A 113,256-nucleotide genomic window follows, 5' to 3' on the forward strand; every position below is an offset into this window, starting at 1 on the left:
TCAAACTCAGCGCGGGTTTCCGGCGTTGTGACCGCTTCCATCATTGGTGTGTCGATAATGCCCGGAAAAACCGCATTGACCCGGATGCCATATTTGGCCAGATCCAAAGCGGCATGACGGCTCATGCCGCGAATGGCCCATTTCGTAGCGCCGTAGTCGAAAATGCTGGGCATGCCTCGCAAGGCAGCCGTCGAGCTGATGTTGATGATCGATCCGGAACGGGCGCTTCGCATTGCGGGCAGTACCGTCTTCATTCCAAGGAACGTGCCAAGCATGTTGATCCGGATCAGCTTCTCGAAGTGCTCGTACTCCGTTTCTTCTATTGGCAAATGATTGTCGTTAAGGGCGGCATTGTTAACGAGCACGTCGATTTTTTCGAAGGCGTTCAACGCGCCAGCGACTACTTCTTGCCACTGATCAGCTTGGGATATATCCAGTTTTTTGAAGATGACACCCTTGCCACCAATCGATGCGGCCACTTCAGCGCCCGCAGGATTCACATCCGCAAGAACCACCCGCGCACCTTCCGCGGCGAACATTCGCGCCTCGGCCGCACCCTGCCCCGACGCCGCTCCAGTGATAATCGCGACCTTGCCATCCAGTAATCCCATTTCATCGTCTCCGATTAAGTATTTTTTGCATCCCAGCCGCGCGGCTCACGCGCGAACCCTGCTCAGAAACTGCATCTAGACCGATTGCGCCAGCGCATCGTTGACGCGCGTAGCGGCCGTCCACTTGATGACTTGTTCGAGCCCGTGGCGGCACAAGATCTCGCTCTCGTTAAAAACGACGAACGGTTTGGCACCAGACTCCATGCCCACTTGTGTGCTCTCAATGTTCCCAAGGTCCTCGAGCATGGTATCGGCCATGTGGGAGGTGAAATACTCGAGCTGAAGACGCTCGCGCACGGTCGTCGGCTTTCGCTTGTAGAAACGCGCTTCCCAGACGGTCGTATTCGACGATGTCGGCCAGAACTCGTGCGTCCAGAACAAGTTCGCCGAAATTTGCAGATGCCAGTTGGGGAAGAACCAATTGATGTCACTCGACCAGTTCTCGTTTTTCGTCGGATTCACGCCCTTGTGCTCGACAATCGCATTGATCTGCCCGTCCTCGCGAGTGCCCGTGATGGTCTGATCTGCCGCGAAGAGCCATCGGCTGACTTTCGATTTATCCGACGGTTGATAGGTCGGGTTGAGCCACAGCGAGAGGGAGCGATGCGCGCCGTACAGATTGGCGCTGATCGGCCGGCAGAATGGATTGCCTTTCCCCGTGTAAATCGGCGCCAACGTCCGGGGGTGAATCGAGGCAACATGGTAGGCCTCGCTGAAGTTATCCGCTACGGCTTTCCAGTTCGCCTTGAACTCGCCGCGCATGACGATTGGGTGGTCCGGATTCGGGTAATCGATGTTGGCCATCGCGTCTGCCATTGGCCCCAGGAACTCCACGAGGCTGACTTCCGGCGCTGGCGCCATATTGATGAAAATCCATCCATCCCAGACGTCCAGAGTGACGGGCGTCAACCCGCATTTCTTCTTGTCGAGATTGAAGAATCCCGATTCATCCGGCACGTTCGCCAATTCGCCCGCATTGTCGTATGCCCAGCTGTGGTAACGGCAGACGAAACGTTTCGCGTTGCCGCACGAACGATGCTCGACCACGTTGGCACGGTGAGCGCAGACATTGTGAAACGCCCGAATGTTCCCGTCCTCCGATCGAGCGACGATCACCGATGCCTTGAAGAGGGCGAGCTCCTTGACGAAGAAATCGCCGGGTTTCGGAATTCGCTCCACGCGTCCTATCATTAGCCACGCTCGGCGGAAAATCCGCTCACGCTCGAGTTCAAATTGCGCAGGATCGGTATACAGCGAGGTCGGCATTGGGCCGGTAGATAGACCGACTGACTCGGTCAAGCTGGATTGGAAATCGATGGGGTTATTCATGCCAACTCCTTCAATGCGTGAAAATCGGAAGCAATCGTGGCCGAGCCAGCTGTGTGTTCAGCCATGTGGCTGAAAACCCGTGAGTATCTGAAGAGCGTGTTTCGGCGGTGCGTGCCGGACAGCCGGCGACTGATGGATCTCCACCGAAACACCTGCATGGCACATCGCGAGCAGCAGGCGAAACAGATTGACCGCTGGCTCGGGCATGTCGTCCAACGGGAAACGCTCGAGGTACACAGTCGCCTCTTCGGCGCGCGCAAACATAGCCTCGTAGAATCGCAGGACCTCGGGATAAGGCGTTGTCGAGCGGCAAATCCACCGCTCGTGCGACGTCGGCGTACTCCAGCGATCGAGAAACTGATCGAGATCCTCGAAACCTTCCGGCAGACGGCGGGAATCGGGCGTCGTGTCGTGAGTCATGGTGCTCCTCCAGATTAGGGCAATGTCGACGGTCTGTTTTCGGATAATCAGACGCGCCGCTGAATTTTTTTATGCAGTTACTGATCTACTAGATATTGTCGAACTGCGATACGTTTTTGCCGTTTGCAGATTACATAAGTAGCACCAGTCGATGTCAACGCGAGTCTGTCGCGCGTTCCGTACTTCGGGATTCCTAGCTTTCTACGGCGATTCCGGCGGCGCCATGCCTGCCGGCGACCTTGTGGCCGCGACGAGTCTATGCTCGCGCCAGCAACGGAGCCTCTCGGCTGCTCCCTGGTACTGTTTTAATGCAAATGGATCAGCCCGGCCGCGGCCCCTCCAAACACGGCCACACCGATCCATGTCCAGAGAGCGGTTGTGCCCCGGGACGAGCCGTCAGCGACACGCTCTCGCGCCCGCCCCTGCGCTTCCAACCGCACTTCAGTCCTGGCGGTTCTGATTTCGGCGTCCTGTCGCTGCATTTGCGCTTCAAAGCGTCGGAAGAAATCATTGACCATGGATCGGGCCACACCGTCAATGAGCCGGCGGCCCGCCTGTGTGATCTTGCCGCCCACCTGCGCTTGCGCGGCATAGGTCAGCTCGCAACCCGCGCCTTGCGGCGCCAGGCTCACCCGTGCATCGCCCTTGCCGAAGCCAGCCTGTCCGCCCTGCCCCTCGAACCTGATCGTGTAACTATGCGGAGGGTCCATATCGGTCAGCGTGATGCTTCCCTTGAGCCTCGCCGCGACAGCGCCGATCCTTACCGTCAACCCGATCTGATATCGGTTCTCGTCGATCGGCTCTACCTTGTCGCAGCCGGGAATGCAGGCCTCGAGCACGAGTGGGTCGTTAAGTGCTCTCCAGGCATGCTCCCGTGTCACGGTGAACGCGCGGTTTCCTTTTATTTCCATGATTTTCGAGGATTTTCAGGCCAGTGCCTGCGCAGCGGCACGCTGGGTCAGGAAGCGGGTCCGGTTGGCCCAGTGAGCGACTGTCGTCCGCCGGTCACTGCGTCCCGCACACACCCGCGTAATCGCTTGAACTCTATATGGGCCTCGGAGGTCGTCCGACCTCGGGGGAGCGTTGACCGCCCGCGAGGCCGCCTTCAGTGCGCGTCCCGGGGGCGGCGGGTATTGCCCGCGCTCAAGGCCTCTGGATGAGCGGCGATCCCGAGCAAGTAGCAGACCTCAGTTTCGCGCCTGGTGCGTAGGAAGCATTCGCGGGCAGCGCCGGAATTCACTTCACGTGTCAGAGATCGAGGACCAGTCGCGCTGTCTTCGAACGCGAGCAACAAGGCGTAAATTGATCATTTACCGCTTGCTCGTCGGGCGTGAAGAAAACATCTCTATGGTCAGGCACGCCCTCGAGTACACGTGTCACGCACGTGCCACAGACGCCGTGTTCGCATGAAGTCTGTATTTCGACACCGACCTCTGCGAGCGCCTGCACCACGCTCTGGTCCTTTTCAACCGGGACGACGCGGCCCGAACTCGCGAGTTGCACTTCGAAACGTCCGTCGCTTTCCAACGGTATAAGGTCGGCTGAGAAGAACTCATAGTGCAGATGTGCCTCTGCCCAGCCCGCACCGCGGGCAGCGCTCAATATGGCGTCCATGAAACCCCTTGGGCCGCATACGTAGAGATGCGTGTCTGCCTCGGGGTGTGCGAGCGCTGCCGCAATGTCGTATCTTTGATCTGCCGCGCCATCGTCGAAATGAAACAGCACGTTGCTCGCATATCGTGAACCGCGAATGCGATCAAAAAATGCCGTGCGCTCGCGTGAGCGCGTGCAGTAGTGCATCTCGAACGGTGCCCCCGTTAGCGAAAGGCGCTCCGCCATGCATAGGATAGGTGTGACGCCAATACCACCGGCCAACAATAGGCTGCGCTTTGCCGCGTGTGCGAGCTGGAAGTGGTTCCTCGGCGCACTGATTGTCAGGATATCTCCCAACTGCACACGATCATGCATGCCAGCCGAGCCACCGCGCGTCTTGGGGTCTCGCAGCACCGAGATCAAATAGCGGTGACTCTCCGACGAGTCGTTGCATAGCGAATACTGCCGGGTCATTCCTCCTGGCGTGCAGACATCGATATGCGAACCTGCGGAGAATGCCGGTAACGGTTTGCCGTCCAGCGCGACCAACTCGAAACTGCAGATGTCGACGGCCTCCACGGCTTTGGCAGCAACACGAACTTTCATGCCATCCATTACATTCATCATGTCATCCATTACATTCATCATGCCAAGGCCGGTCGGTCAAGCAAGCGCTTCTGGCACGGTTGCAGCGCTCGTCCACTTGACGATCTGGTCAGTCCAACCACCTTCCCGATCAATTCCCGATCGCTTGACACCAAGCGCCGGCGAATTCCTCATCACCGAATTTCCGTTGATAGCGATCGTCCGAGTGGCTCGCGCCACGCCAAATTAACGGCTCACATCGGTCGTATAAATTCCACCTGACAACAAGCCCCACTCCCTGTCGTTAGCGATGACAATGGCTTCCTTTCCCGCATCGAACGGACTGATGCATACACGGGGCCAATACATGCATTCGCCGGAAAAAAAAGGGCTCACCGCGGGCTTGGCCAGACGTTCGACTTGCCTGATCCCGCGTTTCTCGATGTTTTTCTGCTCATGAAAAACATGACCTTGAAAGGCACGGAATCTCGGCATAATCGATATCGCGATATCGGTAGAGAACCGGATGATGAGAGAAGGAGCTGGAACGCTCCTGGCGCGAATGCATCGCAGTGTCTCCATATTGGATTTCGCTCTGAGCGCATCTGTAGCGCTTATGTTTGTGCCCTTTCCACTCTTTTAAGCGAGCGCTATTTCGACGGTCAACGCAGTGCGACGAAATGTTCCGTACTTCGGGCCGATGCTTGGAACTCCAGGTCGCCGGCTCCGAGTTTGTTGGTCGAGCGAGCTCGGGCTACAGCTCGCAGTACGGAACACTTGAAACTACGTCCTTGACGAAAACAGTCGTTCGCGAAGAACCTAACGAAGCAGATGCAGAATGGCCAAGCAATTTTCAACGAGGCACTGATGAAAGCAGGCAGACGTCTTCCTGGCAGCCCCGATCCCATGCACACATGGACAGGCGCAGACGGTATCCGGCTAGCGGGCGATTCGTGGGGCTCTCCCCAAGGCCCTCTCGTCATTTTGCTGCACGGCGGCGGTCAGACTCGCCACGCATGGGGGGGTACCGGGGAACGACTAGGCGCCGCCGGATATTTCGCTGTGGCCTTTGATGCACGCGGTCACGGCGATTCCGATTGGTCCGCAGAGGGCAATTACAGCCAGGACACGATGGTGCGCGATCTTGGGCACGTCCTGCTCGCACTAGGCGGACGTCGACCGGTGTTGGTGGGTGCTTCGATGGGTGGTGGCACCAGTCTCGTCGCGGTCGGAGAGGATCGTGTCGATGCCGCCGCACTTGTCCTGGTGGATATCGTCCCCTACACCGAACCCGCCGGCGTCGCCCGGATTCAGGCATTCATGTCGCAAAAGCCGGACGGTTTCGATTCGCTCGAAGAAGTCGCGGAAGCCATCAGTCAGTATCGTCCCCAACGCCCTCGCCCGCGGAATCTCGATGGCCTTGCCAAGAACGTGCGGCTCGGCGAAGACGGGCGATACCGATGGCATTGGGATCCCCGTTATCTGGCTAGCCCGCGCGATCTTCAACGACGTCACGAGCGGCTCTCGGCCTGCGCACGCCGTTTGACGCTGCCCACCTTGCTGGTTCGTGGAGGCAGCTCCGATGTCGTCAGTGAAGCGGGTGCCCAAGCGTTCCTCGAGCTTTGTCCGCATGCCGAATACGTCAACGTCGTTGAGGCCGGGCATATGGTGGCAGGCGACAGAAACGACGTCTTCGGACAAGCGACTCTGGATTTTCTCAGGCGCAGCGTCCCTGTGGGAACGGCACCTGTCCATCCGCCGCATACTTCCAAGTCGTCGGGCATGTCCTCGGGTGAGGACATCGCGGACATACCCTGAGCCGCCGAGGTCGTGAGGAATGTCCGATATGCCGCCCTCAGCATGCTGGGGGATTACACCAAGATTTCGCGCGGCTCGTCCGTACTTTCGGCCCCGTACGCAGCACTAAATGCAAGCGTAACGATCCGCTCGCTGGCCAGACGGGAGCAGCTTCGCGCGGCGCCGTCGAGCGGCCCTGAAACCGCACCGCGCACTCGTGCTCGCATTGTCGAACACGCGTCGGATCCTTGGGCCACCAGCGCCGTCTCGTGGACCTTGTACTCGAGATGATGCTCACATTCGAGCGCGGCAACTGACCGAGCACACGCGGGACTGTCGACCCGTCCGCCACGCGGTGTGCGTCACGATGGCGACGCTTCGGACGTCCGCAATGTAATTCCGGCCCATGCACCGCTCGCGGAGAGTTCGCCAATAAGCTCGACAATCGTGCGCCGAACGGCCAGCGCCGCCGAATTTACGGGCAACGTATTCGACCAGCACAGGCTCGCCGGTCGCCAGAGTTCTGGATCAACAATACGGCGCATCTTGGGGCGGTTCGATAACTCGCGCAGTGCCACCGACGACGCAGGCAGGATCGTGCATGCCGCACCCGACTGCGCGAGCGAAAGCAAGGTCGGCAACGAATCGATATCCGCGATGATGTTAAGCGGTACCTGCTCTCGCGCGAATGCGCGCTCGAGCAGTAAGCGCAGCCCGTTTGACGCGCTTGGCGCCACCAGCGGTACACCGGCGAGTGCTGCAAGGCTGCATGTGCGTGCGCGCGACGATACTGCGCCTCCCGGCTCGCCGAGCAGATGCAGCCCTTCGTCGAAAAGGGGCCATGCCGTTATTCCAGTCGTGTTCGACTCCCGAAAAAGGATAGCTAGATCGAGACGTCCGTTCGCGAGCAACTCGTTGATAAAGCCACTCATGCTCTCGAAGTATTGCAGCCGGATGCCAGGATAGCTCGCGCGCACCCGTTCGAACACGGGAACGGCGAGAATCGAGGTCATCGTCGTCGGAAATCCGATAGCTACCGTCCCGGACTCGACTCCGGCGCCCTCACGCACGTCCTGCCGCAGTTGCTCCATTTGTCGAAGCACGAGCCTCGCATGACGGTAGAGCGCCTGACCAGCAGCAGTCGGTTTCACCCCTTGCGGGCTACGGAGCAGAAGCGACACGCCGAGGTCCCCTTCAAGCTTCGCGATCTGCTGACTCAACGATGGCTGTGCAACATAGAGTTTTTCCGCTGCCTTACCCAGGCTCCCGTATTCGACGATGCTGACGAAGTAGCGAAGCTGGCGAACGTCCATGGCAATTTGAATGGGTGTGGAAGCCATAAGATACCCCTATGGCGGGCACATTCAAACAGTATTTCCGCTGCGCGGCCGTTTCACATAAAGTCGCCTCATTCTTGGTCCAAACAGCTAACTCGCCGGCTCTGCCATGGAAACGACAATGAACCATCCGCAGCCCAGCGACGGACACCGCACAGAGCAGGTGGCCACCGACGTGATCTCGGTCGACCGAGCCGCTGCATTCGCCGCCACGATCGATCACGGCGACACTCCCACAGTCGGCGATGCGCTGCCGCCGCTCTGGCACTGGTTGTACTTCTGGTCGGTCAGTCGGCAATCGGCACTCGGGAACGACGGTCACCCCCGCACAGGCGGCTTTCTTCCGGATCTCGGCCTGCCGCGCAGAATGTGGGCCGGCGGCCGCCTCTTCTTCAATGCCCCCCTGACGATCGGCGAAATCGCCACACGCAGTTCCCGGGTGCTGTCGGCCAAACACAAAGAAGGACGAAGCGGCCAACTCGGATTCGTCACGCTCGAGCACGGGGTCGAATCTAATGGGGTCCTGGCGATCCGCGAGGAACAAGACATCGTCTATCGCGGCCTTGCGGAGCCCGGCGTGGCCGCCCCCGCTCCGAATGCGGCGCCCGGCGACGCCAGATGGCAGCGCGAAATCACGCCAAGCGAAGTGCTGCTGTTCCGGTACTCTGCGCTGACGTTCAACGGTCACCGGATTCACTACGACCGGGCCTACGCGCAGCAGGCAGAAGGCTATCCGGATCTGGTCGTCCACGGTCCGCTGATCGCTACTCTGCTGCTCGACCTCGTGACGCATGCACTGCCCGGCGCGTCCGTCCGCGAATACACGTATAAGGCCATACGGCCAACCTTTCTTGGCAACGCGTTCTTCGTATGCGGCCGCCTCGCCAACGACGGCCGTTCAATCGATCTCTGGGCAAAAGACCACGAAGGCTGGCTGACGATGTCCGGCTGTGCGACCCTCGCCTGATTAACTAAATCCGCCACGATCCAAGGGACATATTCCATGAACCACGCATCCGACCAGTACCGGGATATTCGCGAAGCCGTCCGCGACCTCTGCAACGAGTTTCCTGCGGAATATTTCCGTAAGGTCGACGAGGAACGCGGCTATCCGGAGACCTTTGTCGACGCGCTGACGAAGGCCGGCTGGCTGGCTGCACTTATTCCGCAGGAATACGGCGGCTCGGGACTCGGCTTGACGGAAGCGTCAGTGGTGATGGAGGAAATCAATCGGGCCGGCGGCAACTCGGGGGCGTGTCACGGCCAGATGTACAACATGGGCACGCTGTTGCGTCACGGCTCGGCCGAGCAAAAGCAGACGTATCTGCCGAAAATCGCGAGCGGTGATCTGCGTCTGCAGTCGATGGGCGTAACCGAGCCGACGACCGGCACCGATACGACCAAGATCAAGACCACCGCCGTGCGCAAAGGCGACCGCTACGTCATCAACGGGCAGAAGGTGTGGATCTCGCGCATTCAGCACTCCGATCTGATGATCCTGCTCGCACGCACGACGCCACTTGCGGATGTCACGAAGAAAAGCGAAGGGATGTCGATTTTCATCGTTGATCTCCGTCAGGCGATCGGCAATGGCATGACGGTTCGGCCGATTCCGAACATGGTCAATCACGAGACAAATGAGCTGTTCTTCGACAACCTCGAAATCCCTGCCGAGAACCTGATCGGCGAGGAAGGCAAGGGCTTCAAATACATCCTCGACGGCCTGAATGCGGAGCGCACGCTAATCGCAGCCGAGTGCATCGGCGACGGCTACTGGTTCGTCGACAAAGTGTCGCAATACGTGAAGGATCGCGTCGTGTTCGGCCGACCGATCGGCCAGAACCAGGGCGTGCAGTTCCCAATCGCGCGCGCGTTAATCAACGTCGAAGCAGCGAACCTGATGCGCTTCGAGGCCGCACGCCGGTTCGACGCGCACGAGCCGTGCGGCCCGCAGGCGAACATGGCGAAGCTGCTCGCGGCGGACGCGTCGTGGGAAGCCGCGAACGCGTGCCTGCAGTTCCACGGCGGCTTCGGTTTCGCATGTGAATACGATGTCGAGCGAAAGTTCCGCGAGACGCGTCTCTATCAGGTTGCGCCAATCTCCACGAACCTGATCCTCTCGTATGTCGCCGAGCACATTCTTGGTCTGCCCCGCTCGTTCTGACTAGGAGCGCCGAACATGCGCCCGCTCCAAGACATCAAGGTCATCACATTCGAGCACGCGATCGCTGCGCCGTTCTGCACACGGCAGCTTGCGGATCTCTGCGCCCGTGTCATCAAGGTGGAACGGCCCGGCACCGGCGACTTCGCGCGCAGTTAAGGCGAACGGGTCTTGGGACTCGCGTCGCATTTCGTATGGACTAACCGGTCGAAGGAAAGCATCACGCTAGACGTGAAACAGCCGTCCGCGATTGCGGTGGTACACAAGCTGCTCGCAGACGCCGACGTGTTCGTACAGAATCTTGCCCCCGGCGCGACGCAGCGCCTGGGCCTCGACTACGAAACCCTTCGCCGACGCTGCCCGCGGCTGATCGTCTGCGACATCTCGGGCTACGGTCTGGACGGTCCGTTCCGCGATAAAAAGGCGTATGACCTGCTGATCCAGAGGGAGTCCGGCTTTCGGAGCATTACCGGATCGGAAGGCGAGCCGGCCAAGGCAGGCTGCTCGATCACGGATATTGCTGCGGGGATGTACGGCTACACGAATATCCTGGCGGCGCTGATCGAGCGCGGGCGTACCGGGCAAGGGCGGCACGTCGAGGCGTCCATGCTCGAAAGCATGGTGGAATGGATGGGCTACCCGCTCTATTACGCGATCGACGGTCAGACACCGCCCCGCCAGACCGGGGCGTCTCACTCGACAATCTTTCCTTACGGGCAATTCCAGTCCCGCGATGGCAAGACCGTCATGTTGGGCGTGCAAAACGAACGCGAATGGAAAAACTTTTGCGCAATCGTGACCCGCAAGCCGGAAGCGGCAACGGAAGACCGATTCAGCTCGAACGTCCGCCGGGTCGCGAATCGCGGGGAACTGGCGCAGATTATCGCGGAAGCGTTTTCGACGCTGTCGGCGCCCCGGATCATCGAGCGGCTCGAGCAAGCCGGCATCGCGAACGCACGCATGAACGACATGCACTCAGTCTGGACGCACAAACAGCTCGCCGCCCGCAACCGGTGGACCAAGGTCGGAACCCCCGCGGGTGACATCCCTGCCGTTCGGCCGCCGGGCATCAATCCCGCGGACGACGCGCGCATGGACCCGGTAAACGCCCTTGGTCAACATACCGACACGGTCCTGCGGGAGCTCGGCTATAGCGATGACCAGATCGACACTTTCCACGAAATTGACGCCGTCTGACGAGACGTCAGTGCGCCCGTCGGCGCCATTTCAGTCTCTACTTGGCTGAAGCGGTAGGAATCGCATGCGCGGAATTTCTCGACATGTGTGAACTTTCGCTTTACGGGCACGCCTTGCAAATTGCGCGGTGGAAAGTGAACGTGGTCCGCACGGATTGACTTAAACGTCCGCCTTGCGCCGCAGCTACGACAAAACGGCCGATTCCGGATCGTGTGAAAGCGGCCGGCTCTTAAGTCGTCTCACATGTTCGGATAGTTCGGACCGCCACCGCCTTCAGGCGTGACCCACACGATGTTCTGCGTCGGGTCCTTGATGTCGCATGTCTTGCAGTGCACGCAGTTCTGCGCGTTGATCACGAGCCGCTCGCTGCCGTCGTCGTTCTTTACGAATTCGTACACCGCGGCCGGGCAATAGCGTGACTCCGGCCCGGCATAGGTCTGCCAGTTCACGTTCACCGGCACTGAAGGATCTTTCAGCGTCAGGTGCGCCGGCTGGTTTTCCTCGTGATTCGTGTTCGAAATGAATACCGATGACAGGCGGTCGAAGGTGAGCTTGCCGTCGGGCTTCGGATAGCTGATCGGCGTGCATTGCGACACCGGCTTGAGCATTTCATGGTCCGAGTGCTGGTGATGCAGCGTCCACGGCACGTTGCCGCCCAGCAGCTTCTGCTCGATGCCGACCATCAGTGTGCCCAGGTATAGGCCCTTGCTCATCCATTGCTTGAAATTGCGCGCGCGATGCAGTTCCGTGTGCAGCCACGAAGTCTTGAACGACTCCGGATAGGCCGTCAGCTCATCGCTGGTGCGGCCTGCCTGCACGGCTTCAAAAGCAGCCTCAGCCGCCAGCATGCCGGTCTTGATCGCCGCATGCGAACCCTTGATCCGCGAGGCGTTCAGGAAGCCCGCATCGTCGCCCACCAGCGCACCGCCCGGGAACACCAGCTTCGGCAGCGACATCAGACCGCCCGCGGTAATCGCCCGTGCGCCGTACGACACGCGCTTGCCGCCTTCCAGAATCGCGCGGATCGCCGGATGCGTCTTGTAGCGCTGGAATTCCTCGAACGGCGACAGGTACGGATTCGTGTAGCCCAGACCGACCACGAACCCCACCACCACCTGGTTGTTGTCCATGTGATAGAGGAACGAGCCGCCGTACGTGTCGTTCTCCAGCGGCCAGCCGGCGGTGTGCATCACCAGACCCGGCTTGTGCTTCGCCGGATCGATTTCCCACAGTTCCTTGATGCCGATACCGTACACTTGCGGATCGGCGCCGTCGCGCAGCTCGAACTTCTCGTTCAGCTGGCGGCCCAGATGTCCGCGTGCGCCTTCGCAGAACAGCGTGTACTTCGCGTGCAGTTCCATGCCGAGCTGGAAGTTCTCGGTCGGCACGCCGTCCTTGCCGATGCCGAGGTTGCCAGTCGCGACGCCTTTGACCGACCCATCGTCGTTGTACAACACCTCAGCGGCCGGAAAGCCCGGAAAAATCTCGACGCCCAGCGCCTCGGCCTGCTGCCCCAGCCAGCGCGTGACATTCGCGAGACTGATCACGTAGTTGCCGTGGTTCCTGAAGTTATCCGGCAGCGCCCAGTTCGGCACGCTCTTCGAGCCGGTTTCGGACAGAAACAGGAAGCGGTCTTCGGTCACTTCAACGTCCAAAGGCGCGCCTTTTGCTTTCCAGTCTGGAATCAGTTCATTCAGCGCGCGGGGGTCCATCACCGCGCCCGAGAGAATATGCGCCCCGACCTCCGAGCCTTTTTCCAGTACGCACACGCCAAGCTCGACGCCCTTGTCCGCCGCCAGCTGCTTCAGGCGGATCGCCGCGGACAGGCCAGCCGGTCCGCCGCCAACGATCACGACGTCGTATTCCATTGACTCGCGCCGACCATGGCGAGCAACGAGGTCCGTCTGAGACATTTACAAATTCCTGTTTACGTCGTAAAAAACATTCACAGCAAGGACGCGTGCCGATGTATGCCGTCGCTCTACAGATTGGTCATCCGCCCCGCGGACTTTCAGCAGCGCAGCGTAACCGTCCAGTTCACTGTCGATCAAACAGGAATTCAATCGCGCACGGCCCCCCCGCGACGAGTGGCAGACGCGAGCAATCGCTGCGCGCGCAGCTGGACCGGACGATCGACCATCTTGCCGTCGACAACAATCGCGCCAGCGTCGGCGCGCGACACGGCAGCAACGACCCGCTCGGCCCACGCAATTTCTCCCGCGCTCGGACCGTAGCATTCATGCACGACCGCAATCTGCTTCGGATGAATGCAAAGCTTCCCTCCGAAACCGTGCTGCTTACCGTTGCGCGCATCCGCCGCAAGCCGTTCGACGTCATGCACGTCAGGCGTGACGCCGTCGATGGGCGACTCGATCCCGGCGATCCGCGACAAAAGTGCTAGTTGAGCGCGATACGGATTGAGTGCGTCGCGGTCGTCGTCGGTCCCCATGTCCGCGACGAAGTCGAGCGTGCCGAACATCAACCGTCTCACGCCCGGCGCCTTCGCTATATCGGCCGCGGACCACATGCCGAGCGCGGTCTCGATCAGCGGAAATACCGGGATCTTGCGCTTTGCGAGCGACAGCACCGCGATGACGTCGTCCGGCCGCTCGGTCTTCGGCAACACAATGCCGGCGACGCCGTCGAGGCGTGCCAGCATCACGTCCCGTTCGAACCACGGCGTGCCGCGACCATTGATCCGCACGAGCACCGGACGGCTGCGCGACACCCACGCCGTGACGGCGTCTCGCGCGGCGTCCTTCGCGCCCGGCTCGACGGCGTCCTCGAGGTCGACAATCATTGCGTCGGTGCCGCTCGTCCACGCGCGTTCAAACCGCTCGTCGCGGCTGCCCGGCACGAACAGATACGACTGTGGCTCGGCCGATGCATGGCCCGCAGTGCCGCAGTCGCGCTTCATATCCGTTTCGCTCATGATCGCTTACTCGAGGGCGGCGGCCAGTTCGGGCACGAGCGTGAACAGGTCACCGACGAGACCATAGTCGGCCACGGTGAAGATCGGCGCTTCCGGATCCTTGTTGATCGCAACAATTACCTTGGAATCCTTCATGCCGGCCAAATGCTGAATCGCGCCCGAGATGCCGACCGCGATGTACAGTTGCGGCGCGACGATCTTACCGGTCTGGCCGACCTGATAGTCATTCGGCACAAATCCCGCATCGACCGCAGCGCGCGATGCGCCCAGCGCGGCTTGCAGCTTGTCGGCCAGCGGCTCGAGGACCAATGCGAAGTTCTCGCCGCTGCCGAGACCGCGGCCGCCTGACACGATGATGCTTGCGCTCGTCAGTTCGGGACGGTCCAGCTTCGTCACTTCGCGGCTTACGAACTGAGAGATGCCTGTGTCAGGCGCCGCCACGATCTTCTCGATGGCAGCGTTGCCGCCTTCTGCTGCCACTGCATCGAAGCCGGTCGTGCGCACCGTGATCACCTTGATCGGATCGCTCGATTGCACGGTCGCTATCGCGTTGCCCGCGTAGATCGGACGCTCGAACGTATCAGCACTGTCCACTGCGATGACATCGCTGATCTGCGCCACGTCGAGCTTCGCAGCGATGCGCGGCATCACGTTTTTGCCGAAGGCCGTGGCCGGCGCAAGGATGTGCGAGTAGTCTCTCGCGATATTCAGTACCGTCGCCTCAAGGTTTTCCGCCAGGCCAACTTCGAGCTGCGGCGCGTCGGCAAGCAGTACCATCGCCACGCCGACAATCTTCGCCGCTGTATCGGCCACCCCCTGCGCGTTGTGGCCGGCCACCAGCACGTGAATCTGGCCACCGATCTTCTGGGCAGCCGCCACCGCGCTCAAGGTCGCGGGCTTGACGCTCGCGTTGTCATGTTCCGCAATTACCAGAATCGTCATCTCTCTCGTCTCCGCGTCTCTTACAGCACCTTGGCTTCGGTCTTCAGCTTTTGGACCAGCGTCTTCACGTCAGCCACCATCACGCCGGCGCTGCGCTTCGGAGGCTCAACGACCTTTAGCGTCTTCAGACGCGGCGCGACGTCCACGCCAAGGTCTTCAGGCTTCAACGCTTCGAGCGGCTTCTTCTTCGCCTTCATGATATTGGGCAGCGTCACATAGCGCGGCTCGTTCAAGCGCAGATCAGTGGTCACCACCGCCGGCAACGTCAGCGACAACGTTTCCGCACCGCCGTCCACCTCTCGCGTAACGGTGACGTGGCCATCGGCGATTACCACCTTCGAGGCGAAGGTCGCTTGCGCCAGGCCCGCTAGGGCGGCGAGCATCTGGCCCGTCTGGTTCGAGTCGTCGTCGATTGCCTGTTTGCCGAGGATCACCAGTTGCGGCTGTTCCTTGTCAATCACGGCCTTCAACAGCTTCGCGACCGCCAGCGGCTGCAGGTCCTCATCCGATTCGATCAGGATCGCGCGGTCCGCGCCAATCGCCAGCGCCGTGCGCAGCGTTTCCTGACATTGCGCGACGCCCGCCGACACGGCAATCACCTCGGTCGCTGCACCGGCTTCTTTCAGGCGCACCGCCTCTTCCACGGCAATTTCGTCGAACGGGTTCATCGACATCTTTACATTCGCGATGTCGACGCCTGTATTGTCCGACTTCACCCGGACTTTCACGTTGTAGTCGATCACTCTCTTTACTGGGACTAGAATCTTCACTATTTTCTCCTCCACGAGTCCATGCGCACCCTGCGACATGACAACCCATTACAAGTACAAATGCTGTGCGGTACAACTATCGATTAGTTCTGGCCGGCATAGGGTATGCCTATTGCAGCTCCAAACGATCAAGGCCATCGTGACCAGGAACACGCTGCGGGGCGAAGCGCGAGCGAAAGATCGGTGCTTGGTACCAGGCACCCAGGGACACCGCTTTCGGGCGCAACAGACGCATAAGACACCGGACAATGCATCCTATCTGGTAAAGAAGGCTGTGATCCCGAGCGGCGCATCGCCAGCAATGACAAAATCACTTGCAGTTAACTCACGGGATCAAACGAACGTTGCCAGCGGGGTACGAGACGAGGATCGTACAGCCACCCGTGTAATAAACGCAGGGTGCTCTGGATATCTGTTCATCGGGCTCGCCCCAAGCGCGGCAGGCGACAGCCACGACCATCGCAACGCCTATCCCGCCCACCATACCAAGCATTCGCACACGCCGTCTCTTCATAGTCCCCTCCGATATCGGTCTTCTTGATCCCCGCCGCTATCCGTACGGTCTGGCAAAAAACAAGAAGCGCCTGTAATTTAGCAATTCTGGATCACCTGAAAGACGAAATCGCTGATTGCAAAAGGACGTGCGCCTTATGGGCTTATCGCACGCCGCAAGACAGCTCAGAGACCGTCTTCTTAGGGTATGAGTCTGCCGACTCAGTTGGTGGGCGAGCGCCCTTGTCTCCGCTAATTTGAAATATGGCTTCATTAAATAAGCCGTGACTGACGAGATCAAGGACAGATGCTGATGCGTTCCGTACACCGGAAGTGCCGGGTGTTAGACATGCTCTGCGCCCCTCAGCGAAAACAGTGGATGCCGCAAGGCAAAAAGTAGCGCTGATACGAAACTCGCGCAGGAGGTGAACCGCATCTAAGCGAAGACAACGCGACAGGCTCGCGTTGCTAAGTGCGCAATCAGCTTATTGAACCTTTGGACCGGGGCAGTTAATCTCTGGAGCACTTCAAGGCGAAAGGTATTATGGTTATGTCCGACCGCTCGGCGCTGTCCCGCGATGGCGACTACCATGAAAGAGATCGCCGGAAACGAAAGGCCACTCTCTCTACTGGGGCGCTGTGGCCGAGCAGATTGCCCACCCGTAGACCCGCACGTTGGCCCGCCAGATGCACTCGGTTTGCGGCCATAGAGCGTCGCACGGGCACAGGGCTGCGACGGATTGAGAAGGCGCGTGCGGCATGACGCGGGTAGCCCAATGGGGCACAGCCAGAACTTTGCATATCGGCTCGATTCTCAAGGTATCGCGATGCTGATCAATGAGGGCTTTCAGGACTGCGTGCGGCAGTCGAGTTCCGCCTGGAAGAAAAGCGCGTTCGCCAGCTTCAGGATCTCATTGGGGGCACAACTCCTTGAACTCGCCGAAATCGAGCGCGAACTCGCTATCGAAGTCAGTTGCGAACGCTCCTCTTTACTCAATACCAGTTGCGCCTTCGATCGTCCCAACGACATGACGGCATCGCCGGTTCCGGTGATGCCATCATGCTACGCGCACGTAGCCGAGTTAACGATGGGACGGAACACTAGCTCGGGTGCACGCCGCGCTTCTCCGCGATCTCCGCGATCGTCTGATCGTCTTGTCACCCTTGACTGACTCAAAGCGCCCCCTCGGCCTTGATGCCGCTGATTGGCTGCGGCGGCGTTGTCTGCCTATCTCTGTTCCTGTCGTACCGGGCTCAATCCTCGCCCTTCGGAGCAGCCTTTCCATTTTGGGCCGTGCTAAGTTCTACCCGGTCGCCTCTTCGACTCCTAATCCGCTCCGCGGCGAGCTGGATGCCGGCAACTATGCTTCGATACCCGGTACAGCGGCACAGATTTCCCGAGAGAGACTCGCGAATTTCCTCTTCGCTCGGATCGAGGTTTGAAGACAACAGTTCTACTGCTGTTAGGACCATACCTGGAGCACAGAAACCGCATTGAAAAGCACTGGCATCGCGAAATGCGGTCTGTATCTCATTAAGAGTACCGTCCTGGTGAGCAAGTCCTTCGATAGTTGTGATCGAGGTACGAAGCGCGGTCGCGGCCAAAGTGATGCAGGACTTGGCGACCTTGCCGTCGATCAATACCGTACACGCGCCACAGTGACCTGTCATACATCCCATATGTGTGCCCTTCAACCCCTGCATCTCGCGCACGAAGGTTAAAAGGGACGTTTCAGGGGGTATCAGCTCCTCGCAAAGCTTCCCGTTGAGCCGGCAACTCAAAGAAACCGAATCCTCGAACATTTCCTCAACGTTATCTGTCATCGCGTGGCGCTCCGTATCAATCCGCCTCCTAGGCGGGCCCTTTCAATGGCTTGCGAGACAGCTCGCCGTGCACTCACGCCGCTCATTGCACGACGATAGTCAGCATCGCCCCTCTGGTCAGAAATCGGATTGCTCACGATCTCGGTGGCGATTCGCTCGATCGCATTCAACAGGTCACCGTCGGCAGGCAGGCCTCTGAGGTCGGCCATGTCCTTGCGCAGGTCACGGGGAAGGGGCTCGACCGATCCTATAACGAGGCTGATTTCCATCAATCTATCGCCATCCAGCTCGACCAGCGCTGCGGCTGTTGCCGAGGCATAAGCTCCATGCGTGTTCTTCAACTTGTAATAGCCCCAACCTGCCACGGGAGACAGCCTCGGCACGAGCACGCGCGTCAAAATGGCATCGCTGCCAAGGCCGTGATTGCTGTCGCTAACCACGGCTGACAATGGCATTGTCCGAACATCGCCATCGCGTGCGACTACAACCGATGCTCCAAGGGCGAGCAGCGGCGGGAGGGTGTCATAGAGCGGATGCATAGAGACGATATTGCCACCCAACGTCCCGCGATTGCGCACCTGCCAACCGCCACCGATTTGGGAGAGTGCATACGCTAATAGGGGTGCATGCTCCGAAACGAGCGGATCGTGCGCCAGTTCGCGATGGACGCAAAGCGCGCCTAGGGACAGCGATTCTCCCTCGAATTCGACACCCTTGAGTTCCCTGAGACCATTTATGTCTACAAGGACTGACGGTGCGAAGACCCGATAATTGAGTGTCGGCATGAGTTCCTGGCCGCCGGCGATCACGGAGGCGCCAGCGCCCAAGCTTGCCAGCAGCTTCGTTGCGTCCTCCAACTTCCTGGGCCTGGCGTATTGAACGCCGATCATGATTCACCTCCACCTTTATGCGCCTGCTTCCCTTTTTGGATCGCCTTCCAAACATTCGGCGCGGAAACTGGAAACTCGGTCAATTCTGCACCCAAGGGCGCGAGAGCGTCGTTGACCGCATTGACCAGCGCGATCGAGAAACCGCCTGCCCCCGATTCACCGGCACCTTTCGCACCATGCGGCGTATGCGGACTGGGCGAGTCATGACTGATCAGGGTTAAGGGTGGCACGTCCAAGGCCCGCAGCATCACGTAGTCCGCGAAACCGCGTGTCGTCATGCCCCCTGTCTCGGAGTAACATTGCTCTTCGCTCAACATGGCGCCCAAGGCCATGGCGAGCGAACCATTTAGTTGGCCTTCGACGAGCAATGGATTGATAGTCTTTCCGCAATCGTGTGCGGCGGTAGAACTTAATGGAGTGACGCTGCCAGTTTCCGGATCAACCTCAACAATGACGATATAGGCGCCGTTAGCGAACGTGTTGAAATTGCTGATTCTCCCTTTCTCATCCGGGTTGTGGTTAAGCGCGTCGGCGCGGCAGGTGGCCGTCACCTCCAGCGGTGGAGTGACCATCGAGCCGATCGCGTCATTGTTATGCGTATAGGCGGCCCAACTGGCCTCCCGCAGCGTTACGCTGTTGTCCGTGGACTCGGCTACGAACCGGCCATCCACGAACCTCACCTCCTCATCGGAAACCTCTAGTAGCTTCGCTGCGACTTTGCCCAGCGTGTCTCGTATTTGACGGGCAGCAGTCACGGCTGCAGCCCCGCCGAGGCAAAGGCTTCTGCTGGAGAAGTTGCCTCCGCCGAATGGACACCGCTCGGTATCGCCCTGCACGACACGCACGTCTTCTATCGCTACGCCGAGTTCGTCGGCAACCATCTGCGCAATCCCCGTCGCGTTGCCCGTACCCGGATCGGTCACCCCGGTGCTGACTGTCACCTGTCCGCTCGCATCGACTTTGACCGTCGAGGCGTCGTAGCCGATAGTCAGAGTAGCTGGAAAGCCGCCGCCCTCGGGACAAACCTCGTAAGCGATTCCGATTCCGAGATAGCGCCCCTCACGTCGCAGTTGATTTTGTTTGGCGCGCATGCCCGCATAGTCGATTGCTTCGACAGCCTTACTGAGCGCACCCGAGTAGTCGCCGGAGTCGAAGACCTGACCAGTAGGGCGCTTGTTGGGAAACTGGTCGCTATCGATGAAGTTGCGCATGCGCAGTTCGACCGGATCTATGCCGAGCTGCCGAGCTGCTCTATCCATGGCAAATTCCAATGCGATGGCAGCGCCCTCCTTGCCGTATCCCCGTAGGGGATTCCACGGACCTTTGTTGGTCACGACTACCTCGAGCCCGAGATCGACGTTCGAGACATCGTATGGACCGGGAAGAGTCATCATCGTGACGACCGCCATTGGCCAGCCGAGATTGGGAGCCGGCGCGCCAACGTTGGCGCGAATGCGATCGCGCACGGCAAGCATGCGACCATCCTCGGAAAACGCGATTTCAATGCTGTGCTGCTGTTCGCGGCTGCCGGTCATCAGGCATTCTTCGCGCGTCTCTACCCACTTAACCGGTCGCCGTGTCTTCATCGCCAGCAAGCACAGCAACGGCTCCTCGGTGTGGGAGTACATCTTGTATCCGAACGCTCCGCCATTGAGCGGTGCAATAACCCGGACCCGGTTTTCCGGAAGGCGCAACGACTCGGCAAGAAGATAACGCAGAGGGTGTGGCGCTTGTGTCGCGGCGTAGAGTGTCACCATTTTGTCCTCCCCGTCCCACACGGCGTTGTAAGCGCGTGTTTCCATGGGCTGAGCAGAATGGCGGTGGACAGCGATGTTCGCCTTCACAACATGGGCGGCCGATCCGAAGGCTCCGTCAGAGTCCCCGTCCGCCAGCGCTAGGGAGACCATGACGTTAGAATCCCATTCCGGAATCACGTGCGGCGCATCGGGTGCGAGTGCTTCTTCAAGAGTGATGGCGGGCCTGCGGACTTCATATTCGACCTTGACCCGGGCTGCCGCTTGCGCGGCGGTATCCTTGTCCTCTGCGACGATTACAGCGACAGCCTGCCCCTCGAACGTCACGTAGTCGCGCGCAAGGCTATAAATGGAGACATCCTTGCCGCCGATGCCTGAAGGCAAAAAGGGATTCCCCACCGGCCCGATCAAACCGGAGACCTCCTCTCCATCCATTGCAATGACAACACCATGCACGCGCCGCGCCCCCGACAGATCGATCGACTTGATCGTTGCCGAGGCATACGGACTGCGTACGAAATGTGCGTACAACTGGCGGGGAAAGACGTAGTCATCCGTATATTGGACCTGTCCCGAAACTTGCGCTGCGCCTCGCTGGTTGGGCGCCGGACTGCCGACGTAAGTAACCCCGGTGACTTCCCTTGTCATCGACCCCTCCCAATAGCCTGAATTGTTTGTGAACTGAGCGAGTAACCCGTCTCCTGATCGCCACCTAACAGGGGCAAAGAAACCGAAAAGGCCGACGACGGATCAAAACTCAGGTTACGTCCTACCTGCAGGAGCACTCAACTGATAGTTTGCGAAATGCAGCTTCGATTCTGGCGAAGCACGGCGAACAGAGGCGAAACACGGAACGGCAGCGGACTTCAAGCGGTGGCTGACGGTGCCGACGACGACCCGTGGGACTCGTTCGACGTCACGCCTATGCCAGACCCGAAGGGCAGTGTAAGCGGCGTTCGATGTTCGGCACGTGCGGTCGTCCTCGTCAGCCGCTCTTCAAACCTTTACGAGCAACTTGTTCTCCCGCCGCTCCCGAAACGTCATGGGCTCCTCTGTCCACATCCGACTCAGCCGGGCTTCATACTGATCCAACATCTCTTGTCGTTCTTCAAATGATTTCTGGCTCGGCCCCCAACTCACGAACGGCCGAAGGACGTCAAAACCAGTAAATCGGAACATTCCGAAATTTACGTGATACAGAATATCCTCGATGTGTCCGAGGCCGCTCTTGTCGCTGGTGTACAGTGATTCAACAGCACCGGTGGTTACCGAAACCATCGCTCTACGTCCGCGCAAGCAGCCTGTCTCCAGCATGTTTTGGTAGCCGTAGACCTTTCCGAAAGCAAATACCCTGTCAGCCCATCCCTTCAGTATCGCCGGGACCGAGAACCACCAGAGAGGAAACTGGAAAATCAAAGCGTCGCACGCAAATAGCTTGTCGATCTCCTGCTGAACATCGAGCGCAAAGCCACCGTTGTTCGAAGCATAGTCCTCTTCAATTTGCTGCTTGAAGAAGTCGGCGTTGGCTGTTGTCAGGAAGTTCTCTCGCGAAGAGCGCGGTTGCCATGTCATCCGATAGAGGTCGGAAACGACGACCTCGTGCCCAGTCGATTCCAGGCATTGTATTGCCCTCTCAGTGAGAGCTCCATTAAAGCTTTTTGGCTCCGGATGCGCGTGAACAATCAATACTTTCATCAGACTCTCCCATCCATTGGTGACAATGTCGCCTTCGACTTCGGCGATCCATTCTGAACGACGACCGAGGCTTTCATCCCGCCGGGGTCCTCGCGTTGCGCACCCTCGAACACGCGACGACATCCGTCGCCCAATCCGCCGCATTCCGTGCTCGTAAAGATTGACTTTCTCCTCTCCGGCGCTCGGCAACTTCGGCTGTCTCACTTCAGATAGCGCGCGATACCGAGTTCAATTCAGGGTGCGGCGTACCATCCCTCCCGGCTGGATGACCGCGGCGCGAGGTGCTTCAACAGCCTGCTAGCGATTAGACAGAGGGGAGCTACGAGGGTCAACGCTTCGCCACAGGCCGTTCCGTACTTCGGATGCGCGGCAGGTATCATATGCAGCACAAGTGCGCGGGGCCCCGACAATCAGAGAGCGGTGCTTACTTCCGTATATTTGACTGATGCGTCCCGGCACAAGGTGCGATGGGTCAGGCAAACCCGCAAACTTTCACATGGTCTCGAGATGACCCGCAGCCTGCGAGAGGTTCATCCAGCCTTCGGACGACTGTTGCTGGGTGCAATAGCACGCAATGCCATGCTTGTGGCTGCGTGACGCAATGATCGCGCAGGTCCAGGCATTGCCTGAACGGTCGGCATACCATTCCGGTCGCAACGCCAGCTATGATGCTTTTATCGCAAATTGTTGCGAGGGGACACGAACAGCGTCAACAGTTTCCCTGCTGTTGCAGCGGCTTTACGAAACGCAGTACCTTCGCAAAGATATAGAACTTTGGCAAAGAGCCGATCTCGAATTTGAGAGAAGTGATAAGCGGGCGTATATTTCGATCGCCGCGCCACTCCTTGCCACGCCATGGCTTATCGCGTACACAATTGATAGTCGCTCGCATAGTGCCATCATCATGGGTCGCTGAAGCAGAGGGAATGTGTAGGCTCAGAGCTTCGACCGCACAAAGTGAAGTTTCATGCCGATGTTAAGCCAATCGATAAGCCTCGGTGCGACGCAGGGTGCCACTGACGTTACTAGCGATCGCATCGAGGACCATCTGTGACCACATCAATGATCGCAGAGCGAACCCAACCACACTGGTCGAGTGCCGCAGCGAAACGGCACGGGTGTCCGGCGTGGGCGCTGGAGTACGCACGCGAATCGTCGCGCCGTTATCCCATCAGATTCGACGCGACCCGCGATAACTTCAAACTTGGGCACATCTTCCTGCGGGACCGCGGTTATCACACTGCCGTCTATTGCGAGACGCAGGTGCTGCGCACGGTCGAGAAGTTGAGTTTCCGTGAACCATCCGACACGGAACTAGTCATTTACAATGTGCTCACCGCAGTTGATAGCCTCACTGCAATCAGTGGCGTAGGCTAAGGTGCGTAGTCCGGCGAGATCAGCGACGTTGCGCGTAGCAGCGCGGCAGGAAACAGCGGCGCCTTGGAGGCTCGCATAAGTGGCCGGCGCCCTACCGGTCGCTTTGCCGTATTGTCTCCTCGAAGAGGCTGCTTACACGGTGCCGTCGAGGAACTCGAATTCGCGCTTCACCTACCAACTAAGACCAGTTCTGCGTCGGCACGTAATCGCGGCTGCCCTTGATCTTGTTGTCCCCGTCGACGAAAACCAAATCTGGCTTCCAGTGGGCCTTCAGTTCGGCTTCGTCGACCGTTGCGAATGCTGCAATGATCACGAGATCGCCGAGATGCGCACGACGCGCAGCTGAACCGTTCAGCGAAACCATGCCGCTACCGCGTTCCCCCTTGATCGCATACGTCGAGAAGCGCTCGCCGTTGTTAATGTTCCAGATGTCGATCCGCTCGTTTTCGACGATATTCGCGGCTTCGAGCAGATCCTCATCGATGGCGCACGAGCCCTCGTAATGCAGTTCGCAGTGTGTGACAACCGCGCGGTGAATTTTCGATTTCAGCATGTGGCGATGCATTGTGTGTCCTTACCAGCAAGCGGTTGATGGCGGGATGGTGGATACAATACGCGCGTTGCGGCCGCACGTGGTCAACTGCGAAGGGCTCCCGTTCCATACGAACACCTAGTCGGGTGCCGCGTCTGTGCGCGTTAGCGAAAAGCTCCGAAGGCGACAATTCTTTCGCGTCGCCAGGCACACACGGGTGCCCCTACATCTCGATCACAATCTTGCCGAAGTGCCCGCCGCGCTCCATCAGTGCGAATGCTTCGGCGGCCCGCTCCATTGGGAACACGGCTCCTACAACCGGCTTAATACCGCATGCGTCGATGGCTGCATTCATAGCCTCGAACTGATCGCGCGGCCCACATGCGATACCTCGGACGCTGACCATTTTTTCAAGGAATGGCACGATGTTAAGGCTCGTCTCTGTGCTACCAAGGAATCCAACGATGGCGGCGCGTCCGCCCGAGGCCATGGCCGACAGTGCCCTCGGTATGGTCGACCCGACGGTCTCTACCACTACGTTCACGCCCCGGCCGGCTGTCGCCTCCAGCACGGCGTTGTCCCAGTCCGCTCTCGTGCGATAATTGATTGCATGATCGGCACCCAGCGCGATCGCACGCTCCGCTTTCTCGTCGCTTGAAGTAATGATTGCGACCCGCGCTCCCATTGCCTTTGCCAACTGTAAGCCAAAGAGCGCCACGCCGCCCGTACCCTCTACGAGCACCCACTCGCCTGCCTTGGCGCCAGTTTCGACCAATGCCATCCAAGCCGTTACCGCAGCGATGGGAAGCGTTGCCGCCTCCGCGTCCGACAGGCTGAGCGGGGCGGCTACTGCATCCTCGGCCGGGACCACAACGTAGTCTTGCAACACACCCGGAAGCGGCCATCCGAGCATTCGACGTTTGCCGACGAAAGTTCCGCTGAGCCAACCTTGAATCAGCGTCGGTATGACCCGCTCTCCAAGCTCAAATCGCGTAACACCTGCCCCAACCTCCACTATCTCGCCGCAGCAATCAGATAGTGGTACCAAAGGGTACTTGATTCCCGAGCTATAGGTCCCTTTGACGATCACCAAGTCTCGATAATTGAGACTCGCGGCCCGAACGCGGATCAAGACTTCCGCTCGGCCGGGGCGAGGAATCGGTTGTTCAGTGATCTTCAAATCGTGAATACTATTGGAGCGCACCTCGATCACGCGCATGGTTTCACTCTCTATGCTCACGCTTGCCTCCTGTTTCATTGTCGGGCGGCGTTCTCCGCGCCCTCGTCAAACTTCGCCGGTGGCGGCAAATGTGTCAACGTAGGCGATCGCACTGTTCCGTACTTTGACGGATCGAGGGCGGTCGTTGATCGGGTATTGCGCAGGGGTCCGGCAGATGGGAGTCGCGGGCCGCGCGGCACGAGCCGTTCGCTGGACACGCCCGGAGCGCTCGGGTAGTGTCCTGCGCACTTCATATCGTCCCGTTGGAGGCGGACCCAGGAGATCGAAACAGCGGTCGACACCGAGACCGCGGTGCTGCAACACCACACCAGTCTCGGTCGGGACCGTTAGACATCTTGCACGTGACCGCGCGCGGGGCGAACTCATCGCAGGGAAAATGGTCAATGGACACGCTACACATGATGCGGATATTTGTTCGTATTGCAGAAGAGGGCAGTTTCACGGAGGCAGCTCAACGCCTGAATATCACGAACGCCAATGCGTCGCGGTCGATCGCGCAACTGGAGGCGCATCTGCGCACACGCTTGCTCAACCGCAGCACGCGCCGCGTCGCGCTTACCGAGGCCGGGCAGCGCTATCTTGAACGATGCGAGCGGATTCTCGCCTATGTCGAGGAGGCCGAGGCCGAAGCCGCTGATGCGCACGCCCGGCCGTCCGGAAAGTTGCGGGTGCATGCGACATCGAGCTTCGGCCAGACATACGTCTTACCGGAGGTCTTGCGCTATCGGGAACAGAATCCTGCAGTATCTGTCGAGCTGACGTTATCGCAGCACGTTCCGGACCTCCTCGACGAAGGCTATGACGTCTCGCTTCAACTGACTATGACGGATCTGCCCGATTCGGGCCTCGTATCGCATCGGCTCGGCGAAGTGCCCAGTGTGCTCTGCGCGGCGCCAGCCTATCTGAGAGAACATGGCACGCCGCGCTCCGTGCAAGAGCTTCGGGGGCACGCTTGTCTACAGATCGTCGCGTCCGTGTTTCCGCGCGATCGCTGGCATCTGGAAGGACCGCATGGCAGGGAAACGTTTGAATTTCCGCCAGCGGACCTTCAGGTGAACGCTATCGAAGCGCTGAGCGTTGCGCTGCGGGAAGGCGTTGGCATCGGCTCGCTCCCCATGGCGACGGCGTTGCCGGCGCTGCGCAGCGGCGCGCTAATCCACGTGCTGCCCGACTATCAGTTGCAGAAGCTGACCGCTTATGTGTTATACGCGTCACGCCAGTACCTCGATGCGAAGATCAAGACGTTCGTAGATTTCCTTCGGGAAGTCGTTCCGCAGGCGCTGGCGGCCGACCATGCGGCATTGTGCATGTCCGGCCAGCCGTGATCCAGCGCATCGCAGGCCACTCATTCCGGGGCGCGGTTGTCGCCTTACTTTAAGAGCAATAACGGGCGCACGTAAGCAAAGGAGCAGTCAGCGGATTGCTTACGCCGACGATATAGTCTTGCAGTCGTTCGATAGCGTGCGCCGTAAATGTTCGATTCGTTATCGGAGTTACTCCCAGGGCATAGTTGCCCCCGTCCGCCTCAAGCGCTATTTTATTCGAACGCGGCTTGAGCAATTCCAGGCACGCGGATCGAAGCAAGCGCAACGAATACAACTATCCGTCGAACAACATAGCCCGGCCTGATCGCGCGAACCCTGCGGGATCAGCAGTAGTGAGTGGCCGGCGCGGCGTCGTACGCGCGTTGCGTCACCTAGGCGTCATCTGCCCCGCATCATGGCGCCTGCACCAATGCCCCCAGCCATTGTCGGCGTGCTCACCCTATCGGCTCAGTCAGGTCAATCGCCTCAACAGTCTTCGCCAGGGGTACGGACTGACCAGGAAACTCACGCCGTAGCTGACGCGCAAGCTCGCCGACAGCGTCGCTGCGATCAAGCGCCTGCTGGATCAGCAAGGCAGCAACCTGCCGCGCCTGCGCCTTTGCGCCAGGCTCGCGATTCTTCTCACGTCCGCGTATCGCGTTGCGCCAGCCAATCCGGGCGCTCTCGACATCAATGTGGTCCAGCACCCGGGTCGACCCGCCAGGCTCGAGCTGCACGAGGAGGCGTAGAAAGAGGAGGCCTTCCTTGTAGAAAGACGGGCTACGCTGCGAAAGCGCCTGCGCCAATCCATGGTAGTGCGGTTCGAGTAAAGCTGGAACAAGTGCCGGTTCCTGCTGAACTATCCTTACCAGCACCAATACTCCCAGTTGCCAGTCGACGTGGGTCCCCTGGCAGAGCGCGATGCGTCTTCCTGCCGCTACATGACGAAACGCGCTGGCAGGAGCGATCGCCGCAAGATGCGTGGACATGGTGGCGATACGCGACTCATTGCGTTCAACCATCGCCTGGATTTCCAGACGTGCTGCAGGTACGGCATGCGCGACGCCGAGCAGCATTCTCGCATCGCCGATTCCGTCTTCCCAATCTGTACCGATTGTCTGGTCGATCCTGTTCCAGTCGAGGCTGAGTACGGTTGCCTCGAACTGCTTTGGCGACGACTTCTGCATGAAGCTGAGGAGTCCGGCGGCCGCCTGGAAGTTTCGATGGGTGCTGCGCGAAAGTCTGGTTGCAAGCTCCTTCGGCGACCAGCAGGCGCAGATCTTTCGCCCCACCTGCCGCATGCGCCGAGAGGGTGCCAGCTTGCCGACATAGATGTGGAGTGGGTCATAGAGCCTCAACGCGTTCCACACGATATCGCGTAGCTCGTCGAACGCACCCTGAGGATCAGCTCGCAGCCGGTCAGCGATTGCCGGGATCAGTGTTTCAATCAGCGTGAATCCGAACTCTGGTTCCAGGTAGCAAAAATGTTCGCAGAAATCGGCCACGACCGACAGATAGGCGTCCTGCGGCCAGGTTGAGACCAGACGGCGACACGCGTCGCGGTCAATGTGCGCGAGATAACGCGCCTTCCACCCCTCATCTTTTCCAGCCCCGGTCGTGGAAAGCAGATTGGCGATCTCGCCGGCGTGCAAGGGAGTTGCGGCACTGATAGCCCGAGCCACGGTGCATGGATCAACTAGCGCGAGGATGCTTTCGCCAAGCGTCCTGTCTGCATTGAGTACATGATTGATGACGCGGGCAATCGCGTAGCATGCGCCTTCGGGTGCCGCCTCCATCCATTGCGCAAGCGTTTCCTTGTGGCCGGCAATCTCTTTCATCTCTTCCGGCAGGTAACCGTGCAGATTGCTGAGTGCCCAACACGCATGTCGAATGTCGAGCGAGTCTTTCGCGGCCCAGCATCGCGCCACGACGGGCGTCAGCCAGGCCTGCTGGACCAGCCAGCGCCACTGCCCATAACCGTCCACCGTCGACAGTTCACCTAGCAACACAGCCAGGCCACCTAACGGCATCGCACCATCAGTGAGCACCGCCCTGAGCACACGGGCAACGATCTGGCGCTCCCCGGCCGTCTGCCCCTGGAGAATGCGTGCAAGAAGAACACTGGCGAGACGCTGGTGCGGACAGCGAAGATCATCAACACGCAGCAAGAGCCGCTGCGCTACCAGCCAGTTGATTGCAGCATTGCTTTTGGCGATCGGCAACGCGTCTCCAACCAGTCCCAGCAACGCGTCGCGCGAACAGTGTGCATCGCGGGCTGCCAGCTGCCGGATTGCCGCAACGGCAAGCACTAGCTCCGCCCCGGCGGCACGAGCGGAACTTGCCAATGCGCTTGCCCGTCTCCACCCTCCCCCAAGGATGAAACAGAATTGCCATGGGTAGAGCGCCTGCTCCGCCTGCTGGAGGCGCACATCGAGCCGCTCGTCTACTGGGCGATCGCCGATCCGGTCATCGGCGCGACGAACGGCGGCAAGCGTCACTTCGGGAGAAGCCCGCAAGCCGTCCGCAATGACCCGGACGGCGCGTCTGGCATCGAGCTGGATGGCGCCCGGAAAGCCACCCTCGTCGTCAGAAATCGTGTACGCGCTCAACACCCAGCGCGATGCGGTCGCCCGCTCTTCCAGTTCGCGAAGTAACGCGGGACGGGTCAGATGCGCGTCATCGACGATATAGAGGGTCGGCCTTGAACTCTCATCAAAGGGTGGAACGCTTCCCATCGGATCAGCCAACCGCAGAATCCGCCAGCCGCGTGCGTGCATCTGGCGCGCCACCTGCAGAACCGAGATTGACTTCCCAGCTCCGGGCACACCCGCGAGGCGGGCAGAGCCAGCCCGCTCCAGATCGACAGTCAGCAGGGCTACCTCCGGAAGCGTGGGACACGCCGCGACATCTGCCGGCCCGAGCGAGCGACCCATCAATGCAGGACCAAGGTCACGCGCCACCTCGAACAGGACCTCCGACCACCCGGACACGCCGGTCCCGACTGTCGCTGATCGCGGCAAGAGCGCCATGAGGCCTTGCCGGATCTGGTCGAGTTCGTCAGCTCGTGGCAATGCACGCAGTGCTGCCATGATCCCGGGCAGATCACCTGCATACTCGGGATAGATTTCTTCCACCACTGCCTGATGGCTGGACATCAGCCCTTGAATCGTGTCCCAGCCGATGGCGACAACGGGAAATTTGCCGTCCTTCTCCCGACGTTCGGACACGAGCCGGGCATGTTCCTGAAGTGTTGCGTCGTTGGGAGCCGTGGTCGCGAACGTCCAATGTCCAAGCGCAGGTTTGAACTTCTCCGCCTTGGCAAGTTCTGCATCGAACTCCGCAATAGTCGCCTTCGCTCCGTAGCCATTGTTCTTCCCTTTGCACTGCACGCCAAAATTCTTGCCTGGCGCGCTCTCGGGCGCCCCATAGACATCGACACCGTGCTGCTGCTGGCCAGATCGCCCGTTTTTCTGCGCAACAGGCGCCTTCCACACTGCGGCAAACAGTGCGCGAGTCAGATCTTCGAACCTCTCCCACGACTTTGGTGGTGGAATCTGTTTTTCGATAAAGTCCATTGGACAGTCACCCCGTTGATGCTCTTACGCCTTCTTCTGCACAGCGGAGATCGAATGCATGCCGACAAGTCCCCGGTCTGCACACCCCTCCCTGCGGTCGATCAAGGTGTCGAAATCACGCGCTTTCATATCGGCGAACCCGGTGTGAGCGCATCCGCCGTCCTGCCTGCAGGAAAGCCGGAAGTTCAACGGCCGCGTGGACCGTTGAGTCGTTCCTCCAGCCTGTTAGCCTCGGGAACGCCAAGACTAACAAGCTCTGCCACGACACTGCCCACCTCCGCACGGGTTGCCGCGTCGGCGTCTATTGCGACAGGGTACAGAGAATGAATCGCTTCGACGATCTCGCACCACCGCCTGCCGAACCCGAGATCGATCCAGAATGACCGAAAGTCGGGATACGTTGAGAGCCAGATATTGCCTGCCTGAACTAGTAGACGAAGATGTTGCGCGCGCGGAGAAACTTCCAGAAGGTTTAGCAGCACAAGGGCGACAAAGGGCGACGGTCCAGAAAGCGTGAGCCGGGCCAGAACCGTCAGAAGTGGCTCCAGCCTCTCCACACCCCTTTCGAGGAGATAGCTCTTCGTAAGTCCGCCAAAGTTGTGGTCGTTAAGGAACAGCGTGGCGATCGCCGGAGCTATGTGCATCTCAATGGACGTTTTCCTGGTGCCCACCAGACGCTTCCACCCGCGGCTTTCCATCATGCGATCGGCGAACCCCGATCGAACGGCAACAGCAACAGAAGCGTCCACATTGCCGCCATCGAAGTAGACCGCGTCGAAGCTTCGCAGGAAGTCGGCGAGAACGTCGAAGAAGTTCTGCTCCGGTAGTGCTGCAATCGGTCTCAGGAGATCTGCGACCTGATTCGCGGCAAGACCGACCGTGCATCGAGCAGTCAGCGCAAAGAAGACGCTATTCCATTCTGACGGTGTATCGTCAGCTTCCTCCCCGTCAACGAGTTCACCGCCGTTCGCGCCAATCGTCCACGACATGTAGGCATCGGCGACATCGCGAAGCCACGGGCACCTGTCCGCGTTGCCTAGTCCCTGCACCTGGCGCAGCCATAGCGCCGCCGTCTGATGGTAAACCTCCTCTTCCGGCGGCAGCGCTTCAGCTTCGGGCGGATCCTCAAACTGCATGGGAGCCACAGGTAATCGAAGATGTCGTCTGAGACGGATTTGCTCCTGGGGAAAAATAGGCCAGGCGGGCTCGGGCCCCGCTCCCTCCAGCCAGGCCATTTCCGCATCAATCGCGGTTACTGCAGCCGCCCGCCGCCGCTCGCCACGGGCCGCCTCCTCTTCCACAGAAATATCCCACTTGCGGACAGGAACGATGCAGGCAACAAGCGCGCAGCGTAATAGTGCCCGCGGCAGGCGCTCGTCAACTCCCGACAGCGCCCCGATTGCGGCGCCCAAGCCGTGTGCCGCTGCATGGTGACCTTCTGCCGCCACCGCGAGCAAGGCTCTCACCTCTTCCCGAGTGTTCCAGTGGACGAGGCCGTAGATCAGTCCGGCAAAGGCAATTGCAACCGGGTTAAAGCGAAGTCCACCTCGCACCTGATGCACGGGGTCGTGGCCATCAGACGTGAGCGCGTCCTGCAACCGGGCACGTGCCCAGTCGTCATGAACATCCAGCAAGCTGCCATCTCCGTCCCGCATGACCATCATCGCGGTGGCAACCACGGCCTCGCGCCGTATCTTTTGCGACGTGTCACCGCCATCATTGTCCGTCGACATCCCGGGGTCCGGAACGGGGCTGCTCGCCCAGGTTACCGCGACTCGAAGTTGATCCGGCGAGAAACGAGAAGGATCGTCGAAGGCGACCATGATAGCGCTCTGCATCGCGAGGTGAGACGATCTGGCTGCATCAGCGTCCCGTAGCGCCTGCAGATGATTCTGTTCCGCAGCCGGCGACAGGTACTGACGAGCCTTCACGACTGAACCATCCTCACGCTGCGCATCGACCTCATGCCAGTTTGCCGGATCGGCGAGGTTCAGCGCATGCAGGACCATGAACTCCGGGTCGCCGAGATTGGCACGAGTTCCGGCTGGTCCCAGGCGATCGGCCGCATCACGTAGCAGTTGCGTCAGCTTTTGCAGTTGCTCTGGGTCGGTTGGCACAGCGTAGCTGCCAATCAGCCCGTCGAGCGTCATGCGCCTGGACGGGCGTTTCTTCAGCCCGGCGGCACTGACCGCACAGCGCGGTTCGGTCTGCAGTGCCTTCATCCCGAAGAAATCCGGAGTTCCGAACCGATCGTGAACCTGACGCGAATGGTCCAGGCACAGCAGCTCCGGGCAACCAACAAACTCCGCGGCTGATGTGGCTGACTTTGGCCAGTGCGAGATGATAAGGTCGACCGCAACAAGCAGGTAGGCCGCACATGATCTTGGCGGGCCGAGCACGTCTTTCAGAACGACATCGAAGGGTTCACCGGCTTCGATACGTTGATGGGCCCAAGCTTCCAAGGCCATCAGCGCCGACGTGATGGAGTAATGGTCGCTGTCCCTGGACCAGAAATAGGTGCCGGTCCAGGGAAAGAAACGCGGGCCGTCCGCATACGCTAGGCTGATCCCGTCGTCGCCGGCATCACGCCCGCGGCTGCCGTGTGCGATGGCATGGTCCACCAGGCGATGAATCAGCGCGAGCCCGTCTGCGGGCGAATGCAACAGCAGTTCGAAGAACGGGCCTTGCGCCGGCGATGCTGGAATAAAGCCTTGGTCGACGAATGTGAAGGCTTCGTCACGTTCGCCATGAAACCGGCGATGACTAGGGCGCGGTTTTTCAATCAATGCCTCCGCGGTCAGCGCGGCCAGCTCGGCGGGCGCCGCTTGCGCCAAAGTCCCACGCATCTTCAGGATGCTTCCGATCAGGTCTTCGTTGCGCTCAGCTCGCGCGACAGCCCGGAGATATTCGGCGGCCAGATCGGGGGTGGTGCGGGCGAACATGATGAATCCGTTGTGGAGGTCCCGCCGAATCGACTGCACCTGATCGCGCTCAAAGCCCTCCCAGAAACGGGGCGCACCATTCGGGCCGGGAAGACCATCGTCCGGTTCCATCAGCCTCAGCCATCGGTATAGCTGTCGCGTCACAAGCGGCGTGATGTCCGTGAGACCAAGCGTCCCGGTCGAGAAGGCCGAATACAGGTCAACCACTTCTGGAATGGCCTCGGCCGGAACGTTCTCGCCGATGCCCAGGAGCCACAGGACGAGGACGGGCCAGGCGTGACCCTTCGGTATTGTCATGCCTGCCGGTATGAGATCGGGATCGACGCCAGCAGCGGCGAAGGCCGCCGAAGCCGGTGCAACTTCGACGGCCATGACCGTGCGCAGGAGCTCGCGTAGCAGTAACGCCTGATTGGCAAACAGGACGGGCTGGACGCGTTGCAGTATGGTCGCGGCCGCTTCGGAGCGGACAAGTGCAAGCAGAGCCGCTCGCCTCCACGACCTGTGCGCGTCGTTATCGCTGAGGCGGTCCACAAAGCTGTTCCACCCCGAACCATCGGTTGCGCGCTCCGCGATCATCCTGGCAGCGAGCTCAACGCCCCGCGCGAGCGTTGCGACCGCGGGGCGCTTCAGGTCCAGCCGGTCGATCAGGCTGAGCTCAGCATGCAGTGCGCTGGCAATCGCCCATTCGCGCAGTACGTCGTGGCGAAAGGAGACGCGATTCGGGCCAAGGTTGCGCAATGTACCGCTGCGGACCAATGCGTCAACCGGCTCCGACGGCTGTGATCTGACATCAAGACCATCTGTTCCTGTGAGCGTCTGCCACGCCAGATCATTCAGCAACCGAGCCCGGTCCCGCCAGCCAGCGTCACGCTCGCCGTCGGCTGTGGACCACCACTGGCTGGCCATCTCAGCTTCGGTGTGCGGCAAAGGGTCGGCCGCAGGCTGACTGGCGACGCGGGCCAGTCTGAACAGGTTCCTTGTCACCTGCCGGGCAGGATGGTTATCGCTGAGCAACGGGCTCAACGCAGGATCCCCGTTCGCGAGCTGTTCGATCTCCGCCTCGCTCAACGCATCGATCATCACCGGCGGCGCCCGCTTCAGTCTGTCGAGCGCATCTTCCGGCAACCAGCTGGACTCCTCCACGCCGAACCCGGTTCGGGCAGTGGCGAGAACCGACACGCCAGGCACGTCCGCGGCGGCCCGGAGCATGTCAACGACCGTGAGACGTTCCTCGCTGCGGAAAGAGTCGAGATTGTCCACAAACAGGATGGCGCCGCCATTGCTGGCAAGCTCGACCAGAAGCTCATGGGCGGTACCTTCGAAGCCGAGCTGCGCGCGCATGGCTGTCCAGCCGCGTGGAACGCAACGACCAGGACTGAGGACGAGAACCTGCCCCTCCGTCTGCAAGGACTCGGCCACCTGACGCAAGACACCGGACTTGCCTACGCCTGCGTCGCCACGAAGTTCGACATAACGTGCAGCATCGAAGGCCTCATGTACCTCTGCCACGCGCTCATGTCGCGCAAGGATGACCTGACCTACACGGTTGTCGATGTCCGCGAGCGCCTGGCGGGCATGTTCAGCAACGGCCGCCCGTGCGCCTGCGTGCCGCAGGTCTTCGGCGAAGCGAAATCCGCGAGGATGCAGGGACTCCAGTAGCGTTGTGCGATTTTTATCCCCGCCGCTCCTGGCGACACTGATCGCCAGCTCAACCAGGTTCGCCCAGAACGCATCCACTCGCGACGCGTCGTCAGCATGCAACGTCCGGAGTGCCCGCTCCCGGACGAGATCCTCCGATACGGAGCCAGGGGCTGTGAAGTCGAACGTGAGAATCTGAAGCCGGCGTAGCAATTTCCAGGTCGTTTCGTCATCGTGCGGTGCCCCCTCTTCCTCGAGGTGCACCTGGAACGTTTTCACGAAACTGCGCATGTCGTCGTTCGCGACACCAGGAAGCCTGAGTTGTGAGACGAATGTCTGCGGATCTCCGATCTGCCGCGCCAGTGCGAGCACCTCCTGATAGGGACCATCGATCTTGCGCGACCCTCTGGCAGTGGCGATTGCCAGGCCGTACCGGGTTGACCAGAAGTCCGCGCGCCGCACGGCCTGTGCAATCTGGCCGACAACATTGCTGAAAACCGGGTCCGCCGGGGTGAACGTGATAGTCCGCTTGACCTGTATTTCCAGTACCGCAGGTCTGCCGGAACCATCGACTGCATGAACGATCACGTCGTCGAGAGGCCGCCCGGTGTTCGCCTGCTGAAGGGCAATCCGGTCGATCGTTGTGCCGGGAAGACCACGTGGCGGTGCCCCGCAGAGCATGGCAAGCAGATAGAACGCCGCAACCTGCCCTTCAAAATGCGCTCCAGCAGGTCCACTGGCAGCCGTACTCGTCCCCTGTTGATCAGGGACGCCAGGGTCATCACCCTCACCTTGAGTCTTTTCCATCATGACCTTTCCATATCAACCCGGCGTTACAGGGCGCGGTGAATAGCCTTTCGCGAACAGCCGCTCAACCAAAGACTGTGACTGGCTGATCCATGATTGCCCGCACGTGATGGATCGCGTGCCTCAACGCGGAGCAGGTTCGAAGCGTCGAGGTGGATCAACCTGTGCCCAAGTGCACAGGCTGACACCTCTAACTCCGCCTCCCCGCGCGCCACTTCCAGAGGCGCGGCTGGAGACATGGCGCAGTGCGGCAGTCGAAGGACCAGTCAAACGCAGGTTCCCGCTGAATGAAACCCTGCTTTTGCCTACTGACGTGGCCTATGCGACCGTATGGTATTTCATCGCGTTGCCGGCCATCTTATATCGATCACCTTCCCGTCTTTTTCTCAAGCAGATGGCCGGCGCGAATGACGTGCTGATGGATGGTCATCGAGTCCAGAAATGAAGGGTATGAAAGCCACCACTTTTATACCCTGCCGGGACCGGCGTTTCGACAGAAGATCGTAGAGATTCAGAAAAGCTGCGCCCCAAGTTCGCGCGGACTTCCCCACCTCACCGTGCTGACGAAAGTCCGGCCACGGGAATCACGTCACTCGATCATCGCGGGGTGCCCCGCTCCTTAGCGCTCACGCGAACGCGGGATGCGCGAGTGGTAACTCAACAGGCCGCCGATGTGTGGACACAGACGGTGCCACTGGCGTCGTGATCGTCTGTTTTCCATTGCTTCTGAAATGGCAGACTCTCAGCAGACTCAAGCGGATGGACACGGCTGTCGTTGCCCTCCGCTGCACGACGTCACTGATGCTACAAGGCGACGCCGACCGGGCCCAGACGCCGCAGCCGCAATATCGCTTGACCATGCACGGTCGGCCCTGTCCGCGCGAACGGGTTGCAGGACGTCAGGCGCCGTTCACCTCATCCTTGAACGCCTTACCCGCGGTGAACTTGACCGTCTTCGCGGCCGGGATCTGGATCTCGGCGCCGGTCGCCGGGTTGCGGCCAACACGCGCGGCACGGGCGCCTGTCGAAAACGACCCGAAGCCGATCAGCTGCACCGTGTCGCCCTTCGTGACAGCCGCTGTGATGGTGCCGAGCAGCGCGTCGAGCGTTTCGGCGGCGAGGGTCTTGCTGGTGCCGGCTTTTGCGGCCACGGCGTCGACGAGGTCCTGCTTATTCATGGTGATGTCCTTCAGGTTCGGTTGGAATGCCGCACCCTACCCGATTCCCGCACCGGTGCGCAACCGGCTTCAGAGCGGCGCCGATGGACTGGCCGTCATTCAGCCAAGATTGCCCACTGACGGCATGGCCACGAAAGGTCACCCTTTGTGGGGCGGCCCGTATCCCCCGGTGCCAGCGATGCCGTCGCTCATCGGCGATCACGAACGGCGCACCCTCACCACGCGTGCACCCCGCAATGCAGCCGTCACACGTTGCGCGCGCGAATCCGTTGGCCCGGCATGCAATATCCCAATTGGAGCGACGGAACTCCTTCCACTCCCTCCCTTCCTGCTGACGGCACCTCAGCGACCGGCGTCCTCGCTCCGATCCGTGCGTTGGCCGCCGTCGCGCTCGCCGTGCCCTCAGGCTCAGCAGTTCGCGTGCCGAACCCACTTGAGGGGGCTCCCCACGGGCGCCCGGCGCCGAAAAGCGCCGCGCGACCTGGCGCTGGGCGTCACCCGCGCAGTTTTGATAACTGCTATTATCGCCACTGCGTTTAATGCCTAAATCCGGGGTCGTGGCACTCGACTCCAGGCCCTGCGGGCTTTCCAGCCACTTGTTTTCCGTTTTCATCCCAGCATGGCCAACCGGTCGCTTCCTATCACCCTCACGCGCGCCTATAGCCGCACCGACTTCACCGCCCTGCGTGCGTTCGTGCAGCGGGTGCCGCCGGCGACCATCGCGCGCCTGTATTTCAGCGAGGACCGCGATGGCAATGCGCCCACCGCCGGGTGGGTCAGCACGTATCTGCGACAGATGCAGGCCGATCTGGTGGACCTCGCGATCGAGCATGGATCACCCGTGCTCGCCGACCACCTCAAAGCGTCGGCGCGTGCGCACGGCAGCGCACGGCTCACCGCGGTTACGCTGAAAATGGTCGAGCAAGCGGCAGCGCTTGCAGTAGCGCGACCCGATGCACAGCATCCGGTCGGCATGTGGTTCCGTCCGCTCGTGTCACTCCGGCTGAAGGGCGAAGGGATCAGGACGCTGGGCGATCTGGTGGCGTTCTGTAACCGGCGCGGAGGCAGCTGGTGGCGGCCGGTGCCACGCATCGGTGCGAGCCGGGCCCGGCACATCGTCGCGTGGCTACGGCAGCATGAGGCGTCGATTGGTGAGCGGGTAGTCGATGATGTGGAGCTCGAGGACCCCCTCGTCGCGGCCGACTTGGTGGTCGTTGATGGGCCGCGCAGCGCACTTGTGCCGCTCGAACGGATGACCGTCAGTACCGCTCTTTCCGGCACAACTGGCGCTAACCGGTCTAGCGCTTTCCCGTTCATCCAAGCGCGCAACGATCTGGACGCGGTGCGCGCCTACCTTAACCGCTATCGGGACCAGCCAAAAACGCTGCGGGTTTACACGAAGGAGCTGGAACGCTTTCTCTTGTGGGCAGTCGCCGTAAGGGGCAAGCCAATGAGCGCGCTGATGGTCGAGGATTGTGAAGCCTACAAGGACTTCCTCGCTCTCCCCTCCCCTTCCTTTGTCGGGCCCAGGGCGCCGCGCAGCTCGCCGCGCTGGCGACCTTTTGCGACCGACGCACTGACACCAGAATCGCAGCGCTATGCGACCCGGGCGCTACGTGCGGCGTTCGCGTGGCTGGTCGATGTCCGGTATCTGGCCGGCAACCCGTGGAAGGCCGTGAACGATCCGCGGGTGGTCAAACGGGAGACCAGCATCCGCATCGATCGGGCACTTCCTCGAGATCTATGGGAGCGCGCCCGGGCGTTCATGGACGGGGCATGCAGACCCGTCGGCGCGAAGCAGTGGCGCATCGCTCGCGCCCTGCTCCTCCTCATGGGGGCCTCGGGGCTCAGGCGGGAAGAGGCGGCCGGCGCGGTGCGTGCCCGGTTGGTGGTTTCACCGCACAGCACACGTGTGCATCCGGTGTGGCAACTAACAGTGATTGGCAAGCGAAACCGGGAGCGCACCGTCCCAGTCAGTCCTGCTACGGTGTCCGCGCTGCGCGCCCACTGGCGCGACAGAGGGGAACCTTTTGACGGCCCGCACTCGCCCGCTTCACTGTCCATTCCGCTGCTCGCGCCACTCGTGGTGCCAAATTTCAGGGTTGCCGAGGCCAAGCATGCTAATACTGATGCCCCCCAGGGTTACTCCACACACGGCGTCTGGAAACTGGTCCGGTGGGCGATGACAGGTTTGCTGGAAGGTATGGACGGACTGTCGGAAGCAGAGCGGATGGTGCTTCATGAGGCGTCGCCGCACGCGTTTCGCCACACGTTCGGGACACATGCTGCGGGCGAGGACGTGCCGATCGACGTAATCCAGCGGGCGCTGGGACACGCCAGCATGCAGACAACTTCGATTTACGTTCAAGCGGAGCAACGTCGAATGGCGCACGAATTCGAGCGCTTCTACGCCAGCGAGCCGGATTTGAATGAATGACAAACGGCGGGCGCGACTTTGGGGAATCACCTGTCGCTCCCCGGTCCCTGCCCCGACCGATCGATTGAGAGCCGGCATCGTGACTGCGCTTGGCGCTTTACCCGAAGGCATTGTCAACTGACAGTTTTCTGACAGTTCTGCTTTGACGTCACACAGCCCGTAGCACTCTTCTGACACTTTTCTATCAGAATGGGAGCCCCCTGAGCGCGCAGTTTAGCGCGAAGCGCCACCGTGCCATCGGTAGCGCCAATTCAGTATATAAGGCAGCCGCACCAGTTACGATGGCAAAGGTCACGAACGGCTGGGGCCAGACAACGCAGGAATGTGGTGCCCGGCGTTATTGGCGGCTTGACGTGGACGAAGCTTCCGCCGCAGCATCCTGGCCGCCTTGCCACTCTACCTGGGGAAACTGGCGCACCGGCGACGCTCAAAATCGAGTTCCCACGCCCCGAGCGGAACCGCGCCAGTGCCGAAACAATCCCAAGTACCCAAGTGCCTGATTCTATTCAATATCCAAATTGGATTGGCCGCAGCAGAGCAGCGCCATCTCGGCTAACATTTTGATTTTATTGAGTTTCCAATTTGGATGTTCAGCGCCATTACTTGTTGTCGAGCTCAGATTGGATGAACTCGGCGATTCGTCGCGCCCATTCTTCCGCGATTGCCTCTCCGTCTTTTCCCGGAAAGCGCAGACCGACGACCCCACTCCTGACTGACACGTCACAGAACTTCCGCTTGCCAGTGTTAATTGTCATTACCGACGGCCGTGCCGCTTTCGGACGAGCTGGGGAGGCTAATGCCAGAGCCCTCTCCTGCGTCATGTCGACTGAATTAACTAAAGCATCGATTGCCTTCGTCACCTCTTCCACTCGCCCTTGCTGTGCCAACGAGGCGAACTTCGCGGCAGCGGTGCCACCCAGCTTGTGAGGTCTGGCCGCGACAACTTGTTTCGCAGCGTCCGGTAAGTTCTCAAACGACAGAATTCGAGCCACGTGGCTCTGCGCCAGCCCTGACATACGAGTGATGTCTGCCTGAGACAGACCAAGGTTCTGCTGAATTCTCTTGAATTGCCGGTATTTTTCAAAGTCTGGAAGTGACGGCGCGAGCAAATTGGAGAACGCTGCACCTAGCTCTACTTCAGCATCCGTTCCGTTGAACGGTACACCACGAATGGTCGCGCGATTTAACTCATCGCGGTAAATCGCTACTCGGTTATTTCCAGAAATGATCTCGTTCCGACCATCGCCCAGCGGTCGATAAACAATAGGGTGCACAAGCGGATTGCGTTCGAGGTTTGTTCGAAGCTCCTTGTACTCTTCCTCAGAGAGAACTCGTCGCCGGCCCGGAATTTCGACGAGAGTTTCGATTGCGACTTCTTGAGACGACCCGACTCCGGCGGTTTCAAGCTCCTCAATTCGTTTCATCGCCGACTGGAGTTCTCGCTCCTTCTCAGCAAGTAGCGGAAAGGAAGCCATCAATTGCCCAGGCGCCGTTTTCGGCCGTCCGGAGGGATCGTCTCCGGCCTTTGGACTGCGTGGAGACGATCCTATGGAAGCGGCTTTTGCTGCTAGTCGGTCTTTAATGCTCATTTGGCCTCCTGGCCCGCGTGCCACAACGCAACAAGTTGCTGATCGATAATCTCGGCAAACCGATCGTAGGCCTCGCGCGCCCGCTGATAGGTTTTCAGACTGCCTTGGTATCTCGAAATGTCGTAAACGGTCCCGAATTCCGCCGCGGCGGTTTGCGTAACCGCAGTCGTCGGAATCTCGATCGGAAGCACCAAGCCTTCATATGTCTTGTTAATCCAATCTCGTACGATAGGCGTTGCCGCTTGACTCTGATCGACCTTCGCCAGAAGAACATGAATAAAATCGAAGCTTTTGACGAGCTCAGGCGCCACCTGTGTCATGCTTTCTGATAGGTCCGAAAAGAGGCTCCAGAACTGAGTGGAAGATGCGTAGTCGAGTGCGCTCGGCGGCGTCGGTACAATCAGCCCGTCCGCAGCCATGAAGGCGTTGATTGTCAGATAGGAGAGTGCAGGGGGGGTGTCAATAATTACGACGTCATACTCGTCCAAGAGCGGCTCAAGCCCCCGATTCAACACGTTCCAAAATTGGAATGATTGGTCCTTCGATTGCTTGAATGGAAGAAAAAATTCGGCACCAAACAATGCGGCGCTTGCGGGAATGAGATCGACGCCGTCCCAGTACGTCGACTGGACCGCGTATTGCAGGTCGTCCACGTCTCCATAAATCAACGGAAGAACCGTCTGCTCGTCAGAAACTTCGCTATCCGCTAGTATTCCGTTGAGCGCGGACAAGGACGCTTGCGGATCAAGGTCAACGAGTAACACCCGACGGCCGAACAGCGACAAGCCCTGCGCAAGCGTCATGGCTGTAGTCGTTTTACTAACGCCGCCCTTGAAGTTTCCAATGGCAATTTTCTTTCCCTTCACCCCTGCAGGACGCTTCGCGAACGGCGCGATCTGGTCGATCCATACCCGTGCCTCCTCAAGAGTGAACTCCCGGCTTCGGCTGTGCCGCAAGGTCCCTTGCGGCAATTCTGAGTCGGACCGCGTTAGATAATTCATTCGCTGCCTATCGATTCGACACAGGTCCCCGACTTGTGCGGTCGTGAACACGGGGGGATTTTTACGCGGGTGAGGAGCAAGCATGCTTTCCCGAACATCCACAAGCATGCCGCTCGCGTTGTCTGCGATAGCTTTTATCGCCGACAGTGGCAACGGTTTCGGAGCATGCTTCAGCTGGATTGACATCTTTGGTTTTTCAGAGCGCGCACGCACTGCTGTATTCATCAAAAGCTCCCGGTTTTAGTAACGCCCACCGCTATGGGCGCCGTATGGTTGTTTCAACACGTAAAGCGTAAATCAGCAAGTCGTGTTGAATTCTGCCGGAGCTTAGTTAGGAAAACTAGGGCTTGCAAGAAGTTTCGGTAAAGATCTGGGCGCACGATAAACGTTCGACGCTGATTGACGCGTCACGCCGGTGTGTCGGCCAACGAAAACACCCCAAAGCGGTGTAACTTCGTGTACGTAGGACAACCGTGGCTAGCCCGAAATGCAGAAAGGTCATGGTTTGTGGGGAGCTTTTCAAATTGACGGGCGGCCAAAGGTCATGGTTTGTGGGGAGCTTTAAAGACTGGCTCCTGCTAGAAGTCATCTTTTATGGGCGAGTCGGACCGGCGCATAGCTTTGACCGACGCCCTTTTATGCGACTCCAACGCCGATGTCAGCCCAGAATTGGCCTCCGCACCGGTGCCGACCTGCGGACTTCAACATACAGCCGCTGCGGTCGACGGAGCCCGGCTGACCCCGCCACGCCAAACCGACGCGCCGGAAGTCAGGGTCTATGGGGGATTGGCCGCGTTACTGTGCAGCCCGGAACTCCGCCCCATAAACCCTGACCCGTGGAAACCGAACTTCCGCAGAACCAACTTATAAATCAATCACTTGCAGTGGCTTTCGTGAGGTGCCCCACGGAACCTGACTTTCCCCATAGACCCTGACCGATTGACCCATAAACCATGACCACAAGGACCTCCTGATGCCCTTAAACCCTGACCTTTCGCCCCATGGAACCTGACCGAACCGAGCCGAAAGCCCTATCCACTAAGGCTTCGCCGGCTGTAAACGTTGTTAAAGTGTTTGTTTTTTAAAAAAACCAACAAACAGGCGTTGCTCCTCGACATATTCGTTTTCAAACCCGTACCTTCGCACGCGGCGCGAAGTGAGTGGCAAACAAGAGAAGTCATGGTTTATGGGGCAAAGGGGCAGCCCGTCATTAGGTGGCGTCTCAAAAGTCAGAGCCAAATGGGTTGCTGACATGACCTTCTCCACATAAAATCGCCGCAGCAATGGAGAACACATGGCAAACCTTAAGCCGCTCAACCTTCCACCCAGCGAACTGAAGAAGCATGTCGCTACGGTTCACGTCAGCGGTGAACTATCGTTGCTCGAGCGCAAGATTGTGAATGTGCTCCTCCTGAACGCATACGACGAGCTTCTGACAAAAAAACGTCACACCCTGCCGGTCGGGATTCTATGCACGATGTTGGGCTTCGATAGCAAAAATCACGACGCATTGAAGCGAGCCTTGCTAAAAGTCATGTCGACGCCAATCTCGTTCGACCTTCTTCACGATGGCGGTAAGACAGACTGGGAGGCCTCTCCGCTTATCGCCTACGCAAGCATCAAGAGCGGCACTTGTGCTTACGAATACAGCGACTGGCTCGCCGAGAAACTTGCAAATCCTGACATCTATACGCTAATAAACATCAACGTTCAGCGACAATTTAGCGGCGGTTACGCGCTCGCGTTGTACGAAAATTGCCTTCGCTTCAAACGAACGGGATCAACCGGCTGGATCTCAGTCGAGACTTGGCGACGACTTCTTGGCGCCGACGCGAGCATGTACGACGAGTTCAAGCATTTTTCAAGTGAGGTCATCAAGAAGGCTGTGAAGGAGATAAACCAAGTCTCCAATATCATCGTCACCCCTGAATACAAGAGAGAGGCGAGGAGGGTGGTTCAAATCCGTTTTCTTGTTGACGATAATCCTCAACGCTCAATGCTGGACAATGAAGAAGATGAAGACCAGAAGGCGGTCCGAGGTTCTGAGGCGTTCAAACGCCTCACAAAGCTGGGCGTTGGAGATCGACTTGCAATAAGTTGGATTCAACAGGAGCCCGAAAGGGCGCTTCAGACGGCGCTCTACGTCGAGGAGCGTGCCAAGCGAAAACAGATTCGAGGCAACGCCGGCGGCTACGCAAGGACAGTCTTCGAAAAGGGCTCGAGTATTGAGCCTCCGCGAAACCATCTGAAAGCGGTTCCCGCACCGGCACCTGCCACTGGCGACCAGACATCGGCAGACGAAAGAGCACGACGCACGTCGGAGAAGATCAGAGCTCTGTCTTTGGCTGAAAAGCAGCAATTTGCTGCCGAATACATGGCCCACGGAGGAAAGGGCAACACGTATCAGCACGACATCGGCACGTTCAAAAATGCATTGGAGAGAACCGCGTACACCGCGTGGCTTCGCGCCAAGATCGCGGCCGATTAGCGCCTGCGGTACCCGCAACGATAGAGCGCATAATCAACCACCGCTTTTCCTTGTTCTTTCAAAGCCTCCGCTCCAGTCCTTGCCATTACGCGTCGAGAGCAAAAGGTTGAGGAGCTGCTCCAGTTGGGCTATGCGGGGTGCCACTCGCTCGAAGTCCGGCACATCGAGACGAAGATATTTTTGTCCGTGCACGAGGCTCAATCTCACGCCCTTCTGCTCTTTTTGATGGCCCGTGGTCAGCACGCCGAATACATCTTCCAACGAACAGTCATCAGAGACATACCGGCTTCGACGGACGATCTCAGTCTCCCCTAGCTGTGCGGATAACCTTCGAAGGGTGTCAGCTTGCCGGAACGAGAGAGCCCGGCCAATAAAAAGACGAAGCACGGCTTCGGGCAGTCTGGCTGCAGCAACCATCCGTGACATTTGTGATAGCGAGACATCAAGATCGGCTGCTACGGCTCGTTGGCTGGGCCAGAGACCACGCGATAACAACGACAAATAGAACTTCCCCATTGCGAGGAGCGGCGCGCTTTGTTCGCGTAGCCTCTCATGAAGGTAAGCGATCCATTTTCGGCGTCTAGCCGCTGGGGACAGGAGCGAGGAGCATAGGTGTCCACCTATCCGGAGGTGGACACCTATGGCTGACAAAGATCCAGAGTTAAGAGTAGTTCGACGCAGCAGCGACGGTCGCCGTCGTTACGACGATAAAGGCAAGCGTGCGCTCGTTGAGGAAGCGCTGCGTTCTGGCGTGTCGGTTGCCCGCCTGGCGCAGGAGCACGGGATCAACGCCAACCTGCTACGCAAGTGGATCACGAAGTACCTTCTGGAGCGCGAGAAAGGCATCTCGCCGGCATCGCAGGATGATGCTACCGGCGAACAGGAACGTCCGCATGCCCCGGAGGAAATCGTACTGGAGGGCGCGCTCGCGGTGATTGATGGCGCGCCCATTGACATCCCGGGTTCGCGCAAACGCTCCCCACCTGTCGCCTCGCCCACGGCATTCGTGCCTGTCGTTGCAGCACCACCAGCACTGCCAACCGCACCGCCGTCACCATCGCCATCGCCATCGCTGACGCTCGCACTGCATGTGCGACTGTCCAACGGCGTCGAGTTTGATCTCGGCGAGGCGAGCATCGACGAACTGACCACCGTGGTCCAGATGCTGGGGAGGATGCCGTGTTCCGGTTCGACGAAGGCCTGAAGGTCTACCTGCATCGGGAACCCGTCGACTTCCGGTATGGCATGAACAGCCTGTCGATTCTCGTGGAGCAGGCCATGCATTTGAACCCGATGGATTCCTCGCTCTATGTGTTTACCAACCGGAGATGCGATCGCATCAAGATCCTGGGCTGGCAGGGCAACGGTTTCTGGCTCATGCTCAAGAGACTCGAGGCAAACGATCGCTTCGTGTGGCCTGACAGCGCGAACCGGGTCGCGACACTGAGCGTCGAGCAGTTGCACTGGCTTATCGAGGGCATCGACATTGCCGCAGTCCAGCGACATCCCAGTCGAAATTATGCACGCGTGAGCTGAACACGTCACCGGCGTGCCGGTCTAAGCGGTATGCCGATCAACGTGATCATCGACGCCGACGAACTCAAGGCACTGCTCGCGATGCGAGAGGCCTATGGTTCGCTTCAGCGCGATCATGAGGAGGTTCGCAGCGCACTGCGCCTCGTGACAGCTGAGCGCGATCTCGCCGAGGAACGACTGCGCGCTTACCGTCGCGAACTGTTTGGCGCGAAAAGCGAAGCGCGCGCCTCGGACCAGTTCGGCCTGTTCAACGAAGCCGAAGCGCTCGGCGCGAACGCCACTCCCGCGCAGGAAGATACCCCCGGAACCGAGGTCGCGGCCCACAAGCGCAAGAAGCGCGGCCACCGCAAGCCTCTCGATCCCAATCTGCCGCGTGATGTCGTGCGACACGAACTCCCTGAGGCAGAGCGCTTCTGCGATCACGACGGACACGCGCTCGTCGAGATCGGCGTCGAGATCAGTGAGCAGCTCAATGTCATTCCCGAGCAGTTGCGAGTCACCCAGCATCAGCGTATCAAGTACGCCTGCCCATGTTGCGATCTCGGCATCAAGGTTACGCCGGCACCGCCCCGTATCATCCCGCGTGGGCTGCTGAGTGAATCGGCGCTCGCGTGGATCGCCACCGGCAAGTACCAGTTCGGCATGCCGCTCTATCGCCAGGCCGGTCTGCTGCGTCGCTTCGGCGGCGACATCTCGTCGAACACGATTGCCGCGAGCATGGTCCGCGTCGGTCTTGCGACGCAACCCGTCATCAACCTGATGCGCGATGCGCTGCTCGATGCCGAACTGATCTACGGCGACGAGACGACGTTCCAGGTCCTGAAGGAGCAAGGGCGAAAGCCGCAAACGAAAAGCTATCTGTGGGCGCAGATGACCGGTTCGGGCATCCCCATCCGTTGCTTCACCTATACGCCAGGTCGTGGCGCCAGGCTGGCTGACAGGCTGTTTGCCGGTGTCCGTAAAGGTGCCGCCCTGATGACCGATGGATACGAACCCTACAACGGCATCGCTGAACAGTACCAGCTCGTGCACCTCGGATGCTGGACGCACGCAAGACGGTACTTTGTGAAGGCGGAAGACAATGTCCCCAAAGCAGCGCGCCCGCCCGATCTGCTCGCGACACGCTTCATCAGCCTGATCGGAAAACTGTTCGCGGCCGAAGCGCGAAGCCAGACGTGGACGGCTGGGCGACGACAGCGATTGCGACGACGATACAGCGCGTGCGTACTCGATGTTATCGAAAAGCTGATGCTTGAGCACTCGCCTGGCGTCGTGCCCAACAGTCTGCTCGGCAAGGCGCTGACCTATCTGCACGGGCAGTGGCCGAAGCTGATCCGTTACGTTGAAGACGGCAACTGGCCCATATCGAACAACCCTTGCGAAAATTCCATTCGCCCGTTCTGCCTGGGACGCCGCGGCTGGTTGTTTGCTGACACCGTCGATGGCGCAAACGCGAGCGCCAATCTCTACTCACTGGTCGAAACCTGCAAGGCGAACAGCATTGATCCGTATCGCTATCTCACCTGGCTATTACAGCGTCTCCCGCTGGCACAGACCGTCGACGACTACGACGCGCTCTTGCCCTGGAAGATGCCCATCGATCTCCGCTGACTGAGCCCTGTAACACATCTCATGAGAACCGCGCCCTTACTCTGAGGGGTGTCGTCAATGGATCGCGTACTCATGAAGTTCCGCAGCAGCTTCACGGTCGTCGATACAAGTTTCTTCGAGCGCAAACATCGATTGAGATCCTGTAATAATCCGGCATCTTTTCAGCGGCAACCGCGTGTTCCGTTGCGATTTCAGTAAAAGGACCTTGAGCCGGATCAGGTCTCTTTTCTTTTGAGCTATCGTCCGCACAGCGTTGCGAGGGGCAGCTAAGTCTCGGAGGCTAAAGGGGAAAACTCGGAAGAGGGCGCTCAGGGAAGCCCCGCAAGCCGCGGTCGCTGCTGTGGAACGCGTGAAACGCGCGTAGGACAACTCTACCGGTTTTTGGGAAGCGCCAATACACCGAAAGCTATCCGTTTTTGCGCTTCATTTAGGGTTAGGACATTGAGCCGGCTAAGCGACAGTGCTCTCGCGGAAAAGCGGTCGCAAATCGCCTCTCTTTTGCATGACTGGCTTCTCCTCAAGGCTGATTCAATTGAGTCGGCCCAAATGGATCGACCGTCATGCGTTTACTCCGCAGCAAAAAGCAGATAGCTCTCTCAACCGCGCCCGGCGGTTACTCAGAAGACGACCCTGAAAAGATCATCTTCGATATGGGCGCGCGTCTGCGCACTGAAGCAAATTATTGGAAAACGTTCTGCTTCATCCTGGCTGTTATCGCAGCCGGAGCGGTGTATTCGCGCAATCCGCCCCCCTCCGTCGTCAAGGCATACGGCGTCTCGTCTGACGCCAACGGCCACGCGGTTGTCACACAGCTGGCTGCCTATAAGCCGGACGACCAGGCAATACGCACTTCGCTGCGCGAATCCGTGGAGCGCTGGTGGACGATTGAGCCGGTTCTCACCGACAACATCCAGACTTCGCGGATGGCCAAGAACATCAACGGCGTCAAGGCCATGATGGTCGGCAACGCGCGCAATCAGTTTGGCGACTGGATCAAGAGCGACGCGCCGTTTCAGGCCATTACGCTGAACCCGAAGCTGGTTCGTGAAGTGCGCGTCACCAACGTCGCGCTGCTTGAAGACTCCACGGGCGTGGTCGAGTTCACGACCAGTACGACGCAGTCGCCCACTGATCGACCTGTGGTCCAGAAATACGCCCTGACGGTTCGCTACCAGATCATCCCGCCGACCTCCGAAGACGCTCTTGGGCTTAACCCGTTCGGAATGTTCTATCCGTTGTTCTCGATCCAGAAGACCCAATGATGATCGTCTCTCGCTCGCTCGCTTCGTGGTGCGTCGCTCTGGCATGCGCGGCAGTTGTATCACCGTCTGTGTATGCCGCGAAGCAAGCCACTCCCAGTTCGGCCGCATCGTTCGATATCGCCACTGCAATGAGCGATCCGATGAGCCCGGTGAATCCATATAACGCCGGTTCCGACCCAATCACTATGCCGGGCGATGCCCGGATGGTCGTGTTTCCCTATAGCCGCGACCAGATCTACCGGGTCATGACTGCGCCGCTCAAGAACACGACGATCGAGCTGGCGAAGGGAGAGCGCCTGACGACCGACCCCGCGATGGGCGATTCCGTTCAGTGGGTTATCGACACTGACGGCGAAAACCACGTTTTCGTAAAGCCGGTTAAGCCAGGCCTCGTCAACACGTTGCATCTGACGACAAATCTGCGCGAGTACGACATGACGCTGGTGTCGTCGCCGATGGGTGGGCTGTTTTATCAGACGGTGCGTTTCAACTATCCCGGCTCTGTCATGGCTAAGGTTCGGGCGCGGGAGCAGGCGAGCGGCGGCGCTCGTGGCGGGCAAGGGGATGACGCCGGTACGCAGACAGACTCAGGCCCAATCGGCGTCTCGCCGGACAAACTGAACTTTGACTACAAGGTATCTGGCTCCGCTTCTTTCAAGCCCGAAACCGTATTCGATGATGGAAAGGCGATATGGCTGCGTTTGCCCGCCGACGCGCCTTTTGCCGTCCCCGTCGTCAAGGACCATGGCGACTACGTCAGCCCCAACTTCATCCGCCGTGGCCAGTACATCGTTGTGCAGGAGATTGCCAACGAGATCGTGTTGCGTGCGCCGAATGAGGAAGTGACCATCACGCGTCGCCGTGCGGGTCTCTTTGGATTCTGAGGAAGAGACCATGAACCAACCGAACGGCCAACAGAACAATCAGCGCGCAACCCTCTTCAAGGGTAAATCGCCTCGCAATGCGCTATTTGCGGTGGGCGGCGTCGCGGCTATTGTGATTGCGGGGCTCGGCTTCTACTACCAGGTCAAGGAGAGCGCGAAGGTCGACGAAGAAGCGGCGCTCCGGAAGAAAGCCAAGGCAGCGGAGGTCGTCGACAAGTCGAACAATCCGCAGGATCTCGACAAGACAATTGAAGACCAGATGCAATCGGCGCGCAAGGCCGCTGCGTCCGAGGCACGTGCGGCAGCCGCCGCGCGCGCGCCGTCCACGGGAGCAACACCGAATGCCGCGCCGGCCCTCACAGCCGACGGCTTCATTAACGATCAGCAGTCGCGCCAGATTAAGGCTGAGTCGGATACAGACGCCATCTTCGCGTCGCCGATTTTCAAGCCGGGCCTGAAGGTCAAGGATACAGCGCCCACGCCGCAGAACCAGATTGCAGGAATACTGACGCCGGCCCAGGTCGCAGCACAACAGGCAGCCGCACAGCAGGCAGCGGCCGGGTCAGTCGGCGACCGGGTGTCGGCAGCACTTGCCGGAGCGGGCTTCGGCAGTCAGCCACAATCCGCACGTCCGTATTCGACTCAGGATCACGATTCGGCCTTTATCAAAAACGTGTCCGCACAGTCTGGCGGTCAGGACTTCGCGCGTGCCGGGTTCGTCGGTCAGGCACGCGGCTGTGTGCTGTCGCCTCCGCATCACATTGGCGTGCTGTCGACCGAGCGTCTGAATTCCGATCGTCCCGGCACCGCCTCGCTGATGGTCGAAAAAGACGTGTACGACAGCATTCACGGCGACTGTCTGATGATCCCGAAAGGCAGTTTTATCACCGCGCCGTATAGCTCGGACATCCAGCCGGGGCAGGAAAGCATTCTCGTGGCGGCGACGGAACTGCGCCTTCCCAACGGAAAACATGTGCCGCTCTTTGGCGCACAGGGCGCGGACGGTGACGGCGCTGCGGGCTTTTCGGGTGACGTTAACAACCACTTCTTCAAGATTTTCGGTACCTCGTTCCTCGTCGCGATCCTGCTGCGCAAATACGACAACAGCGACGCCACGACGACTTCCAGTCCGCTCGGCGTCACCCAGGTAAGCAGCACGGGCGGACAGGTCGCCGCACAAACCGCACAGTCGATTCTCGAGCGCTACAAGAACATCCCTCCGACGATCACCTCGGATCCGGGCCAGCGTCGCTTCATGCTGAAGGTCAATCGCGACATCGTGCTGGAGCCGTATCGCGATGAATAACCGGATGGCAAACCGCTGGATGATGGGCCTGCTAGTGGCCGCGCTTGCAGCGCATTTTCACCTGGCACGCGCCGCTACGATTGCGGAAGTGATCAGCCCGACGAACATCGTTCTCGCGCAGGGCAATGCCCGTTCGCTCGCCACTCTGGACGGAAAGCCGGTTTTCTGGTGCGGCCTGAAAGCGTTCGAGACCTGGGCAACGCCGCTTCTCGGCCAGCAAGTCGCGAGTAACCCCGACGCAGGCATCACCGTGACCGTCGACGCACACGACGTTTCACTCGAGCAGTTGCTGGTCAGCAAGGGCTGGTTGCAGCCTGTCGTGTTTGACGACGACGCGCAGGCGGCAATGACCGAGGGCCGCGGTGGCTGGGCATGCGCAAGCGCAGCAACCCCGTTTGAACTGATGCATAACAGTGTCGACCCGAAGGTGCTCGCGGGTATCGCGCTGAACGAATCAGGACTCAATGGTCGGGCTTGGCCATGGACGTTGAATATCGCCGGGCGAGGCTTCTTCTTCAAGACACGCGAAGACGCCTATCGCGTCGTGCAGTCGCTGATTGCGCACGGTCGCAGCGATTTTGACGTCGGCATTATGCAAATAAATTGGGCGTATCACGCCCGCCGTTTTGCTTCGCCGTGGGACGCGCTGGCGCCGGCGACAAGTATTCGCGTCGCAGAAGAAATTCTCAACGAAAACTATAGCAAGACGCATTCGGTTGCCAAGGCGATCGCCTACTACCATAGCGCCAATCCGGTTCCGGGCCAGGCGTATCTCGCGCGCTTTGCGAAACACCTCAACCAGATTCAGGCCGGATTATGAAGCACACCATTTTCCGCACGGCCTTCGCCTGCGCCACGCTGTCCGTGGTTGTGACGTCGCACGCTGCGAACACCGATCCGTTCGACTTCGACTACGAGATCGCCGGGGGCATCGCAGAGCGCCCCGCGCTCATTTTCAACGACGGCGCAAAGACGTATATCCAGCCGCGCGCGGGCCAGGTCATCACAGCGGCGGGTGGTCATCAGGAAGGCCCGTATGTCGTCGTTGACGGTACGCCCGAAACGATCACCTACACGGTGGCCGGTCGCTCGGCCAGAGCGCGCTGGACGAAAGCCAACGCCTTTATCGGTGTCGGCGCACGCGGGCCGCTCGCTTCGTTGCGCGATGATCAGCCAGCAGCCTTCGACGGCTTCACGAATCGACTTGTGCTGATCGGCTCCCACGGGTCGCTGGAGCCGGTGCGTGCACTCAAAGGCTCGATGCCGGTGGCCGCGATCGTCAAGGCGTTGGTGCCGCAAGGCTGGACCGGAGCTGCGCAAAAAGATGTGGATCTTACTGACAGCAGCAGCTTCTCCACGCGCGCGGGCGAGAACTGGATGCAGGCGCTCGACCGCCTGATGGCGCAAAGCGGCCTTTACGCCGACGTCGATTTCACGTCACGGCACGTGAGGCTGCATCGTGACGCGCCGAAGTCCGGCGCGCTGAATTACGCGGCAGGCCAGAAACCACCAGCAGATGCGATGGCGCAAACGGGCGCAACGAAGGAAGACGCGGCCAGCGGATCAGTCGTAGTTGCGCCACAACCTTCAATGCTCGCCCAATACTTCGGCGCACAGGCTATCCGCGACGGCGACGACACGCACACGCAGATCCGGTTTGCGGCAAAGCCTGCAATCGAACTGACGTTCAAGACGCCGGAGGGTCGGTCGCTGCATCCGAAATGGGACGACGGTGCTCCTGTCGTGACGGTCGAGCGCGCCGAACGCATGCTCGTTTCCGACGGTAAGCGAGTGGTCGAGGTGGGCCGGTCAGCGGGCACGGTGTACGACTTTGACGCGGCGAGCGCAGCGCATCTCGAGGCGGTTTTCGACCGCGACGGCCAGACATTCTTCAAGTTCGCCGACTCGGTCGTGCAGGTCCATGTGAGTGACGTTAAACACCTCGGTTCGGGTGAGCAGAAGGGCCGCTACTACATGTTCAACGGCACTGCCGACCAGTTCATCGTGACGGCCGATGGCACCAGTGTCAATGTCACGCGCCGTCACGACGTGAAGTATTTCGAACGTCCCCCAGCGGGCACACCGACAACGGCGTCGGCTGCATCCGGAGCGGCGAAATCATGAGGCGCGTGATTCCTGTTCTCGTCGCTGCGGTCCCTGCACTGTACGGTCCGCTCGCGCACGCCGACTGCCTCGATGACGCTGCCGCGTACCAGCACGTGAGTACGCAGCTTGTCCATGCGATTGCACAGCACGAATCGGGGATGCGTGCGAACGCAGTGAACGTGAACAGCAACGGTACTGAAGACATCGGCCTGATGCAGATCAATTCATCGTGGCTGCCACGACTCGCGCGGTATGGAATCCGCCGACAGGACCTCTTTAACGCGTGCGTGAACGGCTATGTCGGCACGTGGATTCTTGCATCGAACATCCGGCAGTTCGGCGCGACATGGAAGGCCGTCGGCGCCTATAACGCCGTTTCGACGCAGAAACAGTTGATCTACGCGAACGCCATTTATCGCCGCCTGCAGCGGCTGGGGCAACAACAATGAATGTGACCATCGAACGTAATGATCGGGTGCGCGTGATCGCGCGCGTTCTTGCAGCAATGCTGTTGTTGGCCGAGCCCGCGTGGACGAATGCCGCGAACGACCCGAGCCCGTCGCGCGTCGGCGCGTCCGCTGGCGACGGCTGGCAGGTCCTGTCCAGTATTCCGCCCGGCACCACGTCCGGTGAGCCACCTGTTGTAGCCGCGGGCGCTTCGACCTCGCCCGTCACTGCCTCGCCGGCGTCGCTGGCCGTGGCGCCGGTCGTTTTGCCAACGGCGACAACGGCTTCGAGCGGTGCGCTGGCGTTTTCTGTGTCGCCCTCCGACCGCAACCTGCGCAACGCGCTCGACCGATGGCTACAGACGCAAGGATGGCAACTCGCGTGGAAGGTCGACGATGATCTGCCGCTTGAGTTCAACGCGACGTTCACGGGCGACTTCACGTCGGTCCTTGTTCAGGTCATGAAAGCGACAAACCACATGCGGGTGCCGACGCGCATTTGCCGTCATTCGAACAACGTCATCCGCGTCGTGGCACGCGCGGCCAACTGTCAGGAGTAACCGATGCGCCACGCTTTCATTCTGAGGACTGCTATAGCGGCTGCGTGCTCGCTTGTCATCGCCGGCTGCGCTGTCACGCAAGGCGATGTCAATTCGGCCTACGACTCGGCAAAAAGCACGGCGAGTGCTGCCATGAATAATCTGCCCGGCTCTATGGCGCTGGTTGAAGATGTGCCCACGGCGTTCCTTGGCGATCGCCTCGTTCCGGTCGCCTATGAGGCAACGCTACCGGCGACGTTCCGTGAAAAGCGCATCACGATGCCGGCGAACCTAGATATCAACCAGATCGCGAACCTCGTCTCGGGCGCGACTGGCTATGCCGTTCATCTGAGCCCCGACGTGTTCGTGCCGCGCAGTTCACTGGTGCCGCGCGAGGGCGGCTCCTCCGACGGCAAATCGTCGGCACCGTCAGGGGGCGCTAGCGGCAGCAGTTATGAAAAGCCACACTATGACCAGGTCTTTGACGGATCGGCGGGCGAGTACCTGACCAGGATGACGCAGGATCTCGGCCTTGACTGGTCATTCGATGGTTCGACGATCAATATCACGCGCTTCGTGACCCGCATGTATCAGATCGCCGCCATCCCGGGCAAGGTCTCCATCAAGTCGACCATGTCCAAAGGCATGGACACGTCCACCGGCAATCAGGCCAACGGCAGCGGTGGAGGAGGGAGCGGTGACACGGGGTCGTTCTCCGCGCAGACTTCCACCGGCCGTCAGGGCGAGTTCGACCAGATCCAGTCGATCACCGACGCGCTGAACAAATTGCGCTCGCCGATGGGCCGGGTGAATGTGAACCCGCAGAGCCGCCTCGTCATGGTTCATGACACCCGCGAGGCAGCGGATGCGATGGGCAAGCTGCTCGCGCAGGAAAACGCGGTTTCGACGCGTCAGGTTGCGATCCGCGTTCGCACCCTGCAGATTGCGCTCAATCGCGGCAGCCAGGCCGGCGCGAATGCCGACGTCGTGTTCAACGCCATCGAGGGCGGTCTGGCCAAGTACGCAATCAGCTTCACGTCGCCCACGTCGCTGTCGTCTGGTGGCGGCACGCTCGGTATGTCGGTTCTGCGGCCGAATGCGCCGTTCTCGGGCACGAACGCCGTCATCAATGCTCTGAACCAGTACGGTCGCACCGTGCAGGACAACACCCAGACGAAGCTCACGCTCAACGGCCTGCCGGTGTCCATCGCGTCATTCCAGAGCGACGACTATCTGCGCTCGACAAGTTCCTCCGCCGGCAGCCTCACGGCAACGTCAGGTGGTGTACCCGGGCTGAATCCTGGCACGGTGACGACGGGCGACTTCGTCAACATTCTGCCGTCGGTGAACGATCACAACCAGATCGTGCTCGCCTACTGGAGCGACAGTTCGAAGCTGAACGGCCCCTTCACCGAGAAGTCCGTCGGCTCCGGACAGACGCAGCAGACCATCCAGCTGGCGCACACGGTCGGCAGCAAGGACGACCAGATCGTCGCGCTCGCGGATGGACAGACGGTCGTGCTCTACGGCGAGATGACCGATCACGCTGACAGCACGACCAACGGCGGCATCGCTGGTATCACGGGGCTCTGGAACAAGGCGAAGACCTTCCAGGTGATCATGCTGACGGCTTCGGTCGTCCCGTCGATGTGAGCCCGGGCATGCACATTACCGATCCACTGCCGCGCGAAAAGAACGCCCGTCTCGTCTTCGGGCTGGAGTGGCGTGCGTATCCGTCGCGGCAGATGCGGGCGGAGCGTCGTCGCTATGCCGATGACTTCGGCGCGACCCATTACGTCGAGTACAGGATCGGCAAGGACGTCATCGGTGGCTTCTGCGCGCCCGAAATAGCCGAACTCAAGGGCGCGAAACTTTACTCGGGCGCGGCGCGCATTGCACAGCATGACCGGGTCAAGGGCAAAGCCGCGGTGGTCGTCCTCCTGCAGGACGATCAGCGCGTGCACGTGGTCTTTATTGTGCGCGGGGTCGTGCGCAGCGATGAGGTGCTAACGGTCCCGCAAGCACGTGACAGAAAGCTCGCCATCGAGCAGGAGTGCCTGAAGCTGAACCTGGCGCTCACGACGCTCGGCTCCGGCGCGGCGGTAGGGGACGTGGACGAGAGCTTTGGTGCGGCTGCGCTTCTCGACGCACGCAGAAGCGCCCGGATCAGCAAGGTGCCGGCCGCCGTTCCTGCGATTGTGCCGATTCTCGTCATCGCCGCAGCGCTCGTTTTTGGTGGGATGCAACTGGCCGATGTCCTCAATCCTCCTCCGCCGCCGGCACCGAGGGAACCATCGTTCGAGGAGAAGTACGCCGCCCTTGTACAGAAGACGTTCGACGCAAGGATGCCGCGGGCGAATCTGCTCGCGCCGGCACTGCTCGACAAGCTCGGCGACAGTGAAACCGTGGTCGCAGGTTTTATCTTTGAGAAAGCAGTGTGTGGCGCGCATGGCTATTGCGCCGAGACGCTGCGCCGCAACGGCGGCAGCTTCGATGATCTTCGCCGGCTGGCTCCCGAGACCTTGCGACCGCTGCACTTCGATGCCGATGGTCTGCATGCGGGCGCGCGCGGACCACAGATACCCACTGTCGCGTTCGTCGAAGCGCGGGACCAGAAAGCCTGGCCCACGGAGCAGGGCCTGATCGACGCCTTGCAGACGCCGCCACAGAAGCTCTCGTCCAAGCCGTTTGATCTCGACAGCTACGGCTACACGGTGCATCTCGAACCTCCAAAGCCACTTCTCACGGTTCCTATGGGCACCAACGATCCGCGCCCGGCGCAGATGATCCGCATGGGCGACTGGACGATCAACGGCTATCGGTGGCAGTCGCCATTACTGGCGCGGCTGCCTTCGAACATGACTCTGGACACGATGACCGTCGAGCTGAAGCTGGGAGACCCCGGTGCGAGCAAAACGCAGGACGGTGGCACGCAGGTCCAGAACGGTATCCATTTCACTGCCAGGGGCAAATACTATGTGCTCAACTAAAGTCCTGCCGGCGCTCGCGTGGGCGTTGATGATTGCTTCGGTCGCGGTCCATGCGCAGCCCAAAGCGCGAGCGACACATCAACAGGTGGCCGGTTCACAGGTGCCATCGGCAGACCTCGATCTCAGCCCGGAGTCGCCAGCGGGCAATGGGGCTGCCCATACGAGTGCAGCCTCGCAGCCTGCACTTACCCAGTCCGCAGCCGCAACGCCTGTGTCCGTTGTGCCTTCGGTGGCGCCCACGCCGTCAGAGCCCCGCCTTTCCATCGAGGACGTGGACCGGATTGCGCGATCGTCTATCGCGCGCCAACTGGCGGGCAACGGCGATGCGCTGCCTTCCGGTGTCGCGCTCAATGGGGTTGCCCCTGCTGCGCCCGTCAGTGCGCCTGCACCTGCGGCCAGCAGCAAACCGGCGCCTGTCCGTTATCACGCGGAGCCTGTGCGTTTCGTTGGCGCCTTCAGCGACGTGAGCGGACAGTCGGTCCTCTACGAATACCGCAATGCATCATATCCCGCGCACGTGGGCGCAAAGCTGCTCAACGGCTGGACCGTAAAGCGCGTCGAGGGCTTCGTGGTGACCGTTGCAGAAGGGACGGGCAAGGGCGCGCGTACCTGGACGGAGACGATCAGCGGTGGCACCCCCGCCCGTGACACACAGCAGTCGCCGGTCGGCGGGTTGGCGTTTCGCGGTTTGCCCGATCTCTCCGGCCCGCTGCCGCCGTCGATGCCCCTATCCGCTGTCGGCCGGTAACACAGGGAGCTAATCATGAGCATGTTTTCTGGCATTGAAAAGAACGAGCCGTCCACTGGCGGCATCTTCGGGCGCTTCCGTGCGTTCCGCGCTGGTTTTTCGGAGGAGTCCGCCTCGATGCCGATAGCCGGCGTGGAGAAATTAGACGCGGGTGACCGTGAGCCGCGCTTCGCGGGTAAAAGCACGAAGCTCAAAGCCGAAGCGGTCGAGGCGAAGCCGGGGCAGCCGATGACGCTGGGCATGCGACTGCGGATGGCCGACATCAGCGACGTCGATGTGCACGAGGAAGGAGAGACGGAATTCGCGCGGTCCGCAGAGCCGAAGCCGTTCGTACAAAGCGCCCCGCAAATGGCCGACCCGATACCCGGGGAAGCAGCGGACGGGCCCACGGCGACAGGAAGTGGCATCTTTGACGTTGCTCCGTCGGCGAGCTCGGCCGGCGACCTCTATGCCGCGGCTGAATCCGCGAACGACGGGTTGCTTCGCCCGATGAATCGCACGGACAACCTGCAAGCGGAAGAGGGGGCGGTGGCGCCGGATAACTCGGATGTCGCCTCATCGCTAGCAGACCGGGTGCACGAAGCGCATGCTCATAACGAACCCGTCGCTATGCAGGAGCCCGAGCTGATTCCGGTTGGCTTACCGCAACTGCCGTCGGCCAATGCACTCGCGTTCAAGCGCATTCTGAGCGAGCGCGGCGCCGATGCGACGTTGCGTATCACTGATGCGGCGCGCCGCGAGTTCGTGGCGGTGGAGGTGCAGGCCGGCATGGCGATCGTCGTGACCACGCAGGCGTTTCACGAGTCGGCGCTCTATCCGACGTACCTGAAGGATCTTGAGCGCGCCGACATCAAGGTGCATGAAGAGATGATCGCCGCCGAGGCGGTGATAGCCGCGATCTACGCTCGTGAGCGTAATCGTTCGGCGGCCATCGTGCCGGAATCATCGCGCGCGATCGGCACGTTTCGCGATGTCGCTGAAGCGGCCCACGAATACGGCGCCGGCGACATCCATTACGAGTATCGCGATTTCAACGACGACGTCGAAGTGCGGTTTCGCGTGAACGGTGATCTCTACACCTATCGCAAACTGTCAAAGTCGCTGGTGCGTCGCGCTCTGTCTGCGTCCTATCAGGATCTTGTCGCACGCAATACCAACTCCGGCGAGACCTTCCAGCCGAGCGCGCCGCAGTCGGCCATGATTCCGCTCGTCGTTCATACGGACATTCTCAACATCCGCTGGCAGAGCTCGCCGCTCGTCGGCGGCTTCGACGTCGCTCTGCGTCTGCTCGATGGCAACTTCCGCAACCTGAAGCTGCTGATGCCGGACCAGATGGGTCTCACGCGCAGCCAGTTGAAGATCCTCGACACGTTGTGCAACGTCAGCGGCGGGGTATCGATCTTCACCGGGGAAACCGGGTCGGCAAAATCGACGCTACTGCGCGCGCTTTCATACATGCTCTCGTCGCGCGATCTGCGCAAACAGTATGTTGTGAGCGAGCCGTCCGAGTACCCGCATCCGTGGCTTTCTGAGATCTCGATTCCGCGTCGGCCCGACGAATCCGACGAGGACGCCAGCCGCAAAGGAGCCGAGGTCATCCGCACGCTCATGCGCATGGACCCGGACGACCTGACCGTCAACGAAATCCGTGACCGGGTGATGGCGGCGCTTGTGGCCGAACTGGCACTGACCGGCCACCCGGTCAGAACAACACTGCACGCCGACAGCGCGATCGGGGCATTCATGCGGCTCGCGGGCGGCCGTCTGCAACTGCCGATGGATGAGGTCTCATCCGAGAAGTTCGTCAACGCTGTGGCCAACCAGAAGCTGATCCCGCTGCTGTGCCCGCACTGCAAGGTGCCAGCGCGTGACGTGTTGACAGCGCATCAGGTTCAGACGCTCGAAGAGAAGTTCGGGCTCGACACGTCCACCATGGCGTGCCGGGACGAAGCCGGTTGCGAACACTGCCGGCTCAAGGGCCTGTTCACGCGCGCGGGAAAGGTGGCGGCCGGCACGAAGGGCCAGACGCTCGCGATGGAGATTTTCCGGCCGACGCTGGAATTCCAGGACCGTGTGGCCGTGCGGGACTGGCGTGGTGCAGAGAAGGTGTGGCGCTCGACGCGCGTAGCCGGCTTTGCCAGTGACGATATGACGGGCAAGACCATCTATGAGCACGCGCTCTACAAGGCCTCGGAAGGGATCATCGACCCCCGCTTCATCGACACGGCGATGCGGTCGTTCGATGAGTACAGGATATTCCCCGATCGCGATGGGAGGTTGCCGTCGTGATCCAGGGACTTGTCTATACGCTCTTCATGATGCTGCCGCACAAGGAGCGCATGCGGGTAGCAACGTGGCGCTTCAGCAAGTTGCGGGAGAACTTCTACCGCGAAACGCGGCTTGATGTGGCCGCAAAAGGCCTGCGCAATCGCGAGACACTGCTTGAGCGGCTCACGACGCTCGAGAAGCGTCACCGCAACCGCAAGGGACTGGCATGGCCTGTGTTCCAGGCTATCGCCAAACGGATGGTGGCGGGCGACAACTTTGCGAGCGCAATCCGGCCATACATTCCGACCGATGAGTACGCGTTACTCGAGATCGCCGGTGCATCGACTCAACAGGACGCGGCCGTCCGGGGCCTCGAGCTCGCCGAAATGGCGGCGAATGCCAAGACCGTTCTCGCGACGACCACTTCCCTGCAGATGGCCTATCCGGCGTTGCTCATCGTCTACATGTACCTGTACGCGATGCTGTTCGGGGGCACGATTTTTCCGGCTGTCGCTGATACAAAGCCGGTCTCGGAATGGTCGCCATTTGCTCAGGCGCTGTATGCATTCGACTCTTTCGCCTACCACTACTGGTGGCTGAGCGGGACTGTCGTCGCCGGGATCGTCTTTGGGTATTTCCACAGCCTGAAACGCTGGACCGGCCATTTCCGTAACCGGGTCGATGCAATGCCACTGATGTGGCGCAACCGTCGGGACCTGCGCGCCGCTTTGCTGATCGTCTCGCTTGCGGGCCTCTTCGACTCGAACCTCACCTTGCGCGCGTCGCTCGACCGGCTGACGAAAACCGCTGACCCATGGCTCAAGTGGCACCTGAACCGGATGGGTCGCAGGCTCACCCAGCGTCCGGATGAGACGATGCGCGCGCTCGACACGGGCATCTTCTCCGAGACGGTGATGGACACCATCGCCGACGCGGCCGGTCGTGACCAGTTCGTGCAGGCGATCAAGTCGCTCGGTCGGAACTCGCTGGACCGCGTGGTCGCGACTGTCCGCCGCAACGCTCGCATCACGCACTACGTGCTGCTCGGATTTGCTGTTTCACTCTTTTTCGTTTTCGGCATCGGGTCGTACGTTGCGACCGGTGCTGTCAGCTTCGATTCGTCGTCGTCGGCTGACGCCAACTACTGAGGAAAAAATGAACATGAACAACACGATGCCAAAGACAAACGCTTCAACGGCGGCGACCTCATCGGCCTCAGCTGGGCGCAAATCGTCGCTGACCAGGATGGGCCGCCGCCGCCGGCAGTCGGGCGAGCTGTCGCTCATCGAGGGAGCGGCCGTGATGGCTGGCGCGGCGCTGCTCGCGCTTGTTGTTTATCAAGGCCGATCCTTCGTGATGGATCGTATCCATGCGCATCAGTTCAAGAGTGAAGCGCAGCTTTTTCGAAGCGGCATTCAGGACGCCACCTCGAGCGACGTCGATTTCTCGAGCGAGACACAGCAGACGCTTGCAAAGAACCATGCGTTTGACTCGGCGAATTCCCGCGTGAACACCTCCACCGGGGCGCTTACCGGCATTTTTGGCGGTGCAGTGACCGCGGTACCCGGAACAATCGCGTCGACGGACGACGCCATGATTGTGACCTATCCGGTGCCAAGTACTGTGTGTTCGCTGTCGATCGGTGCCGTCGCCGGCGCCTATGCGAAGGTGACCGTCAACGGGACCACAGTGTACGACCCGAATACGCCGTTCAGTGGTGCGACGGCTGGTACGGCATGCGCTTCGGCGGGTGCGACGGCCAGCATCGGCATGTACGCCACGCACAACAATTAAGGAAGCCGGGGCATGTTCAGCATCGTTGAGATGGTGGTTGTGCTGGTCGCTGCGGCATTGATGACGGTCGTCGGCATCAAGGAAGATGCCGCGAAGCGCAGGTTACAGGTGCTGACGGCCGAAGGGCAGAACGAGGCGGTAATCAACGCGGCGCTTGGCAACTGGGTGACCAACAACTACGCGACGCTCACGCAGAACGGCCCCGTTGATGTGGTTCCTCCAACGGAGTTGCCCACACTCAACCAACTGTTCACGCAGCGCAACCTGCAGCAGCCGCATGCGAACGGTCCATTCTGGGGCGGCACATACGTTATCAGTATGAGCGTCGGCCCATCGACGTGTTCCGTCGGTACAGGGGACTGCCACGTCACCTATGTCCTGTATCCGTCGAAGCCAGTAACCCGCGGTGGAAACCCGGACATCATCGGGGCGTCGATCATCGCGCAGGCGGGCGGCAACGCGTTCGGCTTTTCGAAGTTACCGAATCCCGGGATCGTAACGGCGCTCAATGGTTCATGGAACGCGACCAATCCGCTACCGGGTAGTCCGGCAGGCGCCGTCCTCGCTACGAACGGCCCGTCGTCGGATGGCAACTCGGTATACATCCGACGCGATGGTGCACTGACGTGGACCGGCGACCAGAACGTGAACGGTGTGTCGCTGCACAACGTCAAGAATTTAGACGCGACGGGCACGATTAGCACGGGGGCGCTAACTGTTTCTGGCACGTCGAGTCTCGGCACGGCGACGGCCACGACGCTGAACACTACGGGCAATACCACGGTCGGCGGAACGCTCACGGTTGCGCGCACGATCCAGGCTGGGGCAATAGGTGCGCCGCGTGCGTCCTGTAGTCCGTTGGGTGCGATTGCATCGAATAGCGACGGGCGAGGACAACAGCTTTCCTGCCAGAACCTGAATGATGGCGCGGGCCCGATCTGGATGCCGGTCGGCGGTCCTACGCAAGCGTACAACTTCTATCAGGTGGTGAACGGTTCGGTAGTGCCGGCCCCCTCATGCTTTGCTGGTGGGTATCCGCAAATCAGACTGGTGCCGCAGACTTTCCGGGTCGATACCACTGCTGCGGTCAATTTCGTTGGCCCTGGTTCGGGACCGTGGACGATTTCAATTACAAACGGTTCAGGCTCAGGTACATCAAACGTTGATGGCAGCGCTATCGGTACAGGTGAAGTTGAGACTTACTGCTCCTATTAAAAACGGATATATCAATGAGGAAAATTTTAAATTTCGTGATCCTGTGCGTGGGACTCTTTGCCGGGAGTCACGCATGGGCAGAAGCACAGCATACACACTGCGCGTACGGCTATCAGGACTCGTCGTGTGGGCCAACCATCAGCACAGACGCGCAAGCGGCTCCGCAATGCCCAGGTGATCCGGGTTGGACGACCGGCGCGGCGGCGCAATGGCAAGGTTCTCATTTCTCGTCGCCGCAGTGTAATTACCAAGCGCCTCCGCAATGTCCGGCAGGATGGGACACAACGGGGTCGCCGGGATGGACTGGTAGTGCATGGACAGGTCCGTTTTGTCAGATACCGCAGCCACCGACAAATCCTTGTCAATATGGCTTTTCTAGTGGCCCTACGTGGACCGGCAGTTCGTGGTCATATTCCTGTAATGCACCGCCGCCGCCTGTTGCGACCGATCCTGTGTCGCATTGCAAAGCGAATGCTGTAGCGGCTGGCTACAGTGTCCCTGCCGGTTTGTCTGCGGTGTCAACGAAAATTGGCAGCTACACACAGGTTTCAATGTGCTACGTCAACGGTCCTTACTACGCGGGCGGCGGACCTAACGGGGGCACTCAGTACGAGTATGCGTGCTTCTTCGACAACGCAACTGGCAATCAGTACATGGAAGACCGCACGATGGTCTGGTCGTTCTGCCAAGGGTATTCGAGTAACTGAAGTAGCAGCACCAGCAGTAAGAAAAGCGCCCGCAGAGGCGCTTTTTTCCTAATAAGTTTCAACAGGTTTGGAGAGTTATCACGATGAAAAAGCTTTTCAAGTATTTAATATTATGTGTGGGTCTCTTCATCGGTAGTCAGGTGTGGGCTCAGGCACAGCATACACACTGTTCCTACGGCTTCCAGGATTCATCTTGCGGGTCCAGGATCGCAACTGCTGCGCAGACGCCTCCAGCGTGTTCTACTGCGGCAGGATGGACGACGATTGCAGGCGCACGTTGGCAAGGTTCTCATTTCTCGTCGCCGCAGTGTAATTACCAAGCGCCTCCGCAATGCCCGACAGGATGGGAAACAACAGCATCCCCAGGTTGGACAGGTAGCGCGTGGACAGGTCCGTTTTGTCAGATACCGCAGCCACCGACAAATCCTTGTCAATATGGCTTTTCTAGTGGCCCTACATGGACGGGTAGCTCATGGACATACGCCTGTAACGCTCCACCGCCTCCAACGCCTACGGTAACGTGTGCCAGTGAAGCGCAGGCGCAGGGATATACATTAACGAATGGTTTTGGCAGGCAGGGACCATACACCGGGTACTACACAAAGTTCGATGGCTCGTATGGCTATGGCACCTACTACAACGAACAGTATGGCGCAACCGGAGGCACCTGGACCGACACTTGCGGCACGTCCGGCAACACATACATCCTGTACTGCCCTGTCAGTCCAACGGACGGAAGCGCGATGGGGCAACTCTCGGGAAATACAACGTCGCCGGGGCCTGCGGCTTGTGGAGGGCCAAATTAAACTTGACCTAGACAGGTTGTAGGGAAAAAGGGGTGCAGCCTTTGCGGGCTGCACCCCTTCTTTATTGATGTTCGGGAAAAACGATTTTCGGAAATAAAAAACCGCCAGTGTGATGACTGGCGGCTTTCGATCAAGGGCTACGCGAGCCCTTTGCGGCAGTGTTACCAGTTAATAGTCCCGGTCGTGAACGTGAACGGCGGCTTCGTGAAAGGCGTGCCGTTCTGCGTGCCCGAGACATTCACCGTGTACGTGGTGTTCTCAGCCAGCGGCGTCGTCGGGTAGGCAACAGCTTGATACGATTGAAGCTCCTTGTTCGGATCGTTGGCCGAATAAAGCAGTTGCAGGTTGATGACGTTGCCGGACGGATCGGTCATCGTGCCCGAAGTCAGCGTAAGCGTATCGGTCGCGTTGCCCATGACGACAACCGGCGTGCCCCACGGACCAGAAGTGTTCGGCGGCGTCGGGGTTTCCGTATGAGCCTTGGGCGCAAGACCTGTAACGCCTTGGCACGGGAACGTAAGCGGGCCGCTCGTCGTGAGTTGCTGCATCGACGTATCAGCGAGTGTCAGCGAGCCCCACGCAGCCGGGAAACCGTTCAGCGACGTTTCATATTCACCAATGCCGATTTTCGTAATCGGCGCGAGCACGATCGGGGCGTGGTACACGCCGGTAAACCATTGGGCCGCTAGAATTTGGCCGTACTGCGTTTCCGAAAGCGCTGCGGCAGTCCAGTGCGCCGCACTCACGCCGCCAGCAAATGCGCCATCAGCCGCAGACGGAAATCCGAAATGCGCAGCACGATCAAGGTAGGTCACGCCGGTAAAGCCTTGCTGACCAGCCGTTTCGTTGTCGGCCACCGTGTTGTTCAAGCCTTGCCACATCGAATGCGCTTGCGCGGCTTGGTCGAGAACCGTGTTTTCCTGAACAGCCGGGAAGCCGCATTGCTGACGGTAGGCGTTCACCTGATTAAACATCGCGAGCGTGGCGCTGTTCGCTGCGTACTGCGGCGTCGGTTGCGTGCCGGTGACGGGCGAACTAGCCGAGCTGGGAGAACTGGCGGAACCCGGCGCGCTCGCGGGCGCTGCCGCGCCGGCCGCGCTACTGCCGCCGCCGCCACCACCGCCGCATGCCGACAGAGCCACTGCAGCAGCGAACGAAACAGCGGTCAACGCTGAAATATTCTTGTGTTTCATTATTCTGGTCCTCGATTTTCATGTGGCCGTGCCCCTTGCGCGACCTTGATTTCATCTTATAGAGCGGCAACGAAAGTCAAGTTGCCGCTGGTTGCGAACCCACTGCGGCCCGCGTCAGTTCCAATGTCGAATTTCGGCCGTCATTCTATGGGTTAACGGAAAATTCCGGCCGGGGTTTAGCCCTACGCGCCTAAGCGATAAAAACCCCGCCGGGTCGCTGGCTTTCAGCGACGCTTGCGGCGCCGGTGGAAAACGCGCAAACCGACGAAGGCAACGACTAGGACGATGCCGGTTACGGCAGGCCCGATCTTTGCCAGTTGAGGAACGATTCGCGTGCCCATGTAGAGAGCGAAAAGGGAAATAGCAACACGCCCGACCCATGGCGCACTGAGGAGCGAGAGGAGCGATGATGGCTTTTCACCCGCAAAACTGCCGTAACCCTCGTTGACCCTCTCCAGATCGAAGCCTGCCGAATCCGCTTCACGTTCGCTCTGATAGAACTTCTCGTATTGCTCAAAGCGACCATCGCCGCGACCATCGAGCCACGCTGCGTTGCTCTCCTTGGCCAGATATGCAAAGTCTTCCATCTGAGTGCCTCGCTAATGCATGCGGCCGGCATGCCAGGCCACCGCGCCGACCGCGTCAGCAATGACGCTTCCGTCCGCCTCTGCGTAGTACGCACCCGTTTCCGGGTTTTGCCAGCCAAACTGGGCACGACCGTCACGGTCGAAGATCACGAGTCCAGCGGGCAGTTCCTGAATGTGCCGCTCCGGATCAGCTCTCACCGCTTGACCTCCGCGCCGCGCGCTTCCTGGCTACGAGTTGCTGGTTGCAGGCCGGGCAGGTGAACCGGCTGTGCATTTCAATCTTCGCGTCGTTGTTCGACACAACGTAGTGTGTGCTGCAGGTCCTGCATGGAGCTACGGTCAGGCGGGCGTCCGCAGCCATCGACCGGATCAGGTTCCAACCCCGGTCCGGACTGATGAGCCGGTTGCCGCCGAAGAGCCTGTCATACACGTCGTTTGTCGCTAATAGTGCCTCCGCAGGATTGGCACCCATCGCTGTCGCCGAGCGGTAGAGCCAGGTATAGACGGTTGCATGAAGCCGATGGACATGGGTCTCTACAAACCACGTCAGCGAGGTCGCCGTGTTGCCCATCGGCGAACTTTTCCCGTGGATTTCCTGATACCGCGTTCTCATCTGATGCTGGTTCAGACCGAACAGATTGGTTGCGGTGGACGCGCGCAAACCATAAAACATCATGGCACTCGCAAACGCCTCATTCTTCAGTCGGCCCAGCCGTAATTCGCCCCATTGCGCGGTGTAGGGTAGGTCGCCGATACGCGATGGCGAGGTAAGCATGATCTGGTGAGCGATCATTTCGTCGGTCAGGGTGCTGCCGCGAAATTCCCACCAGAACGTTGGGCTGTTGAACCGCCAGCGAAATAGCGGAAGTTCCTTCATCCGGCCAAGCGCAACGCTAAGTTTGTGCGTGGGAACTGACAACAGATACTTCGCGACGTCGGTCGAGATGCCGAGTAGCGGCGCGCTCATGACGCTCATGTTGAGCACCTGCGTAACGAGCGAGACGAAGACCGAGTTCTGCTGATTCACTGCATAGGCTGTCAGCGAATCGAGCGGGGGGGTTTTGCGGCGAAGCACGTCGACGGCCACGGTCGTCGCCGTATTGTCAACGAAGCACCGCCAGTCCTCGACGGTCTGCAAGGTCGGCTCGACCATCAGGAACGGGGCGCGAAGGAGGTTGCGAAGCGAGGACTGATTGAGCTGGAGCTGCTCGATCTCCTTGCGCTCGACGTTAAAAACTTCGTTGAAGCGGCCGTCCTGCTTGAGGAGCCACTTCATGTGGTCGACAAGATTGAAGTTCGCCACCTGGATCTGATCCGTGAGCCACTCCGGCACGTACAGCCGGTCGATCGCCCGATAATTATCTTTGTTGTTCACTGCTTCTTTCCTTATCTCTCAACACTTGTTTGTAGCGTCAGGCTGCCCGTACTGCGGCTTGCAACTCTCCATGGAACTTGCCCGTGAGGTCGGCCAGACCCGTTAGTAGGCCCTTGAACCGGCTGAGTGTGCCGTCCGCTGTAACCAGAAGCTGCACGCTATGAAATTCCTGGATGAACGATCCAAAGTGCTCGACAAGCCCGGCCACACGTTTTTCGACGGCTACCTTCTGCTCGAGTTCTGCTTCCTGCCTGGTCTTGAGGGCGGACAGTTCCTCGAGACGCTTTTTCGCATCGTCGCATTCAGCGTTAAGCCTGCTGAGCTCATTGAGCCGGCTTTGCGCGGCGGCTTCCAGATTACGCAGGTGTTCGGGCGTGACCTCAACTTCGACTTCTTTGATCGTAACTTTCTCGTGGGCCTCCTTGAGCTCACGGTGCATCGCATCACGTTCCCGTTCGAGGTTCGCAATGGTGTTCTGCAAACCGCTGGTAGCGCGTTCCGCCTCGGCTAGATCGACCAGCGTCTTCTTTAGCTTTTCCCGGTCGTCCTTGACTTCGCGATCCAGACGATCCGCTTCCGCGGTGAGCCGCTCGTTGTCGCTCGTCGCGTCTGAGAGTTGTCCGTAGGTCTCATGGAGCTGACTCATCACGGTGGAAAGCGCACTTTCCTTCTCAGCAAGACGGTCTTCGTACTCGTCGATGATTTTTTTGATGTCGCGCTTGCTCAAGTCCGGCTTCTCCCGCTTGGCACCAAGCACCATTTCCACGACTTCATCGCTCTTGTTCACCAGCAGTTGCATATCGCTGATGGACAGCATTTCCACGGCGCCGCTGTTCGTGCTGAAGCGCTCGTAGCAGCGGATGTAGAGTCGAACCGAGTCACGCTTCTTGTGAAATGTCTCTTCGATGAAGTTGTACACCAGCTCGGCTGCGCGGCGGCGGACTGGCGTCGTGTCGCCAAATGTACTGACAAAGTGTCCTTCAATGCGCGTGCGAATGTGATAGAACGATCCACCAATGCGCATGTGTTCCAGAAGGATCTTCCGGGTGGAGTGTGCGACTTCCTCGGCCTCCTCGGCGATTGAGGCGCGCAATGCTTCCGGGATCTCGTCTCCGCCAAAAAACTCGGCTACCTTCAGTCCAATTTCCTGGTTCGACGGCACATGTGCGAAGGCCAGGGGGAGGTCGCGCTCAATCGCCTTATCGTCCCGATTGCTGTCGTTGCCTTCAGGCCGGGTCGGGTCGAAATCGTCGTCTGCCGCTTCGGGCGCAGTGGTGTTTCGCTTGCTCATATTGCTCTCGTATTTATCGGTTGGTCTTATGAGTTTCAGATCGGAGCCGGACCACGGCCAAGACGCATCACCATCTCTTTCAGTGAGAGGGTCTGGTTCTCAGCGAGTGCGTCGAATCTCTGATAGCAGCGGATGTAAAGCCGCACTACGGCACGACTACGACCGGATTCCTTTTCGAGAGACAGATAGGTAGCGTCCAGAGCGCGATGCCGGTTCTGTGGTGTATCACCGTTCTCACGCGTATATGCCGCGACCGCTTTCTCAACGATGTTCGAAAGGTACTGGCCGATTAGCAGGTATTCCGACATTGGCCCTGGAGCCTCTGACGCATTGCGGCCTTTTCGTCCACCGCGCGTAGCGGTGCCTTTAGAGCCCTCGTCCGAAGCGATTCGGTTCTGTTCGCTGACGTCTTCGTTTGACGCAGGCGACTTCTTCTGATTTTTAGTCATTCACAAACTCCAGCTAGTCGTGGTGATTTGGCCAGACGCTTGGTCAGACGCCTGGTTTTGTGAGCTGTCGACTCTTCCACGGGGAGAGACATCTCAGATTACGCGCCGTTTCTCCGCCGTTCCGCCCGAAAGACGCGCAGTTTCATACAGCTTTAGCGTCGCGAAAGGTGGGAAGCCGCCGAAGAAGCAAACGTTTGGCTAACTTAATCGGCAATCGCTGCCGAACCTTTAGGCAAAGTCGGTAGGTTTTTTAGGGTTTTCCCTCAGTTTTGATCGGTGCCGGTCGATCGCGTCTGCCGCCGTTTCCGACACCGCGAGGATTGCCCGCTTTGCCTGCCGCACGTTTATCGGCATGCCGCCTCTTGACGCGTGCCACGACTTGCGGCCGCGCAGCCATTGGCGCAGGTCGCTGGCGCGCATCAGGCTGAGCGGAAGTGCTGCCGACAGATCGGTATGCTGATGCGAAAAAGCGGCGATTCCTTCCACCGGCCAGTTGGCCGGGAGGATCGCCCGTAGGAAAGCTACTTTGGAGCGGTTCTGCTGCAGCGGAGAGCGGCGCATTTCCCGGTGGCCGTCTATACCGATGCGGACGACACTCTGGCTTGTCGGCTCAGGTTCGATACGACCCGTCCAGTTTTTAGTCTCGACGACGAAAATGCCAAACGGCGTTACGGCAAGGTGATCGACTTCGGCTGTCGGGAAATCTGTGCCCGGCGCATGGTTGAGCAGTAATGCGCCCGGATGAAGATAGAAGTCTTCGCCACATAGCCAACTCAGTGCAGTCAGAAGTTCGCTATGGACGATGGCCTCGCCCTCATCACCGCGCTGCTCGCTTCGTGTGGCAGGCAACGTGCCAGCATGAGCGCTGGCGACGGAACGCATTTTCTGACGTTTAGCGGCATAGATGGCCGCCGCAGCGGCGAAGAGAAGAAACCAGATAGACATGTGCGCTCCCGTTTGGCTTTACGAGATTCAGTCTGCCAGGCCTATTACGAAGTCAAGTTTTCGCGCCGGATAAGCCAAGCGTTATTCAAGCTTCGTGAAATCCAAGAAAGCTATATGGTTTTGTCGAGCATTTCGGGTAAGGACCCTGAGCCGGCTCCGTGAACCAGAATCCAGGGCATGCAGCATCGGATTCCAAAGCTGCATGAGATTGGCGAGCATTTCTCGCGTCGGGTCGCGTCCCGCGCGCTAAGCTTGCTCTATCCCATTGCGTCTCCGGACGCATCGACATGCCGCAACTGACCGCGCGCGACCTCGTTTCCCACTCTGTATTTCTTCTAATGCCAGTGCTTTCGTGCGCGCCTTGTGCGGGCGCAGACGAAAGCGCTTCGCGCCGTGTTTCCTTGCTCATCGAGCATCGAAACCACCGGACAAGGGTCCGGACATTCCCTGTTGAAAAATTTTTCTGGAGAGAAAAATGCTAATCGTGTTCTTCAAAGACGCAATCAAGTCGCCGGCCAAAGTGCTGGCCCTGTGTTTCATCGCCTATTTCGCAACCATCTCATTTGTTGTTTTGGGCTTTCTCGTTTTGCTGGCTATCCACTGGGTAGTCAAGGAAATGAAGAAGAAGGGCAAGGCAATCCTCGCGGCTGAAGCGGATGCTGAGGCTGCTCGCATCGAGAAAGAAAAGCTCGCTGCGCGCGCCGGGGCAGAAGCGAAAGCTGAGGTGAAAGCTGAGGTGAAAGCCGCTGTAACCCCTGCCGCCAACGACAGCAGTGTGCAACCGGCAGCGACAAAGCAATACGCGAAGTCAGCCGTCGTTCTTCCGTTCAAGACCGGCACCCGTTAATCGGGCTGCTGCTACCACCTACCGTCACCCGGGCTTCTGCCCTCGGTGACGGCACCTTAACCCTGCCGGGAATCCATTCCCGGACACGGGCCATGCGATTTCCCGGCACCACCGGAGCAATCCCATGGAAACGCATGTGGCTGCCTGGCAGCTGGACATGTTCGGCGAATCTTCGCCGGTTATCATCACATCCCCCAAGCCCGACCCGTTGCCCGATCCTCATCTCTGGAGCGAATCGGTGCGCACAAAAATGGTCGACGCGTTGATCTCGCTCGCGAGCGACAGCCGCCGCGGTGACAGCATGCCTGAGTCCCTGATGGACTGCGCGGACCTTTTGTCCGAGCGGCTACGCAACCGGAAGATCGACGTTGAAGACTACCGTGCGACCCTTGGCTGGATCATGGGTTACTGGGACGGCGCACTGCCATATGTATACGTTTGCAAGGTCAACGGAGTCGATCCGGAGATCCTGCAGGACGCGATACTGAGCACGCCACTTCTGGCGCACGATGTTCGCGAACTTCAACGCGTGTGCTTCGGCATGCTGCTGTAGGAGGGCAATCATGCCGAAAGCAGCAACACTCTTCGCCCGCGTCATGGCGGACGTCTTCGCCGGCAAACCATCAGGTCAACCGTCCGCGGGACCCTCTGCGCCACAAGCTGCTCCTATGGCGTCTACCGCAGACCGCGCGTATACCGATGCGCGTTCGGTCACCACTACCGTTGTTGGACAAGGGGCGTCGAACGAAACCGTCGTGACAATCGGCGATATCCCTCATCTGTTCGTTGATGAAGGCGATCACGTTGTCCAGTTCAGTCCAGCGTTTGACGACCACGCCGAAGAAACGGAATTCGGTGTAAAGATCCTCCCGGATCTGATTCCGCACTGGTCGCAGCGCTCCGTTCATCGTTGTCCGCTCAAGGAAGCGGTCGCCGCCGCCATCCGTCAGGACGGCAAGCCTGCGCCTGTCAATGTGCCTCGTGGAAAAGAGGTCGACAGCGGCGCCCGTGAATCGCCTGGTGGTTCCGACGAAGCGTCTGAGCCCGAATCAACCGCGTCTTCGCGGCCGCGACGTGCCCACAATGCCGACGCGTCGAACGTGGTTGGCCGTATAGCCTCGCGGGGCGAAGAAAGCTTTCCCGATCGCAAGAAACCGGGGCGCTTCTATAAGTCCTTTGCGATGCATATCAATACCAGTGACGGTGACCGAACCCTGCAGGGCGAAGGCCTGAAAGAAGCGATCGCGGAATGCAGCTGTGTCGTGGGCGATGTCGTTTCTGTACGGCGTACAGGAAAGGTCAAGGTTCCTGCAATCCGGACGGACGGAACTCCGATCCTGAAGGATGGCAAGCCAGTCATGTGGGACAAGTGGCTCTGGGCCATATCCAAATAGATGGCGGCGTCGTCAAGGATGCGGCCTCCTCCCGGAAAGGCTCACCGCTAGTTTTCCTTCTTCCCGTATTACCTCACCTTCGCCGGCACACCCTAGGGTGTGTCGAGCGATGTCCTTTCGTTTAGCGCTGGCGCCGATTCTCCCTGATCCAACATCACGTTTGCTGAAAAAAGCCGCCGGCTCTCGCGGACCGCTTTTTTGAGCACGCGTTTTCACGCCTGTCTCAGGCATCGACCAAACCCACTCACTTCAAGGAGAGTGATTCATGACTGTACGAGCAAAAGAGCTGACGCCAGATCAATACGCGTGGCTTCGGCGCGCGCTGGCCGGGTTCTCGCGTTCCCCGGAGCAATGGATTTCGCTTCTGGTGAGCTACGGGGTGCCTGCAGACCGTCTTACCGGCAATGCATGCGCCTGCCCGATGTGCGGAGGGACCGATCGCTTTACCTACGATAACAAGCGTGGGCGGGGGGATTGGGTCTGCCGTCAATGCAACAGCGGCAAGCCCGCAGCTGGTGACGGCCTGCAGTTGATCACGCGTCTTAACAAGATAGGGCTGTATCGACTGATGCGCGAACTGGACGGCGGCAACGTGCCGCGGCCGACGCGTCGTGCTGATGTAGCCAACGCGCCGAAGCCGAAGCGTAAGCCTGACGCGAAGTTTATTGCGAAGAGACTTACGTCGATGTGGGATGCAGCAAAGCCCGTGTCGACCGGCGATCTCGCAATGCGATACCTCGGCGCCCGTGTGCCTGGGCTTGGCGTTGCACCGTCGAAAGCGCTGCGGCTTGGCATGCTGGAGTACTGGCACGACAGGAAAGTGATTGGCAGCTGGCCCGGCATCCTCGCGCGGTTTGAACTGCCGGATGGCCGGCTTGGAACCTTGCATCGCACCTATCTGGAACGATCGGCGCCCTCAAAGGCAAAGATCGTTTCGGATGACGGCGAGATTCTTGACCCGAAGCTCAATGACATGACACTCAGCCCCCTCCGGGGCGGTGCGGTGCGGCTGATGGAACCGGTGAATGGTGAAATCGGCGTGGCAGAGGGTCTTGAATCGGCGTACGGGGCATACATGGAATCCGGCGTCCCGATGTGGTATTGCCTGAATATCGGGCTGCTGCGCCAGTTCGTCGTACCGGAAGGGCTGGGCGTTCGGGTCGTGCACATCTTCGTTGACTTCGACGAGATCAATCCGAAGACCGGAGAGTCGGTGGGCGTGGCAGGCGGGCTCGAGCTGGCCAAGCGCCTGCGGGCAGAAGGCTTCACGGTGCTAGTCCATCGTCCCCGCGTCCGGGGGACAGACTTTGCGGATCAGTGGTGCGCACGTTCAGGGAATCGTGTGGATGCTGTGGCGGCGCCGCGTATGCCTGCTGTTCGATCAGAGCTGGTGGCCGCGGCTTAGGCGGCTTCTATTTAACGCGGCTACAACCGCACTTGTTCAACTTGCCCGATGGGGATTATCCCCATCGGGGAATCTCGCGCGGGCCAATTTCATTCGGAGTAGAAAATGGCTTCCTTCCAGGTTCTCGTAGGTGGTTTTGCAATCGTCGCAACCAACGGCGTAGAAGGTGGGCGTCAGCGGGTGGGAAAGTCTGAGGCCGTCGCCTTCGACGTGATTGACCGCACGGCTCCCGGCAATACCGCGTATGCATGTCGCGATCAGTCTTTTGTTGATGCCTGGGATTTTTGCGCGCATCGTCTCCTCGTTACCGCGGCCCCTCGGTCGCATTGACCTCGTAATGAAAAACGGCACCCCAGAATCTTGGGGTGCCGTTTTTTTTTGCGCGCCTTGGTCATCGCATGATCGCCAGGCAGACCGCCACAATGATCGCGAACACTTTCCACATACGCCACAGTCCGCTGGACCACAGCGCACCGGCCGCGCCTGTGAGAAGCAGAACAACGCATAGGTCGTTATTCACATGCATGCTCGCGAGCATCGCAGCGAACCACCACAGCACAAGCGACGCCACAAAGATGATCGCTCGGCGCGTAAAGAAGGGCAGCGCCATGAATTTCGAGTAATACGATGTCAGTCGGTCAACAGCGTTCATTTACTCCTCCGCCTTCTTGTTCTTGAAATCTTCGATGACGTTGAGGGTGTACCAGCCTGCCATACCGGATGCGGCGAGCGCCGCAAAAAAGAGCCAGGTGCGGAGTTCAGATAGCGGCAGGCCGTGACGCACGATTTCGATCAGTTCAAGCATATATCCACCTTGGCAGTTGATGATTCCGATGCACCGCGCCCCGCGCGGTGAACACCGAAGCCATGACCCATCTTCGCATCTCTGTAGGGAAGTCAAGCCGCGCTTCGGGCACTCAGAAAAAGCCGCCAAAAGCATCAGCGATCTGGTCGACATCGTGCGCGGAAGCCTCACTTTTCTCGTTGACCAGAAGACTCTGCGTGGCGTCGGTCGCTGACCTCTGATCAACGCGGATCGCCGGCGCAGGTTGACCGCGCACCGTCGGCTGAACGTTAGAGCGCTCGCTTCCGGCTGGCTCGATATCGCGGGCATCGATCTGATACGCCGGCGCGGACGCCACGACGCTCCCTCGAAGCGCTGCTTCGGCGAGAGATCTGAGGAGTGCCGCGCGTATCCGTGCGGAGCCGGCCTGACTGAGTCTCGCGTGCAGGAGAGGGGTGGTCACCGGGTCAATGACCAGCTTCATGTCAAACTTGTCGCTCATGCTTTCGCGGTCGCGCGCTCGCGGGTCAGGCCAGCCTCGCCAACGATCAGGAAGCCTTTCGCATTGGCCGTGCAAGGCGAGTCGATAACTTCGAGCTTCACACGTGGGAAGGCCCTGAGGATTGCAGGCGCATACAGGGCGCCGCCGCCGCCCGACAGGATGATCGAGCGCACGTTGGTGAGCTGGCCGACGTTGTTCTGCATTTCCTTGACAACGCCGGCAATGACCGGCTGCGACTGCTCGAGATAGGGATCGAGGTCGATATCGTTACCGTAGAAGAAGAACGGCTTGCGCTCGCGCAATGCTTTGTCGATCAGTTCAATATCTTCGACCTGATCGTCCTGGTCGCGTGAGATAAGCGATGCAATGCGTTGATAAATTTGCGATGCGCCGCCCGGAATGCCGTCGCTGCGTTTGTCGTCCATGGTGAAACCGTTGGCATAGACCCAGTCGGTCGTGAAGTAGCCGACGTCGATCACAAGGTGCGCGCTGTCGCGGCCGAATTCGCTCTGGCGGTTAGCCGACGCTGCGACGAGCGAGCCGAGGGGCTGGGGTATCACCACAACCCTGTCAATCGTGATGCGACCCGGACCGTAATCGAATGTGCCGGTAAAGCGGTCACGCAGCGCCCCCGAATATTTCTTCATGTTATGAACGGGCAAGCCGAGCACAAGGCGTTCGATGTGGCTCATGCCTGCGAAATGGATTGCGCCGAACAGCAGGGCTGCGTAGTTGTCGGACAGCACGAAATCATTGGACAGCGCGCGGCCCGTGTTGCCGTACGCGGCCGTGAGCGACACGTCAGGGCCAACTTCGTACTCAACCTGGTCGATGACGATCGTCGCGACCTTGCGCGCGGCGAGCACGCTATCGCCGTAGCCGGAAAGAGCATGGCTGGCGGCGAGCGGTGCGAGCGAGGGAAACATGCCCGTTGCGACGGTGCCGCTCGCAGCACGATGAGCGTATTTGGTGTTGCCGTAGCCGACGTCGATAGCGAAGACTGAGGTTTTCAAGATGACTCCATGCGTTAAGTGATCCGCGGTCCGAAGTGACAGAAAACTGATAGAAAAATATCAGTTCGATCTGCTTCGGTCGCGCGGGGCCGACGAACTATCAAATATCTGACAGAAAAGTGTCAGTTGGGATGTCGCGTCGGATCTGTCGGAGAGAACTGACACTTTTCTGTCAGTTCTGCCTGGTTTCAGTCTAGCTAGCGCGTAGGGAAGTCAAGCTAACGAAAGCCGACCGGTTCTGACCATCTTTCGACGTGCGACGCTTGCGCAAGCGGCCTTATTCTTGGCGTACCTACCGCGTCCCTGACGCATCGAAATGCGAGTGCAAGGCACACGCACGTCTGTACCCCACGCCCGCAACGGGCCAGAAGTACCCCAATGACCGGGCCGCACAGTGATGCGGCCTTTTTCTGAAGCAAATCAAGTCCATGGTGATCCACGTTGAGGACACCCGGACACTGCGATATCCATACGATTGGCGGCGGTTTGCCGCGTTGTGACGCGTTGAGGACATGTGGAGATGCCGGACACCGGACACTTTCCACGTCTCGACAGCGTCTGAACACGCCCTTACAGCTTCGGCTGGGTGCGACTCACGAAGCCCGATACACCGCGGCGGAGATGAGCGACTTGGGGGCGGGGGAAGTCTTGCGGACCGGAAAGACCGGAGAACCGCGATTCCCTGACGGAAGAGGACACGGCGTACCGCGGCCGTACAAGAACGCGTAACGGGATTTGCCCGGCAGGAGCACGACACCGAAAAACGGTAGTGCTGGCAGGGTAGCCACGAAGCTGCATCCGCGGAGTAATCCGCACACCGCGACTGCCGGGAGGCAAAGCGCGAAACGTCGGAGATGAATTGCGCGAAGCGCCTTTCACTCCGACAGGCAGCAGGTTGGACGGTCGGAAGGGTGTTCTTCCCACGCTTCTGGTCGATCGGATGGAATCGCTAAAGGATCGGAAGGCAGGACCCACGCGACGGGGATACGGCGCAGCCGCCATAGGGCGAGCAACGAAGGGCGGACCCGATGGTCGGGTGACAGCGTCAGGTAGGGATGCTGCGACCATCGGACCGGATAACGGCAAAGAGAGGCAGCGCGGCAGCGTTGCAAGGGATTTCGGATGGCGGCAATTCTCAACGTAAGGGCAATCGTCAACAGCTATGGTTTTGGTCCCGAGTTCCGGGATGCGATGCTCAATCTGTTTGACGAGAATGTGGCGCGGGTGCATAGCACTACGCGAGTCAGTGGCCGGGCGTTGTCGATCAAAACGCAGGAATATCGCGTGGCCAAACTGTGCAAGGCCTTCAGGGAGCTACTGGACGGAGGTTTCTTTTTGCGCTCGCCATGGTCTCTCAAGCACAAACACGTAACGTTTCTGGTCAAGTCGTGGGTGGCCGCTGGACAAAGCGGCGGCACGATCGAGAACAAGCTGACGTACCTCCGCGCACTCGCTCAGTGGATGGGCAAGAGGAATCTCATTGGCTCGCTCGACGACTATGTGGACCGGCAGGCTCTCGGCCTGAAGCGTAGCTACGTGGCGACTGAGGACAAGTCATGGTCGGCACACGGTGTCGATGCGGTGGCGAAGATCGACGAGATTGCCCAGACGTGTCCGCATACGGCGGTACAGCTGAAGTTGCAGGCTGCCTTCGGTTTGCGCATCGAAGAGAGTTTCATGCTCCGACCGGCAGAGGCTGCGAGAAGCCCGAGATTGTTGGCTGTGACGCGTGGCACCAAGGGTGGTAGACCGCGCGAGGTCCCCATCGAAACGAAGATTGGAATACTTGAAGAGGCCGCCGGCCTCAGTAACGGCCTGACGGGTTCGACGGTGCCTGCCGATCGGACATTAGGTCAATGGCGCGATTGGTACTACTACGTGCTCGAGAAGCACGGTATCACCAAGCGGGGGATGGGCATCACGAGCCACGGCCTGCGACATGAGTATTTACAGATGCTGTACAAGGACACAACGGGCGTGCCGGCGCCGATCAAGCGCGCAGACGCGCGCCCGGACCCAAAACTGCATGAAGAAGCGATGCGCCGGGTTGTCGAAGCGGCAGGGCACTCCCGCCTGAACAAGTCAGGAGCGTACCTCTCTACGTTCGCCACGCAGGACCGAATGCAGAAGAAGCTTCCGACTATAGACGACGCGCAAAGCGCTCTAACGGCGGCTAGCGGAAACAAGAGCCATGCGGCTAAGGCGTTGGGTATTTCACGGCAAGCGCTCTACCGGATTCTTGGAAGTGCAGGCAGGGGAAGCTAGGATTCGGACTTTCGCGGAAATGATGCGCGATATTGTGGGTCATATGCCTCGTCGCGGTGGGCAGCCGAACCGCACAATGAAGCATCTCTCAGGTTCTGGCATCGGCCCTCGGAAATATGCCGGAACTTTTTCGCAAGCCGACTCGTTTGAGTCGGCTTTTTTTTCCCCCATTCAGCCACGGCTGCCAGCCCCAAGCCGGCGCAGCGCTACGGCGCAGGCTTGTATTTGCAGACGTCTACCAGCGATCGCGATCTGGCATGCCGTCGATCGCGAGGGCGATCCGGTCCTCGAACATCAGATCCGAGTGTTCCGGCGGCGTAGGGATCTTGGGGAACTGGATGTAGCGTTCTCCATCGATATCGACCCACTTTGCAAGCTGCACCAACTTCCGGTAGCGGGCGGCATCGCGCAGCACCGGTTCGATCGGCCAGCTGTCGATTGTCGATATGGAAGCGTCAACGAGTCGTTGCGCGAGCATCGCAAACAGTGGGCCACGTGTCTCCCAGTCGTCGTCGTTACGCGCCAGCATATCAATCACCATTTGCACGTCGCATGCCCCGATCTCTTTCTCGATGAGGTCTCGCAGATCGCCTTCGGTGATTTGGGGTCGGGTCAAACGGCGGTTCCAGACCGGCGCAGCCAGCGTCAACGCTTCGCGCTCATCTTGGGCATAGGGAAACCAGGGTGTAGACATGCCGCAGTCGGCGCAATAGATGCACGCAAGCCGCTCGGTCTGTGGAGCAAATGGCGGGCGGCGCATGGTGTCGCCCACTACGGGAGGGCCGGCGTGGCGTCCAAACTGGCCGTAATCGAAACCGGATTGCCCGATTTCAGCAACGACGCGTTGTGACCGGCCGACGGTGCCGCGCCCACCGCAGTGGTCGCAGGGATAGAGCTGTTCGTACATTTGGGGTTTGCGCGCGGTGTTTGGTTCGAATTATCGTTGGACACCGGGCGCGGGAGAAGCCGAATTTACATTTGGAAAGCAACTTGCTCAGTGCTCGCCCGTCATTTCAGGGAAATCGTCGTGCAAACGGCCGTCAAGGTGGCGCCCCGCAGCCTTCTTGCCGATTTTGTCCATCGTCTGACGAAAGGCGTTCGGACCCAGCGGATTCCACCCATCGTTGTAGTCAAAAAATCCGCTGCCGATCTTTTGCCGGTCCCGGTCAATCAGATCGTTGCCCGCGCAACTATTTCCCGGCGCCCATTCGCCCCATTGTTTGAAGTGGAACGCGACCCCGGCGTCGCAGCACTGGTCGCGCAGCGATCGCGCCCATGACGGATGCATCGGGCGCGCTCCCCGTCCACTTTCTCCACCAACGAATACACCGTCGATCATCGGCGGCGCCTGAAGCTCTGTCGGACCGCCCCATGGACCGATCCAGTCGTACAGATTGACGGGGCCAAGCAATGGTTCCATCGAAAGGAAGCGGACGCTGGCAGGTGCATCGACCAGTCGGGGAATGTCCCGGTCAGCCTCCGCCTGATTGACGATTGTTGCGCCCAGCCAGACGTTCGCGGGTGTGTTCTCCGGAAACATGGCTGCCAGCATCGGCCCGGCGTTGCCGATACGCTTGGTGAGCAGGAGCCACACCAGATTCGGCGTGCATCGGATGAGCTCCGCGAAGCGCTCCCTTTGTCCCTCAGGAGCGGCGTTATCAAACGGGTCACAGACGCTCGGGAAAACCTTCCGGCGGCGGCCAGTCTTCGCGGCGTCGGCGGCCCAGCGCAGGGGCTTTTTCCAGTGCTCGTCGCTGTAGGTCCGCCGCGGTGCGCCGGGGCCCCAGTTGCTGCCGCTACGCAGCCATCGGTTCATCGACTCTGCGTAGCAATGATCGCAGCCCGGTCCGACTTTCTGGCAGCCCTCCCAGGGTGACCACGTCATATCCGTCCATTCGATTGCAGTACTCGTACCCATAGCAAAGGCTCCTTCAGCGATTTAGACGTCGACAGCGCTGGAGGCCAGCGATCCGCACAGCCGGGCGCGCGCTTCGATAGCGTCCAGCCAGGTGCGATACGCCCCCGGCTCGAGATCGCCGACGCACGCCGGTACGATCAGATGGTCAAGCGCGAGGCCGGTCACGTTGAGGCGGTCGAGCGTCTGGCGATCGGGAACAATCCAGAAATACCAGCGCTGTACGAAATACCACCACGTCTTCGCACGTCCAAGCTCATGCCACGTAGCGGTGAAGTCAAGCACAGACCCGATGGCGCTGAAGAAGACGCAACGCACGCCGGTCGATGAGATCGCGGCCGCGACCACCTGTCGGCCGTTTGAGAGGGACTGGGAATCGTGCGCGGCGTAACTCAGCGCCGGATACTGACCCGCCCAGTCCAGCGAACGCGCGATCGCGCGGTCCAGAAAAAAAGTCTTGTCGTGCAAGATGCTTCCTCGAGTGAATGCCATAAATAGGGCTTGGGGTCATCATGCCGCGTACTGACGGAAGTCAAGCTAACGACCCGACTGAAGCGCGCAGCGTTGTGCGACACTGCTGTCAAGTGAGTAGGCTGCGATCTCGTGATGCCGGGAGTGAGACAGCCTCCAGCGGCTCACAATCGGCGTTCCATTCGACGGCCGGGATCCGTCGCGAAAGTCTGAGTGCGCGCTTCTGATCCTTCCTCGCTTCGTAGGACGCCAGCCCGTTCATCCCGTACACCTCGATGTGTGTCGGCACATCCGTATCACGAAGAACGAAGTCCGGAAGCATGTCGTCGTCAGGCGACAGGCGGACCGGTTTAAGAAAGTCCCGACGCTCGGCGACGAGACGGTTTGCCATCGCAACCTCATACATCGAGTCGCAGGGTACGAACGCTGACGAGCACAGCATCGCCGCCAGGTCGATCAGCTTCAGGTGGCCCTTCGCAGTCCGTTCAACGAGGAGGATCGCCACGACGCGTGCGGTGCGAACGCCAAGTGCTTTCCATGCGTGCGCGAATGTCCTTGACGCATGCTCGATGAGCGTGGCGCTGGCGTAGTATTTTCGTGCGCTCTGCCGCAGGCTCAATGCGTGTCCGAACTGTGTCGGCACGACCTCGTTGATTTCCCCGATAACTAGCCCGCGATGTGTCGCGCCGTTGGCGCTGGTAGCCAGTCGCGCGACAAAGACGTCGAACTCTGAATTGATGGCGGTCCGATCGGCCTCTTCGTAACGGCGCATGATGTGCAGAACTTTCTGGGCGTCGGACCCATTGATCAAGGCGGTACCAACCTCTGCGAGTAGCATTGCGTTGCACTGGCCCCAGTGACGCGCAGTGGCGGTGCCTGTCCACTGGTTCAGCGCAGATTCAGACCAAAGTGTCTGGAGAAACGCGAGGAGGCTGGCCGAGCGGCGGCTGGTGCGGCTGGTCGGCTGCGCAGCAGGGCCGCGGGAACCGGTAGCGGTTTCGCGCAGCGTGAGCGCCGCATCGAGCTTGACGTTGAGTCCCGTGGGCGTCGCCATGATCGCCGCCTTGCTGTCGCCGCCGCGCGCTGCACGCGGCGCATCCGGGTCCTTGTAAAACGGGCAGCTATCCCGCTTGTGGCGGTGCCCGTCCTCAGGCCAGCCCGCCAGATGTAGCAGGCTTCCATATCGCCTGATGACCAGTTGCAGCGGTGTCTGGTGACTCGCGCACATGCAGACGGCGTAGCCGGGCGAGACCTTCGCGCGTTCGAGCCGTTTGACGTAACGGGCCGGATTGTCCTGCACGTCGGCCAACGGGAAAGTGCCGTTATCGAAAGAGACGAGAGACATGTTTTCGCACCATAGAAAATGGCCGCAAGGGCGGACATGGCTTTGAATGGGATTGGGCTAAGTCAGCGGCTATAACGGTTTTCCGCGGAGGCACGCACATCTTCGGAGACCTGTTGCAGCCATCTGCTCGAGCCGTCGCGCGTGCTGCCGAATGTGAACGAATGGTGAGCTTCCTCGGTCGGCTCGTACTCGCGGCCCGTAGATCTGTCCGTCAGAAACCAGTTTCCGTTCGACAGTCGGAGCACGTGGCAGCCGGGGTAGCGCTGCTCCATCGCTGACCTTTCCCTGCATTCGCGCCGCATGCGAAGCTCTTTCCGAAGCGAGTGCAGCAGCGCTAGCGCCAACAAAGTCGTTGCGGCACCCGCCATAACAGCGACCGGCACCCACGATGACCAGTGCAGGGCAGACGCCACAGCGCTCAACGCGCGCCACGCGGCGGTCAGAAGTAGGAGACAACCGACGATCGGCACGATGACGAATTCAACGAACATCGACGCCTCACGCTGGCTGGATGCGACCGACATTGCGGGTCGCAGGAACGAATTGCAGCGTGCCGTCGCTGGCGCAATTGATCTTGAGTCGGATGCGGCGGTGAACGGCGTTGCGAAAGACGTTGACGAGCCCGAGGTCAACGCCGAAGCTGAGGCTGCTTGCGATCACGAGCATGAATACAATCTGCGCGATATAGAGAATCTGAATGGCCACTCGCGCGAGGTCTGCCGGTTGTAGACCGGCGATCATCGATATCGCCGCCTGCAGGCTTGCGGGGGACATCCACGCCGAGACCACGTACGTCCAGAACAGCATCAGCGGCACCAATATGAGCGCGGCAAGGGTGCCGCGACCTGCGAATCCGAGGATGTTCACGAACTGGGCCGCGTAGTTTCGCGGATCACGGAGAGCGTCGAGCTTCAGCGAAATAGCGTCGATCGACGCGATGGTGCCGACCTGCGCACCGTTGATATAAACGTCAAGAAACGCGTCGGCGCCTGTCGCGTTCAGACTCGCGACGAGCTTACGAACCGTGTGGCGCCGCGACATCTCAGCGAAGATGCCGGCGAGGACGGCAACAATAGCGGGTTGAATGACTCCATCTGCGCTGCAGATCGGGACAAGAAATGCAAAAACCAATGCTGAAACGGTCGTGACGAATGCCGCGCTGCCAGTTGGGTTCACAGGGTAGTTCGCGTTTGACATAGGGTATCAGTGGTTTGTGTCTAATTGGGCTTCAGTAAAGAACCGCACGCTCACACGATGACTTCAACGTCAGCGTCAGGCCCGCGCCAGAACGTGCCGTCCGAATCGTCAAGCACGATCACCATTCGTGTGATCGGGTCATGCCCGGTGACGAAGCCGTCCCGGAGCCGCGCGTTCCCGGTCGGGTAACGCACGCGTCGCTTCCAGAGCGACGTGCCCCCTTCGACTGGGATAAGGCCTGCGGCATTGGATCTGGACTTCGCAATCATGTTGGTGTGCGGGGGTATAGGTCATTCTCCCGCCCGATGGCACGCCGCGGAGAGCAAAAGACGCCACCTTTTCCGTTGCTTTCAGGTTCTGATCGAGGAAGCCTGCCGCATACCCCGACTCTCATTCCGTCGTGCGTAGGGGATGCAGCGTCAGCTTGTACTGGTCCCGCAGCGCAATGGCGACGGAGTCACCCGGCGTGACCTTTACCGTTTTACTGTCGCTCCAGCCGTGCCAAAGTGGGCGCTGTGTAGCGAAGCCCGCGTGCTGGATCGTTTGCATGCCGTCGAGCGTCTCGCGGTTTACCCATGCGGTCAGCGACACTGTCTCGGGCGTTGCATCGTCCAGCGCCAGCTGTAGCGTGTTTCCGATATCGACCGTGGCGAGGTCGCACTTTGGCTCATTACTGACGATGCCCGAGTCCGGGCGGCAGGAATCGACGTAGCTCACACGCACGTAGGTGGTATCGATGTTGATTGGGTTGCGGCGTGACAGGGTGGTACGTCCCGCTCCTACTACCTGGCCCGTCGGGTCAGACAGCCGGAACTCGACCGTGTATGAGCTTGGCGCGGGGTCGGCAGCGAGGGCGGCGCTCGCGCCAGAAACGAGGGCAGCAGTCATCGAACAGGCGAGGAATGTCTTGAGCATTTTGGTTCTCGGATAAGTAAGCATCAGGGCAATCGCGCCCACACCGATTCTGTGGTGGTCTGAGGGAAGTCAAGCGCCTGAAAGGGATATGGATTCACGCGTCTTAGTGGCGCATCGTCACCGCTTGCCGGTTTCCGTCCCCGACTTAAAGCTATATGGTTTTCTGGAGCATTCCGGCTTAAGTGGTTGAGCCGGCTCACGCGACCGGACCTGCCAACTCGCTGATGAGTCACCAACCGAACGCCTTATGGGCAAGGGTTGCCGCGACACTATCCACAGGGTTATCCAGAAAATCTGTGGATAAGCATGCGTCGACCGGCGCGCGGCTGGCGCCCGAAAGCGATATAGATTGCCTGTGCATTCACGAATTTTTCGCCGAGTCGTCCGCGCTAATATCGGTTCAACACTCGCGTCAGTGACGCATCGATCAGACGCCTGCAGACAGCAGCGCGCCATTCATTCACCCCGACGGGTTTCACACCCGTTGCGGGCGTGCTCCCGTCCAACCGTTGGAGCTCGCATGAATCGTCAACGCATCTTCTCTTTCGGACTGATGGTCTGGCAGACGCATGGTCTTTCTCACGACCAGCTGCTGCGGATCGTAAAGGCGAAGAGACGCTATTCGCGACATTTCCGCGCGGCAGCGCTTCGCCATCTCGTAATGGATGCGCCGCTGGCGGTGACCGGTGGCCGTCCTTTCGCAGAGCGGCGCCGGCGCGTTCGTGCCTACTACGGCATCTAGCAGCAACATTCACTCACCCAACGGGGCCTCCCCGTTGGGGATGCGCCCCGGATCATTTACGGAATCCGGCATGTTCAATCACTTTATTCAAACGTTCATTGATGCGCAGACGGCAGCATGGCGTCACTACAGCGCGATCGCGGCGACTGAGAAGCGCCTGTTTGGCGACACCAATACTCCAGCGGTTCGGGTGCCCGGGACCCTGCAGATTGAGGCAGAACTCCGACACGCATACGAGGCCCTCGCGCTCAGGATCATCGAGAAGGCGCGTGACAGGTTCTCTGTGGGCCGCGCGCGTCCGGCGGTCAGTCGCACGCAGGTGTATCGGCAGGCGGGGTTCGACATTGAGCGATCCCTTGCGGCTGGCGAAGTGCCCGACTTCGACCTCCTGTGGACGGTGCTCGAATCGCAGTTGGGCAATATCGGTGCCCCGGCAGGGGAACGCTAATGGGACGCCAGCAGAGGAAGGAGCGTGCCGCGAGCAGTGGCGATCCGCACAAGGCTGCGATTATCAAGCTGATGCGCGAGTTCACGCATTCGCACGACCCGTACACGGTGTTCGCGGATTTCGTTGAAGTAAGCGCGATCGCCATTAGCAGCAAGGTCGACCAGTCGCAGTTCGATGCACGCGAGAAGCGTTACCTCGAAATCGTCGGCAAATACAAACGGGAGGAAGTTAGCCGGTTTGCCACGATGTTTGCGGAACTGCAGATGTGCTACAGCACGCGCATCGATGCGATCGGGGACCCGGGCTCCGGTCATGAGCCGGCCAGCGGACTTGGTGACGTTCTCGGCGAGATTTTCATGGCGCTAGAACTTGGGAACGCCCGCGCAGGGCAGTTTTTCACGCCCTATAGCGTGTCGCTGCTAATGGCCATGATGACCGTAGGCGATGGCGCGTCTATCCGCGAGCAGGGCTTCGTGACCCTGCAGGAGCCGGCCTGCGGTTCGGCTGGCATGGTGGTGGCGACGGCACAGGCCATGCATCAGGCGGGCCTGAATTATCCTGAGACCCTCCATGCGACCTGCGTCGACATTGACCCGCGGTGCGTGCATATGGCGTACGTGCAGCTATCGTTGATGGGCATCCCAGCGGTCGTCGTGCACGGTAACGCGCTGTCGCTCGAGGTCTGGTCAGTGTGGTACACGCCGGCCCACGTTCTCGTAGGCTGGAACAGGAAGCTCAGGCGTAGCAGGCAGCAGTTGCCTGTTGAGCCTGAGGTGTCCCCCGCAGATGAGGCGGCGATGCCGCAATCCAGTCTTGAGTTACCTGAGCAGGCGGAGACCCATGACGTAGAAACAGACTCAGGCTCGTTTCGGCTGCACGCTGGCGATACCGCTGTTTGTGAAGAATCCGATATCGCCGTCGCGGTAGAGGATCGAAGCGACGGTTGCGCGCCGCTGACCGTGGCGTCGTCGCTTGCGGACCTCTTTGAGCAGGTGACAAAGGAGCCAGGGGCAAAGCGCACTGAGCCCACGATCTTCGATCGTATCGGCCAGATGACGTTGTTTTGATGGATCACTCTTCTTTCACGCCGATCCGCGTGGCAGCGCCCGGTGAAAGCGATGTATGTAGAAAGCCCGGTCTTGCGACCGGGTTTTTTTTCGTCCGCTGAAGGCAAAAGGCGATACGATTTCTGCACCTTTTCACTGCGGCGACGCGCGTCACTGGCGGTATCGTTCAAATACTTACCGCGTCTCTGACGCATCGACCTTGCCGGCTCTATCCGGCTTTTCATCTTTGACCCCTCGGGAACCACTCCCGAACGGGCCAGGTTCCCTCTCCGGAGAGCCTGCATGTCAAACAGCTATCTCGATATCCGCGTCGCGTTCGCGCTCGCGAAGATCACTAACATCGCCTTCCCCGAAGACGACGGTTTTATTGTTCCGATGACCGCCGCTTTCGAGCTCGGTCTGCGAGACGCGGCCGATGCACGGGACGGCGAACTGAACGTGCCAACATTCTTTGCTGATGAGCCGAATCTTGCTGAGTCGTGGTTACTCGGTACAGAGACGCACAAAGCAGAAGACGCGGCAGAAGACGAGACGTCAGGCATGTGCTCATTCTGCTTCAAGGGTCACCAAATCTGGGATTGCCCGCACCTTGAGCATTGAGAATTCACTTTACGCGTCGCTGACGCATTGAATGGCCGTATTCAGGCGCCCATCTTTGACCCCATCGGGAACCACTCCCAACAGGGGGCAGGTTCCCTCTCTGGAGAACCTGCAATGCAACAACAACTTACTGCTCCTCTCAAGCGCATCAGAATCGGTCGGAACCCCCGCACGTATTTCGATCCGAAGGCGCTTGCGGAACTGACCGAGTCGATCCGTCAGCACGGCGTGGACACACCGATCATCGTGCGTCCGGTCGTTGACGACGATTTCGACTACGAGGTCATTGCCGGTGGCCGCCGTTACCGCGGCGCCATGGAAGCCCACGGTGAAGACTTTCCGATGCCCATCGTTGTAAAGGACGTCGATGAAGTCGAAGCGCGGCGTATTGCGCTCATGGAGAACATCCAGCGCGAAGACCTTTCTCCCGCCGAAGAAGCCCGCGACGCTGCCGAGCTACTCGGGCTGCAGGGCGGCGATCGCGACGTGACGGCCAAGATCCTCGGCTGGTCACGCTCGACGCTCGATAACCGCCTCGCGCTGCTCAACTGTTCGAATGCGGTGCTAGATGCACTAAGCGAGCGGAAGATCAACATCGCTCATGCCGAACTGCTGGCAGCGCTCTCGAAAGAGAATCAGGACAAGGTCCTGCCTGTCGTCGTCGCCGAAAAGCGCACGGTCGCTGACGTGCGCAAGCTGGTCGAATCGGCATCCTGCGCGTTGGCGTCAGCCATCTTCGACAAGGCGGATTGCGCGGGTTGCCCGCACAACTCGTCGACGCAAGCGCAGATGTTTGGCGAAGCGATCGGTACTGGCAACTGCACGAACCGTAGCTGCTTCAACGATAAAACCGAGAAGCAGCTTGAGGCCACAGCCGCGGCTTTGCGCGATGAGTTCCAGACGGTGCGGATCGTGCGGGCTGGCGACAACCACACGCGTGTGCAACTGGCGGTAGACGGGCCCAAAGGCGTCGGGCTCGAACAGGCGAAAGCCTGTCATGCCTGTGCGAACTACGGCGCGGCTGTCAGCGGCTTGCCAGAATCCCTTGGCAAGGCCTATCGCGGTCAATGCTTCGACACCGTCTGCAACATGAAGAAGGTGGCGGCTCGCATTCAGGCGGAGAAGGCCGCGGAGCAGCCGAAGCAGGCCGAAGGCGCGAAGTCGGCGCCGGCGGTGAAGAGCGCGAGCGGCACCGCGAGCAAGTCTGCAGGCGCGCCGGCGTCGACGAACCCGTCGGTCACGGTGATTGCCGAGTCCGAGAAAGTCAAGGCGTATCGCGTGAAGCTCTGGCGCAAGGCGCTACGCATGGACATCGGCATGGATCACGATCTGGCTCGCCAGTATCTGATCGCAGTCGTGCTAAGCGGCAACGCCCGGCACATTGAGGACGGTGCGTTCCGCAAGTTCTTCGAGCGCATGGTCGGTGGCGACGTCGATTTGCCGATGGCGGATCTTCCGAAGTCGGTCAGCGCTGTTCAGGCGACCAGCGAGAAGGTTCAGGCGGACCTCATGATTGCCATGCTGTTTGCGGCGATCGAGGGGCTGGAAGTCACGCGGCTCACGCAGTTGTGCAAGTCGCACAAGCTGGACCTGAAGAAGCACTGGAAGCTCGACAAGGAGTTTCTGGAGCTGATCACGAAGTCCGAAATGCTGGTGCTGGCCGACGAGATCGGCATTCGCGCTGCGCTCGGCGACAACTTCAAAAAGGTTTTCGCGAAATCGAAACCCGAACTCATCGAGGCACTGCTCAAGGTCGAAGGTTTTGACTATGCGGGCAAGCTGCCGAAGGTGCTGAAGTTCTGAGAAAAAAGGGGACGCGTTCTGTGTCCCATTCCCACTATATGTATACGCCGCCATCGCGCGGCGTTTCTCTTTTCTGGAGTCAATCATGTTTCAGCAACTGGAAGCACTCTTGCGCTCCGCCGGCAAGGTTGTGATGACCCTTCAGGCGTCCGGCGACCAACTGTCGGTGTTTGTCGTGCCGCATGGCGCGACGGACCCGGCGTTGCGACAGCCGCTCGTGCTTACAGCGACGGCGGCCGAACTCGACGAGGGTTTTGCCAATGCATTGTTGACCTACGCGGGTTCGCACAAATCGCTCGAGGAACAGGTCGCGGTCACCGCGGCCATTCTCGACGAAGCGAAGAAGTCGCAGGTCGGCAAGGCGCAGAAGGCGTTGCAGGGCGGTTCGAAGAAGGCGCTTCCCGCGCCAGCATCGAACGGGTCCGAGGAAAGCGATGACAGCGATGAGGATGACGATACGCAAGCATCGATTCCCGCACCCGCTGTAGCGCCGTCCCCGTCCGTGCCGGCCGAGCCGAAAGGCACGGACCTTCTTTCGCTTCTCGGATAAGGGGACTGCCATGTCGATCTCCATCGCAGCGGTAATTCGCGAATTTGCCTACAACGGGATGAACCTGCTCGATCCCGGGCCAGCGTTCACGCCTGACCAGGTTCGCGATCTTTACAGCGCGCAGTATCCGGAACTGACGACGGCCGCCGTAGACGGGCCCGAGATCAAGGACACGGTGATGCGCTACACGTTCGTCCGCGCGGCGGGTGCCAAGGGCTCCCATGCGTAAGGACGCTTTGCTCAAAGCCTTGTCCGGCTCGGACACGGCATTCAACCAGGAACCGCCCGAAAGGGCGGTTTTTCTTTATGACGAGGAAGCCCGCTCATGCTCTTCGATCCTTCAACAGCTGATTCGCACTTCACTCTCGGCGCCGGTGGGTCGTGGCAACCGCCACGCGCTGCCGTTGCCCGACGTGGACCTGCCGCTGATTTTCTGACGCTGCCCAGCGTCGCAAATGACGTCCCCGTCGCTGCACGCGTGAAGTGGCGCGAGGACGTGTCGCTCGCGTCTCTCGTCACGAAGCACTTCCTGTATGGACCGCTCCGAGCGGCAGACGTGAACGAACCGGTCGACGCTGGCGATGCCTTCCAGCAGGCGTTCTTTGCCTGGGCGAGGCGCCACACATGCCGACTCGAGCGAATTACGGTGCAGGCGCGGCTGTTCGACAGCCACGCGGTGGGCGACGTCCTGCGGTACACCGGAACGGCGAGCAATGACGAAGATCCTTCGCCACTGTTCTTCGCTCTGGAGTCGCCAGAAGAATGGATCTGCTCATTCGGGGCGACGGCCGCGAAGTTGCGCGCCGCGCATCCGCTGCTTCTGCGCACGGTCATGTCCGTCATCCATCGGGCCTCCCTGCGTACGGTTTGGCTGCGAACCCCCGACTGGTTCATGTATGAATTTTCATGCTGGTACTGGGACGGGGACGAGCGCATCACCGACGCGGAAGCGGACGAGATGCTCAAGGAGCGGTTTGGCGAAGACGAAGAGGCGCGCAAGGCTTATCTGCCCTCGGTCGTCAGACCCATGCTGGCCCCGGAGGACGCTGAAGCTTCCGTTTTCTCCGGCGGCCGCTGGCGGCTTCGTCCGGCATTGACGGACGACGAGCTGCTTGCGCTGCGTTCCAGAAGCAGAGGCACCGTTCGCCGCGTTTGCACGGGACTGCTCAGGCTGAACCGGCTGATGCACGGCACCCGCCGGCGCAGGCTCTTTGACGCCTGTTACGAGACCAATCCCGTCTACGCGGGATGCGGAATCGTCTACGACGGCAACGAGTTCATCGGCGACATCCTCGACGCTCATTTCGACAGCGAGGCTCAAAGCGGCGAGGCCACGACCTATCACGGCTTCATCGCATTGGGCGCCAACGCGCGCGCGATCCGCCGGCAGTACGCCGACTGGGAGCTCGCATTTTCCATTCTGAAGCGTCTCGATCGCCTGCTGGCGTTGGTGACGCACATCATCTAGGAGTCTTTTTATGTCTGGTATCTCAACTGGCCGCGCCGGCGCAGATGTTGCACTGCAGTCGGCGCTGCTGCTGTACGGCACGAAGGATGACAGCACGGTGTTTGCAACGGCGCACCCGATCGCGTTGGCGAACGGGCGCCCTACGGTCGGCGCTGGTCGGCCGCTGCAGCGCGACGCGCTGATTTCTGCGCTCACGAAACTGGCGGAGCACGCCGCACCGAAGGCGGAGTTCCTGCCGCCGTCGGTGTTAGGTGTCTCGTCGGCGGCTGTGACGTGGTGGTGCCCGGGCGGAATGCGCCGGGTGTTCTTCAAATGCTCTGACCTTGGTGAGCGCTCCGCCGTCGTGCCGCATCCGGGACTCGTATTCCAGGCGTCCAATCTGGGATTTCGCGTCTTTGCGCTCGCCGATGGAGAGCGGCCCACGGCGGGCACGAAGCTGTTTGAGCCGCCGTACTTCAACACGTGGGATCAGGGCGGAATCTGCATCGGAACGGCGCGGGTTCCCAAACGCGTCGATGTCGCATCGATCCCCCGCTGGGAAGCGGGTTTCTTTGAGTCGGCCTTCACCCATCCCAACGCAGGCGGCAAGCGCGTGAGCTATACGGATGGTGAATACGCCTTCTTGCGCGACATGCTCGACGGGAAGTTCGGCGAGACGTTTCCGCTCGAATGCCTCGTGCCGACGAAATTCACGGTGCAGGCGCTGGTGAGCGGTCGCGTCGGAGGTGCAGCATGAACGCCCTCGACGCGGTACTGCAGAAGTCGTTTCCGTCCGTGATGGTCCCGCGCAGTGAGGCGGTGCCGCCGCTGACGGTCGCGGGCGAGCGGCTGCTCATCGCCGCTAACGGCATCTGGCTGGAAGTGATCCGTCCATGGATCCGGGTGGTCCGATGCATAGCCCGTTACGACGTGCGCACGGCGATTCCGTACGGCGAGGTTGCCGAATCAACGGAACTGCTGTGCGGCGCTGTACCGGGAGAGCACGTGGCTGCGTTCTACCGGATGGCACGCGCTGCTCTGCCGAACGAAGCGGGGGCCTGGATCGTCTGGAACAACCACACGCGGGAATTCCGGATCGTGGCGTTGCCTTCGTTGTCACATGGTCCTGGTCATCTCGTTTATGAGCGGCCGATTCTGCGTGACGGCGAAAGCGTCGTGCTGGACTGTCATTCGCATGGCTCGGGCGCCGCGTTTTTCTCGCGAACGGACAACGATGACGACCGGCATGACGTGAAACTCGCATTGGTGCTCGGGCATTGCGACCGTGCACCATCGGTCGCGCTTCGACTGTGCGCCAAGGGGATATTCGAGAAGCACGACGGTATCCCCGGCACGTGGCAGGCGGCGCTGGATGCGGAGGTGACGGCATGAGTACCGCCATCAAACACTGCATTCCACAGCACATGCTCACGCAGGCCTGGCGGGTGGTTGTCGTTGGCGCTGGCGGCACGGGCAGTGCATTGCTGCCCAGCCTCGCGCGGCTGCACCACGCAATGATCGAGCTCGGACATCCGGGTGGAATCGAATGCACGGTGTACGACGACGACACGGTCAGCGAGACGAATGTCGGGCGGCAGGGTTTCTACCCGAACGACGTGGGTCAGTACAAGGCGTTGCTGCTGGTGAACCGGCTGAACAACCTGATGGGTACGCGGTGGGTTGCGGAGGCGCGTCGTGTCGATTCAAGTGTCCGGCTTAACGCGGATCTCGTGATCGGATGTGTTGACACGCGGCGTGCGCGCCATGCGATCGTGCAGTCTGCGAAGCGCGGCTCGTGCCGTTACTACCTCGACTGCGGCAATGAGACGGATCGCGGCCAGGTCATTCTCGGCGAGTTTGGAAAGGCACGGCATGACAGGTTGCCCCATGTGGGCGATCTGTTTCCCGACCTTCTGAACGCGAAGAACGACAAAGGCGACGACGCGCCGTCCTGTTCGATGGCCGACGCACTGCGCAAGCAGTCGCTGGTCATCAACCAGGCGATTTCGGTGCAGGCGTTCAATCTGTTGTGGACGCTCTTTCGCACCGGGTCGCTGGACTGGTCGGCCGTATTCGTGAACCTCACAACGGGGCGAACGAATCCGGTTGCCACTGATCCTGCGGCATGGGCGCGCTTCGGGTACGAAGCACCGAAACCGGCGGAGAAGAGGGCTCGCAAGAGTCGAAAGAAATCCGCCGCACTCTGATATGCCGCTTCCTTCGGGAAGCGGCTTTTTTTTTACCGGAGAATCATGAAACAGAAGATTGTTGATAGCCTGACGCAACACGGGTGGGCCAAGGACCGGATCGTGGATGCGTTCAGCAAGACGTTCGAGACTGTTGTCGCGCCGAAGCGGGCCAGCATCTGGCTGAGGTTCGACCAGGAAGGCAATCGATGGTGGCTCACCGACGGTCACTTCACAAGCGCCGGCGAAAATGTCCTCGCGGGCAGCTACGCGATTTTGCCCGTCGACATGGCCGACCGGGAAATCCGGGAAACTGTCGCGGTGCTCGTCAGCGAGATGGAACAAAAGGTTGCGGGAGCGTATTCAGTGCGTCTGCTAGGTATCGCCGAGAATAACGCACAGAACACTTTGGCGGCGGAGCGGAATCTGGAAGAAGTGCCCGGCATTTAGGGCTCTCATATCATGGCAAGCAGCGCCGCAACCTTCGGGAGCGGCGCTTTTTTTTGCTAAATGTGCTCACCAGTAGTAACGATGGCGTCGATATTGGTGGATTACAGCGAGAACGAGCAGGGCAACGAAAATGAATTCGACGCCCCACGTCATCCATGCGCCGTTAATGAATGAATCGTCATGCCAGGGACGGAACGAAGAGTCCGGGTCGTTGCCGCCGTTCGCAATGCTGGTCAGAACCGGCCACGTCGCCGGCCATCCGAAGGCGAAAAACGCAGCGAAAAATGACAGCCCGAACTTCTTAAAAAAGTACCAGGCGACGCCGAGGACGCTGGCAATGATGAGAAGCCCTGTGGCAGTTGCGAGTACGGACGCAAAGCTTGCGCCGATCGAGCGGGAAACCACGAGGACGCCTCCGAAAACTACTACCAAGACGAAAATGATGATCGCGGGCACTAGGCCGTCATCGCGGTTATGCATCTTACTGACCTCATAAATTAAGGGAAAGTTAGCCGGTGTAACGGCATGCGGCACATGCTTCTGAAGGTACAGAAGAGGGACGCCGCCAATTGGCAGCAGGCGACACCTGCGTAGAGACCAAAGCCGGTTATTCATCGTCGCACCTGCACACGGAAGTCAAGTACGCGAGATTAACGCGGCGAAAGAAGGGTGGTTTTCCGGATGTTTCCGGGCGTTGATGACTGGCGGCGGCTCTAAAATCACCGTATCACCCGCGCTTCTGCGCATCGAAAGAACACTTCAGCTTGCTGGAGTGCTCGAACCTTTGACCGGCTAATGTCGGTCGTCCACGACGGAGCAAATCCGTCTATCAACCCTGTTGGGAGCCATCCCAACGGGACCGGCTCCCGTTTTTTTGGAGCCGCACCATGCTGCAGCACGTCACCAAATCCGCAGAACTCGTCAAGTTCCTGGCAATCGCCAACGGCCCTGAGCGGATCTCGGAAAAGTGGGGCTTTCGTGAGAACCAACGCGTTTCCGCGCAAGCTGTTACAACTTTGCCCATCCGGCAGTTCCAAGGCACCATTCTGTATCTGTGGAGCGATGGAACGGCCACTGTGAAGTTTGATTTTCAAATCCCTTTTGACGCCGAGCGTGAGCTCGTCAATTGCGGCCGCGTCGACCTGCATTACCTCACCCCCATATCGTCGTAACCGCGTCTGTCCGGTGCTTAAGGTGAAAGCCACCTGAAGCACACACAGCTAATCCTGCTGGGAGCCAATCCCAACGGGACCGGCTCCCGGTTTCTGAGGAGCTTTCCATGTCGAATCGCAATACCATGATCGCAGTCGTCTCGATCAAGTCGATCCTGCTCGTTGCCAGTATTCTGGCTCTCACTGGCTGTGCGCTCGTCGTTTTTGGCTGCGCGTTCGAAGCGCAAGGTCAGCTCGATCTGTTGCGCGCATCTGGTCCTGCAGCCCTCGAGGCCTACCTGGCGCATGTCGGCTCGCATCAACTGTCCTTCGCTGCGCTCTTGGTCGAGTCCGTTACGGGACACGGCTACGCGTACGGCGCGTTCGTGCAAGGCGTCGGTTTCTGGTTTGTCTTCGTTCTCGCACCGCTTTCGGTCGTGCTGCTCACCGCAGCGCGCTGGTTTGCTGTTCGCGATCGGAGCACGAACCCGCGGCTTCGCCTTGCCGTTCACTGAATAAAAACCCTTTTCTTTCCCGTCAGGGCGACCTCCCTGACGGGACGGTTGCCCCTCTCTCGTTGAGGCAATCAAATGTTAAAAATCATCGTCAGTCTCGTTCTCGCGTCCATGCTGTCGGCTTGTGCCGGTGTTGATTTCGGCTCGCCGAATACCTACCAACGCTATGACGTACAGCGCGCGGGAACGGTCGAAGAGGGAACGGTTATCCGCACTCGCGCGATCACGATCGAAGCCAGCCAGGATAACTCGGGTTTGACTTCGCTGATCAGCGCTGGCGTCGGTGCATTCCTCGGTAGCCGCACTATCGGTAACGGCTCTGGCCGTTATATCGCTGGCGCGCTGTCGGGGGCTGCATCCGGCTTCGTGACGCAGAAGGTTTCGCAGGCCCTGTCGCATCGTGCTGGCCTCGAGATCATCGTGCGCAAGAGTTCTGGCGGCAACGTGGTCATCGCTCAACCCGATGACCAGCAGTTTGCTCCCGGCGAGCATGTGCTGCTCGTCTCCACCAATTCGGGTTTGCGCGTTACGCACTGATCCGCTTCTCCCAACGCCGGCGCCGCCGGCGCATTCCTTAATCGCGAGGTGTCCGAAAGGGCGCCTCGCTTTTTTCTTTTCAGAGACATCAATGTTCAAGATCCCAAAGGTGTTCCATGCAGACCGCCGCAGCGCGGGTGCCGCATCGGACGCTGCCATCACCCATCACGCGACGCAGATGTTGCGTCGTGTCGCGCGCGACCTTCGTCTTCGCGCTGGCGAGCACGAGATCGTCGCCGAGCCGGCACGCCGGGGACGCGGCTGCCGCGTCACGCTTCGCACTCCGGCAATCATGCTGGAAGTTGCCGACACGCCGGCGCGTCGGAAAGTCGCCGTGTCGTTTCGCACGCGTCGCGGCCGCTCAGATATGTCTGGCGGCGCCGATAACGCCGTTTCGCTCGAGCAACTATCGTCCCGCGATGGGTACGACACGCTGCTTGGCGGGCTGCGCCTCGCGGGTGGACTCGATAACGAACGTCGATAGGAGGCTCGATGGAAATCGTCGATATCCTCGTCGAGTACCCATCCGGTATGACGATCAGCGATCGCGCCAGCTACATGCGCGATGCCAGTCAGGTGTATCCATCCGAGCGTCTGCAGGCACTGCTTCGGGAGTTCAGCGTCAGCGAAGCTCCGCCAGCAGTGTCGGCCGTTATCGATGGCACGACTATGCAGCTTGACAGCAGGATTGACGGGACGTTTTCGGTTGGTGACGAGATCGCCACCGGGCGGGACAGCGCTGTCAAGGTTCTGCTCCAGCCGTTTCTTGACCCGTCAAATGACCAGCGACAGCAGTTCGGCCGGTTCTGTCACACACTTGCCGCTGCTGCTTTCCTGGGCGCTGTCGGAGTCTGGCATTCGACACAGGCCTGGACCGCTGCCGACATCAAGCTGGAAGTCAGTCTGGTCGCAAGTTTTATGCTAACGTTCGTTCAGGGCATGATTTCCATCAAGGGAGAATGAGCATGGACATCAGTTTTCTGGTAATTGGCTTCGCAGTTGCTATGTGCGGGATTGGCTCGCTGATGGAGCACAACGCGCGCAAGGCCAAGCGGGAGCGGCGGTTAACGCGCATTTCGCATTAAGCACCTGATATCGTCTCGGGCCGGATTTTTCTTCGGCCCGGCATTCATGAAAGGCTGCACCTTCGGGTGTGGCCTTTTTTCATTTTCTGGACGCCCTATGTATAAAACCCTTGATTTCCCAGCTGCCTTGGCAACTGCTCGCTTTCATCCCGCAGGCAAGTCGCTCGATGAAGTTGTGTCGCACGTCGAGCTCACACTGCGCGAGACTGAAAACGAACCGGAATGGCTGTCGCGGGCGAACCTGGTCGAAGATGCGAACACCGATCTATACGGCTTGCTTGGCAGTACGCCATGGCCGGAAGTCGGTCCGACGAGGCGGGTAAGCCTCTCGGTGGAACGTGGCAATTCTGAAGGCTGGATTATCCGCGTCGACCTTGTAGAGCTTGTCGGCGACGGCGACACGCAGTTCTGGAAGTGCCGCGGGCTGATACGCATCAAAAGCCTTTCGCGCTCCCGGACATGGTCGGTAGCCGCCATCGTTTCGTGGATGCTCGACGTCGACTGATCCAACCTGATTCCTTCAACTCCTTTTGGGGCCACCGTCCCCAGCTGGGGTGTTGGCCCAATTTTTTGTGGAACCAACTCCTCATGTACACACTGACCATTCCCGGTGAAAAGTTCTTCGCCGCAACGCTCGCTGGCGTGCTGGCTCTCTTTCGCGATGAACGCGTTCAGGCAACCGAAACGGCCTCGATCTCGCTCGACGGTGATGCCTGCGTCGCAACGGTGACGCGGTACAACGGTACCCTCGCACTCCGTCATCCGGGCGCTGCGGCCCAGGTGGTGGCCGCACTGTTCAACGAAGTTCGTGATTACTGGCTGTCCGAATATGGCGATGCTCCCGAACCCTGGCGGATCCGTCCGGCGCACTGGGGTGAACTGTTCGGCTTGTTCGATCTGGCGCGGACCCCGGAAAGCTTCCTCTCCAGTAGCCAGATCGACGCCGAAAGAGCAGCGGCGCGTGATGCTCGCCAGTTCTTCAACCTCTCTCCGTTGTTTCAGAGCGTAGCGGTCGAGCGACTCGGCTTCGGCGCTGGTGGGCCGGCGGCTCCGGGCGGGGGTGTGAGCTGCAGGCACGAAGTGCACGTCGCCTATGCGCTTCTGCGCAACGAGCCGGTGCCAGATAGTGTCCTCGACGACTATCGCAAGATGGACCGCACCTTCCGATACGACCTGGAGTGGGCGAAGCCGCTTCTCGACGTCGTTGAGCTGCGTGGAAGGCTTCCTGCGGAGAAACATCGCTGGGTCGCCTCCGTGATGCGCGCAGCGAAGCAGCCGATTACCGCTGAAACGGTCGACGCAATCGTGGCGGCCGTCAGTGGTGTACCGGACGCGTGTGACTTCGTGGACGTGGACGATGCGCTCTTCGCTGCAGGCATCCTGTCCGTCGACGCACTACCGCCGATGTTCAACGAGCCGATAGCCTTGGGCACGCCTGTGAACGGATTTGCAGAGCGGCTGCGCCAGATCCTGGCCGACTCGCGCCGGGACAAGTCGCTGGACCGCGCGGACATGGAACGTACGCAAGGGCGCATGACTGCGCGCAGGCACAGGCTGGAGCGCGAGATGGCACAACTCTCGCACGGTCGTGAGACCTTCGAATGGGCCAACCGCATGGCTCTCGCCGTCGAACAGCATGACCTGCCGCTTTTGCTTGAAGTGCTAGATAGTCCGGACACCCGCAACCGCAGCAGCAAGCGCGCGCTGGAAGAGCACTACGGCATCAAGCTGCGCGGCATGAATGCCAAAAGCCGTCGTCGTGCCATCTTCGGCCTGTGCGGGATGGATGAAGTTGGACAGGCGGCATGGGAAGCGGCGGATGCTGAGCGCAAGGCGGCCGCGCGCAAGGCTGAAGACGCTCGACACGCTAAAGAAGTCGCACAGCGTGCCCAGTATCAGCGTCCCGATGGCGTTGTCATTGATGGAGCCGCACACGTGGAGACCGCGATTCAGGAGGGTTTCCGCGAGATCCGTGACTGGCGCAAGGGAGCGAGCAAGCAGTACGCTCTCGTGAATGTCGAGCTGGGTCAGGCGCGAACGCTGCGTGCGAAAGATGGGACGCTCGATTACGCGCGTGCCATGCTCGAACGTCTGGCCGCGTGAGGGGGCGACTATGCGATTTGATCGTTACCCCCGGTGCGAAGGCTATCGGTGGACGCCGCGTATGGAAACGCTGCACCTGCGCCGGCAGGACCGTGCCGCCGAAAAGATCGCTCAGGCATATCCGCTGTTCTCCGATCAGATTGCACCGCCCCGCGCGTTGTCGGCTGAGGAAGAGAGGATGCGCCGCGAGCGCATGTATGACCGCAGCGAGCAACGCATGCGGGATCTGGTTGCAGGCCAATGGCGTCGCTTGCGGCGCGAATACTTTGCGTGTTCGGTCGACGTGCGTGAGCGGATCGTGAACGACTGGAAGGCTTGGCGCGGTCCGGCCAACCCTGTCTGTTTTTCCTACGTTATCGAGAAGCACAACGGCATCGGCGAAGAGAAGTCGCGGCGGCATCGTGAAAGGGAAGCGGCAATGATTGCCCGAATCGATTCAGCGCGCCTTGCTCAGTCGTCGTTGCTCTGACGGTCACATTTATTAACTTACAACCGGCGCCCAGCGCCGGTTTTTTTTCGTCGACCGGTTTGCGTTATCTGCTTAAGCGGGGTTGTTTTGCGCATGATTCTGTCATGTCGCATCACGGCGGCGACGTAGACTTCTATTCATCACCTGCGTCCCTGACGCATCGAACCGCCGGATTCCGGCAACAATTCTGCCCTGGGGGACGTCATCCCTTTACGGGCGGCACCGGGGTACCACTCTACGAGGACCCCATGACACAACAATCGGCTTCTCAAGGCGATGGCGTCTCGATCGCGCAGATCGAAGACGCGATCAACGTATGGCGCAACCGCAATCCTTCCATGTTCGAAACGGATGTGCTGGTGCTGTGCGCCGAAGCCCGCTGTCTTGCTGATCTGTACGGCGAGATGATCTTTACTCGCGAATCCTCGGTCTCGCGGGGAACGTTGACGCAAGCGCAACTTGAGGCGTTGACCGGCGCGCTCGCGTAACACACAACCGCTTTCTCTCGCGTCAATCGACGCATCGAACCGCCGCGTAAGCGGCACACTCAGATCGCCCCATTGGGACCACGTCCCTCGGGGCGTCGTTTCGTGGGGCCTTTCCTTTTCAGGGTACCCCATGAAAATCAATCCCTCGCAACTCGGTCAACTGCTTTCTGCTTATATCCCGAAGGGCCTTCCGGTTCTCATTACCGGCAGCCCGGGTATCGGCAAGAGCGATATCGTCGCGCAAGCTGCGCACGATGCGGGCCACGAACTGCTGATCAGCCATCCCGTCGTCGAAGACCCCACGGACTCGAAAGGGCTTCCGTTTCCGTCACCTGACGGCAGTGCTGCGAAGTTCCTGCCGTTCGGCGATCTGGAGCGCGCCATCAACGCGCAGTCGCCGACAGTGTGGTTCCTCGACGATTTGGGCCAGGCGTCGCCCGCCGTGCAGGCAGCGAAGATGCAATTGCTGCTTGCACGTCGCATCGGCGAACATGACTTGCCACCTCATGTCACCTTCGTTGCGGCCACCAACCGGCGCAACGATAACGCCGGCGTGACGGGCATTCTCGATCCTGTCATCTCCCGTTTCGCAACGGTGGTGGAGCTGCAGCCGACGATCGACGACTGGACTGCCTGGGCGGTGCGTAACAACGTGTCGCCGGAGTTGATTGCGTTCTTGCGCTTCCGGCCTGATCTGTTGTCCGTTCAGAAGAAGTCGCGCGATATCGAGAATGCGCCGAGTCCCCGCAGTTGGGGTTTCGTCGCGAGAACAATGGGCGTCGTACCGGCGGAGCTTGAACTGATCTCCTATGCAGGATCGGTTGGAGAAGCGGCCGCGAGCGAACTGATCAGCTTTCTCGGTATCTACCGTCAACTGCCCTCGCCGGACGCCATTCTGCTTTCGCCGGATAGTGCGCCGATTCCCGAAACGCCCGCTGCGCTCTACGCAATTAGCACGGCGCTCGCCGCGCACTCGACCGAAGGCAACTTCGACCGGGTGCTGACGTACAACGATCGCCTTATCGACGCGGGCTACCGCGAGTTTGCGGCGCTGCTTGCGCGCGATGCGGTCCGTCGCACGCCGGAGTTGCAAAACACCCATGCGTTCATTCGTGCGCAGGGTGGCCCGCTCGGTCAAATCATCCGCGGCCAGTAAGCGCGCGTCCTTCCCGCTTTACCTGTCTCTCTGTTGCCACGGCTCGCCCCGCGCGGACCGTGGCTTTTTTCTGCCTGCCGAATCCATTCCCTATCTTTTCTGGAGTTATCCATGAACATCACTGAACTGAAGTCGAAAGTCATGCTCTCGTCTGTCACCGTCTCCGCCTGGCAGGGTCGTCGCTTCGATATGAAAGCGACCGAAGCTGTCGAGGCGAAGCATCAGACCAAGGGCATCGGGCGCTTTAACAAGCGTCTGTTGCCGGAACACGCGCCGAGCTATCACGAGGTCATCTCGATCGGCAATCGCATCCGCTCGTACTATTACGCCCACACGCTGCAGTATGAGCAGTTGGGCGTGCGTCTGCTGCCGACGATGATCTACATGGACGTCGCCGATCAGTTGCGCAGGATGAAAGACGAGTTCGAGCTGGCGGTGTCCGTTTTCCTGACGGACTATCTGGACCTGAAGGAAAAGGCGCGCGACGAGCAGAAGGACCTGTACAACGAGGCGGATTATCCGACGCTCGCCGCGATGTCAGGCAAGTTTGGAGTCAAGCTCGCGGTGCTGCCGTTCCCGGATGCCAGCCAGTTCGGCGTCGATTTGCCGCCCGACGTTCTGTCCGATCTGCGAACGGAAATCGATCAGCACGTACTCGCCTCGATTTCGACGGCCAACAGCGACCTGGTCGGCCGTCTGTTCGAAGCGGTCTCGAAGCTTGCGGACCGGCTCTACGGCGCCACGAACGTTCGCCTGGACGTTACTAACAACGTGCGCGAACTGTGCGATCTGCTGCCCAAGCTCAACTTCTCGAACGATCCGAAGCTCAACCACATCCTCGAGCAGGCGAAGCGCCATCTCGCTGTGCATACAGGTGCCGATCTGAAGGAGTCGAACGTGCTGCGTTCGCAGGTAGCTGCCAAAGCCTCGGAAATCGAGGGGCTGATGGCCGCGTTCATGGGCGGAGCGCCGGAACCGATGGCTGATCGTGGACCGGCGTTTGCACCGTTCGAGACGATCGTCCAGCCGGAGCTGACGCCCTTGCTGCGTCTCGTTGCCTGAGGTGGCCATGGACCCGCGAATCTCTAAACAGCGTACCGCGCTCGTACTCGATCAGCCATTCTTCGGCGCGCTCGCGCTTCGATTGAAGGTGGTCGAAGACGCGTCATGCAAGACGTTCTGGACGGATGGGGAATCGCTGGGCTACAACCCGGCGTATCTCGGCGGCCTGAACGATCTTCAGACGCGTGGCGTGCTGGCGCATGAAGTTCTGCACGTGGCCAACGGTCACTGCTGGCGACAGGGCGACCGCGATCCGAAGCTCTGGAACGACGCATGTGACTATGCGATCAATCCGATCGTGCTGGACGCCGGCATGCTGCTACCAAAGGGTGTGCTGGTCGATGCGCGGTTCAAGGGCAAGTCGGCCGAGGAGATCTACGGCATCCTCGCGCAGGAGAAGCGGCAGAGGGAGAAGCAGCAGGGCAAGGGCAAGCAGGACGGTGGCAAACCGGACGCACAGTCAGGCCAGCAATCGGCTTCACAGCCGACGCAGCAAGACGGCGTGCCCGGGGGCAGTAGCCCGCCGCAGTCCTCAAACGCGAACGGCGCGAACACTCCGTCCGTCAATCCCGAACCCGGCGCAACTCCTGACGCCGCTCCCTCCTGTGGCGAGGTCCGCCAGTACACCGGCGACGACAAGGCCTCGAAGGAAGCTGACTGGAAAGTAGCCGTGTTGCAGGCCGCGAAAGCAGCCAAAATGCGCGGCGCGCTGCCGGGTGCTCTGGAAGCGATGGCCACGGATGCCGTTGAGCCTGTTGTCGACTGGCGGCCGATCCTGCATCGTTTTGCGCAGGAATCGTCGCCGACTGATTACAGCTTCGCGATGCCGAATCGCCGCTATCTGCACATGGGACTCTATCTACCGTCGTTGAACGAGCCAGCCGTTGGCGATGCCGTTTTCGTTCGCGACTCAAGCGGTTCCGTGTGGGATGAGACGCAGGCGCAATTTGCTGCAGAAATCATCGCAGTGAATGCCGGTGTGCAACCCCGTCGCCTGATCGTGATGGACTGCAACACGCACGTTACGCAGGTGCAGATATTCGAGCGCGGTGACGCGGTCGAATTCGATCTGCTGCCGGTGCGCGGCGGCGGTGGTACTTCGTTCGTTGAGCCATTCGAACGGCTAGCGAAAGACGGCATCCGTCCCGCGTTCCTGGTTTATCTCACCGACATGGACGGTCGCTTTCCAGACGACCCGCCAGACTATCCGGTCCTGTGGGCATCAACGACCCCGCTCAAACGGGCGAAGAAGGCACCATTCGGCGAGATGGTCGAAGTGATCTGCTAGTGGGCGCAGTTGTCCAGTTCTCTAATCCAAACCCCGGCCAAGTGCCGGGGTTTTTTTTGGCCAACAGATTGATTGCACAGCTTGCACGACAGGCTACGGGTGGAATTTTCGGCGGCTAGCAAAAATTTGCCTGCAAAATCAGGAAATTATTTTTCTTTGTGCTACGACCGCGATCGCCGCTGTGGCGATAGTGACCTGATCCGGCTCAGGTTCCTATTGCGATTTCTGCAAATAAGATGCGCGCTTTCGAAGATCTTCCCGGTGATCTTTACGAATCAGGCATCGATCAGCCGTTGGTTTTCTTGGTTTAGAAGAACCACGCTGGCTGCAAGAAACGAATCCATTGACGCGAGGACTTTTGCCGGAATTCGGGCGAAAAGCTAGCATTTTCAGCTACGCAAAGAGGTCTAGTTGGCGGGGATCAAGCTCTTTGCCATCAGCCCGGCCGGTCGTGAGCTCGGGTGCAAGAGGCGGTCCAACCCGGAAAAAGCCAGGATCGACGCCAGCGTTCTGCGCGGCACAAAGCCAGTGAGGCGGGTCGCCGACACGGTTCGATTCATTGCCCCGGGCGTCGCGGTAAAGCGGTGGTTGGTCGAGATCACGCTGTATGGAGTCCGCGAGGGTTTGCGGTGTGATGCCGAATTCTTCCATCCTGCGCCGGATCCACAGGATTAATCGGTCGCGAGCTTCCCCGTTAACGATTCTGCCATTCATGGGCGGTTAGCTCCTAAGCGCGTTTGCGTACCGTCTCGCCAAATGACCCTCCTGCGCGGAAACGTTCGAGCCGGTCGCTCGCCTCTGCAACTGCGGCAAGCGGGGCGCGCCGCAACTGTTGGTCGTAGGTGGTGACGATGATCGCGAATTGCGCGAATCCGTCTTCATCCAGCGACCATGTGTCGGAATCCCGGCCGCGATCAAAGGCATCCGCGATTACTTTTTCGGCGTCGCGCATCTGTTCGAATGTTGCCTGACCGTAACCCGCCTCGGCCAGCAGTCCCGTCAAAATCATCGCCTGACAGAGCGTTTGCGCCGCATCGGCATTGCCCTTTTCGCGGCGCATGGCATCGAGCGCAATATGAACCTGCAGCGCTAGCCGGTCAACTTCGGTGCGGGGCATGGGCAACAGGAGGGTTTTGTTTCGGCGGGCACGCGCAGCCTGGGCTGTGCGTGGAAACGGAATCGTTCGGGTCATTTGTCTGTATGGATCTCATAACGCGTCGCGGCACAATCCTACACCACGGTAGAGCGCGCGCCGCAGCCCGGAAAGCTATACGTTTTAACGCAGCTTTCCGGGTTAGGAGCCTGAGCCGGCTCACGCAACTCGGTGGAGCGTGGCAACGTCGCTCTACATATTCAGATGGAGCCGCACCCCTCCGACTGGCAAAAGCTCCTTAATTTGATCGTCCTTTCGGTCTGCTACAGGTCGTCCAAGACTTAAAAATAGCAGCATGTCTGAAGCTACCGAAAATCCCCTGCTCAAGGTGCGCCCGCTCGAAGAGAGTGCGGTGCAGATGTTCTTTGCGTCCGTCGCCCCGCTGAAGGAATTCTTCGAGGCGAACGACGTGGCCGAAATCATGGTGAACAATTTCGACAACATCTGGGTGGAGCGACGCGGGGAAATGCATCGCCTTGATCTGACGCTGAACCAGGCGACGCTGAACGGCGCGATTCTTTCGCTCGCCGCTTCAGTTGAAAAGTCGGCTAAGGCGGGCACCGCGCAGGGAATCATCAATGCCGGGCACAAGGGGTTGCGTATCGCAGCCGTCATGCGTCCGACGGCGATCGATGGCCACGCGATGTCGATCCGCAAGCACAGCGACAAGCAACTCAGTCTCCTCGACTACGTCGCGATGGGCGCTTTCTCGCGTGTCAACGCGCGACACGAGCACAACGACGAGAAACTCTTTTACCCAGGCATCGAAAACGAAGGTCTGATGGCCGCCGTCAGTGAGCTGATCGTCCGGCGAAAGAATGTGCTTGTGGCGGGCGGCACGTCGACGGGTAAGACGACGTTTCTCAACGCACTAGGTGAAGCTATACCCGGCAACGAGCGCGTCATCTCCATCGAGGACACGATGGAGCTGAAGCTGCGTGTGCCCAATCTCGTGCGCTTTCTGTCGAACCCGGACAAGGGTGTCACCACACAGGCGCTCGTCGCGCTGTGTCTTCGCTTCCGTCCTGACCGGATCATCGTTGGCGAAGTACGCGGTGGAGAAGCGTTCGACTTCATCCAGGCACTGAGTACCGGCCACGACGGCGGTCTGGGCTCCATTCACTCCAACGACGCGCGCGGCGGTCTTAGCCGTCTTGAAAGCCTCGCGATGCTGGGGATTCCTCCTGGCAGTCGGTGGGACCTTGTCGACATGCGCAAGGCCATCGCCGACTGCTTCCACTACGTCATCCATCTGCGCCGCACCGGCGAGTTGCGTCACGTTTCCGAGATCGTCGAGATCAAGGGGTTCAGGGATGGGGATTATGTCCTCAACCGCGTTTTCTAAATTAACTGGAGCTGTGTCATGAAGAAGTCCCTCAGGTCTGTGAAGTCGCGTCTGCGAGCCCTTTCGGCCGCGACATATCAGCGCTTTCTGAGCCGCCGTGAGATCCGCTCGACCATCGTCGCGGCGAGCCTCGCATTTTTCACGCCGTTCGCATCGGCGGTGAGCCTCAGCGACCTCGGCGCCGCAACCGACGTCATCTGTCTGATCCAGGCATACATCAGCGGCCCGTGGCTGTACGGGATTGGCATCGTGCTCATCATCGTTGGTGCTGTTGCGATCGCGAGTTCGGAAAGCACGATTGGAAAGCTGATCTCGTCGGTGCTGGTCGGCCTGGGCCTCGCTGCCTGTGCGGTGAACATCGTGAAGAACCACCTCGGCATCTCGTACACCTGTGCGTAAACAGACCAAAGTCAGCCGGGGCTTGTCGCTTCCGCGCCAGATGGGTGGCGCGGATCGCGGGCTGGCCATCGCAAACGGAACGCTTACGTTGCTGCTCTGCTATTCGAGCATGACGCTCGCGTTTCTCGCCGTGGGTATCGTCATCCACTGGGTGCTTCGCTGGAAAAGCAGCCGCGACCCGTGGTGGCGCGACGTGATGCTCGTCTACAACCACTATCCCGACCTGCACGAGCCGCTGCCGTCCGCGAAGTTTTCCGCGCGATTCAAGCGGCCTTACGGTTTCGATCAGGATCTTCCATGCTGAAAAGAATTGTGCGCCGGCCGGTGCAGGAAATTGCACCGTGGGCAACCATGGTCACGCCCGAACTCGTCCTCGACAAGGACGGGTCGCTGCTGACCTGCTTTACGTTTGAAGGGGTCGATGCCGACTCGCCCAACGCCGACGACATCTCGTCGATGCGCACGAATCTGGACAACGCGTGCAAGAATTTTGATCATCGGATCACGGCGTGGTGGCGGCTTTCCCATCGACGTGTGCGCGGTGCGATTGACGGTGAGTTCACCGCGGACATCGACGCGTATGTGGACAAGATCAACCGCAATCACGTAAGCAGCGGAAAGTTCTTCCGCAATACCCACTCGCTCTCGCTCGCCTACACGCCGGAAACAGGCATCAACAAGGTGTTTGACAAGGTCGCCTACCATATGACGGTGGGCGGCAAGTCGATGGTGTCGGCGCTTGTGGAGACGGCGAAAGACACGTTCTTCGCCCGTAGTGCGTTCGTCTTCGATCTGGAGCGCATGACGTCCGACATCAAGCGTTTCGAGTCCATTCTCGATGCGTTCAAGGGTGGCATCACGCGTCTGAAGGCAACGCGGCTGGAATTGCAGATCGCACTCGCGTACCTGCATCAGACGGCCAATCCGTCCGTGCCGCCGCGTCGCGTACGCTACCCGGTCACGATGCTCGATACGCACCTGACGGAAAGCACAGTCGTCTACGGTGCCGAACACCTGATGTTCGAGTCGGCGCACGGCGTGCGATACGCCAAGATCGTGGCTGTCAAGGAATGGATGGGTTTCCAGGAAGCGGCACTCGACGTGCTGTCGGAAGTCGACGCAGAACTCGATATCTGCGTGATGTTCCGCTTTCTGGACACCAGCAAGGCAAAGCAGTACATCGACAAGATTCGCAGCTTCTACAAGATCGCAGCGTTCAATCCGTGGGCGATTATCAAAGGGTTTTTCGCCAAGGAAGAGCAGAAAAACGAGAAGGGCCGCATGATGCTTGCGGACGAAGCGGAAGAAGCGCTCGCGAAAATCACGGCAGAGGGACAGCAGTACGGATTCGCCAACGTGTCGGTCATTGTCTACGGCAATACCGCAGAAGAGTGCGACGACGCGACCAGCGAAGTGGTTGGCAAGATCGGCAATGCCGGTTTCGGGGTAGTTCTCGAGCGAGACAATCTTGCGGCTGCATGGAACACCACGCTCCCGGGTCGCTGGGACAAGCAGAAGCGTCTGCAATTCGTTGAAACGCCTGCGGTGTCGGATATCGCGCCCGTGCGCAGCGTAGCTGAGGGCAGTACCGTCAACGACTGGCTGACGCAACAGTCCGGCCAGAAGACCGGGCCGCTGACCATGCTCCCGACGCGCCACAAGACGCTGCAGCGTGTGAACCTGCATCGGCCCGGCGGCGCTTCGCACCTGCTGGTGCTCGGGCCGATCGGCATGGGCAAGTCGATCATGCTCAACTTCCTCATGTCACAGACGGGCCGTCACGGCGCGCGGCGCGTGCGCTTCGACAAGGACCGCTCGACACGCATCCCGACCGTGCTGGCCGGTGGTCGCTTCATCGATGCGACGGGACGCTTCGAGGCGGCAACGTCGGTCAATCCGCTTTCCCTCCTGAGCGACAAGAAGCATTTCCCCTATGTCGCCGAATGGGTGCAGATGGCGATCGAAGACGATTCGTTCCGTTGCAGCAAGGCAAACGAGCGGGAGATTTTCGAGGCCGTCGTCACGCTCGGCGAAGGCTACGGCCCGGAGTTCTGGACGCTCTCGTTCCTGAACACGATTCTTCCGGCCGAGCTACGGGACCGTCTCGCGGTCTGGACCAAGGGCGAGAAAAACGGTCGGTTCTTCGATCACGTCGACGACGCCTTCACGCTGTCCGACGACATCTCCATCGAGATGGGCGACCTGTTCAACAACTTCCCGGTGGCCGCCGCCCTTTTCATGGATTACGCGTTCTACCGGATCGCGCAGTGGCTGGACGGCAAGCGCTACACCGTGATCGAAGTGGAGGAGGCCGGGTTCTTTTTTCAGAACGAGCGCTTTTACAGGCGGCTGGAAATCTGGGCTGTGACCATCCGGAAGCTTAACGCTACCTTGATGATGGCGACACAATCGCTTGCTCAGGTCGCCCGTATCGCGGACTTCGAGGTGCTCAAGGAAAACATCCCGAACATCATCTACCTGCCCAATCCGGATGCGAAAAACAACCTGCATCTGTATCGCGACAAGTTCGGCCTCACGCTCGACCAGATCGAGATGATCGCGCAGGCCGCGCCAAATCGCGACTACCTGTGGGTCACACCATCGCAGACACGGATGCTTCAGGCGAGCTTTCCGAAGGAAACGCTCGCGGTGTTGCGCTCCGACGGTCGCGCGCAGGCGGTGCTCGACAAGCACTACACGTCGGGCGCCGTTAACTGGCGGGAAGGGTATCTCGCCGAAATGATGACACTCGACTGATCTCTAACGGGAATATCCAACATGACAAAGATTCTGGCACGCCTTGCCCTGACCGTCGGCATGACGTTCTTCGCGTCGCAAGCCGCACACGCGCAATTGACGGTCATTGACCCGACTAACCTGATCCAGAACACCATCACGGCCCTCAAAGCCGTCAAGACCGAGGTCTACCAGGACAGCAACATCGCTTACCAGTACCAGATGATGGCCAACCAGTTGCTCCAGGCTACCAACCTGGATCCAACTGCCATGAAGGCACAGTACGACCAGATTACCGGGGATATCAGCAAGTACAAACAACTCGCCGATAACGCAACGAGCCTCTATGGCGACCTGCAGGACGGCAATCAGTGGCTGTCGCATGTCCAGACCATGATTTCGCGCTCGGGCAAATCGAATGCCCAATGGTTCGCAGACATGGGCACGTTGTACACCCAGCGGGACAAGCAGGCGACTCAGCTGATGCAGACCGGGAACAACGTCCTGCAGCACGTGCAGGACCTGGCGAAACGACGGCAGGATCTGCAGTCGCAGATGTCGCTCACCCCCACGGCGCAGGCGACGGCAGAGCTTACGACGCATTACCTCGACATCGTGTCGAGCCAGATGAGCGATCTGTTGCAGATGACGGCCGGAAAGGCACAGAAAGATGCGCAGCAGCAAACGGCAGACAACGAAGAAGACAAGACGCGGTCCGCGAACGCGAAAGCGTTCCTCGATCAGCAGGCCGCCGAGCGTGCCGCTTACGGCAATTAATGGATTTGTGAGTCAACCATGATGTTGCGTAAGCTGAGATGTCTGGTCGTCCTCTCGCTGTTGGCGCTAGTCACGGTCATAGCGCCGCCGGCCTTCGCTGACACGGCGGCGCTGGCGGCCGCCAGCGGAACAACTGCCAATCCGTATGTGAGCGCGGGCGAGACGGCAGCTGGTAACGCCCGCGCGATCGATAAGATTACCGCGCTGTTTTCGTCGATCATGAATACGGCTGTGGCCGCCTCGCAGAGTATTCAGCAGGAATCTGACAAGTTCGCCAGCGGGCTTGCGGTCATCACCATCGTGCTCGCGGCTGTGCGGTTTGCCGCGACAAAAGACCCGGTAATCGCGTGGGTCGCCTTGTTTGAAGAGCTCGGTATTCTCGGCATCTTCGCGTCGATCTATGTCGGTTTCGCGAGCTGGGCCCCGAACTTCTACAAGTGGTTCGTTTCGATGGCCAACGACATAGGCGGCGCCAACATGACCAGCGCGCTGAGTATCATGGGTAACGCTGCCGGCCAGGTCTTCGATTCCGCAGTGCAGGCATGGTCCGGAATTGGTTTTCACCTGACCATGATTCCTGACATCGTGATCGCGACGATTCCGCTGTTTCTGGCTTGGGCGCTACTGTCGGTAACTTCGATCATATTCGTGTTCTTCATCAACATCGGACAATTGCAGTTCGCGGCCGGTGTTGTGATGGGCCAGATCGCGTTTGCACTCGGCTTCTCTTCGTTCACGCGCGGCTATTTCAAGACGTGGCTGGACTACATGGTCAGCGCGGGGATGTATATCGTCGTCGCAGCCATCCTGATGCGACTCGTTACGCACAGCATGGTGGACGCCGTTCATGATGCAGCAGCACTGGGGCTGACAACCTCGGGAGCTGCTGCCCAGGTGTTCGATCTCGCATTCTTCGTATTTCTTGTCTCCTTCGAGATTCCCAAGATCGCAGGCATGTTCGGCGGCGGTGCAAACGCCAGCGGCGCGATCATCGGGAAGGTCGCGAAGACAGCGACGGCGGGAGTGGTATGACGCTGCACGCATCCACGACGAGCGATGCGCTGATGACACAGCATCAGCGACGCGTCGATCTTATTGCGCAATGCGCCAACGAAGTGAGCAAAGGCGAGCTCTCGCGGAAATGGATGACCGTGCTGGAATCGTGCGCGGCGTGGTTTTCCTCATTGCCGCTCAGCCCCGATCTCTATCGTGAGCCAGGCGGTGCCTTCCGTTGCACCGTGGAGACTGCTTTCTATTCCATGCGCCTGGCGGGTGGCCAGAAGTTCGGTACCAATCTGCCATCCGAGCAACGCCGGCGCATCGAGCCGCAATACAACTACGCAGTCTTCCTCGCTGCTGTCTGTTCCCGGCTCGACGAGCCGTTCCGATATTTCGTGATCGAACGTGACAGGGATCAGCAGGCCTGGAATCCGTCAGTTCATGGCGCGGTGGGGCCGTGGCTGGGCGGTTCTGAATATCGCGTTTCACGCCGGGCGCAACCGCTGGCGGTCGAGCGGATGCGCACGGGCATGCTGGCGCAGGTTCTCGTTGGCTCTGGCCTCCTTTCCGAGCTCGATGGCGAGGTGCAATCGGACCTGTTTGGAGCGATCAACCCGAACATGCAGCCTCTGGGAGCGGAATCGCTCCTCCATAAGGTTGTGCGCCAAGGGGTGAGCACCGCCGACGAATTCGATCGCAAGGCGCAACGCGCCGTGTTCGCGCCAGTTCAGTTCGACGTGCCATCGGCCGTTCATGTGGCTGCCGAGCTGGAGCCGGTGGTTGCTGTTGCGCCCGTCCCGGATCAGCCCTCGCCATCGGCTGCTACGGTCGGCCAGTCGACACTGGCCGGTGCTTCATCGACCGCGGCGGCGCCGCAATCGGTAAGTGACCCGGCCCCCGCGCCAGTGAGCCCGGTAAGCGTTCCGGCCGCTCCTTCCGGAACGACGGCCGAACTGCTTCCTGAGCCGTCGGCAGGCAGCGCGAAGGCGTCGCCGCAACCATTGCACGAGGCGCTGGGGATCTCGCCGGCTACGAAAACCGCGCCGGCGGCACCCTCGCAACCCGCCGTCGATCCGTCCGCGATGAAGTCTCCTTCCCAGCCGACTGCAGATCGTCGCGAATCGGCACCGCCCGCGGCATTTGATGAGGTACTCAAGGGAGTACCAAATCTCGTGCGCGAACTGTTTCAGGCATTGCGTGAGGATGTCGCGGCGGGGAAAGCATCGGTCCAGTGGAGTGACCAGGGTCTCGTCTTGCCCAAGCGACTCGTCGGGGGCTACGGCGTTAGCAGCAGCACGCTCGTTGAGCACATGCGCAAGCGCAGCCTGATGGTTGCCGACGAAGCGGGCCAAATCACGCTTACGCCGCGGGCTGGCCAACTTATTCTGGATCGCCCAGCATGATTACTCCGTATATCAATCATTTCCGTCCTATCTACGAGCTTCGCGCGGCCGTCTTCTGGCTCGCTGCGATTGTCATGCTGCCGCTCTCAGGCATGCCCTACGCCTGGATTTTTGCACTCGTCGGACTCGCATTCCTTCTGGTGCGGTCGTTCCAGATCTGGCGCGCGCTGAAATTTCGCATGGCCATTTCCACGAAGTGGCTGACGACCTTGCCAATTCCCAAGCTGTTGCAGATTCAGAAGCGCATGCGCGAGGAGGCGAATTCGATGTACCTCGGCATCGGGTTCGAATGGACGCAGAAGCACTGCCAGATTGCCCACGACATCCTGCGCATGCCAACGACGGATATCCCGGGCTTGCCAAAATGGCTCAACAAGACCAAGACGGGCCGCAAGATTGAGGACGCGATCGAGGGCCTGTTCGCGCCCAAGGACAGCATCCGGGATCGCATGCCGCAGGGCGCGTCATGGATTCACGGCCTGGAGCCGAAAAAAGCCTTGGTGCCTTTCCATTACAAGTCGATGGGAGGACACACGGCGGTAGGCGGTACGACGGGCTCGGGCAAGACGCGCACCTACGAAGTCATCTCGACGCAGGTCATTCACCTGGGCGACGTGCTGATCAACGTCGATCCGAAAAACGACAAGGACTGGAAGCTGCGTGCGGAAAAGGAAGCTGCTCGCACCGGCCGGAAATTCCTGTATTTCAATCAGGCTAAGCCGTCGGAGTCTGTGCGACTCGAGCCGCTC

113 protein-coding genes, 1 pseudogene and 1 other annotated feature (1 of these 115 only partly in view) are annotated in these 113,256 nt (G+C 60.0%); of the genes and pseudogenes, 65 read left to right on the forward strand and 49 right to left on the reverse strand.

Features of this window, described 5'->3' with window-relative positions; genetic code table 11:
• From OKW28_RS00005 to OKW28_RS00030, 6 genes are all read right to left on the reverse strand, one after another.
• Window positions 1-611: SDR family NAD(P)-dependent oxidoreductase (locus OKW28_RS00005; RefSeq protein WP_429442793.1), on the reverse strand; the 611-nt coding region annotated here is incomplete at its 3' end.
• Window positions 612-686: 75 nt separating this feature from the next.
• Window positions 687-1,940 carry an aromatic ring-hydroxylating oxygenase subunit alpha gene (locus OKW28_RS00010; RefSeq protein ID WP_131315391.1) on the reverse strand — a complete coding sequence of 418 codons (1,254 nt, stop codon included), beginning with the start codon at window positions 1,938-1,940 and terminating at the stop codon, window positions 687-689.
• A 57-nt stretch (window positions 1,941-1,997) separates the two neighbouring features.
• Complete coding sequence (locus tag OKW28_RS00015; protein ID WP_131315390.1) at window positions 1,998-2,360, reverse strand: hypothetical protein; 363 nt, start codon at window positions 2,358-2,360, stop codon at window positions 1,998-2,000.
• Between the two features lie 305 nt (window positions 2,361-2,665).
• Entirely contained in the window at window positions 2,666-3,271 is a 606-nt protein-coding gene (locus tag OKW28_RS00020; RefSeq protein WP_429442797.1) for a CoxG family protein, read from the reverse strand.
• A gap of 337 nt (window positions 3,272-3,608) precedes the next feature.
• Window positions 3,609-4,580, reverse strand: coding sequence for a PDR/VanB family oxidoreductase (locus OKW28_RS00025; protein WP_429443240.1), 972 nt, complete (start codon window positions 4,578-4,580; stop codon window positions 3,609-3,611).
• 204 nt (window positions 4,581-4,784) lie between these two features.
• Window positions 4,785-5,120 (reverse strand): hypothetical protein, encoded by a 336-nt coding sequence (locus OKW28_RS00030; protein ID WP_429442800.1) that lies wholly within the window; start codon window positions 5,118-5,120, stop codon window positions 4,785-4,787.
• A 324-nt stretch (window positions 5,121-5,444) separates the two neighbouring features.
• Between OKW28_RS00030 and OKW28_RS00035 the strand changes: the two genes are divergently transcribed.
• Window positions 5,445-6,356 carry an alpha/beta fold hydrolase gene (locus OKW28_RS00035; protein WP_429443243.1) on the forward strand — a complete coding sequence of 304 codons (912 nt, stop codon included), beginning with the start codon at window positions 5,445-5,447 and terminating at the stop codon, window positions 6,354-6,356.
• 341 nt (window positions 6,357-6,697) lie between these two features.
• Here the strand turns inward: OKW28_RS00035 and OKW28_RS00040 are convergent, their stop codons facing one another.
• Window positions 6,698-7,648 carry a LysR substrate-binding domain-containing protein gene (locus OKW28_RS00040; protein ID WP_429442803.1) on the reverse strand — a complete coding sequence of 317 codons (951 nt, stop codon included), beginning with the start codon at window positions 7,646-7,648 and terminating at the stop codon, window positions 6,698-6,700.
• A 145-nt stretch (window positions 7,649-7,793) separates the two neighbouring features.
• Between OKW28_RS00040 and OKW28_RS00045 the strand changes: the two genes are divergently transcribed.
• The 3 genes and pseudogenes from OKW28_RS00045 to OKW28_RS00055 all read left to right on the forward strand — a co-directional run bounded on the left by OKW28_RS00045 (window position 7,794) and on the right by OKW28_RS00055 (window position 11,030).
• A complete protein-coding gene (locus OKW28_RS00045) occupies window positions 7,794-8,639 on the forward strand; it encodes an FAS1-like dehydratase domain-containing protein (RefSeq protein WP_429442805.1) in 846 nt (281 codons plus the stop codon).
• Window positions 8,640-8,675: 36 nt separating this feature from the next.
• On the forward strand, window positions 8,676-9,836 hold the full coding sequence (locus OKW28_RS00050) for an acyl-CoA dehydrogenase family protein (RefSeq protein ID WP_133665350.1): 1,161 nt from the start codon (window positions 8,676-8,678) through the stop codon (window positions 9,834-9,836).
• A gap of 15 nt (window positions 9,837-9,851) precedes the next feature.
• Window positions 9,852-11,030: pseudogene (locus OKW28_RS00055) on the forward strand (CaiB/BaiF CoA transferase family protein).
• A gap of 239 nt (window positions 11,031-11,269) precedes the next feature.
• On the opposite strand, the gene OKW28_RS00060 reads toward OKW28_RS00055, so the two are convergent.
• The 4 genes from OKW28_RS00060 to OKW28_RS00075 all read right to left on the reverse strand — a co-directional run bounded on the left by OKW28_RS00060 (window position 11,270) and on the right by OKW28_RS00075 (window position 15,674).
• A complete protein-coding gene (locus OKW28_RS00060; protein ID WP_429442808.1) occupies window positions 11,270-12,943 on the reverse strand; it encodes a 4Fe-4S dicluster domain-containing protein in 1,674 nt (557 codons plus the stop codon).
• A gap of 146 nt (window positions 12,944-13,089) precedes the next feature.
• Window positions 13,090-13,962 (reverse strand): HpcH/HpaI aldolase/citrate lyase family protein, encoded by an 873-nt coding sequence (locus tag OKW28_RS00065; protein WP_429442810.1) that lies wholly within the window; start codon window positions 13,960-13,962, stop codon window positions 13,090-13,092.
• Between the two features lie 6 nt (window positions 13,963-13,968).
• Window positions 13,969-14,904, reverse strand: coding sequence for an electron transfer flavoprotein subunit alpha/FixB family protein (locus OKW28_RS00070; RefSeq protein WP_429442812.1), 936 nt, complete (start codon window positions 14,902-14,904; stop codon window positions 13,969-13,971).
• Between the two features lie 20 nt (window positions 14,905-14,924).
• Window positions 14,925-15,674, reverse strand: a complete 750-nt coding sequence (locus OKW28_RS00075; protein ID WP_429442814.1) for an electron transfer flavoprotein subunit beta/FixA family protein — start codon at window positions 15,672-15,674, stop codon at window positions 14,925-14,927.
• A gap of 1,271 nt (window positions 15,675-16,945) precedes the next feature.
• Window positions 16,946-17,059: a sequence feature (AL1L pseudoknot), on the reverse strand.
• Between OKW28_RS00075 and OKW28_RS00080 the strand changes: the two genes are divergently transcribed.
• Complete coding sequence (locus OKW28_RS00080; RefSeq protein ID WP_429442816.1) at window positions 16,994-17,338, forward strand: hypothetical protein; 345 nt, start codon at window positions 16,994-16,996, stop codon at window positions 17,336-17,338. Its footprint overlaps the feature before it by 66 nt.
• 82 nt (window positions 17,339-17,420) lie before the next feature.
• Here the strand turns inward: OKW28_RS00080 and OKW28_RS00085 are convergent, their stop codons facing one another.
• The 4 genes from OKW28_RS00085 to OKW28_RS00100 form a co-directional block, all read right to left on the reverse strand.
• Entirely contained in the window at window positions 17,421-17,990 is a 570-nt protein-coding gene (locus OKW28_RS00085) for a (2Fe-2S)-binding protein (RefSeq protein ID WP_429442818.1), read from the reverse strand.
• Complete coding sequence (locus OKW28_RS00090; RefSeq protein ID WP_429442820.1) at window positions 17,987-18,880, reverse strand: FAD binding domain-containing protein; 894 nt, start codon at window positions 18,878-18,880, stop codon at window positions 17,987-17,989. Before OKW28_RS00090 ends, OKW28_RS00085 begins: the two co-directional genes overlap by 4 nt.
• The gene (locus tag OKW28_RS00095) at window positions 18,877-21,282 is read right to left on the reverse strand and encodes a xanthine dehydrogenase family protein molybdopterin-binding subunit (RefSeq protein ID WP_429442822.1); all 2,406 of its coding nucleotides are present in this window, start codon (window positions 21,280-21,282) and stop codon (window positions 18,877-18,879) included. Before OKW28_RS00095 ends, OKW28_RS00090 begins: the two co-directional genes overlap by 4 nt.
• A gap of 348 nt (window positions 21,283-21,630) precedes the next feature.
• Window positions 21,631-22,329: an NAD(P)H-dependent oxidoreductase gene (locus tag OKW28_RS00100; protein ID WP_131315383.1), complete on the reverse strand. Its 699-nt coding sequence runs from the start codon at window positions 22,327-22,329 to the stop codon at window positions 21,631-21,633.
• A gap of 601 nt (window positions 22,330-22,930) precedes the next feature.
• Here OKW28_RS00100 and OKW28_RS00105 point away from each other — a divergent pair.
• Complete coding sequence (locus OKW28_RS00105; protein ID WP_429442824.1) at window positions 22,931-23,245, forward strand: hypothetical protein; 315 nt, start codon at window positions 22,931-22,933, stop codon at window positions 23,243-23,245.
• Between the two features lie 134 nt (window positions 23,246-23,379).
• Window positions 23,380-23,706 carry a hypothetical protein gene (locus OKW28_RS00110; RefSeq protein WP_429442826.1) on the forward strand — a complete coding sequence of 109 codons (327 nt, stop codon included), beginning with the start codon at window positions 23,380-23,382 and terminating at the stop codon, window positions 23,704-23,706.
• Between the two features lie 178 nt (window positions 23,707-23,884).
• On the opposite strand, the gene panD is transcribed toward OKW28_RS00110, so the two are convergent.
• Together panD and OKW28_RS00120 are read right to left on the reverse strand one after the other, a co-directional pair.
• Window positions 23,885-24,271, reverse strand: a complete 387-nt coding sequence (panD, locus tag OKW28_RS00115) for an aspartate 1-decarboxylase (RefSeq protein WP_429442828.1) — start codon at window positions 24,269-24,271, stop codon at window positions 23,885-23,887.
• Between the two features lie 190 nt (window positions 24,272-24,461).
• A complete protein-coding gene (locus tag OKW28_RS00120) occupies window positions 24,462-25,478 on the reverse strand; it encodes a zinc-dependent alcohol dehydrogenase family protein (RefSeq protein WP_429442830.1) in 1,017 nt (338 codons plus the stop codon).
• A gap of 383 nt (window positions 25,479-25,861) precedes the next feature.
• On the opposite strand from OKW28_RS00120, the gene OKW28_RS00125 reads away from it, so the two are divergent.
• Complete coding sequence (locus OKW28_RS00125) at window positions 25,862-26,803, forward strand: LysR family transcriptional regulator (RefSeq protein ID WP_429443245.1); 942 nt, start codon at window positions 25,862-25,864, stop codon at window positions 26,801-26,803.
• A 434-nt stretch (window positions 26,804-27,237) separates the two neighbouring features.
• Here OKW28_RS00125 and OKW28_RS00130 read toward each other — a convergent pair whose 3' ends face one another.
• The 3 genes from OKW28_RS00130 to OKW28_RS00140 form a co-directional block, all read right to left on the reverse strand.
• A complete protein-coding gene (locus tag OKW28_RS00130; protein ID WP_429442833.1) occupies window positions 27,238-30,357 on the reverse strand; it encodes a hypothetical protein in 3,120 nt (1,039 codons plus the stop codon).
• A gap of 185 nt (window positions 30,358-30,542) precedes the next feature.
• Window positions 30,543-35,747 carry an ATP-binding protein gene (locus tag OKW28_RS00135; RefSeq protein ID WP_429442834.1) on the reverse strand — a complete coding sequence of 1,735 codons (5,205 nt, stop codon included), beginning with the start codon at window positions 35,745-35,747 and terminating at the stop codon, window positions 30,543-30,545.
• Between the two features lie 896 nt (window positions 35,748-36,643).
• Window positions 36,644-36,922, reverse strand: coding sequence for an HU family DNA-binding protein (locus tag OKW28_RS00140; protein ID WP_429442836.1), 279 nt, complete (start codon window positions 36,920-36,922; stop codon window positions 36,644-36,646).
• A 619-nt stretch (window positions 36,923-37,541) separates the two neighbouring features.
• On the opposite strand from OKW28_RS00140, the gene OKW28_RS00145 reads away from it, so the two are divergent.
• Window positions 37,542-39,359 carry a phage integrase family protein gene (locus OKW28_RS00145; RefSeq protein WP_429442838.1) on the forward strand — a complete coding sequence of 606 codons (1,818 nt, stop codon included), beginning with the start codon at window positions 37,542-37,544 and terminating at the stop codon, window positions 39,357-39,359.
• Between the two features lie 599 nt (window positions 39,360-39,958).
• On the opposite strand, the gene OKW28_RS00150 is transcribed toward OKW28_RS00145, so the two are convergent.
• The 3 genes from OKW28_RS00150 to OKW28_RS00160 form a co-directional block, all read right to left on the reverse strand.
• On the reverse strand, window positions 39,959-40,948 hold the full coding sequence (locus tag OKW28_RS00150; protein ID WP_429442840.1) for a ParB/RepB/Spo0J family partition protein: 990 nt from the start codon (window positions 40,946-40,948) through the stop codon (window positions 39,959-39,961).
• Window positions 40,945-42,174 carry a ParA family protein gene (locus tag OKW28_RS00155; protein WP_429442842.1) on the reverse strand — a complete coding sequence of 410 codons (1,230 nt, stop codon included), beginning with the start codon at window positions 42,172-42,174 and terminating at the stop codon, window positions 40,945-40,947. Before OKW28_RS00155 ends, OKW28_RS00150 begins: the two co-directional genes overlap by 4 nt.
• Window positions 42,175-43,014: 840 nt before the next feature.
• Window positions 43,015-43,203 (reverse strand): hypothetical protein, encoded by a 189-nt coding sequence (locus OKW28_RS00160; protein WP_429442844.1) that lies wholly within the window; start codon window positions 43,201-43,203, stop codon window positions 43,015-43,017.
• Window positions 43,204-43,243: 40 nt separating this feature from the next.
• Here OKW28_RS00160 and OKW28_RS00165 point away from each other — a divergent pair, with 40 nt between their 5' ends.
• On the forward strand, window positions 43,244-44,437 hold the full coding sequence (locus OKW28_RS00165; protein ID WP_429442845.1) for a replication initiation protein: 1,194 nt from the start codon (window positions 43,244-43,246) through the stop codon (window positions 44,435-44,437).
• Window positions 44,438-44,470: 33 nt separating this feature from the next.
• Here the strand turns inward: OKW28_RS00165 and OKW28_RS00170 are convergent, their stop codons facing one another.
• A complete protein-coding gene (locus OKW28_RS00170) occupies window positions 44,471-44,698 on the reverse strand; it encodes a hypothetical protein (protein ID WP_429442847.1) in 228 nt (75 codons plus the stop codon).
• Between the two features lie 379 nt (window positions 44,699-45,077).
• Here OKW28_RS00170 and OKW28_RS00175 point away from each other — a divergent pair, with 379 nt between their 5' ends.
• The 17 genes from OKW28_RS00175 (at window position 45,078) to OKW28_RS00255 (ending at window position 63,142) form a co-directional block, all read left to right on the forward strand.
• Window positions 45,078-45,641, forward strand: coding sequence for a transposase (locus OKW28_RS00175; protein WP_429442848.1), 564 nt, complete (start codon window positions 45,078-45,080; stop codon window positions 45,639-45,641).
• Complete coding sequence (gene tnpB / locus OKW28_RS00180) at window positions 45,617-45,973, forward strand: IS66 family insertion sequence element accessory protein TnpB (RefSeq protein WP_090812713.1); 357 nt, start codon at window positions 45,617-45,619, stop codon at window positions 45,971-45,973. Before OKW28_RS00175 ends, tnpB begins: the two co-directional genes overlap by 25 nt.
• A 30-nt stretch (window positions 45,974-46,003) precedes the next feature.
• On the forward strand, window positions 46,004-47,584 hold the full coding sequence (gene tnpC, locus OKW28_RS00185) for an IS66 family transposase (RefSeq protein WP_116117423.1): 1,581 nt from the start codon (window positions 46,004-46,006) through the stop codon (window positions 47,582-47,584).
• A 560-nt stretch (window positions 47,585-48,144) separates the two neighbouring features.
• On the forward strand, window positions 48,145-48,846 hold the full coding sequence (locus OKW28_RS00190) for a type IV secretion system protein (RefSeq protein ID WP_429442850.1): 702 nt from the start codon (window positions 48,145-48,147) through the stop codon (window positions 48,844-48,846).
• On the forward strand, window positions 48,846-49,730 hold the full coding sequence (locus OKW28_RS00195) for a TrbG/VirB9 family P-type conjugative transfer protein (RefSeq protein ID WP_429443248.1): 885 nt from the start codon (window positions 48,846-48,848) through the stop codon (window positions 49,728-49,730). Before OKW28_RS00190 ends, OKW28_RS00195 begins: the two co-directional genes overlap by 1 nt.
• A 10-nt stretch (window positions 49,731-49,740) precedes the next feature.
• Entirely contained in the window at window positions 49,741-51,036 is a 1,296-nt protein-coding gene (locus OKW28_RS00200) for a TrbI/VirB10 family protein (RefSeq protein ID WP_429442853.1), read from the forward strand.
• Entirely contained in the window at window positions 51,029-51,856 is an 828-nt protein-coding gene (locus OKW28_RS00205) for a transglycosylase SLT domain-containing protein (protein WP_429442855.1), read from the forward strand. The genes OKW28_RS00200 and OKW28_RS00205 overlap by 8 nt, the downstream gene beginning before the upstream one ends.
• On the forward strand, window positions 51,853-53,160 hold the full coding sequence (locus OKW28_RS00210) for a TrbG/VirB9 family P-type conjugative transfer protein (protein WP_429442857.1): 1,308 nt from the start codon (window positions 51,853-51,855) through the stop codon (window positions 53,158-53,160). The genes OKW28_RS00205 and OKW28_RS00210 overlap by 4 nt, the downstream gene beginning before the upstream one ends.
• Window positions 53,157-53,591, forward strand: a complete 435-nt coding sequence (locus tag OKW28_RS00215; protein ID WP_429442859.1) for a lytic transglycosylase domain-containing protein — start codon at window positions 53,157-53,159, stop codon at window positions 53,589-53,591. Before OKW28_RS00210 ends, OKW28_RS00215 begins: the two co-directional genes overlap by 4 nt.
• On the forward strand, window positions 53,588-54,148 hold the full coding sequence (locus OKW28_RS00220) for a toxin co-regulated pilus biosynthesis Q family protein (RefSeq protein ID WP_429442861.1): 561 nt from the start codon (window positions 53,588-53,590) through the stop codon (window positions 54,146-54,148). The genes OKW28_RS00215 and OKW28_RS00220 overlap by 4 nt, the downstream gene beginning before the upstream one ends.
• A gap of 3 nt (window positions 54,149-54,151) precedes the next feature.
• Window positions 54,152-55,780: a type II secretory pathway protein gene (locus OKW28_RS00225; protein ID WP_429442863.1), complete on the forward strand. Its 1,629-nt coding sequence runs from the start codon at window positions 54,152-54,154 to the stop codon at window positions 55,778-55,780.
• A gap of 8 nt (window positions 55,781-55,788) precedes the next feature.
• Complete coding sequence (locus tag OKW28_RS00230) at window positions 55,789-57,117, forward strand: hypothetical protein (protein WP_429442865.1); 1,329 nt, start codon at window positions 55,789-55,791, stop codon at window positions 57,115-57,117.
• Between the two features lie 271 nt (window positions 57,118-57,388).
• On the forward strand, window positions 57,389-57,865 hold the full coding sequence (locus OKW28_RS00235; protein WP_429442867.1) for a hypothetical protein: 477 nt from the start codon (window positions 57,389-57,391) through the stop codon (window positions 57,863-57,865).
• Between the two features lie 15 nt (window positions 57,866-57,880).
• Window positions 57,881-60,154 (forward strand): ATPase, T2SS/T4P/T4SS family, encoded by a 2,274-nt coding sequence (locus OKW28_RS00240; RefSeq protein WP_429442870.1) that lies wholly within the window; start codon window positions 57,881-57,883, stop codon window positions 60,152-60,154.
• Window positions 60,151-61,281: a type II secretion system protein gene (locus OKW28_RS00245; protein WP_429442873.1), complete on the forward strand. Its 1,131-nt coding sequence runs from the start codon at window positions 60,151-60,153 to the stop codon at window positions 61,279-61,281. Before OKW28_RS00240 ends, OKW28_RS00245 begins: the two co-directional genes overlap by 4 nt.
• Window positions 61,282-61,378: 97 nt before the next feature.
• Window positions 61,379-61,927, forward strand: a complete 549-nt coding sequence (locus OKW28_RS00250) for a type 4 pilus major pilin (protein WP_429443250.1) — start codon at window positions 61,379-61,381, stop codon at window positions 61,925-61,927.
• Window positions 61,928-61,939: 12 nt separating this feature from the next.
• On the forward strand, window positions 61,940-63,142 hold the full coding sequence (locus OKW28_RS00255; RefSeq protein ID WP_429442875.1) for a hypothetical protein: 1,203 nt from the start codon (window positions 61,940-61,942) through the stop codon (window positions 63,140-63,142).
• A gap of 138 nt (window positions 63,143-63,280) precedes the next feature.
• Here the strand turns inward: OKW28_RS00255 and OKW28_RS00260 are convergent, their stop codons facing one another.
• The 3 genes from OKW28_RS00260 to OKW28_RS00270 all read right to left on the reverse strand — a co-directional run bounded on the left by OKW28_RS00260 (window position 63,281) and on the right by OKW28_RS00270 (window position 65,629).
• Window positions 63,281-63,457, reverse strand: a complete 177-nt coding sequence (locus tag OKW28_RS00260; RefSeq protein WP_429442877.1) for a hypothetical protein — start codon at window positions 63,455-63,457, stop codon at window positions 63,281-63,283.
• Window positions 63,458-64,089: 632 nt separating this feature from the next.
• Window positions 64,090-64,266, reverse strand: coding sequence for a hypothetical protein (locus OKW28_RS00265; protein WP_429442879.1), 177 nt, complete (start codon window positions 64,264-64,266; stop codon window positions 64,090-64,092).
• A gap of 550 nt (window positions 64,267-64,816) precedes the next feature.
• Complete coding sequence (locus tag OKW28_RS00270; protein ID WP_429443252.1) at window positions 64,817-65,629, reverse strand: CAP domain-containing protein; 813 nt, start codon at window positions 65,627-65,629, stop codon at window positions 64,817-64,819.
• Between the two features lie 7 nt (window positions 65,630-65,636).
• On the opposite strand from OKW28_RS00270, the gene OKW28_RS00275 reads away from it, so the two are divergent.
• Window positions 65,637-65,897, forward strand: a complete 261-nt coding sequence (locus OKW28_RS00275; RefSeq protein ID WP_429443280.1) for a hypothetical protein — start codon at window positions 65,637-65,639, stop codon at window positions 65,895-65,897.
• Window positions 65,898-66,072: 175 nt separating this feature from the next.
• On the opposite strand, the gene OKW28_RS00280 is transcribed toward OKW28_RS00275, so the two are convergent.
• From OKW28_RS00280 to OKW28_RS00305, 6 genes are all read right to left on the reverse strand, one after another.
• A complete protein-coding gene (locus OKW28_RS00280) occupies window positions 66,073-66,435 on the reverse strand; it encodes a hypothetical protein (RefSeq protein ID WP_429442881.1) in 363 nt (120 codons plus the stop codon).
• 12 nt (window positions 66,436-66,447) lie between these two features.
• Window positions 66,448-66,633: a hypothetical protein gene (locus tag OKW28_RS00285; RefSeq protein WP_429442883.1), complete on the reverse strand. Its 186-nt coding sequence runs from the start codon at window positions 66,631-66,633 to the stop codon at window positions 66,448-66,450.
• Complete coding sequence (locus tag OKW28_RS00290; protein ID WP_429442885.1) at window positions 66,623-67,810, reverse strand: FlhC family transcriptional regulator; 1,188 nt, start codon at window positions 67,808-67,810, stop codon at window positions 66,623-66,625. The genes OKW28_RS00285 and OKW28_RS00290 overlap by 11 nt, the downstream gene beginning before the upstream one ends.
• 37 nt (window positions 67,811-67,847) lie before the next feature.
• Window positions 67,848-69,101: a hypothetical protein gene (locus OKW28_RS00295; protein ID WP_429442886.1), complete on the reverse strand. Its 1,254-nt coding sequence runs from the start codon at window positions 69,099-69,101 to the stop codon at window positions 67,848-67,850.
• 35 nt (window positions 69,102-69,136) lie between these two features.
• Entirely contained in the window at window positions 69,137-69,550 is a 414-nt protein-coding gene (locus OKW28_RS00300) for a hypothetical protein (RefSeq protein WP_429442888.1), read from the reverse strand.
• A gap of 228 nt (window positions 69,551-69,778) precedes the next feature.
• Complete coding sequence (locus tag OKW28_RS00305) at window positions 69,779-70,495, reverse strand: nuclease-related domain-containing protein (protein WP_429442890.1); 717 nt, start codon at window positions 70,493-70,495, stop codon at window positions 69,779-69,781.
• Between the two features lie 475 nt (window positions 70,496-70,970).
• On the opposite strand from OKW28_RS00305, the gene OKW28_RS00310 reads away from it, so the two are divergent.
• From OKW28_RS00310 to OKW28_RS00325, 4 genes are all read left to right on the forward strand, one after another.
• Window positions 70,971-71,342 (forward strand): hypothetical protein, encoded by a 372-nt coding sequence (locus OKW28_RS00310; RefSeq protein WP_429442891.1) that lies wholly within the window; start codon window positions 70,971-70,973, stop codon window positions 71,340-71,342.
• A 124-nt stretch (window positions 71,343-71,466) separates the two neighbouring features.
• Window positions 71,467-71,895, forward strand: a complete 429-nt coding sequence (locus OKW28_RS00315) for a hypothetical protein (RefSeq protein ID WP_429442893.1) — start codon at window positions 71,467-71,469, stop codon at window positions 71,893-71,895.
• A gap of 10 nt (window positions 71,896-71,905) precedes the next feature.
• Entirely contained in the window at window positions 71,906-72,736 is an 831-nt protein-coding gene (locus OKW28_RS00320; RefSeq protein ID WP_429442895.1) for a hypothetical protein, read from the forward strand.
• 265 nt (window positions 72,737-73,001) lie between these two features.
• On the forward strand, window positions 73,002-74,141 hold the full coding sequence (locus OKW28_RS00325) for a primase-helicase zinc-binding domain-containing protein (protein ID WP_429442897.1): 1,140 nt from the start codon (window positions 73,002-73,004) through the stop codon (window positions 74,139-74,141).
• A 36-nt stretch (window positions 74,142-74,177) separates the two neighbouring features.
• Here the strand turns inward: OKW28_RS00325 and OKW28_RS00330 are convergent, their stop codons facing one another.
• The 5 genes from OKW28_RS00330 to OKW28_RS00350 form a co-directional block, all read right to left on the reverse strand.
• The gene (locus OKW28_RS00330) at window positions 74,178-74,435 is read right to left on the reverse strand and encodes a hypothetical protein (protein WP_164853759.1); all 258 of its coding nucleotides are present in this window, start codon (window positions 74,433-74,435) and stop codon (window positions 74,178-74,180) included.
• A gap of 97 nt (window positions 74,436-74,532) precedes the next feature.
• Window positions 74,533-74,793, reverse strand: a complete 261-nt coding sequence (locus tag OKW28_RS00335) for a hypothetical protein (RefSeq protein WP_204523617.1) — start codon at window positions 74,791-74,793, stop codon at window positions 74,533-74,535.
• The gene (locus tag OKW28_RS00340) at window positions 74,794-74,946 is read right to left on the reverse strand and encodes a hypothetical protein (RefSeq protein WP_429442899.1); all 153 of its coding nucleotides are present in this window, start codon (window positions 74,944-74,946) and stop codon (window positions 74,794-74,796) included.
• Between the two features lie 112 nt (window positions 74,947-75,058).
• Window positions 75,059-75,427, reverse strand: a complete 369-nt coding sequence (locus OKW28_RS00345) for a hypothetical protein (RefSeq protein ID WP_429442901.1) — start codon at window positions 75,425-75,427, stop codon at window positions 75,059-75,061.
• Window positions 75,424-76,440, reverse strand: coding sequence for a PRTRC system protein D (locus OKW28_RS00350; protein ID WP_128597370.1), 1,017 nt, complete (start codon window positions 76,438-76,440; stop codon window positions 75,424-75,426). The genes OKW28_RS00345 and OKW28_RS00350 overlap by 4 nt, the downstream gene beginning before the upstream one ends.
• 1,122 nt (window positions 76,441-77,562) lie before the next feature.
• Between OKW28_RS00350 and OKW28_RS00355 the strand changes: the two genes are divergently transcribed.
• Window positions 77,563-78,705 (forward strand): integrase domain-containing protein, encoded by a 1,143-nt coding sequence (locus OKW28_RS00355; protein WP_429442903.1) that lies wholly within the window; start codon window positions 77,563-77,565, stop codon window positions 78,703-78,705.
• 235 nt (window positions 78,706-78,940) lie between these two features.
• Here OKW28_RS00355 and OKW28_RS00360 read toward each other — a convergent pair whose 3' ends face one another.
• From OKW28_RS00360 to OKW28_RS00395, 8 genes are all read right to left on the reverse strand, one after another.
• Window positions 78,941-79,612, reverse strand: coding sequence for a Lar family restriction alleviation protein (locus OKW28_RS00360; protein ID WP_429442905.1), 672 nt, complete (start codon window positions 79,610-79,612; stop codon window positions 78,941-78,943).
• Between the two features lie 87 nt (window positions 79,613-79,699).
• A complete protein-coding gene (locus OKW28_RS00365; RefSeq protein WP_429442906.1) occupies window positions 79,700-80,623 on the reverse strand; it encodes a phage Gp37/Gp68 family protein in 924 nt (307 codons plus the stop codon).
• Window positions 80,624-80,644: 21 nt separating this feature from the next.
• Complete coding sequence (locus OKW28_RS00370; RefSeq protein ID WP_429442908.1) at window positions 80,645-81,088, reverse strand: hypothetical protein; 444 nt, start codon at window positions 81,086-81,088, stop codon at window positions 80,645-80,647.
• 112 nt (window positions 81,089-81,200) lie between these two features.
• Entirely contained in the window at window positions 81,201-82,436 is a 1,236-nt protein-coding gene (locus OKW28_RS00375) for a DUF1173 family protein (protein WP_429442910.1), read from the reverse strand.
• Window positions 82,437-82,498: 62 nt separating this feature from the next.
• Window positions 82,499-82,708: a hypothetical protein gene (locus OKW28_RS00380; protein WP_429442912.1), complete on the reverse strand. Its 210-nt coding sequence runs from the start codon at window positions 82,706-82,708 to the stop codon at window positions 82,499-82,501.
• 226 nt (window positions 82,709-82,934) lie between these two features.
• A complete protein-coding gene (locus OKW28_RS00385; protein WP_429442914.1) occupies window positions 82,935-83,633 on the reverse strand; it encodes a hypothetical protein in 699 nt (232 codons plus the stop codon).
• Between the two features lie 50 nt (window positions 83,634-83,683).
• Window positions 83,684-83,827: a hypothetical protein gene (locus OKW28_RS00390; RefSeq protein ID WP_164853762.1), complete on the reverse strand. Its 144-nt coding sequence runs from the start codon at window positions 83,825-83,827 to the stop codon at window positions 83,684-83,686.
• 196 nt (window positions 83,828-84,023) lie between these two features.
• Complete coding sequence (locus tag OKW28_RS00395; RefSeq protein ID WP_429442916.1) at window positions 84,024-84,548, reverse strand: hypothetical protein; 525 nt, start codon at window positions 84,546-84,548, stop codon at window positions 84,024-84,026.
• A gap of 520 nt (window positions 84,549-85,068) precedes the next feature.
• Here OKW28_RS00395 and OKW28_RS00400 point away from each other — a divergent pair.
• The 12 genes from OKW28_RS00400 (at window position 85,069) to OKW28_RS00455 (ending at window position 93,841) form a co-directional block, all read left to right on the forward strand.
• Window positions 85,069-85,290, forward strand: coding sequence for a hypothetical protein (locus OKW28_RS00400; RefSeq protein WP_128597378.1), 222 nt, complete (start codon window positions 85,069-85,071; stop codon window positions 85,288-85,290).
• Between the two features lie 70 nt (window positions 85,291-85,360).
• On the forward strand, window positions 85,361-85,738 hold the full coding sequence (locus OKW28_RS00405; RefSeq protein WP_429442919.1) for a hypothetical protein: 378 nt from the start codon (window positions 85,361-85,363) through the stop codon (window positions 85,736-85,738).
• Window positions 85,738-86,805, forward strand: coding sequence for an N-6 DNA methylase (locus OKW28_RS00410; protein ID WP_429442921.1), 1,068 nt, complete (start codon window positions 85,738-85,740; stop codon window positions 86,803-86,805). Before OKW28_RS00405 ends, OKW28_RS00410 begins: the two co-directional genes overlap by 1 nt.
• Window positions 86,806-87,087: 282 nt before the next feature.
• Window positions 87,088-87,405, forward strand: a complete 318-nt coding sequence (locus OKW28_RS00415) for a hypothetical protein (RefSeq protein ID WP_128597382.1) — start codon at window positions 87,088-87,090, stop codon at window positions 87,403-87,405.
• 114 nt (window positions 87,406-87,519) lie between these two features.
• On the forward strand, window positions 87,520-89,208 hold the full coding sequence (locus tag OKW28_RS00420; RefSeq protein ID WP_429442923.1) for a PRTRC system ParB family protein: 1,689 nt from the start codon (window positions 87,520-87,522) through the stop codon (window positions 89,206-89,208).
• An 85-nt stretch (window positions 89,209-89,293) separates the two neighbouring features.
• Complete coding sequence (locus OKW28_RS00425; RefSeq protein WP_429442926.1) at window positions 89,294-89,758, forward strand: PRTRC system protein E; 465 nt, start codon at window positions 89,294-89,296, stop codon at window positions 89,756-89,758.
• A 10-nt stretch (window positions 89,759-89,768) separates the two neighbouring features.
• A complete protein-coding gene (locus OKW28_RS00430; protein WP_315697709.1) occupies window positions 89,769-89,987 on the forward strand; it encodes a PRTRC system protein C in 219 nt (72 codons plus the stop codon).
• Between the two features lie 96 nt (window positions 89,988-90,083).
• Window positions 90,084-91,226 (forward strand): PRTRC system protein F, encoded by a 1,143-nt coding sequence (locus OKW28_RS00435; RefSeq protein WP_429442929.1) that lies wholly within the window; start codon window positions 90,084-90,086, stop codon window positions 91,224-91,226.
• Between the two features lie 10 nt (window positions 91,227-91,236).
• Window positions 91,237-91,962: a PRTRC system protein B gene (locus OKW28_RS00440; protein ID WP_429442931.1), complete on the forward strand. Its 726-nt coding sequence runs from the start codon at window positions 91,237-91,239 to the stop codon at window positions 91,960-91,962.
• Window positions 91,959-92,597, forward strand: coding sequence for a PRTRC system protein A (locus OKW28_RS00445; RefSeq protein ID WP_429442933.1), 639 nt, complete (start codon window positions 91,959-91,961; stop codon window positions 92,595-92,597). Before OKW28_RS00440 ends, OKW28_RS00445 begins: the two co-directional genes overlap by 4 nt.
• Window positions 92,594-93,412: a PRTRC system ThiF family protein gene (locus tag OKW28_RS00450; RefSeq protein WP_027800287.1), complete on the forward strand. Its 819-nt coding sequence runs from the start codon at window positions 92,594-92,596 to the stop codon at window positions 93,410-93,412. The genes OKW28_RS00445 and OKW28_RS00450 overlap by 4 nt, the downstream gene beginning before the upstream one ends.
• Window positions 93,413-93,457: 45 nt before the next feature.
• Entirely contained in the window at window positions 93,458-93,841 is a 384-nt protein-coding gene (locus tag OKW28_RS00455; RefSeq protein ID WP_429442935.1) for a hypothetical protein, read from the forward strand.
• A 66-nt stretch (window positions 93,842-93,907) separates the two neighbouring features.
• Here the strand turns inward: OKW28_RS00455 and OKW28_RS00460 are convergent, their stop codons facing one another.
• Window positions 93,908-94,456, reverse strand: a complete 549-nt coding sequence (locus tag OKW28_RS00460) for a hypothetical protein (RefSeq protein WP_429442937.1) — start codon at window positions 94,454-94,456, stop codon at window positions 93,908-93,910.
• A gap of 272 nt (window positions 94,457-94,728) precedes the next feature.
• Here OKW28_RS00460 and OKW28_RS00465 point away from each other — a divergent pair, with 272 nt between their 5' ends.
• The 12 genes from OKW28_RS00465 to OKW28_RS00520 all read left to right on the forward strand — a co-directional run bounded on the left by OKW28_RS00465 (window position 94,729) and on the right by OKW28_RS00520 (window position 103,695).
• Window positions 94,729-95,013: a hypothetical protein gene (locus OKW28_RS00465; RefSeq protein ID WP_429442938.1), complete on the forward strand. Its 285-nt coding sequence runs from the start codon at window positions 94,729-94,731 to the stop codon at window positions 95,011-95,013.
• A 107-nt stretch (window positions 95,014-95,120) separates the two neighbouring features.
• Window positions 95,121-95,507 carry a hypothetical protein gene (locus tag OKW28_RS00470; RefSeq protein ID WP_429442940.1) on the forward strand — a complete coding sequence of 129 codons (387 nt, stop codon included), beginning with the start codon at window positions 95,121-95,123 and terminating at the stop codon, window positions 95,505-95,507.
• A gap of 75 nt (window positions 95,508-95,582) precedes the next feature.
• The gene (locus OKW28_RS00475) at window positions 95,583-96,044 is read left to right on the forward strand and encodes a glycine zipper 2TM domain-containing protein (RefSeq protein WP_429442942.1); all 462 of its coding nucleotides are present in this window, start codon (window positions 95,583-95,585) and stop codon (window positions 96,042-96,044) included.
• Between the two features lie 91 nt (window positions 96,045-96,135).
• Window positions 96,136-96,528: a hypothetical protein gene (locus OKW28_RS00480; protein ID WP_429442944.1), complete on the forward strand. Its 393-nt coding sequence runs from the start codon at window positions 96,136-96,138 to the stop codon at window positions 96,526-96,528.
• Window positions 96,529-96,536: 8 nt separating this feature from the next.
• Window positions 96,537-97,007, forward strand: coding sequence for a hypothetical protein (locus OKW28_RS00485; protein ID WP_429442946.1), 471 nt, complete (start codon window positions 96,537-96,539; stop codon window positions 97,005-97,007).
• Between the two features lie 219 nt (window positions 97,008-97,226).
• Entirely contained in the window at window positions 97,227-97,634 is a 408-nt protein-coding gene (locus OKW28_RS00490; RefSeq protein WP_429442948.1) for a hypothetical protein, read from the forward strand.
• Window positions 97,635-97,717: 83 nt separating this feature from the next.
• On the forward strand, window positions 97,718-99,232 hold the full coding sequence (locus OKW28_RS00495) for a hypothetical protein (protein ID WP_429442950.1): 1,515 nt from the start codon (window positions 97,718-97,720) through the stop codon (window positions 99,230-99,232).
• Window positions 99,233-99,293: 61 nt separating this feature from the next.
• The gene (locus OKW28_RS00500; protein WP_429442951.1) at window positions 99,294-99,701 is read left to right on the forward strand and encodes a hypothetical protein; all 408 of its coding nucleotides are present in this window, start codon (window positions 99,294-99,296) and stop codon (window positions 99,699-99,701) included.
• Window positions 99,702-99,805: 104 nt separating this feature from the next.
• Entirely contained in the window at window positions 99,806-100,189 is a 384-nt protein-coding gene (locus OKW28_RS00505; protein ID WP_429442953.1) for a DUF3717 domain-containing protein, read from the forward strand.
• A gap of 130 nt (window positions 100,190-100,319) precedes the next feature.
• On the forward strand, window positions 100,320-101,345 hold the full coding sequence (locus OKW28_RS00510) for an ATP-binding protein (RefSeq protein WP_429442955.1): 1,026 nt from the start codon (window positions 100,320-100,322) through the stop codon (window positions 101,343-101,345).
• Between the two features lie 111 nt (window positions 101,346-101,456).
• Window positions 101,457-102,407 (forward strand): hypothetical protein, encoded by a 951-nt coding sequence (locus tag OKW28_RS00515; protein ID WP_429442957.1) that lies wholly within the window; start codon window positions 101,457-101,459, stop codon window positions 102,405-102,407.
• Between the two features lie 7 nt (window positions 102,408-102,414).
• Window positions 102,415-103,695 (forward strand): vWA domain-containing protein, encoded by a 1,281-nt coding sequence (locus OKW28_RS00520; protein WP_429442959.1) that lies wholly within the window; start codon window positions 102,415-102,417, stop codon window positions 103,693-103,695.
• Between the two features lie 393 nt (window positions 103,696-104,088).
• On the opposite strand, the gene OKW28_RS00525 is transcribed toward OKW28_RS00520, so the two are convergent.
• Window positions 104,089-104,409 carry a hypothetical protein gene (locus OKW28_RS00525; RefSeq protein WP_429442961.1) on the reverse strand — a complete coding sequence of 107 codons (321 nt, stop codon included), beginning with the start codon at window positions 104,407-104,409 and terminating at the stop codon, window positions 104,089-104,091.
• Between the two features lie 13 nt (window positions 104,410-104,422).
• Entirely contained in the window at window positions 104,423-104,887 is a 465-nt protein-coding gene (locus tag OKW28_RS00530) for a hypothetical protein (protein ID WP_429442963.1), read from the reverse strand.
• 256 nt (window positions 104,888-105,143) lie between these two features.
• On the opposite strand from OKW28_RS00530, the gene OKW28_RS00535 reads away from it, so the two are divergent.
• The 8 genes in view from OKW28_RS00535 to traD are tightly spaced (at most 21 nt apart) and all read left to right on the forward strand, a layout consistent with a single transcriptional unit that may run on beyond the window.
• Window positions 105,144-106,193: a CpaF family protein gene (locus OKW28_RS00535; protein WP_429442966.1), complete on the forward strand. Its 1,050-nt coding sequence runs from the start codon at window positions 105,144-105,146 to the stop codon at window positions 106,191-106,193.
• Window positions 106,194-106,211: 18 nt separating this feature from the next.
• A complete protein-coding gene (locus OKW28_RS00540) occupies window positions 106,212-106,592 on the forward strand; it encodes a TrbC/VirB2 family protein (protein WP_128597405.1) in 381 nt (126 codons plus the stop codon).
• The gene (locus OKW28_RS00545) at window positions 106,585-106,896 is read left to right on the forward strand and encodes a VirB3 family type IV secretion system protein (RefSeq protein ID WP_128597406.1); all 312 of its coding nucleotides are present in this window, start codon (window positions 106,585-106,587) and stop codon (window positions 106,894-106,896) included. The genes OKW28_RS00540 and OKW28_RS00545 overlap by 8 nt, the downstream gene beginning before the upstream one ends.
• Window positions 106,890-109,349 carry a VirB4 family type IV secretion system protein gene (locus OKW28_RS00550; RefSeq protein ID WP_429442971.1) on the forward strand — a complete coding sequence of 820 codons (2,460 nt, stop codon included), beginning with the start codon at window positions 106,890-106,892 and terminating at the stop codon, window positions 109,347-109,349. The genes OKW28_RS00545 and OKW28_RS00550 overlap by 7 nt, the downstream gene beginning before the upstream one ends.
• Window positions 109,350-109,370: 21 nt before the next feature.
• Complete coding sequence (locus tag OKW28_RS00555; RefSeq protein ID WP_128597408.1) at window positions 109,371-110,105, forward strand: type VI secretion protein; 735 nt, start codon at window positions 109,371-109,373, stop codon at window positions 110,103-110,105.
• An 18-nt stretch (window positions 110,106-110,123) separates the two neighbouring features.
• Complete coding sequence (locus tag OKW28_RS00560) at window positions 110,124-111,137, forward strand: type IV secretion system protein (protein ID WP_429442973.1); 1,014 nt, start codon at window positions 110,124-110,126, stop codon at window positions 111,135-111,137.
• Window positions 111,134-112,507: a TraI domain-containing protein gene (locus tag OKW28_RS00565; RefSeq protein WP_429442976.1), complete on the forward strand. Its 1,374-nt coding sequence runs from the start codon at window positions 111,134-111,136 to the stop codon at window positions 112,505-112,507. Before OKW28_RS00560 ends, OKW28_RS00565 begins: the two co-directional genes overlap by 4 nt.
• Window positions 112,507-113,256: the start of a conjugative transfer system coupling protein TraD gene (traD, locus tag OKW28_RS00570; protein WP_128597468.1), read on the forward strand. The gene runs 1,122 nt beyond the window's last position; only the first 750 of its 1,872 coding nucleotides appear in the window; it begins with the start codon at window positions 112,507-112,509; the stop codon falls past the right edge of the window. The genes OKW28_RS00565 and traD overlap by 1 nt, the downstream gene beginning before the upstream one ends.

It is taken from the genome of Paraburkholderia sp. 40, from assembly GCF_050434105.1.
Lineage (GTDB): Bacteria > Pseudomonadota > Gammaproteobacteria > Burkholderiales > Burkholderiaceae > Paraburkholderia > Paraburkholderia tuberum.

Excerpts from the sequence above, each read along its gene's own strand:
- OKW28_RS00525 (WP_429442961.1), bottom strand. The coding sequence starts at position 104,409 with ATGAATGGCAGAATCGTTAACGGGGAAGCTCGCGACCGATTAATCCTG.
- tnpC (WP_116117423.1), top strand. The coding sequence starts at position 46,004 with ATGCCGATCAACGTGATCATCGACGCCGACGAACTCAAGGCACTGCTC.
- OKW28_RS00195 (WP_429443248.1), top strand. The coding sequence starts at position 48,846 with ATGATCGTCTCTCGCTCGCTCGCTTCGTGGTGCGTCGCTCTGGCATGC.
- OKW28_RS00535 (WP_429442966.1), top strand. The coding sequence starts at position 105,144 with ATGTCTGAAGCTACCGAAAATCCCCTGCTCAAGGTGCGCCCGCTCGAA.
- OKW28_RS00480 (WP_429442944.1), top strand. The coding sequence starts at position 96,136 with ATGTTCAAGATCCCAAAGGTGTTCCATGCAGACCGCCGCAGCGCGGGT.
- OKW28_RS00240 (WP_429442870.1), top strand. The coding sequence starts at position 57,881 with ATGAGCATGTTTTCTGGCATTGAAAAGAACGAGCCGTCCACTGGCGGC.
- OKW28_RS00550 (WP_429442971.1), top strand. The coding sequence starts at position 106,890 with ATGCTGAAAAGAATTGTGCGCCGGCCGGTGCAGGAAATTGCACCGTGG.
- OKW28_RS00400 (WP_128597378.1), top strand. The coding sequence starts at position 85,069 with ATGAATCGTCAACGCATCTTCTCTTTCGGACTGATGGTCTGGCAGACG.
- OKW28_RS00455 (WP_429442935.1), top strand. The coding sequence starts at position 93,458 with ATGAAACAGAAGATTGTTGATAGCCTGACGCAACACGGGTGGGCCAAG.
- OKW28_RS00205 (WP_429442855.1), top strand. The coding sequence starts at position 51,029 with ATGAATAACCGGATGGCAAACCGCTGGATGATGGGCCTGCTAGTGGCC.
- OKW28_RS00500 (WP_429442951.1), top strand. The coding sequence starts at position 99,294 with ATGGAAACGCTGCACCTGCGCCGGCAGGACCGTGCCGCCGAAAAGATC.
- OKW28_RS00335 (WP_204523617.1), bottom strand. The coding sequence starts at position 74,793 with ATGAACGCTGTTGACCGACTGACATCGTATTACTCGAAATTCATGGCG.
- OKW28_RS00505 (WP_429442953.1), top strand. The coding sequence starts at position 99,806 with ATGTCGCATCACGGCGGCGACGTAGACTTCTATTCATCACCTGCGTCC.
- OKW28_RS00470 (WP_429442940.1), top strand. The coding sequence starts at position 95,121 with ATGTCGAATCGCAATACCATGATCGCAGTCGTCTCGATCAAGTCGATC.
- OKW28_RS00280 (WP_429442881.1), bottom strand. The coding sequence starts at position 66,435 with ATGGAAGACTTTGCATATCTGGCCAAGGAGAGCAACGCAGCGTGGCTC.
- OKW28_RS00435 (WP_429442929.1), top strand. The coding sequence starts at position 90,084 with ATGCTCTTCGATCCTTCAACAGCTGATTCGCACTTCACTCTCGGCGCC.
- OKW28_RS00340 (WP_429442899.1), bottom strand. The coding sequence starts at position 74,946 with ATGCTTGAACTGATCGAAATCGTGCGTCACGGCCTGCCGCTATCTGAA.
- OKW28_RS00520 (WP_429442959.1), top strand. The coding sequence starts at position 102,415 with ATGGACCCGCGAATCTCTAAACAGCGTACCGCGCTCGTACTCGATCAG.
- OKW28_RS00045 (WP_429442805.1), top strand. The coding sequence starts at position 7,794 with ATGAACCATCCGCAGCCCAGCGACGGACACCGCACAGAGCAGGTGGCC.
- OKW28_RS00065 (WP_429442810.1), bottom strand. The coding sequence starts at position 13,962 with ATGAGCGAAACGGATATGAAGCGCGACTGCGGCACTGCGGGCCATGCA.
- OKW28_RS00050 (WP_133665350.1), top strand. The coding sequence starts at position 8,676 with ATGAACCACGCATCCGACCAGTACCGGGATATTCGCGAAGCCGTCCGC.
- OKW28_RS00070 (WP_429442812.1), bottom strand. The coding sequence starts at position 14,904 with ATGACGATTCTGGTAATTGCGGAACATGACAACGCGAGCGTCAAGCCC.
- OKW28_RS00035 (WP_429443243.1), top strand. The coding sequence starts at position 5,445 with ATGCACACATGGACAGGCGCAGACGGTATCCGGCTAGCGGGCGATTCG.
- OKW28_RS00385 (WP_429442914.1), bottom strand. The coding sequence starts at position 83,633 with ATGTCAAACGCGAACTACCCTGTGAACCCAACTGGCAGCGCGGCATTC.
- OKW28_RS00225 (WP_429442863.1), top strand. The coding sequence starts at position 54,152 with ATGCGCCACGCTTTCATTCTGAGGACTGCTATAGCGGCTGCGTGCTCG.
- OKW28_RS00015 (WP_131315390.1), bottom strand. The coding sequence starts at position 2,360 with ATGACTCACGACACGACGCCCGATTCCCGCCGTCTGCCGGAAGGTTTC.
- OKW28_RS00510 (WP_429442955.1), top strand. The coding sequence starts at position 100,320 with ATGAAAATCAATCCCTCGCAACTCGGTCAACTGCTTTCTGCTTATATC.
- OKW28_RS00155 (WP_429442842.1), bottom strand. The coding sequence starts at position 42,174 with ATGAATACAGCAGTGCGTGCGCGCTCTGAAAAACCAAAGATGTCAATC.
- OKW28_RS00380 (WP_429442912.1), bottom strand. The coding sequence starts at position 82,708 with ATGGAGCAGCGCTACCCCGGCTGCCACGTGCTCCGACTGTCGAACGGA.
- OKW28_RS00375 (WP_429442910.1), bottom strand. The coding sequence starts at position 82,436 with ATGTCTCTCGTCTCTTTCGATAACGGCACTTTCCCGTTGGCCGACGTG.
- OKW28_RS00360 (WP_429442905.1), bottom strand. The coding sequence starts at position 79,612 with ATGTACGAACAGCTCTATCCCTGCGACCACTGCGGTGGGCGCGGCACC.
- OKW28_RS00100 (WP_131315383.1), bottom strand. The coding sequence starts at position 22,329 with ATGAAAGTATTGATTGTTCACGCGCATCCGGAGCCAAAAAGCTTTAAT.
- OKW28_RS00475 (WP_429442942.1), top strand. The coding sequence starts at position 95,583 with ATGTTAAAAATCATCGTCAGTCTCGTTCTCGCGTCCATGCTGTCGGCT.
- OKW28_RS00060 (WP_429442808.1), bottom strand. The coding sequence starts at position 12,943 with ATGTCTCAGACGGACCTCGTTGCTCGCCATGGTCGGCGCGAGTCAATG.
- OKW28_RS00300 (WP_429442888.1), bottom strand. The coding sequence starts at position 69,550 with ATGACTAAAAATCAGAAGAAGTCGCCTGCGTCAAACGAAGACGTCAGC.
- OKW28_RS00410 (WP_429442921.1), top strand. The coding sequence starts at position 85,738 with ATGGGACGCCAGCAGAGGAAGGAGCGTGCCGCGAGCAGTGGCGATCCG.
- OKW28_RS00495 (WP_429442950.1), top strand. The coding sequence starts at position 97,718 with ATGTACACACTGACCATTCCCGGTGAAAAGTTCTTCGCCGCAACGCTC.
- OKW28_RS00160 (WP_429442844.1), bottom strand. The coding sequence starts at position 43,203 with ATGTCAGCAACCCATTTGGCTCTGACTTTTGAGACGCCACCTAATGAC.
- OKW28_RS00125 (WP_429443245.1), top strand. The coding sequence starts at position 25,862 with ATGGACACGCTACACATGATGCGGATATTTGTTCGTATTGCAGAAGAG.
- OKW28_RS00140 (WP_429442836.1), bottom strand. The coding sequence starts at position 36,922 with ATGAATAAGCAGGACCTCGTCGACGCCGTGGCCGCAAAAGCCGGCACC.
- OKW28_RS00490 (WP_429442948.1), top strand. The coding sequence starts at position 97,227 with ATGTATAAAACCCTTGATTTCCCAGCTGCCTTGGCAACTGCTCGCTTT.
- OKW28_RS00465 (WP_429442938.1), top strand. The coding sequence starts at position 94,729 with ATGCTGCAGCACGTCACCAAATCCGCAGAACTCGTCAAGTTCCTGGCA.
- OKW28_RS00090 (WP_429442820.1), bottom strand. The coding sequence starts at position 18,880 with ATGATCGGCGTTCAATACGCCAGGCCCAGGAAGTTGGAGGACGCAACG.
- OKW28_RS00010 (WP_131315391.1), bottom strand. The coding sequence starts at position 1,940 with ATGAATAACCCCATCGATTTCCAATCCAGCTTGACCGAGTCAGTCGGT.
- OKW28_RS00200 (WP_429442853.1), top strand. The coding sequence starts at position 49,741 with ATGAACCAACCGAACGGCCAACAGAACAATCAGCGCGCAACCCTCTTC.
- OKW28_RS00395 (WP_429442916.1), bottom strand. The coding sequence starts at position 84,548 with ATGCTCAAGACATTCCTCGCCTGTTCGATGACTGCTGCCCTCGTTTCT.
- OKW28_RS00460 (WP_429442937.1), bottom strand. The coding sequence starts at position 94,456 with ATGAATAACCGGCTTTGGTCTCTACGCAGGTGTCGCCTGCTGCCAATT.
- OKW28_RS00085 (WP_429442818.1), bottom strand. The coding sequence starts at position 17,990 with ATGACAGATAACGTTGAGGAAATGTTCGAGGATTCGGTTTCTTTGAGT.
- OKW28_RS00565 (WP_429442976.1), top strand. The coding sequence starts at position 111,134 with ATGACGCTGCACGCATCCACGACGAGCGATGCGCTGATGACACAGCAT.
- OKW28_RS00105 (WP_429442824.1), top strand. The coding sequence starts at position 22,931 with ATGATCGCGCAGGTCCAGGCATTGCCTGAACGGTCGGCATACCATTCC.
- OKW28_RS00025 (WP_429443240.1), bottom strand. The coding sequence starts at position 4,580 with ATGATGAATGTAATGGATGGCATGAAAGTTCGTGTTGCTGCCAAAGCC.
- OKW28_RS00020 (WP_429442797.1), bottom strand. The coding sequence starts at position 3,271 with ATGGAAATAAAAGGAAACCGCGCGTTCACCGTGACACGGGAGCATGCC.
- OKW28_RS00250 (WP_429443250.1), top strand. The coding sequence starts at position 61,379 with ATGGGCCGCCGCCGCCGGCAGTCGGGCGAGCTGTCGCTCATCGAGGGA.
- OKW28_RS00130 (WP_429442833.1), bottom strand. The coding sequence starts at position 30,357 with ATGGACTTTATCGAAAAACAGATTCCACCACCAAAGTCGTGGGAGAGG.
- OKW28_RS00255 (WP_429442875.1), top strand. The coding sequence starts at position 61,940 with ATGTTCAGCATCGTTGAGATGGTGGTTGTGCTGGTCGCTGCGGCATTG.
- OKW28_RS00485 (WP_429442946.1), top strand. The coding sequence starts at position 96,537 with ATGGAAATCGTCGATATCCTCGTCGAGTACCCATCCGGTATGACGATC.
- OKW28_RS00260 (WP_429442877.1), bottom strand. The coding sequence starts at position 63,457 with ATGCACTACCAGTCCATCCCGGCGACCCCGTTGTGTCCCATCCTGCCG.
- OKW28_RS00305 (WP_429442890.1), bottom strand. The coding sequence starts at position 70,495 with ATGTCTATCTGGTTTCTTCTCTTCGCCGCTGCGGCGGCCATCTATGCC.
- OKW28_RS00030 (WP_429442800.1), bottom strand. The coding sequence starts at position 5,120 with ATGGAGACACTGCGATGCATTCGCGCCAGGAGCGTTCCAGCTCCTTCT.
- OKW28_RS00175 (WP_429442848.1), top strand. The coding sequence starts at position 45,078 with ATGGCTGACAAAGATCCAGAGTTAAGAGTAGTTCGACGCAGCAGCGAC.
- OKW28_RS00215 (WP_429442859.1), top strand. The coding sequence starts at position 53,157 with ATGAGGCGCGTGATTCCTGTTCTCGTCGCTGCGGTCCCTGCACTGTAC.
- OKW28_RS00325 (WP_429442897.1), top strand. The coding sequence starts at position 73,002 with ATGACTGTACGAGCAAAAGAGCTGACGCCAGATCAATACGCGTGGCTT.
- OKW28_RS00095 (WP_429442822.1), bottom strand. The coding sequence starts at position 21,282 with ATGACAAGGGAAGTCACCGGGGTTACTTACGTCGGCAGTCCGGCGCCC.
- OKW28_RS00230 (WP_429442865.1), top strand. The coding sequence starts at position 55,789 with ATGCACATTACCGATCCACTGCCGCGCGAAAAGAACGCCCGTCTCGTC.
- OKW28_RS00080 (WP_429442816.1), top strand. The coding sequence starts at position 16,994 with ATGCTGATCAATGAGGGCTTTCAGGACTGCGTGCGGCAGTCGAGTTCC.
- OKW28_RS00295 (WP_429442886.1), bottom strand. The coding sequence starts at position 69,101 with ATGAGCAAGCGAAACACCACTGCGCCCGAAGCGGCAGACGACGATTTC.
- OKW28_RS00040 (WP_429442803.1), bottom strand. The coding sequence starts at position 7,648 with ATGGACGTTCGCCAGCTTCGCTACTTCGTCAGCATCGTCGAATACGGG.
- OKW28_RS00540 (WP_128597405.1), top strand. The coding sequence starts at position 106,212 with ATGAAGAAGTCCCTCAGGTCTGTGAAGTCGCGTCTGCGAGCCCTTTCG.
- OKW28_RS00330 (WP_164853759.1), bottom strand. The coding sequence starts at position 74,435 with ATGCGCGCAAAAATCCCAGGCATCAACAAAAGACTGATCGCGACATGC.
- OKW28_RS00440 (WP_429442931.1), top strand. The coding sequence starts at position 91,237 with ATGTCTGGTATCTCAACTGGCCGCGCCGGCGCAGATGTTGCACTGCAG.
- OKW28_RS00220 (WP_429442861.1), top strand. The coding sequence starts at position 53,588 with ATGAATGTGACCATCGAACGTAATGATCGGGTGCGCGTGATCGCGCGC.
- OKW28_RS00345 (WP_429442901.1), bottom strand. The coding sequence starts at position 75,427 with ATGAGCGACAAGTTTGACATGAAGCTGGTCATTGACCCGGTGACCACC.
- OKW28_RS00450 (WP_027800287.1), top strand. The coding sequence starts at position 92,594 with ATGAGTACCGCCATCAAACACTGCATTCCACAGCACATGCTCACGCAG.
- OKW28_RS00320 (WP_429442895.1), top strand. The coding sequence starts at position 71,906 with ATGCCGAAAGCAGCAACACTCTTCGCCCGCGTCATGGCGGACGTCTTC.
- OKW28_RS00425 (WP_429442926.1), top strand. The coding sequence starts at position 89,294 with ATGTTTCAGCAACTGGAAGCACTCTTGCGCTCCGCCGGCAAGGTTGTG.
- OKW28_RS00560 (WP_429442973.1), top strand. The coding sequence starts at position 110,124 with ATGATGTTGCGTAAGCTGAGATGTCTGGTCGTCCTCTCGCTGTTGGCG.
- OKW28_RS00405 (WP_429442919.1), top strand. The coding sequence starts at position 85,361 with ATGTTCAATCACTTTATTCAAACGTTCATTGATGCGCAGACGGCAGCA.
- OKW28_RS00355 (WP_429442903.1), top strand. The coding sequence starts at position 77,563 with ATGGCGGCAATTCTCAACGTAAGGGCAATCGTCAACAGCTATGGTTTT.
- OKW28_RS00210 (WP_429442857.1), top strand. The coding sequence starts at position 51,853 with ATGAAGCACACCATTTTCCGCACGGCCTTCGCCTGCGCCACGCTGTCC.
- OKW28_RS00190 (WP_429442850.1), top strand. The coding sequence starts at position 48,145 with ATGCGTTTACTCCGCAGCAAAAAGCAGATAGCTCTCTCAACCGCGCCC.
- OKW28_RS00315 (WP_429442893.1), top strand. The coding sequence starts at position 71,467 with ATGGAAACGCATGTGGCTGCCTGGCAGCTGGACATGTTCGGCGAATCT.
- OKW28_RS00270 (WP_429443252.1), bottom strand. The coding sequence starts at position 65,629 with ATGTTTAATCAGGTGAACGCCTACCGTCAGCAATGCGGCTTCCCGGCT.
- OKW28_RS00365 (WP_429442906.1), bottom strand. The coding sequence starts at position 80,623 with ATGGGTACGAGTACTGCAATCGAATGGACGGATATGACGTGGTCACCC.
- panD (WP_429442828.1), bottom strand. The coding sequence starts at position 24,271 with ATGCATCGCCACATGCTGAAATCGAAAATTCACCGCGCGGTTGTCACA.
- OKW28_RS00310 (WP_429442891.1), top strand. The coding sequence starts at position 70,971 with ATGCTAATCGTGTTCTTCAAAGACGCAATCAAGTCGCCGGCCAAAGTG.
- OKW28_RS00420 (WP_429442923.1), top strand. The coding sequence starts at position 87,520 with ATGCAACAACAACTTACTGCTCCTCTCAAGCGCATCAGAATCGGTCGG.
- OKW28_RS00430 (WP_315697709.1), top strand. The coding sequence starts at position 89,769 with ATGTCGATCTCCATCGCAGCGGTAATTCGCGAATTTGCCTACAACGGG.
- OKW28_RS00555 (WP_128597408.1), top strand. The coding sequence starts at position 109,371 with ATGACAAAGATTCTGGCACGCCTTGCCCTGACCGTCGGCATGACGTTC.
- OKW28_RS00415 (WP_128597382.1), top strand. The coding sequence starts at position 87,088 with ATGTCAAACAGCTATCTCGATATCCGCGTCGCGTTCGCGCTCGCGAAG.
- OKW28_RS00445 (WP_429442933.1), top strand. The coding sequence starts at position 91,959 with ATGAACGCCCTCGACGCGGTACTGCAGAAGTCGTTTCCGTCCGTGATG.
- OKW28_RS00145 (WP_429442838.1), top strand. The coding sequence starts at position 37,542 with ATGGCCAACCGGTCGCTTCCTATCACCCTCACGCGCGCCTATAGCCGC.
- OKW28_RS00135 (WP_429442834.1), bottom strand. The coding sequence starts at position 35,747 with ATGATGGAAAAGACTCAAGGTGAGGGTGATGACCCTGGCGTCCCTGAT.
- OKW28_RS00515 (WP_429442957.1), top strand. The coding sequence starts at position 101,457 with ATGAACATCACTGAACTGAAGTCGAAAGTCATGCTCTCGTCTGTCACC.
- OKW28_RS00165 (WP_429442845.1), top strand. The coding sequence starts at position 43,244 with ATGGCAAACCTTAAGCCGCTCAACCTTCCACCCAGCGAACTGAAGAAG.
- OKW28_RS00150 (WP_429442840.1), bottom strand. The coding sequence starts at position 40,948 with ATGAGCATTAAAGACCGACTAGCAGCAAAAGCCGCTTCCATAGGATCG.
- OKW28_RS00530 (WP_429442963.1), bottom strand. The coding sequence starts at position 104,887 with ATGACCCGAACGATTCCGTTTCCACGCACAGCCCAGGCTGCGCGTGCC.